Origin of the sequence: Streptomyces sp. NPDC001568, assembly GCF_042893755.1 — a bacterium.
Lineage (GTDB): Bacteria > Actinomycetota > Actinomycetes > Streptomycetales > Streptomycetaceae > Streptomyces.
Map to the genome: position 1 here is coordinate 115344 of NZ_JBIAVF010000009.1, position 115343 is coordinate 230686.

The 115343-nt window shown below is 70.2% G+C and carries 86 protein-coding genes, 3 pseudogenes and 1 riboswitch (2 of these 90 cut by a window edge); of the genes and pseudogenes, 32 read left to right on the plus strand and 57 right to left on the minus strand.

The window, feature by feature from the left end; translation table 11 throughout:
• From ACFY0I_RS18305 to meaB, 4 genes are all read left to right on the plus strand, one after another.
• Window positions 1-748, plus strand: the 3' portion of a protein-coding gene (locus ACFY0I_RS18305) for an ROK family protein (RefSeq protein WP_388896488.1). It extends 449 nt beyond the left edge of the window; the window shows 748 of its 1197 coding nt (coding positions 450-1197); its start codon lies off the left edge, out of view; it ends in the stop codon at window positions 746-748.
• 144 nt (window positions 749-892) lie between these two features.
• The gene (locus tag ACFY0I_RS18310; protein ID WP_388896491.1) at window positions 893-2761 is read left to right on the plus strand and encodes a methylmalonyl-CoA mutase family protein; all 1869 of its coding nucleotides are present in this window, start codon (window positions 893-895) and stop codon (window positions 2759-2761) included.
• Window positions 2758-4944 (plus strand): methylmalonyl-CoA mutase, encoded by a 2187-nt coding sequence (gene scpA / locus ACFY0I_RS18315; RefSeq protein ID WP_388896494.1) that lies wholly within the window; start codon window positions 2758-2760, stop codon window positions 4942-4944. The genes ACFY0I_RS18310 and scpA overlap by 4 nt, the downstream gene beginning before the upstream one ends.
• Window positions 4945-4956: 12 nt before the next feature.
• Complete coding sequence (gene meaB, locus ACFY0I_RS18320) at window positions 4957-5946, plus strand: methylmalonyl Co-A mutase-associated GTPase MeaB (RefSeq protein WP_388896497.1); 990 nt, start codon at window positions 4957-4959, stop codon at window positions 5944-5946.
• A 90-nt stretch (window positions 5947-6036) separates the two neighbouring features.
• Here the strand turns inward: meaB and ACFY0I_RS18325 are convergent, their stop codons facing one another.
• Window positions 6037-7038, minus strand: a complete 1002-nt coding sequence (locus ACFY0I_RS18325; protein ID WP_388896499.1) for an asparaginase — start codon at window positions 7036-7038, stop codon at window positions 6037-6039.
• 123 nt (window positions 7039-7161) lie between these two features.
• On the opposite strand from ACFY0I_RS18325, the gene ACFY0I_RS18330 reads away from it, so the two are divergent.
• The gene (locus ACFY0I_RS18330) at window positions 7162-7617 is read left to right on the plus strand and encodes an Lrp/AsnC family transcriptional regulator (protein WP_281206988.1); all 456 of its coding nucleotides are present in this window, start codon (window positions 7162-7164) and stop codon (window positions 7615-7617) included.
• 54 nt (window positions 7618-7671) lie between these two features.
• Here ACFY0I_RS18330 and ACFY0I_RS18335 read toward each other — a convergent pair whose 3' ends face one another.
• The 4 genes from ACFY0I_RS18335 to ACFY0I_RS18350 are packed head-to-tail and all read right to left on the minus strand — an operon-like array spanning window position 7672 to window position 12507.
• Window positions 7672-9006, minus strand: a complete 1335-nt coding sequence (locus tag ACFY0I_RS18335; protein WP_388896502.1) for an MFS transporter — start codon at window positions 9004-9006, stop codon at window positions 7672-7674.
• The gene (locus tag ACFY0I_RS18340) at window positions 8990-10318 is read right to left on the minus strand and encodes a condensation domain-containing protein (protein WP_388896505.1); all 1329 of its coding nucleotides are present in this window, start codon (window positions 10316-10318) and stop codon (window positions 8990-8992) included. The genes ACFY0I_RS18335 and ACFY0I_RS18340 overlap by 17 nt, the downstream gene beginning before the upstream one ends.
• A 12-nt stretch (window positions 10319-10330) precedes the next feature.
• Entirely contained in the window at window positions 10331-10576 is a 246-nt protein-coding gene (locus ACFY0I_RS18345) for a phosphopantetheine-binding protein (protein ID WP_388896507.1), read from the minus strand.
• Window positions 10573-12507 carry an amino acid adenylation domain-containing protein gene (locus ACFY0I_RS18350; RefSeq protein WP_388896510.1) on the minus strand — a complete coding sequence of 645 codons (1935 nt, stop codon included), beginning with the start codon at window positions 12505-12507 and terminating at the stop codon, window positions 10573-10575. Before ACFY0I_RS18350 ends, ACFY0I_RS18345 begins: the two co-directional genes overlap by 4 nt.
• A gap of 59 nt (window positions 12508-12566) precedes the next feature.
• Between ACFY0I_RS18350 and ACFY0I_RS18355 the strand changes: the two genes are divergently transcribed.
• Window positions 12567-13298 carry an HAD family hydrolase gene (locus tag ACFY0I_RS18355; protein WP_388896513.1) on the plus strand — a complete coding sequence of 244 codons (732 nt, stop codon included), beginning with the start codon at window positions 12567-12569 and terminating at the stop codon, window positions 13296-13298.
• Between the two features lie 8 nt (window positions 13299-13306).
• Here the strand turns inward: ACFY0I_RS18355 and ACFY0I_RS18360 are convergent, their stop codons facing one another.
• The 4 genes from ACFY0I_RS18360 to ACFY0I_RS18375 are packed head-to-tail and all read right to left on the minus strand — an operon-like array spanning window position 13307 to window position 20340.
• Window positions 13307-14755: an SDR family NAD(P)-dependent oxidoreductase gene (locus tag ACFY0I_RS18360; protein ID WP_388896515.1), complete on the minus strand. Its 1449-nt coding sequence runs from the start codon at window positions 14753-14755 to the stop codon at window positions 13307-13309.
• On the minus strand, window positions 14748-17231 hold the full coding sequence (locus tag ACFY0I_RS18365) for an HAD-IIIC family phosphatase (RefSeq protein WP_388896518.1): 2484 nt from the start codon (window positions 17229-17231) through the stop codon (window positions 14748-14750). The genes ACFY0I_RS18360 and ACFY0I_RS18365 overlap by 8 nt, the downstream gene beginning before the upstream one ends.
• A complete protein-coding gene (locus tag ACFY0I_RS18370; RefSeq protein WP_388896521.1) occupies window positions 17231-19063 on the minus strand; it encodes an aminotransferase class I/II-fold pyridoxal phosphate-dependent enzyme in 1833 nt (610 codons plus the stop codon). The genes ACFY0I_RS18365 and ACFY0I_RS18370 overlap by 1 nt, the downstream gene beginning before the upstream one ends.
• Window positions 19060-20340 (minus strand): FAD-dependent oxidoreductase, encoded by a 1281-nt coding sequence (locus ACFY0I_RS18375; protein WP_388896523.1) that lies wholly within the window; start codon window positions 20338-20340, stop codon window positions 19060-19062. The genes ACFY0I_RS18370 and ACFY0I_RS18375 overlap by 4 nt, the downstream gene beginning before the upstream one ends.
• 228 nt (window positions 20341-20568) lie before the next feature.
• Between ACFY0I_RS18375 and ACFY0I_RS18380 the strand changes: the two genes are divergently transcribed.
• On the plus strand, window positions 20569-21537 hold the full coding sequence (locus ACFY0I_RS18380; protein WP_388896525.1) for a glycosyltransferase family 2 protein: 969 nt from the start codon (window positions 20569-20571) through the stop codon (window positions 21535-21537).
• A 144-nt stretch (window positions 21538-21681) separates the two neighbouring features.
• Here ACFY0I_RS18380 and ACFY0I_RS18385 read toward each other — a convergent pair whose 3' ends face one another.
• Window positions 21682-22761: an acetyl-CoA carboxylase biotin carboxylase subunit family protein gene (locus ACFY0I_RS18385; protein WP_388896528.1), complete on the minus strand. Its 1080-nt coding sequence runs from the start codon at window positions 22759-22761 to the stop codon at window positions 21682-21684.
• Between the two features lie 682 nt (window positions 22762-23443).
• Between ACFY0I_RS18385 and ACFY0I_RS18390 the strand changes: the two genes are divergently transcribed.
• The 3 genes from ACFY0I_RS18390 (at window position 23444) to ACFY0I_RS18400 (ending at window position 31635) form a co-directional block, all read left to right on the plus strand.
• On the plus strand, window positions 23444-23860 hold the full coding sequence (locus tag ACFY0I_RS18390) for a hypothetical protein (protein WP_388896530.1): 417 nt from the start codon (window positions 23444-23446) through the stop codon (window positions 23858-23860).
• A complete protein-coding gene (locus ACFY0I_RS18395; RefSeq protein WP_388896533.1) occupies window positions 23857-27729 on the plus strand; it encodes an AAA domain-containing protein in 3873 nt (1290 codons plus the stop codon). The genes ACFY0I_RS18390 and ACFY0I_RS18395 overlap by 4 nt, the downstream gene beginning before the upstream one ends.
• Before the next feature lie 1449 nt (window positions 27730-29178).
• Complete coding sequence (locus ACFY0I_RS18400; RefSeq protein ID WP_388896536.1) at window positions 29179-31635, plus strand: DUF262 domain-containing protein; 2457 nt, start codon at window positions 29179-29181, stop codon at window positions 31633-31635.
• 20 nt (window positions 31636-31655) lie between these two features.
• Here ACFY0I_RS18400 and ACFY0I_RS18405 read toward each other — a convergent pair.
• The 3 genes and pseudogenes from ACFY0I_RS18405 to ACFY0I_RS18415 all read right to left on the minus strand — a co-directional run.
• Window positions 31656-31984, minus strand: a pseudogene (locus ACFY0I_RS18405) (transposase); the annotation flags it as partial.
• Window positions 31981-33069 (minus strand): tyrosine-type recombinase/integrase, encoded by a 1089-nt coding sequence (locus ACFY0I_RS18410; RefSeq protein WP_388896539.1) that lies wholly within the window; start codon window positions 33067-33069, stop codon window positions 31981-31983. The pseudogene ACFY0I_RS18405 and the gene ACFY0I_RS18410, both read right to left, overlap by 4 nt.
• Window positions 33070-33133: 64 nt before the next feature.
• Window positions 33134-33340, minus strand: coding sequence for a helix-turn-helix transcriptional regulator (locus tag ACFY0I_RS18415; RefSeq protein WP_388896542.1), 207 nt, complete (start codon window positions 33338-33340; stop codon window positions 33134-33136).
• 1022 nt (window positions 33341-34362) lie between these two features.
• On the opposite strand from ACFY0I_RS18415, the gene ACFY0I_RS18420 reads away from it, so the two are divergent.
• Entirely contained in the window at window positions 34363-35058 is a 696-nt protein-coding gene (locus ACFY0I_RS18420) for a class I SAM-dependent methyltransferase (RefSeq protein WP_388896544.1), read from the plus strand.
• A 4-nt stretch (window positions 35059-35062) separates the two neighbouring features.
• On the opposite strand, the gene ACFY0I_RS18425 is transcribed toward ACFY0I_RS18420, so the two are convergent.
• The 3 genes from ACFY0I_RS18425 to ACFY0I_RS18435 are packed head-to-tail and all read right to left on the minus strand — an operon-like array spanning window position 35063 to window position 39401.
• Window positions 35063-35962 carry a phospholipase D-like domain-containing protein gene (locus ACFY0I_RS18425; RefSeq protein ID WP_388896547.1) on the minus strand — a complete coding sequence of 300 codons (900 nt, stop codon included), beginning with the start codon at window positions 35960-35962 and terminating at the stop codon, window positions 35063-35065.
• Window positions 35959-37830 (minus strand): ATP-binding protein, encoded by a 1872-nt coding sequence (locus tag ACFY0I_RS18430; protein ID WP_388896550.1) that lies wholly within the window; start codon window positions 37828-37830, stop codon window positions 35959-35961. Before ACFY0I_RS18430 ends, ACFY0I_RS18425 begins: the two co-directional genes overlap by 4 nt.
• Window positions 37827-39401: a DEAD/DEAH box helicase gene (locus ACFY0I_RS18435; protein WP_388896553.1), complete on the minus strand. Its 1575-nt coding sequence runs from the start codon at window positions 39399-39401 to the stop codon at window positions 37827-37829. Before ACFY0I_RS18435 ends, ACFY0I_RS18430 begins: the two co-directional genes overlap by 4 nt.
• Before the next feature lie 678 nt (window positions 39402-40079).
• Here ACFY0I_RS18435 and ACFY0I_RS18440 point away from each other — a divergent pair.
• The 5 genes from ACFY0I_RS18440 to ACFY0I_RS18460 all read left to right on the plus strand — a co-directional run bounded on the left by ACFY0I_RS18440 (window position 40080) and on the right by ACFY0I_RS18460 (window position 48139).
• Window positions 40080-41291 carry a cysteine desulfurase family protein gene (locus ACFY0I_RS18440; protein ID WP_388896556.1) on the plus strand — a complete coding sequence of 404 codons (1212 nt, stop codon included), beginning with the start codon at window positions 40080-40082 and terminating at the stop codon, window positions 41289-41291.
• Window positions 41292-41353: 62 nt separating this feature from the next.
• The gene (locus ACFY0I_RS18445; RefSeq protein WP_388896558.1) at window positions 41354-42460 is read left to right on the plus strand and encodes a DUF4007 family protein; all 1107 of its coding nucleotides are present in this window, start codon (window positions 41354-41356) and stop codon (window positions 42458-42460) included.
• Between the two features lie 2 nt (window positions 42461-42462).
• A complete protein-coding gene (locus ACFY0I_RS18450) occupies window positions 42463-46065 on the plus strand; it encodes an ATP-binding protein (protein ID WP_388896561.1) in 3603 nt (1200 codons plus the stop codon).
• Window positions 46062-46898 carry a phosphoadenosine phosphosulfate reductase family protein gene (locus ACFY0I_RS18455; RefSeq protein ID WP_388896564.1) on the plus strand — a complete coding sequence of 279 codons (837 nt, stop codon included), beginning with the start codon at window positions 46062-46064 and terminating at the stop codon, window positions 46896-46898. The genes ACFY0I_RS18450 and ACFY0I_RS18455 overlap by 4 nt, the downstream gene beginning before the upstream one ends.
• Window positions 46899-47305: 407 nt before the next feature.
• On the plus strand, window positions 47306-48139 hold the full coding sequence (locus ACFY0I_RS18460; RefSeq protein WP_388896566.1) for a phosphoadenosine phosphosulfate reductase: 834 nt from the start codon (window positions 47306-47308) through the stop codon (window positions 48137-48139).
• Between the two features lie 191 nt (window positions 48140-48330).
• Here the strand turns inward: ACFY0I_RS18460 and ACFY0I_RS18465 are convergent.
• The 3 genes and pseudogenes from ACFY0I_RS18465 to ACFY0I_RS18475 form a co-directional block, all read right to left on the minus strand.
• A pseudogene (locus ACFY0I_RS18465) lies at window positions 48331-48513 on the minus strand (IS5/IS1182 family transposase); the annotation flags it as partial.
• 612 nt (window positions 48514-49125) lie between these two features.
• A pseudogene (locus ACFY0I_RS18470) lies at window positions 49126-49440 on the minus strand (transposase); the annotation flags it as partial.
• A 32-nt stretch (window positions 49441-49472) separates the two neighbouring features.
• The gene (locus ACFY0I_RS18475) at window positions 49473-49790 is read right to left on the minus strand and encodes a transposase family protein (protein WP_388896886.1); all 318 of its coding nucleotides are present in this window, start codon (window positions 49788-49790) and stop codon (window positions 49473-49475) included.
• Between the two features lie 247 nt (window positions 49791-50037).
• Here ACFY0I_RS18475 and ACFY0I_RS18480 point away from each other — a divergent pair, with 247 nt between their 5' ends.
• Complete coding sequence (locus ACFY0I_RS18480; protein ID WP_388896569.1) at window positions 50038-51516, plus strand: hypothetical protein; 1479 nt, start codon at window positions 50038-50040, stop codon at window positions 51514-51516.
• Window positions 51517-51565: 49 nt separating this feature from the next.
• Here ACFY0I_RS18480 and ACFY0I_RS18485 read toward each other — a convergent pair whose 3' ends face one another.
• The 3 genes from ACFY0I_RS18485 to ACFY0I_RS18495 form a co-directional block, all read right to left on the minus strand.
• A complete protein-coding gene (locus tag ACFY0I_RS18485; RefSeq protein ID WP_388896889.1) occupies window positions 51566-52552 on the minus strand; it encodes a tyrosine-type recombinase/integrase in 987 nt (328 codons plus the stop codon).
• 162 nt (window positions 52553-52714) lie between these two features.
• On the minus strand, window positions 52715-52921 hold the full coding sequence (locus ACFY0I_RS18490) for a helix-turn-helix domain-containing protein (RefSeq protein WP_388896571.1): 207 nt from the start codon (window positions 52919-52921) through the stop codon (window positions 52715-52717).
• A gap of 299 nt (window positions 52922-53220) precedes the next feature.
• Complete coding sequence (locus tag ACFY0I_RS18495) at window positions 53221-53877, minus strand: hypothetical protein (protein WP_388896574.1); 657 nt, start codon at window positions 53875-53877, stop codon at window positions 53221-53223.
• A 1079-nt stretch (window positions 53878-54956) separates the two neighbouring features.
• Between ACFY0I_RS18495 and ACFY0I_RS18500 the strand changes: the two genes are divergently transcribed.
• Window positions 54957-55928: a DUF6615 family protein gene (locus ACFY0I_RS18500; RefSeq protein WP_388896577.1), complete on the plus strand. Its 972-nt coding sequence runs from the start codon at window positions 54957-54959 to the stop codon at window positions 55926-55928.
• A gap of 196 nt (window positions 55929-56124) precedes the next feature.
• On the opposite strand, the gene ACFY0I_RS18505 is transcribed toward ACFY0I_RS18500, so the two are convergent.
• Both ACFY0I_RS18505 and ACFY0I_RS18510 read right to left on the minus strand, forming a co-directional pair.
• Window positions 56125-57456: a class I SAM-dependent RNA methyltransferase gene (locus tag ACFY0I_RS18505; RefSeq protein WP_388896579.1), complete on the minus strand. Its 1332-nt coding sequence runs from the start codon at window positions 57454-57456 to the stop codon at window positions 56125-56127.
• A 171-nt stretch (window positions 57457-57627) separates the two neighbouring features.
• Window positions 57628-59703 carry an APC family permease gene (locus ACFY0I_RS18510; protein ID WP_388896582.1) on the minus strand — a complete coding sequence of 692 codons (2076 nt, stop codon included), beginning with the start codon at window positions 59701-59703 and terminating at the stop codon, window positions 57628-57630.
• 198 nt (window positions 59704-59901) lie between these two features.
• Between ACFY0I_RS18510 and ACFY0I_RS18515 the strand changes: the two genes are divergently transcribed.
• Together ACFY0I_RS18515 and ACFY0I_RS18520 are read left to right on the plus strand one after the other, a co-directional pair.
• Window positions 59902-60570, plus strand: coding sequence for a potassium channel family protein (locus tag ACFY0I_RS18515; RefSeq protein WP_388896584.1), 669 nt, complete (start codon window positions 59902-59904; stop codon window positions 60568-60570).
• The gene (locus tag ACFY0I_RS18520; RefSeq protein ID WP_362878018.1) at window positions 60567-61229 is read left to right on the plus strand and encodes a TrkA family potassium uptake protein; all 663 of its coding nucleotides are present in this window, start codon (window positions 60567-60569) and stop codon (window positions 61227-61229) included. The genes ACFY0I_RS18515 and ACFY0I_RS18520 overlap by 4 nt, the downstream gene beginning before the upstream one ends.
• A gap of 159 nt (window positions 61230-61388) precedes the next feature.
• On the opposite strand, the gene ACFY0I_RS18525 is transcribed toward ACFY0I_RS18520, so the two are convergent.
• The 7 genes from ACFY0I_RS18525 to ACFY0I_RS18555 form a co-directional block, all read right to left on the minus strand.
• Window positions 61389-62117, minus strand: coding sequence for a DUF3159 domain-containing protein (locus ACFY0I_RS18525; protein WP_388896587.1), 729 nt, complete (start codon window positions 62115-62117; stop codon window positions 61389-61391).
• 2 nt (window positions 62118-62119) lie between these two features.
• Complete coding sequence (locus ACFY0I_RS18530; RefSeq protein WP_385689780.1) at window positions 62120-62539, minus strand: OB-fold nucleic acid binding domain-containing protein; 420 nt, start codon at window positions 62537-62539, stop codon at window positions 62120-62122.
• 24 nt (window positions 62540-62563) lie between these two features.
• On the minus strand, window positions 62564-63250 hold the full coding sequence (locus tag ACFY0I_RS18535) for a response regulator (RefSeq protein WP_388896590.1): 687 nt from the start codon (window positions 63248-63250) through the stop codon (window positions 62564-62566).
• Window positions 63247-65847, minus strand: a complete 2601-nt coding sequence (locus tag ACFY0I_RS18540; protein ID WP_388896592.1) for a DUF4118 domain-containing protein — start codon at window positions 65845-65847, stop codon at window positions 63247-63249. The genes ACFY0I_RS18535 and ACFY0I_RS18540 overlap by 4 nt, the downstream gene beginning before the upstream one ends.
• Window positions 65848-66030: 183 nt before the next feature.
• Entirely contained in the window at window positions 66031-66813 is a 783-nt protein-coding gene (locus tag ACFY0I_RS18545) for a DUF3710 domain-containing protein (protein ID WP_388896594.1), read from the minus strand.
• Between the two features lies 1 nt (window position 66814).
• Window positions 66815-67360, minus strand: a complete 546-nt coding sequence (gene dut / locus ACFY0I_RS18550) for a dUTP diphosphatase (RefSeq protein WP_281206977.1) — start codon at window positions 67358-67360, stop codon at window positions 66815-66817.
• On the minus strand, window positions 67360-67944 hold the full coding sequence (locus ACFY0I_RS18555) for a PaaI family thioesterase (protein WP_388896597.1): 585 nt from the start codon (window positions 67942-67944) through the stop codon (window positions 67360-67362). The genes dut and ACFY0I_RS18555 overlap by 1 nt, the downstream gene beginning before the upstream one ends.
• Window positions 67945-68002: 58 nt before the next feature.
• Between ACFY0I_RS18555 and ACFY0I_RS18560 the strand changes: the two genes are divergently transcribed.
• Window positions 68003-68473, plus strand: coding sequence for a DUF3093 domain-containing protein (locus ACFY0I_RS18560; RefSeq protein WP_388896600.1), 471 nt, complete (start codon window positions 68003-68005; stop codon window positions 68471-68473).
• 30 nt (window positions 68474-68503) lie between these two features.
• On the opposite strand, the gene ACFY0I_RS18565 is transcribed toward ACFY0I_RS18560, so the two are convergent.
• The 4 genes from ACFY0I_RS18565 to ACFY0I_RS18580 form a co-directional block, all read right to left on the minus strand.
• Complete coding sequence (locus ACFY0I_RS18565; RefSeq protein ID WP_388896602.1) at window positions 68504-69436, minus strand: hypothetical protein; 933 nt, start codon at window positions 69434-69436, stop codon at window positions 68504-68506.
• Between the two features lie 10 nt (window positions 69437-69446).
• Window positions 69447-69743 carry a DUF4193 domain-containing protein gene (locus tag ACFY0I_RS18570; RefSeq protein ID WP_249768165.1) on the minus strand — a complete coding sequence of 99 codons (297 nt, stop codon included), beginning with the start codon at window positions 69741-69743 and terminating at the stop codon, window positions 69447-69449.
• 383 nt (window positions 69744-70126) lie between these two features.
• Window positions 70127-71374 carry a sensor histidine kinase gene (locus tag ACFY0I_RS18575; protein ID WP_388896605.1) on the minus strand — a complete coding sequence of 416 codons (1248 nt, stop codon included), beginning with the start codon at window positions 71372-71374 and terminating at the stop codon, window positions 70127-70129.
• Between the two features lie 5 nt (window positions 71375-71379).
• Window positions 71380-72033: a response regulator transcription factor gene (locus tag ACFY0I_RS18580; protein WP_281206972.1), complete on the minus strand. Its 654-nt coding sequence runs from the start codon at window positions 72031-72033 to the stop codon at window positions 71380-71382.
• A gap of 267 nt (window positions 72034-72300) precedes the next feature.
• Between ACFY0I_RS18580 and ACFY0I_RS18585 the strand changes: the two genes are divergently transcribed.
• The gene (locus ACFY0I_RS18585; RefSeq protein WP_388896608.1) at window positions 72301-72468 is read left to right on the plus strand and encodes a hypothetical protein; all 168 of its coding nucleotides are present in this window, start codon (window positions 72301-72303) and stop codon (window positions 72466-72468) included.
• Between the two features lie 236 nt (window positions 72469-72704).
• On the opposite strand, the gene ACFY0I_RS18590 is transcribed toward ACFY0I_RS18585, so the two are convergent.
• Both ACFY0I_RS18590 and ACFY0I_RS18595 read right to left on the minus strand, forming a co-directional pair.
• Entirely contained in the window at window positions 72705-73508 is an 804-nt protein-coding gene (locus tag ACFY0I_RS18590) for an inositol monophosphatase family protein (protein WP_388896611.1), read from the minus strand.
• A gap of 19 nt (window positions 73509-73527) precedes the next feature.
• Window positions 73528-74688 carry a ferrochelatase gene (locus ACFY0I_RS18595; protein ID WP_388896614.1) on the minus strand — a complete coding sequence of 387 codons (1161 nt, stop codon included), beginning with the start codon at window positions 74686-74688 and terminating at the stop codon, window positions 73528-73530.
• Between the two features lie 195 nt (window positions 74689-74883).
• Between ACFY0I_RS18595 and ACFY0I_RS18600 the strand changes: the two genes are divergently transcribed.
• Together ACFY0I_RS18600 and ACFY0I_RS18605 are read left to right on the plus strand one after the other, a co-directional pair.
• Window positions 74884-76149, plus strand: a complete 1266-nt coding sequence (locus ACFY0I_RS18600; RefSeq protein WP_388896617.1) for an MFS transporter — start codon at window positions 74884-74886, stop codon at window positions 76147-76149.
• Window positions 76091-77428 carry a D-arabinono-1,4-lactone oxidase gene (locus ACFY0I_RS18605; RefSeq protein WP_388896619.1) on the plus strand — a complete coding sequence of 446 codons (1338 nt, stop codon included), beginning with the start codon at window positions 76091-76093 and terminating at the stop codon, window positions 77426-77428. Before ACFY0I_RS18600 ends, ACFY0I_RS18605 begins: the two co-directional genes overlap by 59 nt.
• A 20-nt stretch (window positions 77429-77448) precedes the next feature.
• Here ACFY0I_RS18605 and ACFY0I_RS18610 read toward each other — a convergent pair whose 3' ends face one another.
• On the minus strand, window positions 77449-78294 hold the full coding sequence (locus ACFY0I_RS18610; RefSeq protein WP_388896622.1) for a hypothetical protein: 846 nt from the start codon (window positions 78292-78294) through the stop codon (window positions 77449-77451).
• A 538-nt stretch (window positions 78295-78832) separates the two neighbouring features.
• Here ACFY0I_RS18610 and sepH point away from each other — a divergent pair.
• Window positions 78833-79858, plus strand: coding sequence for a septation protein SepH (gene sepH / locus ACFY0I_RS18615; protein ID WP_388896625.1), 1026 nt, complete (start codon window positions 78833-78835; stop codon window positions 79856-79858).
• A 73-nt stretch (window positions 79859-79931) separates the two neighbouring features.
• Here sepH and ACFY0I_RS18620 read toward each other — a convergent pair whose 3' ends face one another.
• Window positions 79932-80768 carry a sulfurtransferase gene (locus tag ACFY0I_RS18620; protein ID WP_388896627.1) on the minus strand — a complete coding sequence of 279 codons (837 nt, stop codon included), beginning with the start codon at window positions 80766-80768 and terminating at the stop codon, window positions 79932-79934.
• Window positions 80769-80942: 174 nt separating this feature from the next.
• Here ACFY0I_RS18620 and ACFY0I_RS18625 point away from each other — a divergent pair, with 174 nt between their 5' ends.
• Window positions 80943-81767: a VOC family protein gene (locus ACFY0I_RS18625; protein ID WP_388896630.1), complete on the plus strand. Its 825-nt coding sequence runs from the start codon at window positions 80943-80945 to the stop codon at window positions 81765-81767.
• Window positions 81768-81853: 86 nt separating this feature from the next.
• Here the strand turns inward: ACFY0I_RS18625 and ACFY0I_RS18630 are convergent, their stop codons facing one another.
• Together ACFY0I_RS18630 and ACFY0I_RS18635 are read right to left on the minus strand one after the other, a co-directional pair.
• Window positions 81854-83560: an aspartate:alanine exchanger family transporter gene (locus ACFY0I_RS18630; protein WP_388896633.1), complete on the minus strand. Its 1707-nt coding sequence runs from the start codon at window positions 83558-83560 to the stop codon at window positions 81854-81856.
• 82 nt (window positions 83561-83642) lie between these two features.
• Entirely contained in the window at window positions 83643-84431 is a 789-nt protein-coding gene (locus tag ACFY0I_RS18635) for a hypothetical protein (RefSeq protein WP_388896636.1), read from the minus strand.
• A gap of 160 nt (window positions 84432-84591) precedes the next feature.
• Here ACFY0I_RS18635 and ACFY0I_RS18640 point away from each other — a divergent pair, with 160 nt between their 5' ends.
• Window positions 84592-85035, plus strand: a complete 444-nt coding sequence (locus ACFY0I_RS18640; RefSeq protein WP_388896638.1) for a DUF6325 family protein — start codon at window positions 84592-84594, stop codon at window positions 85033-85035.
• Window positions 85036-85039: 4 nt separating this feature from the next.
• On the plus strand, window positions 85040-85363 hold the full coding sequence (locus ACFY0I_RS18645; RefSeq protein WP_388896641.1) for an SHOCT domain-containing protein: 324 nt from the start codon (window positions 85040-85042) through the stop codon (window positions 85361-85363).
• A gap of 40 nt (window positions 85364-85403) precedes the next feature.
• Here the strand turns inward: ACFY0I_RS18645 and ACFY0I_RS18650 are convergent, their stop codons facing one another.
• The 4 genes from ACFY0I_RS18650 to ACFY0I_RS18665 are packed head-to-tail and all read right to left on the minus strand — an operon-like array spanning window position 85404 to window position 90778.
• Window positions 85404-86054: a thymidine kinase gene (locus ACFY0I_RS18650; protein WP_388896644.1), complete on the minus strand. Its 651-nt coding sequence runs from the start codon at window positions 86052-86054 to the stop codon at window positions 85404-85406.
• Between the two features lie 55 nt (window positions 86055-86109).
• A complete protein-coding gene (locus tag ACFY0I_RS18655) occupies window positions 86110-87315 on the minus strand; it encodes an alkaline phosphatase family protein (RefSeq protein WP_388896646.1) in 1206 nt (401 codons plus the stop codon).
• A complete protein-coding gene (locus ACFY0I_RS18660; RefSeq protein ID WP_362877990.1) occupies window positions 87315-87911 on the minus strand; it encodes a DUF5998 family protein in 597 nt (198 codons plus the stop codon). Before ACFY0I_RS18660 ends, ACFY0I_RS18655 begins: the two co-directional genes overlap by 1 nt.
• A gap of 47 nt (window positions 87912-87958) precedes the next feature.
• The gene (locus tag ACFY0I_RS18665; RefSeq protein WP_388896649.1) at window positions 87959-90778 is read right to left on the minus strand and encodes a GNAT family N-acetyltransferase; all 2820 of its coding nucleotides are present in this window, start codon (window positions 90776-90778) and stop codon (window positions 87959-87961) included.
• A 197-nt stretch (window positions 90779-90975) separates the two neighbouring features.
• On the opposite strand from ACFY0I_RS18665, the gene ACFY0I_RS18670 reads away from it, so the two are divergent.
• Window positions 90976-91257: an HPr family phosphocarrier protein gene (locus ACFY0I_RS18670; protein ID WP_361773359.1), complete on the plus strand. Its 282-nt coding sequence runs from the start codon at window positions 90976-90978 to the stop codon at window positions 91255-91257.
• A gap of 229 nt (window positions 91258-91486) precedes the next feature.
• Here ACFY0I_RS18670 and ACFY0I_RS18675 read toward each other — a convergent pair whose 3' ends face one another.
• The 4 genes from ACFY0I_RS18675 to ACFY0I_RS18690 all read right to left on the minus strand — a co-directional run bounded on the left by ACFY0I_RS18675 (window position 91487) and on the right by ACFY0I_RS18690 (window position 96353).
• The gene (locus ACFY0I_RS18675) at window positions 91487-92152 is read right to left on the minus strand and encodes a GntR family transcriptional regulator (protein ID WP_388896651.1); all 666 of its coding nucleotides are present in this window, start codon (window positions 92150-92152) and stop codon (window positions 91487-91489) included.
• A gap of 243 nt (window positions 92153-92395) precedes the next feature.
• Window positions 92396-93205, minus strand: coding sequence for a M23 family metallopeptidase (locus ACFY0I_RS18680; protein ID WP_388896653.1), 810 nt, complete (start codon window positions 93203-93205; stop codon window positions 92396-92398).
• 12 nt (window positions 93206-93217) lie between these two features.
• Window positions 93218-93374, minus strand: a riboswitch (cyclic di-AMP (ydaO/yuaA leader).
• Between the two features lie 238 nt (window positions 93375-93612).
• On the minus strand, window positions 93613-94980 hold the full coding sequence (locus ACFY0I_RS18685; RefSeq protein WP_388896891.1) for a M16 family metallopeptidase: 1368 nt from the start codon (window positions 94978-94980) through the stop codon (window positions 93613-93615).
• Between the two features lie 20 nt (window positions 94981-95000).
• Window positions 95001-96353: a M16 family metallopeptidase gene (locus ACFY0I_RS18690; RefSeq protein ID WP_388896656.1), complete on the minus strand. Its 1353-nt coding sequence runs from the start codon at window positions 96351-96353 to the stop codon at window positions 95001-95003.
• A 253-nt stretch (window positions 96354-96606) separates the two neighbouring features.
• Here ACFY0I_RS18690 and ACFY0I_RS18695 point away from each other — a divergent pair, with 253 nt between their 5' ends.
• Window positions 96607-99063, plus strand: coding sequence for a DNA topoisomerase (ATP-hydrolyzing) subunit A (locus tag ACFY0I_RS18695; RefSeq protein WP_388896659.1), 2457 nt, complete (start codon window positions 96607-96609; stop codon window positions 99061-99063).
• A gap of 106 nt (window positions 99064-99169) precedes the next feature.
• Window positions 99170-101287 (plus strand): restriction endonuclease, encoded by a 2118-nt coding sequence (locus ACFY0I_RS18700; protein WP_388896662.1) that lies wholly within the window; start codon window positions 99170-99172, stop codon window positions 101285-101287.
• Here the strand turns inward: ACFY0I_RS18700 and ACFY0I_RS18705 are convergent.
• Together ACFY0I_RS18705 and ACFY0I_RS18710 are read right to left on the minus strand one after the other, a co-directional pair.
• Complete coding sequence (locus ACFY0I_RS18705; protein ID WP_388896665.1) at window positions 101233-102507, minus strand: GTP-binding protein; 1275 nt, start codon at window positions 102505-102507, stop codon at window positions 101233-101235. The two genes, ACFY0I_RS18700 and ACFY0I_RS18705, sit on opposite strands and share 55 nt — an antisense overlap.
• A 24-nt stretch (window positions 102508-102531) precedes the next feature.
• Window positions 102532-103683, minus strand: coding sequence for a citrate synthase (locus tag ACFY0I_RS18710; RefSeq protein WP_388896667.1), 1152 nt, complete (start codon window positions 103681-103683; stop codon window positions 102532-102534).
• 70 nt (window positions 103684-103753) lie between these two features.
• Between ACFY0I_RS18710 and ACFY0I_RS18715 the strand changes: the two genes are divergently transcribed.
• The gene (locus ACFY0I_RS18715; protein WP_388896669.1) at window positions 103754-104989 is read left to right on the plus strand and encodes a citrate synthase; all 1236 of its coding nucleotides are present in this window, start codon (window positions 103754-103756) and stop codon (window positions 104987-104989) included.
• 33 nt (window positions 104990-105022) lie between these two features.
• Here the strand turns inward: ACFY0I_RS18715 and ACFY0I_RS18720 are convergent, their stop codons facing one another.
• From ACFY0I_RS18720 to ACFY0I_RS18745, 6 genes are all read right to left on the minus strand, one after another.
• Window positions 105023-106630 (minus strand): glycoside hydrolase family 13 protein, encoded by a 1608-nt coding sequence (locus tag ACFY0I_RS18720; RefSeq protein ID WP_388896672.1) that lies wholly within the window; start codon window positions 106628-106630, stop codon window positions 105023-105025.
• Between the two features lie 65 nt (window positions 106631-106695).
• A complete protein-coding gene (locus ACFY0I_RS18725; protein ID WP_388896675.1) occupies window positions 106696-107571 on the minus strand; it encodes a carbohydrate ABC transporter permease in 876 nt (291 codons plus the stop codon).
• A 102-nt stretch (window positions 107572-107673) separates the two neighbouring features.
• Entirely contained in the window at window positions 107674-108582 is a 909-nt protein-coding gene (locus ACFY0I_RS18730) for a carbohydrate ABC transporter permease (protein WP_388896676.1), read from the minus strand.
• 137 nt (window positions 108583-108719) lie between these two features.
• A complete protein-coding gene (locus ACFY0I_RS18735) occupies window positions 108720-110120 on the minus strand; it encodes an ABC transporter substrate-binding protein (RefSeq protein ID WP_388896679.1) in 1401 nt (466 codons plus the stop codon).
• A 207-nt stretch (window positions 110121-110327) separates the two neighbouring features.
• Window positions 110328-111338: a LacI family DNA-binding transcriptional regulator gene (locus ACFY0I_RS18740; RefSeq protein ID WP_388896681.1), complete on the minus strand. Its 1011-nt coding sequence runs from the start codon at window positions 111336-111338 to the stop codon at window positions 110328-110330.
• Window positions 111339-111514: 176 nt separating this feature from the next.
• Window positions 111515-115343: the 3' portion of a discoidin domain-containing protein gene (locus tag ACFY0I_RS18745; RefSeq protein WP_388896684.1), read on the minus strand. It continues 458 nt past the right edge of the window; 3829 of the gene's 4287 nt are visible here — the last part of the coding sequence; its start codon lies off the right edge, out of view — the gene reads right to left on this strand; its stop codon occupies window positions 111515-111517.

Genomic DNA, 115343 nt, shown 5'->3' on the forward strand with positions numbered 1-115343 from the left:
CGGGCTCGGTGTCGCCCTCGGCGGCTGGGTCCGACCCGACACGGGGACCGTCGTACGGCATCCGGCGCTCGGGTGGCAGGGGATGCCGCTGGCCGCGGACCTGTCCCGGGCGCTCGGCCTGTCGGTGCGGGTGGACAACCACGCCCGCGCCGTCGCCGGCGCCGAGATGCTCTACGGTCCGCCCGCGGCCCGTCGGAGCCTGGTCCACCTCTTCGTCGGCAACGTGGTCGACGCCGCGTTCGGGATCGAGGGCACCGTCCACCGGGGCCCCGGTTCCGCCGCGGGCGACGTGGCCCACCTCCCGGTCCCCGAGTCGCGGGCGGCCTGCGCGTGCGGTCGTACGGGCTGCCTGCAGGCGACCGCGTCCGACACCGCGCTGGGCGCCGAGGCCGTACGGCGCGGGATCGTCCCCGATCCGTCCGTGCCCCTGCTCGTGGACGCCGCCGCCACCGGCGACCCGCGCGCGGACCGGCTGCTGCGCGAGCGCGCCCGGGCCGTGGGGCGGGCGGCCGCGCTGCTCCTCGACGTGTTCAATCCGGCCGTCATGGTCGTCACCGAGCTGTCCAGCGTCCTGCACGAGGGCTACCTGGACGAGATCCGCGCGGCCGCCGTCGAGCGGTCCCACGTGTGCGACGAGCCCGGACGGATCATCTCCCCGCACGCGGGGCCGGCCGTACTGCCCCAGGCAGCGGCGACCGTCCTGCTGGGTCCGCTGTTCCAGGACCCGGTCCGCCTCACCGCCGGCTGAGCGCCGTCCCGGGCGTGGCCGCAACCCCGGGGAGCCCCGTACGAGGAGGGTTCCACGCCACTCCGACCCCTATCTGACCTGGGAGTGCGAGATCACATCCGGCGGTTATGGTCTCGCCTGAGCGGCCCCCCTAGCATTCGAGCCATGACGGTCCAGCCTGACGACGGGCTCTCCCTGGCCGCCGAGTTTCCTGACGCGACACATGAGCAGTGGCAGCGCCTGGTTGAAGGCGTACTGCGCAAGTCGGGCAAGGAAGTATCCGGCGAGGCGGCGGAAGCAGCCCTTTCCACGAAGCTAGAGGACGGGCTCATCACCCGCCCGCTGTACACGGCACCCCCCGACGACGGGGACGGTGACAGCACCGGCTTCCCCGGGTTCGCGCCCTTCGTCCGCGGCGGCACCCCGGAGGGCACCACGGCCTCCGGCTGGGACGTGCGCCAGCGGATCGCGGGCAGCGACCCCGTACGGGTGAACGAGGCGGCCCTCGCGGACCTGGAGAACGGCACCACCTCCCTGTGGCTGACCGTCGGCCCGGGCGGACTGCCCGCCGAGGACCTGGGCCGGGCCCTGGACGGGGTCTACCTCGACCTCGCCCCCATCGCCCTGGACGCGGGCGCCGCGTACCCGGCTGCCGCCCGCGCGTTGCTCGCGCTGTACGCGGAACGCGGCGTCGCCCCCCAGGACGCCCGCGCCTCGCTCGGCATCGACCCGCTGGGCCACGAGGCCCGCACCGGGGAGGCCCTGGACCTGCCGGCGGCCGCCGCCCTGGCCCGGGAGACGGCCGCTTCCTGGCCCGGCGTCCGCGCCCTGACCGTCGACGCCCTGCCCTTCCACGAGGCGGGTGGCAGCGCCGCCGAGGAACTCGGCCTGTCGCTGTCCACCGGGGTCGCCTACCTGCGGGCCCTGACCGGGGCCGGCCTCGGCGCCGACGCGGCGTTCGGACAGATCGAGTTCCGTTACGCCGCCACCGCCGACCAGTTCCTGACGATCGCCAAGCTGCGCGCCGCGCGCCGGCTGTGGGCCCGCGTCGCCGAGGCCTGCGCCAGCCCCGAGTCGGGGGCGCAGCGCCAGCACGCCGTGACCTCGCCCGTGATGATGACCCGCCGCGACCCGTGGGTGAACATGCTGCGCACCACGGTGGCCTGCATGGCCGCCGGAGTGGGCGGCGCGGACTCCGTCACCGTGCTCCCCTTCGACAGCGAGCTGGGCCTGCCGGACGCGTTCGCGCGGCGGATCGCCCGCAACACCTCCACCGTACTGGTGGAGGAGTCCCACCTGGCGCGGGTCATCGACCCGGCCGGCGGCTCGTACTACGTCGAGACCCTGACCGACGAACTCGCGCACGCCGCGTGGGAGTTCTTCCGGACCGTCGAGAAGGCCGGCGGCCAGGAGGCCGCGCTGCGCTCGGGCCTGGTCGCCGAGCGGCTCGCCGGGACGTGGGCGGCCCGCTCGAAGAAGCTGGCGACGCGACGCGAGCCGATCACCGGCGTCAGCGAGTTCCCGTCGCTGTCGGAGAAGCCCGTCGTGCGCGAGCCCCTGCCGCCGACGCCGACGGGCGGTCTGCCGCGGGTCCGCCGGGACGAGGCGTACGAGACGCTGCGCGCCCGCAGCGACGCCCACCTCGCCGCGACCGGTGCCCGTCCGCGGATCTTCCTCGCGGCGCTCGGCCCGGCCGCCGCGCACACCGGGCGGGCCACCTTCGCCTCGAACCTGTTCCAGGCGGGCGGCGTCGAACCCGTCCACGACCCGGTCTCGGTGGACCCGGCCACGGCCGCCGCGGCCTACGCCGCGAGCGGCGCCGACGGGATGGCGGTGCTCTGCTCCAGCGACGCGCTGTACGAGGAGCAGGCGCAGGCGGTGGCCGACGCGTTGCGCTCGGCGGGCGCGACGACCGTGTTCCTCGCGGGCAGGCCCGGTACCGCCGAACAGGCCGTGGACGAGTACGTCTTCGCCGGCTGTGACGCGGTCTCCGTGCTGTCCTCCGTACTCGACCGGATGGGAGTCTCGTCATGAGCATCCCCGATTTCTCCGAACTCGCGCTCGGCGGCGGCCCGTCCACCGGGATCACCGAGGACCAGTGGCGCGCGGCGGTGAAGGAGTCGACCGGGAACGCCACGGGCGACCTGCTGTGGGAGACCCCCGAGGGCATCGGCGTCAAGCCGCTGTACACCGGGCGGGACCTGGAGGGCCTGGACTTCCTCGGGACGTACCCGGGCGTGGCCCCGTACCTGCGCGGGCCCTACCCGACGATGTACGTCAACCAGCCCTGGACGATCCGTCAGTACGCCGGTTTCTCCACGGCCGAGGAGTCGAACGCCTTCTACCGGCGCAACCTGGCCTCCGGCCAGAAGGGCCTGTCGGTCGCCTTCGACCTGCCCACGCACCGCGGCTACGACAGCGACCACCCGCGCGTCACCGGTGACGTCGGCATGGCGGGCGTGGCGATCGACTCGATCTACGACATGCGCCAGCTGTTCGACGGGATCCCGCTGGACAAGATGTCGGTGTCGATGACGATGAACGGCGCGGTGCTGCCGGTCCTCGCCCTCTACATCGTGGCGGCGGAGGAGCAGGGCGTCTCCCCCGACAAGCTCGCCGGGACCATCCAGAACGACATCCTCAAGGAGTTCATGGTCCGCAACACCTACATCTACCCGCCCAAGCCCTCGATGCGGATCATCTCGGACATCTTCGCGTTCACCTCGCAGAAGATGCCCCGCTACAACTCGATCTCCATCTCCGGCTACCACATCCAGGAGGCCGGGGCCACGGCCGACCTGGAGCTGGCGTACACCCTCGCCGACGGCGTGGAGTACCTGCGGGCGGGCCAGGCGGTGGGGCTGGACGTCGACGCGTTCGCGCCGCGCCTGTCGTTCTTCTGGGCGATCGGCATGAACTTCTTCATGGAGGTCGCGAAGCTCCGCGCGGCCCGCCTGCTGTGGGCGCGCCTGGTCAAGCAGTTCGACCCGAAGAACGCCAAGTCGCTCTCGCTGCGCACCCATTCGCAGACCTCCGGCTGGTCGCTGACCGCGCAGGACGTCTTCAACAACGTCACCCGCACCTGCATCGAGGCGATGGCGGCGACCCAGGGGCACACCCAGTCGCTGCACACCAACGCCCTCGACGAGGCCCTCGCGCTGCCCACCGACTTCTCGGCGCGCATCGCGCGCAACACCCAGCTGCTGCTCCAGCAGGAGTCGGGCACCTGCCGCTCGATCGACCCGTGGGGCGGCAGCGCCTACGTCGAGAAGCTGACCTACGACCTCGCGCGGCGGGCGTGGCAGCACATCGAGGAGGTCGAGGCGGCCGGCGGCATGGCGCAGGCCATCGACGCGGGCATCCCGAAGCTGCGCGTCGAGGAGGCCGCGGCCCGTACGCAGGCCCGCATCGACTCCGGCCGACAGCCGGTGATCGGCGTCAACAAGTACCGGGTGGCCACCGACGAGGAGATCGACGTCCTCAAGGTCGACAACTCCTCGGTCCGCACCCAGCAGATCGCCAAGCTGCGCCGGCTGCGCGAGGAACGCGACGAGGCCGTCACCCAGGACACCCTGCGGGCGCTCACGAACGCGGCCGGCAGCGGCGAGGGCAACCTGCTGGCGCTCGCGGTGGACGCGGCCCGCGCCAAGGCGACCGTGGGTGAGATCTCCGACGCCCTGGAGAAGGTGTACGGGCGTCACGCGAGCCAGATCCGTACGATCTCGGGTGTGTACCGCATGGAAGCAGGCGAGTCCCCGTCCGTGGAGCGCACCCGTGCGCTCGTCGACCGGTTCGAGGAGGCGGAGGGACGGCGTCCGCGCATCCTGGTCGCCAAGATGGGTCAGGACGGCCACGACCGCGGCCAGAAGGTCATCGCGACGGCCTTCGCCGACCTGGGCTTCGACGTGGACGTCGGCCCGCTGTTCCAGACCCCGGCGGAGGTGGCCCGTCAGGCCGTCGAGGCGGACGTCCACGTGGTGGGCGTGTCCTCGCTGGCGGCCGGTCACCTGACCCTCGTACCGGCGCTGCGACAGCAGCTCGCCGAGGAGGGGCGCGAGGACATCATGATCGTCGTGGGCGGGGTCATCCCGCCGGCGGACGTCCCGACCCTGCTGGAGATGGGCGCGACGGCGGTCTTCCCGCCGGGCACCGTGATCCCGGACGCGGCCCACGACCTGGTGACGCGGCTGGCCGCGGAACTGGGCCACGAGCTGTAAGCGGCCGCACGGATGCCCCCGAAGATCGACATCGACGTGTACGTGAAGGGCGTGCTCGACGGGAAGCGCGCGCACATCGCGCGCGCCATCACCCTCGTCGAGTCCACCCGGGCGGACCACCGCGCCCTGGCCCAGGGCCTGCTGACCCGTCTGTTGCCGCACGCCGGGCACGCCCGGCGGATCGGCATCAGCGGGGTGCCCGGGGTCGGCAAGTCCACGTTCATCGACGCGTTCGGCACGATGCTCACCGGGCTGGGCCATCGTGTGGCCGTCCTCGCCGTGGACCCGTCCTCGACGCGGACGGGCGGCTCCATCCTCGGCGACAAGACCCGGATGGAGCGCCTCTCCGTCGACCCGGCGGCGTTCGTGCGGCCCTCCCCCTCGGCGGGCACGCTGGGCGGGGTCGCGAAGGCCACCCGCGAGTCGATGATCGTGATGGAGGCAGCGGGCTACGACGTGGTGCTCGTCGAGACGGTCGGCGTCGGCCAGTCGGAGACCACGGTCGCCGGCATGGTCGACTCCTTCCTGCTGCTGTCCCTGGCCCGGACGGGCGATCAGCTCCAGGGCATCAAGAAGGGCGTCCTGGAACTGGCCGACGTCCTGGCCGTGAACAAGGCCGACGGCCCCCACGAACGGGACGCGAAGGCCGCCGCCCGCGAACTGGCGGGCGCGCTGCGGCTGATGCACCCGGCCGACGCGGCGTGGACCCCGCCCGTGCTGACGTGCAGCGCGCGGGAGTCCGTCGGCCTGGACGAGGTGTGGAACCGCCTCGAACAGCACCGGACCCTGCTGGAGGCCGGTGGCCGCTTGGCGGCCAAGCGGGCCGCGCAGCAGGTGGAGTGGACGTGGTCGATGGTCCGTGACGCCCTGCTGGAGCGGCTCCGCGCGGACCCGGCCGTACGGGACCTCGCGCCGACCCTCGAAGCCGAGGTCAGGGCGGGTACGGTGACGGCCACCTCGGCGGCGGACCGCATCCTCGGCGCCTTCGGCAACCGGGCCTGAGATCGGCCGACCGCCCCGGAGGCCGGCCATCGGGCCGAGAGCCGCCGTCGACCCTGGCCTTCCGGGGGCGGCGGCGGCTCGTTCGTACGCTCAGGCGGAGGTGAGGGCCTGGTCCTCGGCGGCCAGCGTGCGGCGCAGGATCCGGTTCTGCTCGGCCGGGTCGGACCCGGCGAGCAGGGCGGAGAGCACGGCGATCCGGGCCTGCCCGGCCCGCAGCGTCCCGGTCGCGACGGCCCCGACGGCGACGAGGTCGACGGCGCCGCCGTGCGTGTAGATCTCGGTGACGGGGCCGGCCGCGACCCGCGTGGTCAGCGCGACCAGCACGCCCCGGGCGATGGCCGCGGCCACCGCGTCCACGATCTCGGGGGTGGCGTTGCCGGCGCCGGTGCCGACCAGGACGATGCCCCGGGCGCCCGCCTCGACGGCGGCGTTCAGCAGCAGCGGGTCACCGTCGGCGTGGTGCATCACCATGTCGACGCGCGGCGGCAGCTCCGGCATCGCGGGCAGCGCGAGCGGCGCCGGCCGCTGCGGTTCGCGCAGCATGGTGACCTTGCCGAAGCCGATCTTCCCGAGGAGCTCCTTCGAGGGGTCGGCGAAGGCGTCCAGGGCCACGGCCTGCGTCTTGACGGTGCCGCGGGCGGCGTGCACCCGGCCGGCGAAGGTGATCAGGACGCCGAGTCCGCGCGTGGTGGCGGCGGTCAGCAGCGCGTCGTAGAGGTTGCCGGGGCCGTCGCCGTCGGCGGAGCCCATGGGCAGCTGCGAGCCGGTGAACACGACGCTGCGGGCGTCGTGGTGGTGCAGGTCGACGAGGAAGGCCGACTCCTCCAGGGTGTCGGTGCCGTGCGTGACGACGATGCCGTCCACGTCGGGGTCGGCGAGCACCTCGTGGACGGTGCGCAGCAGGGTGAGCTGGTGGGCGGTGGTGAGCCGGGGGCTGTTCACCCGGAACAGGTCCACGACCTCGATGGTGATGCCCTCGGGCAGTGGGGCGGTGGCCATCACCTCACGGCCGTCGGCCTCCGCGGCGAAGCCCGAGCCCATCCAGCGGCTGGCTATCGTTCCGCCGGTGCTGATGACGACGATGCGTCCCATGGCCACCCTTCCTCACGAGATCTCGCACAGACATTCCATTCATGGCAATGATAGTGAGATCTACGCGCAATGAGATTGCCTCTTCATCCCCCCTCGTAACATTCGATGGGCGATCATTGCGTCATGGATGCGATCGACCGAGAAATCTTGCGCGAGCTTCAGAAGGACGGCCGGCTCAGCAACCAGGAGCTGGCCCAGCGCGTGGGGCTGACCCCCTCCCCCTGCATGCGCCGGGTCCGGCAGCTGGAGGAGGACGGGGTGATCCAGGGCTACCGCGCGGTCATCGACCCCGAGGCGGTGGGCCGCGGCTTCGAGGTGCTGGTGTCGGTCGAGGTCCGCCGCGACCGCGCGGCCGTCGAAGCCTTCGAGGCCGCGCTCCAGGACATCCCCGACGTCATCGAGGCCTACCGCCTCTTCGGCAGCCCCGGCTGCCTGCTGCGCATCGCGGTCGCGGACCTGCGCGCGTACGAACGCCTGTGGATCGAGCAGCTGACGGCCCTCTCCGGCGTCACCGAGGTCAACTCCCAGATCATCATGAAGCGCATCAAGGAACCGACGGGCCTCCCCGTGGACCGGTGAGACCCGTCGGGTCCGCGCGGCGCGGCGCCGGAGCGCCGAGCCCGGCGGGCGTCGTCAGCCGACGGCGGCCGCCTCGCCGGCGCCGGCCGCCTTGGGCTCCCCGGCCGCCGCGGTCCCGCCCTTGTCGGTCCGGTCCTTGTCGGTCCCGCCCTTGTCGGTCCCCCCGCCCGGCCCGGCGCCCCCGTCGCGCCGCCCGGCCTTGCCCACGAGTCCCGCGGCCGTCGCGATCCAGGCGAGCGCCTGCACGACGCCCGCGGTGGCGAACAGCCAGCCCGGGGCCAGCTCCGCCGCCATCCAGCCGCCGAGCAGCGAGGCCGGGAGGATCGCGGTGAAGGAGACGGCCCGGTTGACGGCGACGACCCGACCCATGAACTCGGCGTCGATGACGGTCTGCCGGTAGGTGAACCAGCCCACCACGATGAGCGAGGTCGCCGCCCCGGCCAGGGCCCACGCGGGGGCGAGCACCCACACGTCGGCCGAGACGGCCGGGGTCAGCAGCGCGAGGGCCAGCGCGCCCATGCCGACGGACAGCAGCGTCCCCTCCCGGTACCGCCTCAGCAGCCGCGGGACGGCGGCGGCGCCCGCGACCGCGCCCGCGCCCTGCGCCGCGACGACCACGCCGAGGACGAACTTCGACTGGTCGGTCGCCTCCGTGACGACGTACACGAGGTTCGCCTCGACGGCGTGCACCGCGAAGTTCGTGAGGGTGAGCAGGATCGTCCCCGAGCGCAGCACCGGATCGGCGAACAGCAGCCGGAAGCCGGTCAGCAGGTCCGGGGCCATCCCCCGTACCGCCTCGCGCAGGGCCGTGGTCGCCCTGGTGACGGGAGAGGCCGTGGTCAGCAGGATGAGCACGGCGGACAACCCGAACGACAGCGCGTTGACCCCGCTGGCCGCGGCCGGGCCGAGGAAGGCGACGACGCTGATGCCGGCGATCGGCCCGAGCATGTTGAGCAGGCTCTCCGACCCTTGCACCCAGGCGTTCATCACCGGTCGGCGCTCGGCCGGCACCCGTTCCATCAGGAAGCCCTGGAACGCGGGGAAGTACAGCGGCCGCATGCAGGCCAGCACGAAGGCGGCCACGTAGACGGCGGACACCGGCGGGCTGTCGAGCAGGCACAACAGGCCGATCGCCCCGACCACGGCGGCCGAGCACACGTCGCAGCGGATCATCAGGTTGCGCCGGTCGACGCGGTCGGCGACGACTCCGCTGAAAAGGCCGACGAGGACGAACGGCACGAACTCCAGCGCGTACGTGAACGCGGCGAGGAACGCCGAGCCCGTCAGCTGGAGGACCAGGACCGGCAGGGCGAAGCGGAACACCCAGTCGCCGCCGGTGGAGACGATGAACGCCGCCCGCAGCAGGGTCTCGTCACGACGCTCGGACACCGCGGACCTCCAACGGCAGCAACGGGTCGGCGACGACCTTCTCCAACAGGACGACCAGCCGGTCGAGCAGCCCGGCGACGAACTCCGCCGGCAGCCGGTCGGCCTGGTAGTACGCGGACAGCGACAGCGTGTCCGCACCCGCCTCGCCGACGAGCATCAGCTCGCTGCGGGGCCGGAAGCCCTCGTCGGAGAGCGGGAGGACGGTGGTCGTGGCGGGCGCGAAGTCCATCCCACCGCCGTGGAGTTGCGCGTAGAGCATGTTGAGGACGACGCCGATGGGGGCGTCGGGGTCGGCGTACTCGTCCGGGTTGAAGGTCTTCACCAGTTCGGCGAAGGGGATCTCCCCGTGTTCCTGGGCGTCCAGGCTGTCGCCGCGGACGCGGCGCAGCGCGGCCCTGAAGGTGTCCGCGCCGGCCAGGTCCGAGCGGACGACGAGGAGTTCGGCGAGCGGCGCCACGAGGTTCTCGCGGCCGGCGCTCTCCCGGTTGTAGACGTTGACGGCGACGGCCTGGTCGTCCTTGCCGGTGTGCTCCCGCAGCACCACGAACAGGCCGCACAGGACCAGCATGAAGAGGGTGACCCGCTCCCGGGCGGCGAACCCGCGGATCTCGGCGGCGACGGCCGGCGGGAGGCTCCTGGTCTCGTAGCCGCCCTCCGGCGTCGCGCCGGCGGGACGCTTGGGCACGTCCAGGCGGGGTATCGCACCGGCGCCGGCGAGGCGAGCCCGCCAGAACTCCCGCATCCGCTCGCTGTCCGGGCCGGTCAGCAGGTCGCGCTGGTCGCGGACGTGGTCCCGGTAGGCGTACGACACCTCGGCGAGGGAAGGCGCGCGCCCGGCGGCGAGGTCCGCGTAGAGCGTCGAGAGTTCCTCCATGAGGACGCCCCGGGCCCAGCCGTCGACCACGAGGTGGTCGAAGACGAGGACGACGAAGTGGTCGTCGTCGGCCACGCGCACCACGGCGACCCGCAGCCGCTCGGGCCGCTCCGCGGGCAGCGGCGCCTCCGCCTCGGTCCGCACCCGGTCGATGGCCGCCGCCTCGTCGCCCGCCGCGTCGAAGGTCACGGCGCGCACGACGACGTCGGCGTGCACGGTCTGCGCGCGCGGCCCGTCGAAGCGCGTGCGCAGTGCCTCGTGCCGCTGCGAGAGCAGTTCCAGGGCCCGGTCGAGCAGCGGCAGGTCGAGCCGGCCACGGACCCGGTAGGCCTGGGAGATGGTGCGGACGGACGGCACGCCCAGGGCGCGGCCGCGCTCGTCCATCAGCAGCCTGCCCTCCTGGTAGCTCAGGGTGGGCAGGGGCAGGGGTGCGGACATGTGCGGTGGCTCCTAGGCGGTTCGGGCTGCGGTGTCGGCGCGTTCGGTGACCAGGTCGGCGAACTCGCCGAACTCGGGGTGGTCGAGGACCTCGCGCATGGTGACCTTGACGCCCAGCGCCGCCTCCAGGCGGGCCACCATCTGGGTGGCCAGCAGGGAGTGGCCGCCGAGCAGGAAGAAGTCCGCCTCGTCGTCGATGGGGGTGCCGAGGACCTCGGTCCAGATCCCCCGGGTGGTCTCTCGTGCGGTCGTGCTCATCGGGTCCCGCTCTCTCCGGCGCGCAGCCGGTTCCGGTCGGTCTTGCCGTTGGCGGTCAACGGAAGTCTGTCGACGACGACGTAGCGGGCCGGCACGAGGTGGCCGGGGAGCGCGGCGCGCAGTCCCGCGCGCACGCTCTTGGCCAGGCCCCGGTCGTCGCCGGCGATGTAGGCGGCCAGGCGTTTGCCGCCCAGCGGGTCGGTCTCCACCAGGACGCAGGCGCCGCGCACCCCGGGCTGGGCCAGGACGGCCTGCTCGATCTCGCCCGGTTCGACGCGGTGGCCGTTGATCTTGGCCTGGCCGTCCTCCCGACCGAGGAACTCCAGGGAGCCGTCGGGCCGGAAGCGGACCAGGTCGCCGGTGCGGTAGCAGCGGGTGCCCGCGAGCCGGCCGGTGGTGGGCACGGGGAAGCGTTCCGCGCTCTGCTCCGGCAGGTTCAGGTAGCCGTCGGCGAGTCCCTCGCCGACGGCCCACAGTTCGCCGGGGACCCCGGGCGGTACGGGATGACCGGCGCGGTCCACGACGTGGACGCGGGTGCCGTGGACGGGAGTGCCGACGGGCACGGTGGGCGTGCCCTCGGGCAGCGGCGCGTCCAACAGGTGGCAGCAGGTGAACGTGGTGTTCTCGGTGGGGCCGTAGCCGTTGACCAGGGAGAGGCCCCGGTGGCGGGACAGGACGGCGTTCACGTGGTGCGGCGAGACGACGTCGCCGCCCGTGAGCAGGCGCCGTACGCCCGCGAAGGCCTCCGGCTGGTGCTCCGCCATCTGGTGGAACAGGCCGGCGGTCAGCCACAGCGCGGTGACGCCCCGGCCGGTGATCACCTCGGCGAGCTCGGTCAGCGTCAGCGGTCCGGGCGGGGCGATCTCCAGTCGGGCGCCGCGCGCCAGCGTGCACCACACCTCCAGGAGCGCCGCGTCGAAGGTGGCGGGGGCCAGGTGCAGGACGCGGTCGTCGGGGCCGAAGTCGAGGCGCTCGTCGTGGGCGAGCCGGGCGATGCCCCGGTGGGTGAGGCGTACGCCCTTGGGCTGCCCGGTCGAGCCGGAGGTGTACATGACGGTGGCGGGTGCGGACCCGGGCGTGGACGTGGTCGCGGACGGCGGGACCTCGTCGAAGGGCCCGGTCCTGGGGGCGATCCCGGTGACCGGAAGGACCTCTCCGACGGGCAGGTCGACGGGGCCGGTCGCGAGGGTGACGCGTACGCCCGGTCCCGCGAGCATCAGCCGCAGCCTCGGCTCGGGGTAGGCGGGGTCGAGCGGTACCGCGGTCGCGCCCGCCAGGGCCACCGCGACCGTCGCGGCGACGGAGTCCGCGCCGCGCTCGAAGAGCAGGCCCACGGGCTCCCCCGGCCGCACGCCCCGGGCGGTCAGCGCGTCCGCGATGCCGGCGGCGCGTTCGAGGAGTTCGCGGTAGGTCAGCGTCGCCCCCTGCGAGGAGACGGCGACGGCGTCCGGCCGGCGGCGGGCCCGGTCGAGGAACATCAGGTGCGCGGCGCCGGCCGCGGCCCCGCCACCGGTGGCGGCCGGCGCGGTGCGCGGCCCCGACCACCGCGACAGGAGCGCCCAGTCGGCGTCGTCGACGAGTTCGAGCGCGTCGAGGGGGCGCGTCGGCCCGGCCAGCGCGGCGGCGACGAACCGGTCCGCGCGGGCGGCGATCACCTCGGCCAGGTGCGGAGCGACCTCCGCGCCGAGGGCGAACTCCGCGCCGCCGTCGGGCAGGAGGACCGCGGGCGGTACGGCGGCGGGCGCGGTGACGCCGGCGCGCCCGTCCGGGCCGTCGAGGCGGCAGATCCGGGCCACGAGGGCGGCGCACGCCGAGCCGAGGATCCGTTCGGCGGTGGTGTCCGCCGCTGCGGCGAGGGCCCGCGCCGCGGTGACGGCCGAGGCGTCCAGTGTGATCGCCCGGACCGCGGATCCACTCTCCTTCAGCGACATGTCCAGTCCCCTCCCCTACTCTTTTGGATCTTCAGTGCGTTCGACCGAGGGAGCAGGCCATGACCACCCTGATCGTGTTCGACATCGACGGCACGCTGTTGCACAGCGTCGCCGCCCATCAGGCGGCGTTCCTCGGGGCGTTGGGAGACAGCGGGCTCACCGAGATCGACGCGCGGTGGGGCGGCTACCGCCACCACACCGACTCGTGGATCTTCCGTGAGGTGTTCCGCGCGAACGAGGGCCGCTTCCCCGACGGGGCGCAGACGCAACGCTTCGCCGACCTGCTGCACGAACGTTTCGTCGCGGCGACCGCGGCGGACGGCGTGGAGCAGGTCCCCGGCGCCGGCGCGTTCCTGCGCCGGTTGGCCGAGGACGACGCCTACGAGGTGGCCTTCGCGACCGGCGGCATGCGCGAGGTCACGGCCGCCAAGCTGGCGCCGCTCGGCGCGAGCGGGCCGGTGTCCACGGCGAGCGAGCACACGTACCGCGAACACCTGGTGCGCGAGGCCGTCCACCGCGCGGGCGGCGACTTCGAGCGCGTGGTGTGCGTCGGCGACGGGCCGTGGGACCTGCGGGCCGCGGTGGCCACCGGCAGCCAGTTCATCGGCATAGGCGGATCGAGCGCGCCGTTCGGCGACTGGTTCCCGGCGACCCACCTGTTCGCTTCGTTCGAGGACGTCGATCCGGCCCGCGACTTCGCCCTGTCCCCGCCCCCGGGCGCGGTCGCCGCCGAGCCGGACGCGGACACGCCGTTCGCCGCCGGACCGGCCGGCTGCGGCTGCTGGAACTGACGGCACGCTCAGGCACCCGTCCGGTCCGCCACGGCCCGGCACAGCCGGTCGAAGCGCCCCGCGCTCGTCAGGCTCGCCGCGGGCAAGCGGATCCCGAACTCGGCCTCCACGGCGAGCACGATCTGGATCTGCCGCAGGGAGTCCCAGCCCGCGGTGAGCCCGACGCCGCCGCCGCGCACGTCCGCGGTCGGCCCGAGGACACCGCGTACGGCGGCCTCGACCCGCTCCTCCAGTCCCGATCCGGCGCCGGAAGGGGCGGGGGCCGCACCGGCGGTCGTCGCCCGGGCCGCGGTGTCGGTGTCGCCGGCGGCGGCCGGGAGGGGGCTCGCCCCGGCGTTCCCGTCGAGGTCGGAGGCGGTGGCCCCGTCGGTGGTCAGCCAGACCCTGCGGGCCGGGGACCGGGTGTCGCCGATCTCGTCCGCGACGAGTTCCGCGACCTCCTCGGGCATCAGGCCGATCCCGGCGGGTCGGACGGCGGCCGAGTAACTGCCCTGGACATAGCCGGGCTCGACGACGACGGCGCGGATCCCGTACGCCCCGTGCCGGCGGTCGATGCCGCGCAGGACGCTCTCGGCGGCGGCCTTCGCCGCGATGTAGTCGGACCAGCCGCGCGGGTGGTAACGGACGGCCTCGGAGCCGAGCAGCACCACGCTCCCCCGCTGACGCCGCACCATCCCGTCGAGCACGGCGTCGGCGAGGTCGCGCAGCGCGGCGTAGCCGATCTCCAGGTGTTCCCGGTGTCCGGCGGCGAGCGGCGCGGCGGCCGCGTGCACGAGGGCGAGGGGCTCCAGCGCGGCGAGTTCGGCGGCCGCCTTCGCCCGGTCGGCGGGCTCGGCCAGGTCGGCCGTCAGCGAGTGCACGACGGCGCCGGCCTCCTCGCAGCGCCGTACGAGGTCCTCCGCCCCGCCCCGGTGCAGGAGGGCCAGGTCCCAGCCCCGGCGGGCCAGTTCGAGGGCGACGGCCGAACCGATGTCCCCGGCCGCGCCGGTGACCACGGCGGTCCGGGCCGCGCCGGCGGGGATCAGTCGGCCGCCGGTGGTGTCGTCGGGGCGGTCCCGCGGCGCCCGTACGGTCGTACGGACCTCCCCTTCGAGGACGACCTCGCGGTCCTGGTGGGCGACGACCCGGCAGCTCAGCACCCCGGTGCCCGGGCTGACCGCGTCCACCTTGAGGGAGTAGTCGACCGGCCGGTCGAAGGCGACGGCCCGCACCGGCCGGAAGGCGGTGTCGAGGATGACGGCGCCGGGTCCCGGGATGACCATGCCGATCAGCGCGGACACCGGTCCGAGGACCATCACCAGGGGCACGATCGGGCTGTCGAAACCGGCCTCGCCGGCGTGCTCCGCGTCGTGGTGGACGGGGTTGTGGTCGCCGGTCACCGCGGCGAAGGCGGTGAACTCGGCCGCCGTGAAGGTGTGGACGCCGTGGGCCACGTCGCCCGGCTGGATGTCATGCACGGTGGTTCTCCGCCTCGGTGTGGTCGATGACGCGCAGCCACGGGGGCGCGGTGTGCTCGCCGGTCAGGTCCAGGTGCCAGGTGCCGTCGGCCTCGCCCGGGGCGAAGCCCGCGTCCGCGAACACCGTGCGGCAGGGCGCGTTGCGTTCGGTCGGCGTGACCCGTCCGGACAGGCGGGTGCGTCCGCGCGCCGCGGACGCGGCCGCCAGCCAGCCGAGGGCGCCGGACTCGACGCCCCGGCCCAGGACCCGGCAGGACAGCAGGTAGGCGTCCACGGTGGTGTGCGCGTCCTCGTGGGAGAGCACCAGCAGGCCGAGGTCCTCGCGCGCGCTGAACCGGTCGGCGACGGCGAGGACGAACACGTCCGTGTCGGGGGCGTCGGCCAGCCGGCGCAGCTCGGCGCGGGTGTGGCGCAGGGTCGTGGTGTTGAACTGGTTCGTTTTGGCACACAGTTGTGCGGCGCGGGCCGCGTTGCCCTCGGTGAGGGGGGTGACGTGCAGTTCGGTGCCGAGCGAGGCGTAGAACTCCTCGACCCGGTCGAAGCCGCGCCGCCGGCGCTCGACCCGGTCGCGTGCCCGGTACTGCTCGGTGCGCCGCAGGTCGGCGTCGGTGACGCCGAAGACGGTGGTGAACGGGCTGTCCAGCAGCGCGTCGGCGTATCCGGCGGGGTCCTCGGGGAGTTCGGGGACGATCACCTGCGGGAGGAACTCGCGGACGCGGGCCCGTTCCACCGGGTTGTCGTCGAGGAACAGGATGTTGGCCAGGCCCACGTTGAGGCGTTCCGCGATGTCGGCGATGGCTTCCGCCTTGGGCCGCCAGCCGATCTCGGTGGCGACGAAGTCCTCCTCGCGCAGCTCCATCGCGGGGTGCTCGCGCAGGGCCCGCAGGGCGAGGTCCTCGTCGTTCTTGCTGCACACCGCCAGGGCGACGCCCTGGGTGCGCAGCGACTTCAGGGCCCGCTGGAGCCGCAGGTGGGCGTTGCCGGGGTGGTCGGTGCCGAGCTGGATGCCGTCGAGACCGTCCTCGCCGAGGATGCCGTGCCACAGCGTGTTGTCGAGGTCGGTGACGACGACGCGCGCGGTGCGGCCGGTCACCGCCAGGGTGAGCCCCCAGAACCTGCGGGCCAGGGCCCGGCTCATGGCGGCGCCGTAGGGGACACGGCCGACCAGCCAGAGCCGCTGGTCCACCAGCGGGCCGCCGCCGGCGCGCGCGATGATCGCGGCGGGCTCGACGACGTGGACGTGGTCGAGCCCGGCCAGGGCCTCCCGCAGCAGCCGGCCCGCCTCCCGCACGACCGGGGCGGCGTCCACCGCGTACGGCTGCACCTCGGCGAACGCGACGACGAACACGGGCCGGTCGGTGGTCAGCGCGTAGGCGCGCACCAGGTCGGTGTAGTGGTCCAGGGCCGCGCTCAGCCGCTCACCGTCGGCGGTGCCCGGTTCGTCGACGCCGAGGACGTCCTCCAGCCGGTCGGTGAAGAAGCTCGCGTGCGGATCGAAGGCGCGCAGGGCCGAACCCGGGTCGTGGACCTCACGGCCGAGCGTCCCGTACTCGGGCACGTGCAGGGCGTACGGGGCGTCGCCCAGGACGCGCTCGGCCTCGGCGGCCGTCTCGGCGGCCAGGATCTCCAGGTTGCGCGAACCCAGCAGGGCCAGGCGTACGGGTTCGGCGGTGAGCGTGCGGGCCCGGTGCTCGATCACGCGGGCTTCGCGCAAAAGGGCCCAGGGGTCGTCGCCCATCAGCGCGCCACAGACCCGGGCGAGGTCGCCGGTGGACACCGACTCGACGGTGGTTCCCCAGAGTTCGCCGGTGGTCATCGCCCCGTCGGCGCGCAGCCGGTCGAAGACCGGCGCAAAGTCCAGGGTGGAGCGCAGGGCGGTGTCGCGGACGATCATCTCCAGGTCGACGGCGACGGGGCCCGCGCCGAAGTCCGCCTTGCCGCTGACGGTCATCGGGTGCCGGTAGGGCACGGCGGCGAGTTCCTCGTAACGGTGGACCTGCGTGCAGGAGTTCCAGGACGCGCCGAGGGTGGCGATCCGCGCGTCGTGGCGTTCGAACACCTCGAAGACGGTGCCGGCGCCGAACGCGGTGTCCGAGGGGCAGGCCATCAGCTCGTCGGTGAGCGGACCGGCGACCGCGAACGAGTAGACGGGGTGCGGGGTGCGGCGCACCTCGGGCAGGCCGAGGAACCACTCCACGAGGACGCCCGTGTCGGGGGCGGACGTGCGGTGGTGGTACTCCTTCGTGCGGCAGAACTCGAAGGTGACCGCCGGCAGCGCCACCGTGACGCCCTCGGCGACCAGCGCGCGCAGCGCCGCGAGCAGGTCGCCGCGCAGCCCCCGCAGGTCGGTGCGGAACGCGAACAGCGAGGAGTGCAGCACCAACAGGCGGTCGGTGGGGCCCAGTACGGACCTCAGGGCGGCGTGGATCTCGTCGCGCCGGGACGGATGACCGGCCGGCGGGGGCGCGGCGGCCATCAGGGGGCGCCCGTGGCCATCGGCGCGGGGCGTTCGGCGAGGACGACGGCGAGGGCCGCGGTCAACGCCGCGTTCTCGTCGGGGGTCCGGCAGGACAGCCGCAGGTAGCGGTCACCGTCCGGCATGGACTTGCCGCCGCAGTCCTTGATCAGGATGCCGTGGTCGGCGAAGGTGCGGCGCACGACGTCGAGGGCCGAGGCGCCCTCGGGCAGCCGGACCATCACGTAGTTGGCGTCGGGCGGGTACACGTCGACGCCGGGCAGCGTGGCGAGCAGGGCGGCCATCGCGTCGCGGTCGTCGCGGACCCGGGCGCAGCTGGCGGTGAACGCGTCGCGGTAGCGGGGCAGCAGGCGCAGGAAGCACTCGGCGAAGCCGTTGACGTTCCAGATGGGCAGCGCGGCGCGGACGGCGGCGACGAAGTCCAGGTCGGCGGAGAGCAGGTAGCCCAGGCGCAGTCCGCCGATGCCGTAGACCTTGCTCATGCTCTTGACCACGGTCAGGCCGGTCAGTTCGGCCAGGTCCGGCTCCAGGCTGTGACCGGGCGCGCAGAAGTCGACGAAGGACTCGTCGACGACGAGGCGGATGTCGTGGTCGGCGAGGCGCCGGGCCAGGTCGACGAGGTCGGCGCGGGGCACCGCCATGGAGGTGGGGTTGTTCGGCGAGGTGATGATGACCGCGGCCACGCCGGCCTTGCGGGCCTCCTCGGCGACCAGCGCCGCGTCCATGGTGAAGGCGGGCGCGGGCAGGTGGATGCGGTGGATGTTCGCCTCGTCGAAGACGGCCTCGTACTCGTTGAAGCCGGGCACGACCAGGGCGACCCGGCCGAGCAACCCGCCCAGGATCTTGATGAGTTCGGAGGCTCCGTTGGCGACGACGAGCCGTTCGGACGGCTGGCGCACCACCGCGCCCAGCAGCCGCTGGAGCGCCTGGTGGCCCATGGGGTAGTGCACGAGCGCGTCGCGGAAGTCCCGCGCGAGTTCGTCGACGAGCTCGCTCGGGGGGAAGTACAGGTTGTAGAGCAGGCGGTGGTCGACCAGGTCGTAGCGCCAGTAGCCGCCGTGCAGGTTCTCCAGCATGGTCAGCCGGTCGTCGGAGGCGGAGAAGAGGTACTCGGCGGCGCCGTGGTCGGTCAGGTCGTCGACCTCGTACCAGCGCACCGCCCCGCAGTCGACGCCGCGCACGGGGAAGCGCCCGGCGGTGACGGTGTCGGCGATGACCAACTCGTAGTAGGCGCCGTGCCCGCCGTCGGCTATCAGGGCCTCCAGCGCCGGTACGAACTCCTCGCGCAGGTAACGCTCGCGCAGCAGGTGCACGTTGACGGTCTTGAAGGTCGCGGCCAGGTCGAGTTCGGGTCCCTGCTGCGCGGGCAGCAGCATCTCCCCGACGGTGCCGTCCCGCCCGAGGGTGACGACGGTGCCGTTCATGGTCGGCCGGAACGGGGCGACGGCGGTGATCACGTCGCCCTCGGCCTCGACGAGCGCGCCGAGCAGCTCGCCGTCGAAGACGACGTCCCCCTCGATCAGGTACACGTCCTGGTCGAGGTGCTTGTGGGCCAGCCACAGCGAGTAGGCGTTGTTGGTGGTGCGGTACGCGTCGGACTCGATGTAGCTGACGTCCATGCCGGCGAAGCTCTCGCCGACGGCCGTGCGCACCTCGTCGGCGAGGTAGCCGACGACGAGCACGGCCTCGCGCACGCCGGCCGCCGCGAGGTTCTCCAGGGTGCGGATCAGGATCGGCTTGCCGGCGACCGTCAGCAGCGGCTTGGCGGTGTCGAGTCCGAGTCGGCGGCCCAGGCCGGCGGCCAGGACGACGGCTTTGGTGGGCCTGTTCATGCGTGGATCTCCCCCGTAGTCGTCACGTGGTGCAGCAGGTCGTCGAGAACGATCTCGCCGATGTCGTGCTGGTAGAGCCAGACGCCGTCCGCCCGGCGGGTGTAGCTCGGCTCCCCGCCGACCTCCGCCGACGGGGCGAGTCCGGCGCCGAGCCCGTACGCGATCAGGCGCGGGTGGCGGACTCCGTGGACGTCGACCAGGTGCCCCTGGTCGGTGACCTCGGTGCCGGTGGGGCCGGTGGCGGCGATGAGCACGGCGCCGTCCGGGTGGCTGAGTTCCGGCAGGTTCGCCTCGAACCCGTTGGCCATGACGATGACGTCGGCATCGGCGAGGGCCTGCCGGGCGACGTCCAGCGCCCCGGGCGCCCCGGCGCGGACCAGGCGTACGGGAGCCGGGCCCGGGCCCCGCAGGCCGAGGGCGGCGGCGGCGAGCTCGTGGGCCCGGCCGCGCAGGCCTCCGTAGCGGTTGACGCGTCCGTTGGCCGGACAGACGTCGAGGACCGGGTCGAACGCGTAGCCGTCGGCGCGCGCCTCGTCGGCCCCGCTGTAGAAGAGCCGCAGTTCGCTGCGGTGGATCAGGGTGACCTCGGCCGCGTCGGACGCCAACAGGTCCACGACGGACCAGGCGCTGTGGGAGCCGCCCACGACCACGGCCCGGCCGTTCGCGGCGGGCAGTCGGCGGCGGGCGTCGATGAACGACTCGGAGTGGAAGACCCGGTCCTGGTGCGGAGCCAGGCTGAGCCCGGGCACGATCTCGGCCCGGGCGAACCCGGCGAGCGGCCGGCCGCCGGTGGCGATCACGGCGCGCCGGGCCCGCAGTTCCCGGCCGTCGCCGGTGGTGACGACGACCCCGTCGTCATCGGTGAGGGCGATCGCGTCGACCCGGTCGGCCACGTACGCGCAGCGCGGGTGGGCCTCCAGCAGCTCGCGGACCACCGCGCCCAGCCGGGTGAGGAACGGCGCGACGACCGAGAGCGGCGGGTGTTCGTCGGCGTGCCCGCGCAGCAGCGCGGTCTCCGGCAGATCGCGCAGCGCGGCGAACGGCGAGTCGTCCCCGAGGCCGTCGAGGCACTCCAGGAAGGGGCCTCCGAGCGAGTTCGCGCCGATGCGGTAGTGGGCGAGGCCACCGGGGCCGACCGGTCCGGGCTCCACGAGGGCGATTCCCCGATCGAGGAGTTCGCCGAGCCGGCCGCTCCTCGCCGCGGTGACGATCGGTCCGAGTCCGGCGGGTCCACCGCCGCAGAATACGAACCCGAAGGAATTATCAGCAGACGGCAAGAGACTTTCCCCCAAGAAATGGACAACGGTCCGCACACAACCATCCGTCCATTTAGGTCGAATCAGGACGGAGAAGTGCGAACCGAGTGCGGAACAAACCAAACACGCGGTGAACGAAAGGTCAAGACCTCAAGATCATTTGTGGACACATCGTCAAGCCCGCTTCGCTCGTGGCGGGTTGACGACCCTGTGGTTAGATGACGCCCCACGAGTCGAGGAGTGTCGTCAATGGCCAGGGTCAGCGTCTGCGTGCCGGTGTACAACCGCCCGCAGGAGGTGGAGCGAGCGGTGCGGAGCGCTCTCGAACAGACCTATGGCGACATTGAAGTCGTCGTCGTCGACAACGCGAGCACCGACTCCACATGGGACGTCATCACGAAATTGGCCGAATCCGATCCGCGTGTCCGGGCGTATAGGAACGATTCCGTGATATCGCGGGTGCGGAACTGGCGCCGGGCCGTGGAACTCGCCGAAGGCGAATACGTCAAACTGCTCTTCTCCGACGACTGGATCTCCCCGGAGGCCGTCGCCCGCTCGGTGGAGGTCCTCGACCACGAGCCCCGCACCGGCTTCGTCTACACGGCGATGACGTGGCACTACCAGGAGCCCGAAACCTGCTACCGGCGGCAGGACGGGCCCATGGACTCCCTGGAGTTCCTCATCCGCTCCGCCACCGTCGAGGACCAGGTCCCGGTCAGCGCCTCCTGCACCCTCGCCCGGCGCGCCGACCTGCTCGACGCCTTCGAGGAGGAACTCCCCAACCGGCTGCCGTTCGACTTCAGTCACGGGCTCGGTCTCGACGGCACCCTCCTGTGGCGCATCGCGGACCGCTACCGGTACGTCCACCACCTCTCCGCCGACCTCGCGCACTCCGCCGACCCGCACGCCGGCGAGCCCAACACGCGCCAGCAGATCGGCGCGGAGAAGCACGAGATGATGTGGTGGGCCTACCGCAACGCCTTCGCCCAGACCCTGCTGGCCTCGCGCCGCCCCGCCACCCACCTGCGCGCCCTGCGCGCGGCCCTGCTGGTCTCCTGCGTCCCGCTGCGCCCCACGGCAACGGCCCGCCGCAACTTCCGCCTGTTCCGCACGATGCTCCCGACCACGTGGTGGCGCGTCACCCCATGGACCCCCGCGGTCCGCCCGTTGGTGACCCGCCGCCTGCGCGACCCCCTGGACCCGACGATCCCGCTGTAGGGGAACCCCGGCCGACCCGCGGTACGGGGCTCGACACCCGACCCGGGGTCGGGGCCGGTCGGGGTCGGGGTCGGTCGGGGTCGAGGTCGGTCGGGGTCGGGGCCGGTCGGGGTCGAGGTCGGTCGGGGTCGGCTTCGGAGTCGACTACACGTACTCCAACACGATCGCGGCGTCGACGGCCGCGATCGTCCCCCGCAGCGCCGCGTGGTCGGCGACGGCTCCGTGCACCGTGCCGAGATGGCCCTCCGTACCCGCCCGCCAGTGCAGTTCGCGACCCGCCTCGGCCTCCACCTTGACCTGCCAGACCCCGTCCAGCGCGGCGACCTCGTCGAGCCCGCGCACACCCGCGAGGGTCTGCCCGTCCTCCGTCGCGGGCGGCGTCACGAAGTACACGAACTCAACGCCTCCGAAGGACGGTTCGGGCACTTCCAACGGCATGCCGAGCGCCGCCCGCAGCGCGGCCCGCAGCAGGTCGAAGCGGGCCGACCTCCTCAACAGGGCGCCGACGTAGCCGCCCATCCGACCGTTGACCTCGATCAGCCGGGGCCCGTCGGGCGTCAGCTTGATCTCCACGTGCGTCACGCCATCGGTGATGCCGAGCCCCCGCACGGAGGCCTCCGTCAGCGCGAACACCTCCTGCTCGAGCGCGGCCGGCAGACAGGCCGGCTGAAACATGCCGGTCTCCCGGAACGGCTCGGCCAGCGGCAGCTTGCCCGTCACGCACACGTGTCGCAGCAGCCCGCCCGAACTGACCGACTCCACCGACACGTAGTCCCCGAACCCGGGCCCGGCCGCCTCCGGATCCCCGGCCAGGAACTCCTCCACCACGAACTCCGCTCCCCCACCCACCAGGAACCGGCCCGCCCTCTCCATCGCCTGCTCGCGGGTGTCGACACGGCAGGTGTCCACGCTCCCCGCGCCGCTCCGCGGCTTGATCACCGCCGGCAGCCCGACCTCGTCCAAAGCCCCGGGCACCTCCCCCACGGCGCTGACGGCCACGCACCGCGTCGACTGCACCCCCGCGTCCCGCAGCCGCGCCCGCTGCCGCTCCTTGTCGACGAGCCCATCGACGACCTCCGGGCTGTGGAAGACCAGCCCGCACGCCGCGGCCAACTCCGCCGTCTGCGCCAGCCGGTACTCGCTGAAGGTCGTGATCCCCTCGACGCCCAACTCCGCGACCGCCTTCGCGGCCTCCTCACGGGTCAACCCCCCGACGTCCAACACCTCACCCACCTCCCCGAGCCCCGCAGCGACCCCCGCGTCGTCACAAACAAAAACGACACCACACAACTTGCGTGCGGAAGCCAGCACTTCAACAGCACTGGCGGACCCACGGTCGAACACAACGGCGATCAAAGGAAGTTTGCGCATCCCCCCACGCTACGCGCCCCCACCCTCCACACCCCGGCACTGTTGTGGATCTCCGCGAATACTCCGCCCCGCCACCGGAGATGGAAACGGGAAACACCATCGACCACGCCACGCGCGAGTCGCTCGACCCCACGGTGTCCCACCGCCGCGAAACAGCTGGTCTCTTCCCTTTGCCGTAGACGTGGTGTCGGCTCCGCTGCCCCCAGAACCGGAGCACGGCCGGCACGCCCTCGACGACCTCTGGCGTCCGGTTGTCCCGGAGCAGGGCTTCGCAACCTCTACTGCGGCTCCTCCCCCTGCCGGCCGTACGTACGCTGGTACAAAGGGACTTGGAACCGCTTCTCCCCCTGGACGAGCTTGCTGAACCGGCGGCTGCGCATCTCGGGGTGCCTGCAGGCGCCATGTGGACCGAGCCGACCCTTCCAGGCCAATCACCAGCGCTTTTTCGGAAATCGGCGGTCGGTTCGCCGGGGTCTTCGGTACGCTCGCCCGTCCGTGTGTCTGCCGCACGGCGAAACGTAGGGGGACGAAGAACGTGACCACCACCGATCCGGCCGCCGCCGGCCACCGCATCGGCGTCGTCGACGAGGATCCACTGCGCGCCCGCCGCGAGGCGCGCGAGCTGCTCGCCGCCCTGGTCGAGGCCGATCCGCGAGCCGCGTTCGACGTCCCTCACCCCCAGCCGGAGAACGGGACCCTCAAAGGCGGCCCCGTCACCGACCTCATCGGGCTGGTCTTCAGCGGCGGCTCGCTCGTCGCCGCCGGCATCCAGGTCTGGCTGGCCCGCGTACCCCAGCGGACCATCGTCATCACCCGGGCGGACGGGACGACGCTCCGCGTCTCCGGCAGGCAGGCCCGGGCGGACAGCGAGCTGATCGACCGGTTCCTCACCGGCGGTGCGGCAGGGGCCCGGGACGAGGAAGACGACGAGGCGGGGCCGGACGCGCAGTGAGCGACAACGACCGGTACGCCATGCTGATCGGCGTATCCACGTACGCAAGCGACCGCTACCACGACCTGCCGCCCGTCCGGGCCGACCTGCACTACATGCGGGCCGTGCTGGAGAGCACGGAGATCGGCATGTACAACGACTGCGCGATGGTCGCCGAGCCGACCCGCGCCGAAATGCTGTACGCCGTCGAGCAGTTCCTTGAAGAGCGACAGCCCAGCGAGACGGCGTTGCTCTACTTCAGCGGGCACGGCCAGCTCTGCGAAGCCGACGGGCAGCTGTACTTCCTGACCCGGGACGTCGACCCGGACGACCTGCCCGGCACGGCCGTCCCGGCGGAGTTCCTGGAACGGATGCTCCAGTCCTGCCGGGCCGCGTCGAAGCTGGTGCTGCTGGACTGCTGCTCCAGTGGGTCCGTCGTCCAGGGGTGGACCTCCAAAGGAGACGCGGAGCCCGGCGACCGACCGGCGCCCAGCACGCTCCTGCAGCCGACCGGCGTGTACTTCATCACCGCCTCCGACGCTCTCCAGGCCGCCTCCGCGAAGGCGCCGGAGGGATCCTCCCTCGGCACCTCCCGGTTCACCGGCGAGATCGTGGAAGGCTTGCGGAGCGGGCGGATCAAGGAAGGCGGCTGGATCACCCCGGACGACCTCTTCGAGTACCTGACCGCGCAAATGGTGGTCAAGGGCGTTCCCGAAGAGCAACGGCCGACCAAATCCACGATTCGGGCCACCCGTTCGCTGCCCTTCGCCCGCTCGGTCGCCCGGCCGGTCCGTCTTCCCGACGCGCCGCGCGAAACGGCCCGACCCGAGGTGTCCCCAGCCCTGCTGAAGGCACGGCAGTTGATCACCCAGGACGCCGGGGAAGGCATCGACCCGCAGCGGCTGCTGCGGTACTACGCGCACTGCCTCGGCGCCCAAGCGGCGTCCGGCATGCTGCCCGATCGCGATGGTGGCCGGGGATCGTCGTACTTCTTGCTGGGCCAGGGCCCGGAGGCGATCCAGTCCGGGCTCGGGCACTCCTTCCCCGCCCCGGGGCAGCTGCCCAAACCCAAGAGCACGGGTGCGCAGGCCGACGGGATCGGGCTCCAGGAGTACTGGTACGGATATCCCGCCATCACCCTTCCCGAACGCGGGGACGGCCGCCGGCGGGCGCCGGTACGGATCGCACCCCTGGTGATCCAGCCGATGGAACTCACACCGGACGAGAACGGCCGTGACCTGCTGCGCCCGAACGGGGTTCCCTCCCTGCACGCCGGTGTGGTCACCGAGTTGCTCTCCGACGACGAAGCCGCCGAGCTGCTGACCCGCTGGCAGCCGAGCTGGCAGGAGGGCAACGGCACCCAGATGCTCAAGGCGGTCCGGGAGCTCCTGAGCGAGCTCGGCATTCCGGAACTGGACCCCCTCGACCTCTCCTCCCTCAGCGAGCGGTCCGTGATGGACTCGCTGCGGCCCGGCGCTCACAACGCCGCCGTGCTGCTGGCACCGTCCGGCCTGGAGCGGGTCGCGACGGAGGGCCTGGTCGACAACCTGCTCCAGATGTCCACGCGTGCGGGTCAGATCGTGGGTACCGCACTGGACGCCCTCCTCGCCGACGGCGGCGATGGTGGTGATGGACCTGATCGTGACGCGGCAGCCGTGACAGTGGTTTCCCCCGGCCCCTGCAACGAGAGCCAGGAGCGGGTGATCTCGTCGGCGATGACCCGCCGTCTCACCGTCGCGACCGGCCCGCCCGGTACCGGTAAGAGCGAGGTGGTGACGGCGGTGGTGACGACAGCCGTCGCCGCCGGGCAGTCCGTACTGGTGGCGTCCACGAACAACGAGGCCGTCAACGTGGTGGCCGAGCGCTGCGACGCGATCTCACCCGGGCTGCTGATGCGTACGGGGAACAAGGACGCCCGGGAACGGGAGGCCCAGAAGCTGGCCGAGCTGCTGGCCGAGCCGTTCGCGACCCCCGCCCGGGCCGCCGCGACCGTGGCCGGTGAGCTGCGCAACCGCCACCTGCGTACGGCGGCGCTCCGGGCGGAGGCGGCAGGGCGGATCGGCGAGGAGACGCGTCTGCTGGAGCTGGTCCGTGAGCGAGCCCGGCGAGCTGACGAGCTCTCCCTGCCCGTACGACTGTTGGAGGGCGCCTGGGCAGCGGAGGGCCCGGCTGCGCTCGCCCGCTGGGAGGAGCGTGCCCGGAGGGCCGCGCGGGCCGGATGGCCGACCTTCGGCGGGTGGCGGCGCGGGCGGGCCCTCGCCGCCCTCGTGTGCTCTTCCGACGGTGCGCCAGCGGCTTCGTGGCCGGCGTGGGCCGCGGAGCGCCCTGCCTCACCCCAGCTCCTGCTCGGCCTCGCGGAGACCCTGGCGCTGGAACGGGCACTGCGGGAGCTCGTACCGGCACACCTGGCCTGGGACGAGGACGCGTTGAAGCAGGCCCGTCTGGAGAGCGCCTCCGCGTCCTCCGCCGTGTCGGACGAGCTGGCGCATTCCGTAGCCGTCGAGGCCATGGTGCGGGGCCGGTCACTGATGAACCAGCGACTCCAGGCGCTGCGCAGGCGCTCGGGTTTCCAGAAGAGCCAGCGCAACCTGATGGCGCATGCGAAGGGGTGGGCCATCAGCACGCACTCCGTGCGTCAGCTCGAACTCGCCCCGAAGCTCTTCGACCTCGTGGTGATCGACGAGGCGAGCCAATGCTCGATCCCGTCGGTGCTCCCACTGCTCTTCCGGGCGAAACGGGCTCTGATCATCGGCGACCCGATGCAACTCGGGCACATTCCCGGGATCAGCCCTGAACAGGAACGGCAGGCCAGGGTGCGGGCCGGCCTGACCGCCGCCCAGCTGGAGGACCACCGGCTGGCCTATCACGTGTACGCCTCTTACCACGCCGCGGCGCAGCACGGTGAGGACACGTTGCTGCTCGACGAGCACTACCGATGCCATCCACAGATCGCGGACGTGGTCAACGGCTACTGCTACGCGGGCCAGTTGCAGGTCCTCACCGATATCCGCAGGCAGGTCCCGCCGGTCGATCCGGCGGGGGCGGCCGATCCTGCTCCCGTGCTCGGCTGGGTGGACGTGCCGTACGGCGAATCCGCAGCCGGCAGCGGCGGCCGTTCCTGGCGCAACCAGGCCGAGGCGGACCAGGTGCGGCGGACGGTGGACGAACTGCTGGCACGGCTGCCCGAAGCCGCCACGGTCGGAGTCGTGACGCCCTTCCGCGCGCAGAAGGAAACGCTGGCCAGGGTGTGGGCCGGTGACGACCGTGTCCGGGTCGGTACCGTGCACGCCTTCCAGGGCGGCCAGCGCGACGTCATGGTCCTGAGCCCGGTGGCCACGAACAACACCCCTCAGAAGACCACGCATTGGGTGGCGAGCCAGGTGAATCTCTGGAACGTCGCGGTCACCCGGGCGAAGTCACAACTGATCACGGTGGGGAACCATCACTTCTGGCAGGGGCAGGCGGGACTGCCGGCCCTGCTCGCGGACCGCTCGACGGTGCTGCACGCGGGTGCCTCCCTCGACCAGGACGCGCCTTCCGGTCCCCCGGCGCCGCCCGGATTCCGCGAGGAGCTCGCCGACCTGCTCCAGGAGTATCTCGGTACCCGTGGCGTCACCGATCTGGAACGCGCGACGGTGGTCGGCGGGCACACGGTGGACCTGCTGTTCACCGTGGACGGCAAGAACACGGCGGTGCTCATCGACACGGGCCCCCCGCCCGGGCAGGATCCCGCCCGCCATCTGCGACTCACCCACGCACGCGGTGACCTGCTGATCGGACTGCCGTCCGGCGGCCGGGGCGCCAAGCCCGCGCCGGTGGACAGGGTGGTGCGGCTGCCGGCCTGGCGGGTACGGGCCGGCGAGACGATGCTGGAACCACTCTTCGCCTGACCGCTCCCCGCAGGACGGCCGGCACGTGAGCCCGCGTCATGTACGCGTTATCCGGCTGGCCGTTCACCATCGCCCCCGCCCGTGCACCCCGTCCGGCAGCCCGCTCTCCCCACCCGGCCACCACCCGACGGGCCCGGCGAAATGCCGGGTACGTGACGACGCCTCGGCCGTCACGGGGGAAGCTCAGCCCGAGCAAGCGAAGAGCACCACAAACCCCCGGCTCAGGCGTCCTTCGCCACCCGCTCGAGGATCGCCACGCACTCCACGTGGTGCGTCATCGTTAACATGTCACGGTGAGTCCAGCCTGCAAACGTGCAGGTCAGATGATGTTTCTGGCCCCGCAAAAGATCTCTCAGGCACCGAGAGCGTCAAACGAGCGTCAAACGCGGCAAGCGTCGATCCGCATGCTTGGGCTCTGTGGGGAGCTCCCGCATACCCAAAGCCATCCCCCAAGACCAGGGTCTGGTACTTGAATCGGTCACCCGGCCATCGGTCAGGGGCTTGCCTCGGCTCCCATCTTGACCGCCCACTCACGGTTCGTCCAGCAGGGGGCGGATCCCTGGCACACACTCTCGGGAAGCACGCAGCCGCTCAGGGAGTCGCCACCTGCCTGGTCCCCGCCCGGACGTGGAACGGCGGCTACCACAATGAGGTGTGTTGGGCCTCGTGGCCGTGTCCATGACGGGATCTGCGCGTTCAGCCGGATGTGGCGGCGGCGCCGTGGATCGCGTCAGATGAGCTGCGGGACCGCATAGGCCGCTGCTGCCGCAGCGGCCTATGCGGTCCCGGCATCCGGGGCGGAAGCTGTTGCCGGACCGGGAGTGCTGTGCGGGATCCTGCACATCGGCATCCAGTGGGGACACCTCCCGTGGGACCTCGGGTTCGGTCCCCGGTCCGCATCGGCAGCGGGAGCACTCTCCGCCTGCTGATCCGCCGCAACCAGACCACCGACGAACTCGCCTTCTAGCTCTGCTGATCACCCACCGCGGTGACACTGGCCGAACCGGTTCGCGTCACCGGCATCCGCTGGAGCATCGAGGAGTGCTTCCAGGCCGCCAACCCACTATCAGGTCCGCAACTGGATCTCGTGGCAGCGCCACATCACGCTTGCCATGCTCGCCCCGGTCTTCCTGACCGCCGTCGCCGGCGACTCGACCCGCGACCGGCCCGCCGATCCGCACCACCCGGCCCGCAGCTGTGACCCTATGGCGTTGACCGTCCAGGAGGTCCGCCAACCACTCGCCGCGGTGTTCATCCCTCCGCTCACATCCGCGGCCAGGCTGCTGCACTGGCCCATCTGGCGCAGACGCCACCAGACAACAGCCCGTCTCAGCAACTACCGACGCTGGAGTACTAGATGATGTCCTTGCTGAGGAGGGTGGCGACGACGCTTGCCTCGTGTGCAACATCTGATCTGACCGAACCTGCCGACCGAAAGAGGACTACGGGGTGCCTACGCAGGCCAAGGAAATATTCGAGGCGCAGAGCAAAAGTCTCCGCGAGCTGCTGTCTGACAACGGCCTGGGGCTCTACCTACCGCCCTACCAGCGTCCGTATGGCTGGGGCAAGGACAAGGTCGAGAAGTTGCTCGACGACACACTGCATGGCCTCAAGAATCTAGGTGAGGCGCCAGACAGCTTCACCTTCTTGGGGACCGTCATCACCATCCATGACGTCAACCACGTCACGGTGAGGCCAATCGTCAAGCCCGAGGTCCCGTCCAAGGTTCTTACCGTGATCGATGGGCAGCAGCGTCTGTCGAGCCTTCTTATCCTGCTGGTCGGCCTGCACAACCTCACTCGTCAGCAGGCCTGGAAGGTCTTCAAGGGCAAGGAGCCGGATTCGGCCGATAGTGCTCGGACCCACCTCTACTCGGAAACGATCAACATCCTGCAGATGCTTGGGGCGGCGTTCTACGAGCGAAAGAACTTCGGAACTACGCCGATCTACCCGCGCCTAATTCGAGCCTTCCATGACCAGTGGGCCAAGGACGAGAAGCTCAAGAAGTACGAGTCACCGATCGCCAACCTTATCTACACGTACTCGGTGCTAGCCGACAGCGAGCCGGCATCCTCCAAGCCGACGGACTTCAAACCGAAGGCGCGACCGGATGCGGGCGACGGCGAAGGCGATCTCATCAAGAGGTTCAACGAGATCCGTACGGCGTTGACCAAGCTGGCGCAGCGAAAGGCTGTCGAGGAGCTGGAGGATCTGCCGTCGCTAGCAACCCTTGCAACTGGCATCGAGTTCCAGCGTGCGCTCTTCAACCACGAACTCGACCCCGGGCTCTGCACCTGGCTGGAGCAGTTGCAGGACGAGCCCGAGGCTGAGCTGATGCGACTCGTCATGTTTGCCGCCTATGGCTTGAACCGCATCGCTCTGACGGTCGTACAAGGCAAAGACGAGGACTACGCCTTCACGATCTTCGAGTCGTTGAACACCACGGGCGAGCCTCTGACCGCCTTCGAAACCTTCCTTCCTCGGGTGGTCATGGCGGAGAAGATTCAGGACTACCAGGACTCGGACGCATACACGTACATGAAGGGGGTTCAGGGCTACCTCGACCATTTCGACGTCGGAGACAAACTTCAGAACGCCACCCGCGACCTGCTGGTTACTTTCGCGTTGGCAGAGACTGGGAAGAAGCTCTCCAAGCGCCTTCCGGATCAGCGGGTATACATGCGCGATACCTTCGAGCGCTACAAAGACTCGGCCGATGATCGGAGCGCGTACTTGCGCCATCTAAGCGACACGGCGGCCTTTGTCGGGAAGACGTGGGAGCCCGCGGCCAACTCTCCTCGCACGCTATTCGGCCTAGAAGCGACCGCCATGACGGACACCGTGAAGTTGTGTCTGACCTTCCTCAATTCACTCAATCACACCATCGCCATCGCGCCGCTCGTGCGCTTCTACTCCGAGGCTGTCCACGCGGACGAAGGGGAGGCGAGGAAGGAGCGTATCGACGAGTTCGAGAAGGCGATCAAGGCAATCACTGCTTTCACGGTCTTCTGGCGAGCAACCCGCCGCGGCACGGGCAACATCGACAGCCAGTACCGGGCGGTCATGGCCGGGGACTCGCTCACGGGCATTGGACCGCTCGCTCGGCAGTGGGCAGTGACCGATGCATCGAAGCCTGATCCGATCGTCGACTCTGAGGCGCTGAAGAAGGAACTTGCGGCGCGTTTGTCACACCCCAAGCACGGCGACGTACAAAATTTGCCATCGTTCCTGGCTTCTGCTTCCGCACTGCCGCTCTACTCAATTAGCCGCCCGCTGACGCGTTTCCTTCTTCTGGCTGCATATCACGACACACTTGAAGATCAGGAGAATCCGGGACTGATCATCCAAGGTAAGGCGGGGGTCGCCTCGTGTTTCACCGCAGACGGTTGGGCGGACGAGACACACCTCACGATCGAACACATCGCGCCGCAGCAGGCCACGGGTGGGTGGGATCAGGAGTTCTACAGCCAGAAGGAAACCGTCCACAAGCTGGGCAATCTCGTCCTGGCACCAGGCGCCGCCAACACGTCCCTCAGCTCGCGGCCTTGGACCGAGAAGAGGGTCCTGTATGCGGCACTCGGTGCCCCGACGGCCGAGGACTCCAAGTCGATCCTCAACAGCTCTGGCTTGACCTTCGCGCAGACGACTGAAGATCTAGCGGCCATGTCGCGCTACCTCCCACACCTGCGCGCACTGGGGCAGCGTGAGGACGAGTGGGATCCGACGTTCATGGATCAGCGTGCTGAAGTCCTCCTACGTCTGGCCTACACACGGCTCAAGGGCTGGCTCGGCCTGGAGCTGTCTGACTCCAGCGGTGATCCGGTGGTCAAGGTCGAGGATCTGGAGATCGAGAATGATGAGCTCGACGAGAGCGAGGATGCGGGGGGAGCGGTCGGAACGGCATAACGCCGCGGACCAGCTGGGCGCCGGGCGGCCGCGCTCAGACCGGCCAGGAACACTTCGCGCAGCGACTGCCACACGCCGGCCTCGTTCCAGTCCCGGAGCCGGCGCTAGCAGGCTGTGTCCGAGAGAGACCCGAGGCCCCGTGGAAGGTGTCCCCACTGGATGCCAGTGTGCAGGACGTACAGGACCCCGCACAGCACCTCCCGGTCCGGCAGCGGCTTCGGATACCTGAACCGCCGAGGCTGCTGCGGCAGCAAGCGGTCGCACAACTCATCTGACGCGATGCATGGGGACGCCAGACTCAAGAACGACTGCGCCCTGTCCGTGATGGACAGGGCGCAGAGTCGTTCATGCAGCGATGATCAGCGGGGCCTCAAGGCGGTCCCACTCCCCGAGGACAGTCTTATGGGCATCCGGCTGCAGGTGAGCGCAGCCCTGAGTGGTTTGGAAGCTCTCGTGGCCGAGGAGGTGCTGGACCTCGTACAGAGAGACTCCCTTCTGCACGAGCCAAGATGCGCAGGTGTGGCGAATGGAGTGCGGTGGGTAGTGCGGGACTGGCTGTTGCTCGCCGTCTGAATCGAAGAAGGAGGCCTCGCCCACCGCCGGCCACCAGGTCGGACGCCTCCAGTTGCCGTCATCAAGGCGACGTCCAGCACGGCCCCTGGTAGTGGTGGTGAAGACGAGTGCGTCCCGTTCAAGCCGATGAGTGTGGCGCTCGAGCGCCTCCAGGACATGGCCGGGAAGGGGTACTTCCCGGCGACTCTTCGAGCTCTTGGGATACTCCTTGATTCCGCTCTTGGTGTTGACTTCCACCACGAACAGGCGCGAGCGGCGCCGGTCGATGCGATGGCTGTGCAGGCCGGCGAGTTCACCCCAGCGCAGACCCGTGTAGAAGCCCAACAGACACATGGTCCGCCATGGTGCTGAGAGTTCATCCAGGATGCTCTGCGCCTGGTCGAGCGTGAACCATTGCGGGGGCTTGACCGCGATGGCGGGCAGGTCGATGCTGCGACAGGGACTTACCGGAAGCACGTCGTCGTCCACGGCCGCGCGCATGATGGAGGACGTCAGGTTGTAAGCGCGCGTGATCGCAGAAGCTCCTACCTCCTTGTCCACCAACACACGGATCCAGGTCTGGACATCCATACGCGTGATGTCCCCCATCTCCCAGGCAGCCCAATGCGGCAGAACGTGGTTCTTGATGCTGGAGGCATCTCCGCGCAGCGTGTGCGGCTCTGCGACCCGCGCACCCCACCATCGGTCATGCCACTCCATGAATGGGATCTCGCCCGCGCGAGGATTCCTCAGGGTCCCCCGAGCGAACTGGGCCTCCTTGTCGAGGCCCCAGGCCCGTGCCTGCGTTTTCAGCGGAAACGATTCACTGAATCGCTCTCCGACCCGATTGCGCACGGTCGCCTGCCAGTTACCGGTTTTCAATCTGCGCAGGTACAGAGCTGTTCCTTAGATTCGGAGGTGAAGAAGCCAGTGCGGCAGGGCAGGGCTAGTGGCGAGCCGCCGCAGAAGCCACTGTTCGGCTGCTGATGAACTCGTCGAGGCCAGCAATAGGGACGCGTACACGAGACCTTCCCGTGCCGGTACGCAGGTCGACGACGGGCAGGTCCCCAGCGGCGATCAAGCGGTATACCGTGCGTCGGTCGACATCCAGAGCGGCTGCGACAGCGGGAATGGAGAGCAAGCGTGAGTACACAGGGAGCTCCTTGGGACATCAAGGTGCCGAGCACCAGGGCGAGGGATACCGATCCGTCCGCACGGCTCCACCGCCAAGCACAGCCGCTACGGACAGATCCAATAATCCAGAGAATCCGTGAATTCCGAATTCACGGATCGGGTGATAGCAGCCCTGCATCGCCGATTGCTGGCAAGCCCCGCCGAACAACCCTCCCTCCGGCTCCACCGTGAGCGGCAGGTCAGGCCTGTGCGCTGTGGTGCCTCTTGCCCATCTCAGCTGCGTACGACTTGGTGGACGACCTCCCGCTCCATTTCCCGCAACCGCACTCAGCCAGGCACCGCAACCGGCCAGCGCACCCTGCGGTCAGCGGGGTTCCTCCCCTCGTGTGCTCGTGCGCCGGCGGCACACCGTTCCGTCCTCGTGCATTCCGGTGACATTGATCTTGTGGCGCGCCATGAAGCTCCCCGTCCAAACAGCCGCCGCATTCATCCAGGGTGCGAGAATCCCCCTGACCTGCGGGTTTAGTCAGATCAGTACGTTGACATGGGTCGCGGTGCGATCTCCACTCGTTGGGCCCGGTAGCCGTCTGCCACCAGCGAACTGGGCCAGGAGCATTGCCTGCCGATGGCCGCTACGCCGCTCGCGACCAGATCGGCGGTGGCCCTTCAGAAGGTGCAGCGGGCGGGGTCGGTGCTCCGAAGCAGCTGGCCAGTCAGGGCAGAAGGCGACGTGGACGTCGACCTCGCGGTGCTGCACCTGCTCGAGAACACCTTCAACCTCTTGTGTCGTACGGCTCGGCGGGCAGTGCACTCACGGCAACCCTCCGGTCGGTGGTGTCCGACGGCCAGCCCTGACCTGGAGCCTCTGCCCGCCGCGTTCCTTCTTCTACCTGAATCTGGACCTGCGTGCTTCAGGCATGGCCATCGGCAACCACCGAGGATCACCCGGCGCAACACGCGATCTGGTCAACCCCCACCACTGGCCGCCTAATGGAGGCAAACTAGCCTGTCAAAAGGAAGAGTTCTGGAGGGAGGCTCGCAATGCACAGTGGGCGTGGAAGGACTGAAGCAGAACTCCGCGCCATTTGCGGCGAGGCCAACGCTCTGGCCTCTCTGTACGAACGCGTCACTTTCCACGAAGTGCACCGCCAGGTCCTCCACCTCATGCCGACGAATCCGGTCAGGGCCTTGGACATCGGCGCCGGCACGGGCAGGGACGCAGCCGCCCTGTCGATTCGAGGACACACGGTCGTCGCTGTCGAACCTGCCGCTGACCTACGGGCCGTAGGTCAGCGCATCCACGCGACTCACAATATTTCCTGGGTAGATGACAACCTGCCCGAGCTCGGGAGCCTCGGGCAACCCTGCAGGCGCTTTCAGCTGGTGCTGCTGACAGCGGTATGGATGTTCCTGCCCGAGGCTCAGCGGCACACCGCCGCAATCCGCCTCGACGAGCTATTGGAGGGCGGCGGTCGTCTGGGAATAGTCCTACGCGGCGGACCGATAGCAGCAGACCGCGGCATGTACGCCGTGTCCGCAGCTGAGACGATCTCTCTACTGACTTCCCTGGGGCTCCGCCTTATCCACCAGAGTCGGCAAGCCGATAGCCTCGGGCGTGAAGGCGTGTTCTGGAACAACCTGTTCTTCGAGAAGCCTTCGGCCCCCGAGGCGACAGGATACGCATCGCAGGCCGGTGAGCTTCCGGCTGGCCGCAATCGCGGCCAGCCGTCCCGTTGAACTCTCAGATCAGTTCGCGACCACGGCGGATCTCCCAAGAGCCCACCTCGGTGTAGTACCTGTCGAAGTGTTGGAGCCAGGCTGCGATGTTCTCCGTCCTCCGGCGGGCCAGAGCGTCGGTCACACCCGAGTGCTGCGCAATGGCTGCCGCCAGCTCTACGTTGCTGAGACTCTCGCCCTCCTGCAGCTTCCGTAGTTCTGGTATGGCGTGCAACCGAGTCCGCACAGAAGCGTTGAACTGAGCCTCTTCCAGTCCGGCTGGAACGTTAAGCAGGGCGAGATCCCGCACGATGCCGGCCTCTACAGCGGACGCAAACGTTCCGCGCCCGCTGTAGAGGGCGAAAAGGTTCTCTGGTCGCCGAGTGGCCGGGTACCAAAGCGACGTCGCCTCCGCAACTTCCGTCTGCGGCGGACCGGTCTCGGCCTTGAGGAGTTCGGCCTGTTTACGGATGAGGGCTGCCTGTTGTGGTGTCGCCTCACTGGAGGCGGCTTCGACTTGGTCCAAGACTCGCTGGACCTCAGGGTGTGCCGCGGGGGCTTCGACCAGTAGCTCGAAGTTGCTGTTCGGTACACGACCAGTGGCCTTGCCCGTCAGGTTTGCGGAGCCGACCAGACAGCGGTCGTCAGCGAGGTAGATCTTGGCGTGCAGCGCAGGGCAGAGATCGACCTGGACGCGTTTGTCGCTCTCTGCCAACTCCATGATCTCCGGGTCGGAGATCCCGGCGGCTACCTCCGCCGGGGTCCACCGTGTCACGCAGCGAATGCGCTCCACGGATGCGGGCACGGCTGCAACAGCCGCTTCGAAGATCGGCTTCTTGATGAACGGTGCGATCAGGGTCACGCTCCGCGAAGCGTGCTGCAGCAACCCCTCGATCTGCCGCCAAACGTGGTCGTACTCCGTCACTCCCCTTCGTCCTCGCCGTCGATGAAGTCGCGGGCGTAGCGGCCCCAGTCCTGCCGCGCATCTGCGATCTTCTCGCGCTGCCGGTCGCTGGGGATCTCGTCCTCCATACGGGCCCATGAGAAGAGGAGGAGCTTGAAGGTATCGGCCGCCCGGTCAAGGCGGTGCCTCAGTTCATCCGGGGTGGCGTCTTCCGGCACCTCTTCGAGAACTGCCAGCAGGTGGGCGTGCAGCGGGTGCTTTTCGTTGAAGATCACCTGGAGCATGCCTGCCATGAGGTCCACGCTGAAGAACGCGTGCGAGTCCTGGTAGCTGGAGATCCAGCGCACGCGCCAGTCGTTCTCCAGGGCCTCATCGACCAGGGACTGCGCAGTGTCCTCATCGAGGTGGTGCCGCTGGGTCAGGGCATCGAACTGTTCCTGCCGCTTGTCTTCAGGAGTCGCGCCTTCCGCCAAGTCGTCGGTCTTACCCGTATGCCCGTCCTCGCTACGTCGCTTGACAGCGTCCGTGGCTTTGGCGTTGACGGCGTCGTCATGGCGCCTCTTCGTCTTGCGGTTACCCACAGTCTGCTGCCGCAGGTGCCGCCGAATCGCGGGGAGAAGTTTGGTCTCGAGGTAGAGGGCAAGGTCGATGAGCCGCAGACGAGGATCACCGAGGTCCGCGAGGCGATCCTTGAACGCCTTGAACGTCTCGTCTGCCTCCGCTTCAGACTTCCAGTCGAAGTGGGCGAGCGAGGAAAAGATCGTCGCAGTCTGCTTGTTGTTCGTGACACCGAACACGTCATCGAGGGCCGGAGGGAAGTCGATCTCGATACCCCACCAGCGCTCCACAGGGTCGTAACCGATGGCCCAGGAGGAGTCGAGGTCGAGTTCACGGCCGTGTCGGATGAGCGAAATACCGATGTTGTGGCGGGCGTGCTTGCCCCAGAGCTGAGAGCCCCCGTCCTTCGTGGCCTTGGCGCTCTCCGGCCAGGGCTTGCCCTCGATATCGGGGCGGCGAGCCTCGGGGCGCGCGATGGAGGCACGCACCTTGACCACGTGCTGCTTGCCATCGACGACGATGGGGAAGTGCGCAACACCGGGCTGGTCTTCGGTGCCCATGTTGAAAGGTTCAAACATAGGCTGTTCATCGAACGGTTTCGGGGTGCTGGTCGATGCCATCAGGTACAGCGGGTCGTTGGGCGCGGCGTAGTACTCACCGTCGATCACGGCGCCGTCGCGGACCGGAGCCATCCTGATGTCGACAGTGCCGGCATCGAGGTAGTGCCGATAGGCGCGTCCGATGATGTCCGACGTGTTGCGCAGTGTGGCCGCGGCACCATGCCAGTTGACGCGGTCGAGGTTGGTCCACTTGACCAGGGTTCCAGTACTGCCCAGCCCTAGGCTGAGATCACGCCAGTACTCGGGGAGCGGGTCGAACTCCGGGGCGGGGACGTCATCCCGACCCTTGTTGATTTCTTTAAGGTCGAGGTAGCTGTACATGGCGTTGCCAGGGCCATTGGTCCAGGACCACACTTCGAGCTTGGTGCACTGGGACATGCTGGAGTTGGGCAGACCCATCCCGAAACGACCGATGCGCTTACGGTCGTCACCGCGGCCATCACCAAACTTCAGTGCCCGGCGCAGAGCTTCAGCGTCCATACCCGTGCCGTTGTCGAGCACGGCGATGGTCTCAACCCGATGGCTCGTACGAGCGGCTACCTGTACCGGGCTCTCACAGGCAAAGACCTCTACAAGCTTGGCCTTGGCATCAATGCTGTTGTCGATGAGCTCGGCGAGCGCGTACGCCGTGTTCTTGTATCCGCTGTCGCGCATGGCCTTCACGGTCAGCGAAGGGCTGACGATCCGGTAGTTGTTGCCTTCGCTGGTCACGCGGTCTCCCATACATCTTCCCAGTTGATGAATGCCTCGGCCACGTCTCCGAATCCGGGAAGTACCGGGTCGACGACAGTGACGATCTCGCAGGTGGCGGTTCCGCCGGCCTTCGGGCCGCGGATGACCCGGCCGACCATCTGGCTGTAGAGCACCAGTGACATGGTCGGGCGGGCGATGACTGCGGCGCTGGCCGCCGGCGCGTCAAAGCCCGTCGTCAGGACCCCGTAGTTGCACAGGATCATCGGGCGCGGTGCGGAGCTCTTGAAACGGGTGATGACCTGGTTGCGGTGTCGGGTCGAGGATTCACCGGTGACGAACTCGGCGTCGAGGCCCACGGCGGACAGCACCGCCGCAATGAGGCGGCAGTGGTCGACGGACGCCGCAAACACCAGGATTCTGCGGTGCTTTCGCTCCAGCAGATCCATGATGGTCTGAACGACCTTAAGGTTCCACTGCTCGTCCCGGGCAAGCTCGGCGATGATCCTGGCTGGGATGTCGAACGAGTTGGCCAGCAGGCGCTGGTCCTGTACCGACAGGTGCAGGCCGGCCTCGGACGCCACCGTCTTCATGGTCGGCGTGGAAAGATATCCCTGCTCGATCAAGGCTGTGACTGGGTTGCTGTAGCCCTCGATCTTCAGCATGACCTTCTGGCGCGAGAAGAAATCGGACAGTCGCTCATCCTGGGCAATGTCTGCCCAGGTACGTCCCGGTGTGGCCGTGAGTCCCAGCAGGCTTGCGTCCGGGCGGATGGTCAGTGCGTCCACGACCCGCTGGAAGGTGGGCGCGATGATCTGGTGCGCCTCGTCGAACACCGTGAGGCTGCTGCGGGCAGCGAGGAGCTGCAGAAACTCCGGCCTGCTCTTTGCTGCCGAGACCGCCTTCTCCAGGCCGAGGATGACCACGCCATCCGTCACACCTTCCAGTTCGGTCGGCGCATCAGCCCACATTCGGACCACGGATACCGGCCGGTCACCCAACTTGCCCCAGGCCCTCTCGAATTCAGCAGCTGCCTGCTCGAGGAGCTCTTGCCCATGAGCCAGCCACACCACGAGTGTCGGCTCATGCTGCCGCAGGTGATCGCAGATCAGGTTCATACCGGTGCGGGTCTTGCCGACCCCGGTGGGCAGATGGAGGACCACCCGCCGCGGGCCGTCGTACAACAGCTCCTTCACCCGGGCCGCCGCGGTGCGCTGATGCGGGAAAAGGGCGTACTCCGGCCCGCAGTCCTGACGGAACAGCGGCTGCACCGCCGGCGCCCGGTCGATAGTGAACCCGAGGAACTCCAGCAGCTCCCGACGCTGGTCGAGCGACCACTTCAGGGACTTGAGGTATACGGGCGGCTCGGTGCTGGCCTCCGAGGAGCCCAGCCGCTGCGCCAACTCCCGCTGCTTCACGGCGGACAGCAGCGCGAACAGGTCCTCCCGTTGCACCGCATCGGCGACCAGCGCCTCGGCATCGATTGCCACGGACGCCACGGCGCGGAGTCGCTCATCTTCCGCCGCACCACCGTCGATGAGGTCCAACAAAGCGCACAGGTCCTTGCCGAGCCGCTCGCGGATGTACGACATCGGAGCAGCGTCCAGGACCGCCTGAAAGGCCACGCCAGGCGACCACGCCGTCAAGGGGCCACCACCGCGTAGGCAGCCATCGCTGCACAACACGACATACACACCTGACTAACCATCAACACGAAGTGCCCCCACCCCATACAGCCGACGCCAAGCATCGCCCCAGCGATGAGTAGCCCCAGCGCAACAGCGTGCGATCACCTTAAACCCGCCCACTGACAATCGGGTTCACGTCCCGCATATCAGCAGATCAGTAGACCCCTTTCGGGCATCCGCCCGATCGAAATCACGCCACGAAGACACTTGATCGTTTGCGCCCGGCCCTACTCACCCAGAGAATAGAAACTACGTTCGACAGAATGCGCCGCCGGCTATGGCGGCCTCAATCCCGGACGGCTGGCAGAATTGACTCCTGGTGAAGGCTGGAGGCGTGTGCTCGGTATTCACCAGGAGTGCTAGCCAGACGGAGACCGCACAGGCAGCCGCCCGCCACGGGCCGGGCACGAGCACGGCGACTAGACCAGAGCGATCGCTTGGAGACCCAAGGAGTGCGTGCGGTGACGCCGAGCCGGAGAGCGGCCGGCTGTGGCGAGTCTGTCCCGGTTGTCTCAGGTGTTCGTTAGGATCTCAGTGCACTCCTGGTGGAAGATGAGAGTCGACCGAGGAGAGCCACCAGGAGTGACCGGAGCACGCAGCAGCAAATGGGGGCAGAACATGGCAGGTGACCTGCGAGACGCAGATGTGGTCTACCTCGACTACAACGCCACCGCGCCCCTGCGACCCGAGGCCTTGGAAGCGACCCTCGACGCACTGCAAAGCGTCGGCAATGCCTCTAGCATGCACCACCCCGGGCGCGAGGCCGCAGCCCGAGTCGATGCGGCCCGCCGACACCTCGCTGACCTGCTTAATTGCACTCCCGGAGAGATCATCTTCACATCCGGGGCCACAGAGGCGAACAACCTCGCCTTACGGACCGGCTATGCACGCGGCGGCTTGCTGGTGACCACCGCCGCTGAACATCTGGCCGTGATCGAAACCGCTCGCGCCATCACGGCGGAGCACGCCGACTCCCTCGTCGTCCTTCCCGTCGACAAGGACGGCATTGTCGATCTTGACCCTCTGGGCGCAGCGCTTCGCGACGGCCCCGTGGCTCTCGTCTCTCTGATGCTCGCGAACAACGAGACCGGAGTACTGACGGACCTGGCCCCTGTCTGCAAGGCAGCTCACGCGGCAGGCGCCCTGGTCCACACCGACGCCACGCAGTACGTCGGGCGGCTCCCCATGGATCTCCGCGAGCTCGATGTCGACCTGCTTTCCCTCTCGGCCCACAAGTTCGGCGGACCGCAAGGTATCGGGGCTCTCTTTGTCCGTCGGGGGACCCCGTTGCCGCACCGCCCACTGCTCGTGGGTGGTGGGCATGAGCGGGGATGGCGGGCCGGCACGCTGAATGTGGCTGGAATCACAGGTCTCGGAGCAGCCGCGCGTGCTGCTCGGCAGCAGCTTTCCCGCGAGGCAGAAAGAGTCGCTGCACTGCGTGACGTCCTCGAAGCGGCGCTGACCACCGAGGTCGCCGATTGCCGCATCAATGGAGCTCGGGCCCGTCGCCTCCCTGGGGTCACCAGCATCACCTTCCCTGGTCTGCCGGCAGACGCTGTCCTTGCGGCAATGCCGCACGTGGCCGCTTCCGACGGGAGTGCATGCTCGTCAGGAGCCCCGAGTCCAAGTCATGTGCTTCTCGCCATGGGGCACAGCCGCGACGACGCGGACTCCACGGTGCGTTTCTCTCTCGGCTACGCCACCACCGACCGCGACATCGAACGGGCTGCCACCGCGGCCGTCGACGCCGTACGGCACGTCCGGTCGGTCATGGCCGCGACGGCCGAGCCCTAACGAGCGTTATCCCCTCATTGACATCCTTCCCCCTCGATCTTGTTCACTGAAAGGCCCCTCGCATGTCAGACAGCCGGCTTCCTGAAGCCGTGGAACTCTCCTTCGGGCGCCACGAGACCTTTGCTCCGCGTTTCGGCTGGCTGCACAAGGCGTACATGCAGGTCAAACACGACAGCGAGATCTTCCACCGCGAGGATGCCCCGGTCCTCCTCGGGGTCGGTAAGAACATGGTCTATTCCATGCGCCACTGGTCGAAAGCCTTCAAACTCACCCAAGAGCACCCTCACGAGGACCCGTCTTACCGCGCCCTGGTCGCATCCCCGACCTGGCGGGCCCGGTGGCTTCTCGACGAGGAGGGAGCCGACCCCTACCTCGAGGACACAGGCAGCCTGTGGCTGCTGCACTGGTGGCTCCTGTCGAGCGGCGCTGACGCGAAGTGCTGGGTGCCTAGCTGGTATGTGATCTTCAATCTGGCCCCTCGCTCTCGGGTCACCTCGGCCGAAATGACCAACGTCATCACACGCCACGTCCACGAGAGCTTTGAGGAAAAGGACTGGCCCGCAGGGGAGTCCATCTCGCGCGATGTCGAATGCATGATCAAGATGTATGCGCTGGACCAGGAGTTCAACCCGCTGTCCCCTGGAAGTTTCGAAGACCTCCTCATGTCCCCATTCCGTGAACTCGGCCTGCTGGAAGGCCAGGGCAAGGGCAGAGAGCGCACATGGCGCTTTACCAACGGAGCCCGCTCGAACCTGCCGGCACCTGTGCTGGCGTATGCCTGCCTGGACTTCGCCGCGCGGTTCTCGACGAACGCCGGCTCCGTCTCCCTGGCCCGACTCGCACAGGACCCGGGTTCACCGGGCAGGGCCTTCCGTATGCGGGAGCCTGAACTCACCAAGGCCATCGAGTCTCTTGTGAGTGACCACCCGGACCTGCAGATCATCGAGGCGCTCGGGCAGCGCAGCCTCTCCTTCTCGAAGGCTCCGCTGGAGCTCGCCTGGGACATCCTCGACGCTCACTACGGACGAGTCCGGGAGCGCGAGGGATTCCCCACCCCGCAGGAATGGACCAAGAAGTACCCCGGACTTGACGGCAACGCTCCCAAGCGAGCGCGCAAGAAACAGCCACAGCAGGTCGAGGCTCTGGACCTGATCGAGGAGAACGCGTAACCATGGCAACGAAGACCATCCGGCGCCCTCAGAAGGCCGCTGCTCAGCTCCCCGCTGGCATCACCCTGGTCGGCTCTGAACTGCGATCAACCAATCTTGAACGTGACGTCCAGGAGAAGCACCTCAACGACCCCTATGTAGGGGCCCGCGCGCTCGACGTACTCGATCGTGTTACCAACTCCGTGGCCGACCTCCGCCGAACCCGCGCCTGGTCGTTTACCGGTCCCTACGGATCCGGCAAGTCCACCCTTTCGAACCTCTTCGACGCCTTCCTCGGTCACGACGAAACCCGCCGCGCCGAAGCGGAGGCGGCGGTCAGGGCCACCAACCCCGGGCAGGCCGCCCGCCTGGCCCGGGTACGCGACGAACTCACCGACAAGGCGGGCTTTCTCGGCGCCGTCGCCACCGCTCGACGCGAGCCTCTCGCGGCTACCGTCTACCGCGCTCTACAGACCGCGGTCGAGCGTAAATGGAAGAAGCGAGTTCCCAAGGAGATCGCCCAGGCGCTCGCCGCGTGCGCGGAGCGCGAGGTGCCGAGCACCGAAAGCATCATCGATGCCGTCACCATCCTGTGTGACCGGCACCCTCTCCTGCTGATCATCGACGAGTTCGGCAAGTCACTCGAGTACCTCGCTGCCGACGGCGACTCTGGCAGTGCCGAGAGCGACGTATTTCTGCTGCAAATGCTCGCGGAAAAGGGCGCTGGCCCCTCGGGCATGCGGCTGTTCATGTTCACGCTGCAGCACCTGGCGTTCACTGACTACGCGGCACGCTCCAGCACCATCCAGACCCAGGAATGGGCCAAGGTCCAGGGCCGCTTCGAAGACATCACCTTCGCGCCGAACCTCGGCGACTCCGTTCATCTGATGCGGCGTCGACTCGACTTGACCAAGGTCACGGAGCCGGGCCACGAACTCATCCGCCTGCAGGCCGACGCAGCAGCGACTGCGTGGAGCCATCACGCCTTGAGCGCCGTCGTGGACATCTCTGCGGAGACGTTCGCCGGGCTCTACCCCTTGCACCCGCTCACAGCTGTTGCTGCGCCCCTGCTCGCCTCTCAGATCGGCCAGCACGACCGAAGCCTGACCGGCTTCCTAGCCAGCGACGAGCCGAACACGGTCCGCCGGACTCTGGACACCCTGTCGTCGGATACCCCCGAGCGGGCTTCCACCATCCGCCTGCCCCAGTTGTACGACTACTTCTTCGCGTCCGGCCGTACCACCATCCTTGCTTCAGCCAACGCCAGCCGCTGGCTCGAGGTCGACAACCGACTCAACGAGGCGCACGGTCTGCCTGCGGAGGACCAGGAGGTCCTCAAGGCAATCGGCATCCTGAACCTCATCGATGCCGACGGCTTGTTGCGCGCCACTCCGTCCATGATTCAGTTCGCGCTCAACGACCCGGCTGATGCCCCCGACCCTGAGCGCTTCACGGCCCTGCAGGAGCAGCTGAACAAGCTCGTCGACGACGGCTTCATCGTCCACCGCGCTTATAGCGACGAATACCGAGTCTGGCAAGGCACGGATGTCGACATCGACGCGCGGGTTCGTGAGGTGGCCACCCGCATCGCCCCTGCAGACGTCATGGGCTATTTCGGCAAGCACCTTGGGACTGTGCTGCCTGCGGCTGTCGTGGCCGGCGGGCACAGCCAGCGCACTGGCATGTTGCGCTACTTCACGACAGCTGTGAGCCACAAGAGCGAGAAACTCAAGGGGCCTCAGGTTGTTCAGGATGCTGCTGACGGTCTGATCATCTACCACCTCGGGTCGCTCGAGAAGCGTCCCGCGGTTCAGTCACCGCTGCCGGTCCTCATCGGTACCACAAAGAACCCGGAAGCCGTTCTGCAGGCTGGCATCGACCTCGTTGCACTCGAAGAGCTCCTCGACGACGACACCATCGATCATGTCGCGACCCGTGAGATCGAGGAGCGCGCGGCGTACCTCTCGCAGATCATCGGTGCGCTGCTGGACGAGGCGTTCAACCCCCTGAGCTCGCAGTCCAGCTGGTATCTGTGGCACAAGGGAACCGAGGTCCACGGTGATGACAGCGAGCCCATCGAGGCCCGCAGTTACGCCAACCTGGCCTCCCAGGCGTGCGACCGGGTCTACCCGCACACCCCGCACATCCGCAACGAGATGGTCGGGCGCCACCAGCTCACGAGCAACGGTGCACGCGCCCGCCGCGAGCTGCTCACCTCCATGCTGCAGCGCTCGGGCAACCCCCTGCTCGGATACGACAAGGACCGGTACCTCCCCGAGCGTGCGATGTACCACGGCGTCCTGGAATACCTCGGGCTACACCGGGCGGCTGGCGAAACGGAAGCGGGCACCGACACCACCAGCATCCTCACTCACGGCCTGTCACGCCCCAACCCCGAGAAGAACCCCAGCATCACCAAAGCCTGGGAAGCCCTCGAGGAAGCACTGACTGGTGCAAAGCAAGCCACGCCCATCGTCGACATCTATCAGCAGCTCATGGCACCGCCCTACGGTGTCAAGGCCGGCGTCGTTCCCATCCTCGTGGTCACCGCACTCATCCTGCGGGCGCAGGACGTTGCCCTGTTCGAGGACGGAAACTACTGCCAGCGTCTGACCCCAGAGATCCTAGAGCGGCTCAACGTCCCCTACCCCGACCGCTTCACGGTCAAGGCCGCCCCAACCGGTCGTGGACAGCGTCTCCTCATCGTCAACAGCTTGGCCAAGGCCCTCGACGTAGACACCCCCCGCTCGCGCGCGGCGCGTAACCCCGCGCTGCTCGGCGTGACACGGGCCATGCTCGAACGAGTCATGGTCCTGGAGCCTTACGCCCAAAAGACACGCCAGCTGAGCGCTGAGGCACTCGCGATCCGCGACGTGCTCTCCCAGGCCACTGACCCCGACGAGCTGGTCTTCGCATCCCTGCCCGCGGCATTGGGCTTCGAGGCGATCGGGGCCACAACCCCGCGGGACGAAGAGACCGCCCAGGCGTACGTCGCCAGCCTGACCACAGCGCTCGACAACCTCACCGGCGCCGGCCCCGCACTGCGCCAAGAGGTCGTGGCCACGATCGGACGTGAGTTCCGCCTCCCCGCCGAACTGAAGAGCCTCCGAACCGGGTTGACCGAACGGCTGCTGGGCTTCGCCGATGCCCCGCTCGAGCTCAACCTGCAGGGCTTCGTCTCCCGCGTCCTCAACGAGAGCCTGCCGGATGAGGACTGGCTCGACCCGATCATCATCCGCCTGGCCAACAGGGCACTCGGAGACTGGAGTGACAAGGACGTCGCCTCCTTCCCCCGCCACGTCAAGGAGGTAGCCCGCGCGCTGGACCGCGTCAGCCACCTCTACGAAGCCCACACGCTGGCTGACTCCGCTGAGGAGGAGAGCGCGTCCCGGCAGATCGACACCCACCTGCTGACGCTCACCACCCCTCAGGGAACAGAAGAACGCACCCTGATCCACGTGCCCAAGCAGTCCCGTCAGGCGGCTGACGAACTCGTTGTCAGTGTCATCAGGCAGGCTGAGGAAGCACTGGGCCCCGACGGCGCACGCATCCTGCTCGCTGCTCTGGCCGAGCGCCTGGCCGTACAGGACACCGCCGCGGCCCCCCAGACGAAGGAGACGCTGTGACCGACACCGACAGCTCGAGCGGGAAGAAGCGCCACGTCCTCGGCCTGTCCGGAGGCAAGGACTCCTCCGCGCTCGCAATCCACATGCGCGACCGCGTGCCGGAGATGGAGTACTTCTTCTGCGACACCGGCGCCGAGCTCCCAGAGACCTACGAATACCTCAACCGCCTCGAAGCGGCCGTCGGCAAGCCGATCGTGCGTCTCAACGCGACCCGCGACTTCGACCACTGGCTTGAGGTCTACCAGGGCACGCTTCCCAGCCCCCAGATGCGCTGGTGCACCAAGAACCTGAAGCTCAAGCCCTTGGAGGAGTGGGTCGGCGACGACGAGGTGATCTCGTACGTGGCGATCCGCGCAGACGAGAACCGTCTTGGCTACGTAAGCACCAAGCCGAACATCAGCGCCGTCTTCCCGTTCCGCGAGGACGGTATCGACCGCGCCGGCGTAGACCGCATTCTCGACGAAGCTGGTATCGGTCTGCCCGCCTACTACGAGTGGCGCACGCGGTCGGGCTGTTACTTCTGCTTCTTCCAGCGCAAGCACGAGTGGGTCGGTCTCAAGGACCGCCACCCTAAGCTGTTCGAGAAGGCCATAGCGTACGAGGAAAAGGTCAACTACCGGCGTACCGCGATGCAGGGGCGGGAGTACACCTGGTCTCAGGGCGAGTCCCTGCACGAGCTGATCGAGCGCCGCGATGAGATCGAGGCCAAGCACCAGGCGGCACTCGACCGCGCGGCCAAGCGTGTGAAGCCGAACCGTCCGCTGCTCGAGATCCTCGCGGACGCCCACGACGAGGACGATGACGAGGCCGGCTGCGCCGTGTGCCATCTGTAAACCACTGACACGTTGAGGGGCCTTGTTGTCTCCGGCATCTGCCGGAGACAACAAGGCCCCTTTTTTGGCTCACCTCGCCCCCGAGGGCCTTAGCGGAACCTGCGCCCTGGATGGCCTGCCGCTGCCCTGCGTAAACACGGGAGAGCCAACCATGCGACGACATTTCACACAGGGAACTCCGAGGACTTTCGACGCGTCGCGCTGCCGTCGACGCGGCCTGTGCAGCAAACCAATGCGCCGCTACTTTCGCGCTTACCTGATTCGGCCTTTCGGAGCTTGCCGCACATTCTCGCCTTACCGGACAGCGATCTCGGGAGGCGAATCCAATCGCATTATATAATCGTTGACTTCTTGCCCATAGGTGGGGTTGGTTGCGTGTGAACCGAGGACCACAGAGGGGGCGGATTTTGACCGAATCGACGATTAATGAAGTACTAGAACCGCAGAGAACGCTGAGAGTTATCTCGTATGGAGGCGGCGTGCAGTCCACAGCCCTTCTTGTTCTCGCAGCTAACGGCCACATTGACTTCCCCACCTTCTTGTTCTCTAACGTCGGCGATGACAGCGAGAACCCAGCGACGCTGCAATATATTCGACACGTCGCAGTGCCGTTTGCGCAGCAGCATGGGCTGACCCTTGTGAGCCTGGAGAAGATTCGACGTGATGGGCGCACGGAGACTCTCTGGCAGCGCCTACATAAGCCCGACACCCGATCTATCCCCATCCCCGTTCGGATGGCCAATGGAGCCCCCGGTCGACGTAATTGCACGGCCGACTTCAAGATCAAAGTGATTTCCAAGTGGCTCAGGGAGAAGGGAGCAACAGCGGATAGACCTGCCACCGTCGGTATCGGAATATCCGTCGACGAGATCCACCGCGCCAACAGGAGGAGGTCGGAACCGAACGAAGAAGTTACCTACCCTCTACTGGATCTCGGACTGCGGCGTGAAGACTGCATACGCCTGATCGCTGAGGCTGGACTTCCAGTCCCTCCCAAGAGCTCATGCTATTTCTGCCCATTCCATACCGTCGGCGAATGGCACGAACAGCGCAGAATCGAACCTGATCTCTTCGCCAAGTCCGAGGAGCTGGAAGCATTCATCAACACTCGCCGCGCAGCCCTAGGTCGGGATGACGTCTACCTCACGCGATACGGAATCCCGCTGGGTATCGCGATCCAGAATACCCAGCCCAAAGATCCTGGAGACGGGGACTGCGACTCCGGCTGGTGCATGACCTAGGACTCGCGAATCAGAACAGAGGTGGGGCTCCATTCTTAGCCATGAGCCCCACCTCGTTCCATCGAACTAGACGTGACACACAGGCCAGAGAGCCCAGGCTCACCTGCGCCGCAAATCCCGCGGCCGTGCGAATGCGTCCGCCGGCCCAGGCCGAGAATTCACCCTCTGAGAGGTCGTTTCATCCTGTTGTTTCATCCCTGAATGTGGCTTTGATGTAGTGGTGTCGGGTCGCGCCAGGAGATGGTGTTCTCGCTGGTGAGGCGGCGGGCCATGAGGTCGGTCATGGCGATGTGGATGATGGCTTCGGAGCGGGTGGGCAGGGTTTCGTAGTCGCGCGCGAGGCGGCGGTGGAGCATGAGCCAGCCGTAGGTCCTCGTCAGCCTGAGTGAGCCACTCTCCAAGCCGGTGTCCGTCGCGGCGGCGCAGGATAGTGGCGAAGCCACGGGCCAGCCGGCTGGCCTCGGTGATCTCCGGGCAGCGTCCGCAGACGTCCTGGCGGGCCTGGTCGCCCTGGTTCTCCGGTCGGCCGATGATTCACCGGACGGCACTCGCGACCGCGGGCGGTCGCGGAGGAACGGCTCGTAGGCCGTTGTGCCGGGCCAGCGTGTTGAGGAAGCGCCGGACGCTCTTGCGGCCCCCGAGGTAGCCGCGGTCAGTGAGCTCCTCGAGCAGGATCTGTGCGTTGTCGCATCCCTCGGCCCAGCGGCTGGCGAGGTAGGCATGTGCGGGGTCAGGGCACTGCTGCGGCCGGGCCGCACGCGTATCAGCGACTCAGCGCTGGCGGCCTTCGCGTAGTGCCGTACCGTTTTGCGGTCGAGTCCGAGCCGTACGCTGATGGCGTCGATGGTGAGGCCCTGCTGGAACAGGGTTTGGACGTCGTGGTGCCGTTCGCGGATCTTGCGTTCGTAGGCGGACTCCTCACCCGAAGCGCCGGCCGGGACAGGGGTCGCGTCGGTCTCGGGCTCGGGGGTTTTCAGGCAGGAGCGGTGGCGGGTGATCGTCTTCTCCAGGCTGGTGGCGAGGTTGTGGAGCAGGTGCCAGCGGTCTGCGACCTGAGGGATTCCAGGCTGGCCCCGTTCGACGCCCTCGGCGAAGGCGTCGCCGCGGTCCCGGCAGACCGTGCCGACGTGCGGGTGCTCTCGGAGCCAGTCGGCGAAGGTCTCCGCCGTGTCGTCGGGCAGGACATCGACGGGACGGTGGCTGTCCATGTCGATGAGAATGGCGCCGAAGCGCCGACCACGCCGGAAGGCGAACTCGTCGATACCGAGGGCGGTCAGCTCGGGCACCTCCGGGAGGTCCATGGAGCGGATCAGCCGCAAGAGGGTGGGCCCGCTCACGGGGATGGCCAGCCGTGCGGCGAGGCGTTCGCCGGCCTGTCCACCCACCGCCAACGCGACGTGTCCCAGGAGGCGTTGCAGGTTCGAGTCCCCCGTCCGTAGCGGAAGGTGAGCCGCTCGACCTGCTCGGCGAACGTCTTCTTCACGCAGTCGGCGTTGTCGCAGAAGAAGCGCCGGACCTCAAGGTCGATCGCCACCTCCCGACCGCCGACCGCGGCATCGGCGAGCCTTCGGCCGTAGCGACTGTGCACTCGAACCGAGACCGTGCCGCACCCAGGACAGCGAGCTGTCGCCGCGATACATCTGGCAGAGATCCGTCATCGCAACCAAGTCACGGGGAGTGAGAACCAGGGACAGGCCAGGGGAGATGGTCTCATCCTGCTCAATCGACGGTCGACGAAGCACCATGATCGTCAAACGAGCGTCATGTGTCGGTCTCACTCGCCTGCCGGTCGAGCTCGGCACGCCTTACACCAGTGCCCGATCTCGACACGATCGGTTCGACGAAGAAGCCCCCGAACGTGTAAGCGAACGAGCATCCAGGTTGCCCTTCGCCCTATCGTGGCCATCCATACGTCGCTCGTCCAGGTGGAGGCCGAGGTCGTGAAGTACACATTGTCGGCGCAGCAGGCCGAGTTGCTCCGTCAGGTCGCAGCAGCACCCGGCGCCCTGACCATCGCACCCAACCGTTCAAACACCGCGTGGGCTCTTCGCCAACGGGGGCTCATCCAGCAGAGCGGGCAAGCTGCGGTGGTGACCTCAGACGGTCGCTACTTCCTCAAGCACGGCAAGCACCCCAAAGAGGTCCAATCGGAGAAGGATCGCCTGGCCGGAGACGCCGAGCGAGCTGCACGCGCTCCCGCTGACGGGGCCGAATTGGTCTCACGCCTACGGGCCACGGCCTACGGCCAGCTCACTGTTCCTGATCCGGGCCCGCAGACCCGGGGCCGATGGCGGGCCGCCTACTACGACGCTCTTCATCACGACCGCGTACCAGCAGGGCAAAAACTGCGGTGGTCGGGACGCCAGCGCGGCGATTGCGCCTTCGCCCTGGTCGACGAAGAAGCCGAACTGGCAGCTCAGCCTCAGCCGGTGCATGCCATCGCGATCCCCGACACAATCGATCGCCCTCACCAGCTGGTCCGTGCGACACGCAAGGCCATCGGTAGATCCAAGAGCGCCGTAGACACCCGCGAAACAGCTGGCGTCATCCCTCTGAATGTCTCCCGCGCACAGGTGGAACGCGCCCTGCGGATCCTGCACGCGCTACTGACGGAAGTCGAGCGCCGCGGCTATCAAGTGGACGCCCGAACCGATCTACAGCACGGTCAGGCCCTACACGAGATGGTGGTCGTCATCCGTGGGCACGACTTCCCGCTCACGCTCACAGAGCGGACCACCAAAGTGCCGCACGAGCCTACGACGCAGGAGATCCGCCGGGAGCAGCAAAGCCCCTGGACGCGCATCCCCAAGTACGATCACGCGTTCAACGGACGCCTCGAACTCGGTGCACCGGCCGGGAGCCGGCACCGGCATGTCTACACCTACAGCGATAGCGCGCGGTGGACCCTGGAATCCCGACTGGGGCATCTGCTACGCGATCTCGAAGAGCACGTCACGGCGGCCGAAGGCCGGCGGGGAAAAGAGCGCCTCCAAAAGGCTGAGCAACGACGCCGTTGGTATGCGACTGTCTCCCAGGCCCGTCAGCAGCAAGTCGACCGGCACCGAACAACGTTCCTGAACGAGCAAGTACAGGCGTGGCGCCACGCCTCCGAGATCGACGCCTTCTGCCAGGCAGCTCACGCTCGGGCCGCCGACGGGATGCCCTCCTCGGAGGAGGAGATTGCCTGGTTGCGGTGGGCCGAGGAGTACGCGGAGCGGATCGACCCACTGCGATCGCCACTGAGACCACCGCCAGATCCACCATCCAGTCGCGAGGCACTGGGCAAATTCTTGCAAGGCGATCTCGATGCCCATCCCTGGCCGTTCGACAGCAGGGGGCGCTGGTCGCCGCCCGACGAGGACGTCAGTCCCGTGTGAGTGCGCAAACGCCTCCGCCCTGCCTATGCGGGGCAGGGCGGAGATGCGTCTATCCGGCGACAGTCAGCGGCGCCTCCAGCCGCTCCCAGGCCCCGAGGACTGCCTTGTGCGCGTCCGGCTGCAGGTGCGCGTAGCGCTGGGTGGTCTGGAAGCTCTCGTGGCCGAGGAGGTGCTGAACTTCGTAGAGCGAGACTCCCTTCTGGACGAGCCACGAGGCGCAGGTGTGGCGCATGGAGTGCGGTGGAAAGTGTGGGACGGGTAGCTGCTCGCCATCGGTGTCGAAGTGGTGGGCTCTGCCGATGGCGGGCCACCAGGTCTGGCGACGCCAGTTGCCGTCATCCAGGCGACGGCCCGTTCGTCCCTTGGTGATGGTGGTGAAAACCAGCGCATCGTGTTCCAGAGGATGGATGTGCCGCTCGAGAGCCTCCAAAGCATGCGCCGGAAGCGGGACCTCCCGACGGCTCTTCGAGCTCTTGGGATATTCCTTGATCCCACTCTTCGTGTTGACCTCCACCACGAAGAGACGTCCGCGGCGGCGGTCGATGCGGTGACTGTGAAGTCCGGAGAGCTCACCCCAGCGCAGCCCTGTGTAGAAGCCGAGCAGGCACATGGTCTGCCATGGAACGGGTAGCTCGTCCAAGACGCTCTGCGCCTGATCGAGGGTGAACCATTCGGGCGGCTTGACCGCGATGACGGGGAGGTCGATGCGGCGGCACGGACTCACGGCGATCACATCGTCGTCCACAGCAGCGCGCATGATGGACGACATCAGGTTGTACGCGCGCTTTATAGCGGAGGCGCCCGCACCCTTCTCCACCAGCGCGCGAATCCAGCTCTGCGTGTCCATACGGGTGATGGCTCGCATCTCCCACGCTCCCCAGTGCGGTAGCACGTGGTTCTTGATGCTGGAGGCATCACCGCGCAGAGTATGAGGTTCTACGATCCTTGCGTTCCACCAGCGGTCGTGCCAGTCACTGAAGGAGATCTCACCCGCTCTCGGGTCCCGCAGTGACCCACGGGCGAACTGGGTCTCCAGCTCGGCACCCCACGCGCGTGCCTGTGTTTTGAGTGGGAACGTCTCGCTGAACCGGTCACCTGCCCGGTTACGTACGGTGGCCTGCCAATTGCCGGTCTTCAGCTTACGCAGGTACAGCTTTACTCCTCGGTGTGGCCAATTGAAAAGGGCATCGGCACGTGATCAGCGGCGAGCCGCAGCGGGAACGATCTCCCTGCTCCTGATGAACTCGTCGAGTCCTGAGGCAGGGACGCGTACCCGGGAGCGCCCTGGGCCGGTTCGAAGGTCAACGATGGGCAGGTAGCCGGCGGCAATGAAGCGGTAGACCGTACGACGGTCGACATCGAGCAAGGCAGCAACGGCAGGGATAGACAGCAATCTCGCGGGCAAAGCGAGCTCCTTGGAATCGGAAGGTGCGCATTCCGCACATTTGGGGGCCTGCAGCTCGGCGTCGTCCCGCTGCCTGCCAGAGAGGGCGCTGTGTCGGCCAGGACCACGGACCTGGTCGCCCCCGCCCGGAACCTCCAGCAGGGGTTGAGCCTCTCCCCGGCCCTGTTCAGCGAGATGCTCCGGGCGTAAGCGCCTTAGCGCATCGGCGGCACGTTCCCCCAGCAGGAAGCTGTCGGCGGAGACTCAAGCACGGCACAGGTGCTCAACAGTCGACGCGTCACCATGGGCAGATGCCCCGGTCAATCGAGCGCGAAGGCCGCTTCGAGGCGGTCCCAGGGAATCTCGCCAGTGCACTGGAAGCAGAACGGATATCTCAAATAGAGAGAGCACACACTGACACCGGCGCGCTCAGCAATCTCCACTACTTCAATCAGGGACATGCTCCCGCTACCCAGCCAGCCGACGATGCAGGAATCCCGCAGCACAGAGATGTTCACACCAGCCGCAAAGTCGGCCCCGTCCACGTCTCGCGCAGCTTCGCAAGCTTGCTTCCAAGCCCGGCGGTACATCGCTCCAGACAGCGGGCGCCCGCCTTCACACACGATCAAAGCATCGTCGAGCCCGAGCCCTCGCTCGGTGATCTGCTGCCTCACCATCGCCAACAGCTGAGAACACACCGGCACGAGCCGCCGCTTACCCATGCCGCCCTTCTCCCAGTCCGCAGATTCACCGCTACTGGCATTGACGATGAGCACACCGGACCCATCACCAAGCACCTTCGCATCTCGGACACGCAGGCCAAGCGCTTCCGCGGGTCGCAGCGCAGCGAAGGCGACAACAGAGAAGAAGAGGCGCAGAGTGTTCCCGTTCCTCTGTCGCCGACCAACCCATTCGAGAAGGTTGTCACGCTGCCGACCCGACAACTGGAGCTGTTCGTCAAATTCAATACTGGACATACAGCGAGTACCCCTTGCGTCATTTATCCGCCATCTGAAGGCGGCCAGGAAGATCCCCTAGGGGTTAAAGATTGGCATGCTCTCACAGAGCAAATCCACTCGATCGATGACTGGACTTGTCTGCGGTCGGCGAATCAAAAAATACCCACCCCTCGGGCAACCCGGCCACTAACAATGATCCGGAGGATCCGGGAATTCGGAAATCTCGGATGTTGTGATAGAAGCGGCGAGCGCTCTACTGACTGGGATCTGCGGAGTCTTACGCATGTGCCGGTCAGGAAATTCCCAGGAGTCGAGTGGACGCGCGAAGTACTTACGGAAGGGTTGGCTAAGGTGAGCGGCGATGTTGCTGCGCCGGCTTCGTGGGCGTGTCGATAGCCAGGTCCGGCAGGGTCGCCATGTGGGGCGGTCCCGTGAGCCTGGGAGCCCTTGAGATGTCCTCACGAAGGGTGGAGTCGCCGACGAAGCGCGGTCCGCTGTGACCAAACGAGCAGAGGGCAACAGACGACGTAGGCCTGATGAAGGATCAGCCCGGGTGCGACAGGGCTGCCTGGCCAGTTCATCACCGCGGAGGAGTGCACGCGACCACCGTGGGCGTCACTCATGGCGCAAGCGGTGACAAGCTATGGAGCAGGTGCCTTCTAAGCACCTGCTCCATCGACAGGCCCCATCAAACGGGGTGCGTCGCCGAGCGGTGACAACCGAGGATCGCCCTCACCCCTCGTGTCACACCCAGCCTCGACAACGCACTGCAACGCCTAAGCCAACGCGTGGACTTACGAGCTTCACGTCCTACCGCGACACTGGTCCGCATACGAAAATGGAGATGGTGCCCTTGTCGGCCCGAACCCATTCAACAGGCAACGACCCCTTGATGTTCCATATCGCACCGCCTCGCCGCTCACAAGTGGGAAGCCTTGGACGCCCAGGGCTCCCGAGCCCTCGCCCGCCTCGCCGTAGGACCCCATCAGGGTGATTCGCCGACGTCGACGTTGGGGTCCCGGCACGGGCAAGGGCCGTTCGCACCGGCCACCTCGCTTAACGCCACACTAATCACTCCACCATGAAAGAGTGCGGCCATGGCGATAGAAAGTCTCCGCGAGCTGTGCACAGCCATGGACACGGCAGCGAAAGCAACCTGGCAACGCATCGAGTTCGGGCGATTGCCGGGGCGTCGGTTCGACGAAGCGTCTGTCACAGACAACCTGCTCTTCACCCTCCAGAGTCAAGTTCCTGGATTGCTGACCTACCAGAGCAACCAGGTGAAAGAGCGGGATTCAGGAGCCGACTGGGAGTGGTGGATCGGAGACGACCAGGCGGGGTGGATTTGCCTTCGCATCCAGGCCAAGCGCGTCTACGAGGACAACACCTACCGGATGCTGAAGCATCCTGGCGCAGGCGAAGACACCTTCCAGTACGACACGTTGATCAAGGGTTGTGACCCTGATCAGGCCCGCTACGCGTTTCACGTCTTTTACAACGGCTGGCCCGAGGGCACCTTTGAGGAAGGTACGTACTGGGCGCCGCCGGCCCGGTGGAACGCATGCCCGGGGCTCAGTTCATATAGGGACTGCAGGCACGCCGAGCCTCGCCACTACGGCTGCTCCATCATCTCTTCCTTCGCCGTCAAGGAGCTCAGCGACAGCGACATCGCTGGACCCGCCGCGGCCAGATTCCGCGTCCAGAAATACTTGTCGGCGGCGGTTCCCTGGTCGTACGCCTTCGGCTTCCCGCCCTGGGACCCCAAGCGAGAAGAGGAGCGCTGGCATCCTCGGCTGGACCGCGGTGACTGGGTCGACCGCGTTCACGGCACGCTCGAGGTGCTCAGCCGGCGTGGTGGCGCCAGCGGAGCACGGGACGCCTCGGGACACCTCGGGAACATCCCGATCGATCGAGACCAACGGACCTTCGAGCTTCCGCCGTATGTCGAGGCGATGCGTAGCAGCACGCCAGGACGCTTTGAGCCTGCTTCGGAGGATGAGGCGCCTGTCGCGCCTCAGACGGTGATCGTTGAGCGGAAGCCGAAGAAGCGGGCACGGAAGCGAAATTAAGAGGCTGTGGCTCACGGCAGATGAAGCCCCAGCGCCCTGCCTCACGCCCGTGGTCAGCGCAACCCAACCAGCAAAGCAGAACGCCTGGCACCCCATCAGAACGAGCGTCAAATGAGCGTCACGGGCGTCATTTCAGCGTCAAAATATCGCCCGCAACGCCCACAGTGCACATAATGCACACCGGCAAACATGCAGGTCAGGCGCCCTTTGCGATGGGCTCCAGGATCGCCACGCACTCCACGTGGTGCGTCATCGGGAAGAGGTCGAAGACGCGGAGGGTGCGGACCTTGTAGCCCTGGTCCTTGAAGTAGCCCAGGTCGCGGGCCAGGGCCGCCGGGTCGCACGCCACGTAGGCGATGCGGCGCGGGGTGAGGCCGGCCACCTGGCGGACCGTCTGCTTGCCGGCGCCGGCGCGGGGCGGGTCGAGGACGACGAGGTCGCACTCGGTGATGCCGGTCTTCGGGAGGATCTGCTCGACCTTGCCCTGCTCGATGCGGACCCGGGGGAAGTCCGCCAGGTTGTGGCGGGCGTCCTCGACGGCGCGCTTCGTCGACTCGATGCCGAGGACGGCGCCCGTCTCGCCGAGGCGCTCCGCGAGGGCGCCCGCGAAGATGCCGACGCCGCAGTAGAGGTCGAGGGCCATCTCGCCCTTGCGCGGCATCAGGCCCTGCATGACGGCCTTGATCAGGGTGTCGGCGGCCTGCGGGTGGACCTGCCAGAAGCCGCCCATGCCGACGCGGTAGGTGCGGCCGTCGGCGCGCTCGCGGACGAAGGGGCGGCCGTGGACGCGGTGGACGCCGCCGTCCTTCTCCTCGACGCGCAGCACCGAGACGGGCTGGTCCAGCTCGACGAGGGGCAGTCGGCCGCCGGGGCGGGGGGTCAGGACGACCTGGCGGTCGCTGGAGCCGGAGGCCGCGATGGCCTCCACCGACGCCATCTGCGGCCAGTCCTGCTTCTCGATGCCGAGTTCCGAGACCCCCGGCGCCGCGATCATGCAGTGGTCGATCAGCTCGACGTCGTGCGAGCGGTGCTTGCGCAGGCCGGCGTTGCCGTCGTCGTCGATCGCGAACTGGACGCGGGTGCGCCACTGCGGGACCTCGCCGGCCGGGAGCTTGTCGCCCTCGGCGGGCATGACGGTGCCGTCCCAGCCGGCGTCCTCCGGGGTGAGACCGGCGAGGCGCAGCAGCTGTTCGGCGACGACTTCGCCCTTGAGGCGGCGCTGGGCGCCCGGCTTGGCGTGCTGCCAGTCGCAGCCGCCGCACTTGCCGGGGCCGGCGTACGGGCAGGGGGCCGCGACGCGGTCCTTGGAGGCGTCCAGGACGGTGATGGCGTCGGCGCGCAGGAAGCGGGAGTCGACGTCGCCCTCGGTGACCTTCGCGATGACCTTCTCGCCGGGCAGGGTGTGGCGGACGAACAGGACCCGGCCGTCCGCGTTGCGCGCGATGCAGTGGCCTCCGTGCGCGACGGGCCCGACCTCGACCTCGAACTCCTCCCCGACCAGTGACTGCTTCTCGTTCTGCTCGGTCATGGTGGGGATGCTCCAGGAGATCAATGAAAAGCGAAAGGAAAACGGCCGGACGACCGACCCACCAGTTTACGTGGATCTCGTCCGGCCGTTCACCACCCGCCGGGAGGACCGCCGCGCCTGAAGCGCGGGCATTCCCCCCGCCGCTCCTCCGCTGCCGCTACTCCCCCGCCGCTACTTCCCCGCCGTGTCCTTCGGCCGCGGCGGCCGCGGCGGCCTCGGCGGTCGCGGCGTGTCGACCGGTCCGCGGCGGACGGCGCCCGGGGCGTTCCAGTCCTGCCGCTTCTTGGCCCGCCGCTTCGCGAGTTCGGAGGACTCCAGCTGGTAGGGCACGGAGGTGACCATCACGCCCGGCGTGAACAGCAGCCGGCCCTTGAGGCGCAGCGCGCTCTGGTTGTGGAGCAGGTGTTCGTACCAGCGGCCGACCACGTACTCCGGGATGTAGACGCTGACGGCGTCGCGCGGGTTCTCGCTGCGCAGGCCCTTCACGTACTCGACGACGGGCCGGGTGATCTCGCGGTACGGCGAGTCGAGGATCTTCAGCGGGACGTTGATCCCGCGCCGGTCCCACTCGGTGCGCAGCGCCTTGGTCTCGACCGGGTCGACGCTGATGCTGAGCGCTTCGAGGGTGTCGGAGCGGGTCAGCTTGGCGAAGGCGAGGGCGCGCAGCGTGGGCTTGTGGACCTTGGAGACCAGGACGATGGAGTGGACCCGCGAGGGGCGGACGCTGTCGTCACTGGGGCCCTCGGCCGCCGCGATCTCGGCGGAGACCCGGTCGTAGTGCTTGCGGATCGCGGTCATCGTTCCGTAGAAGATCACCATGCCCAGCAGGGCGACCCAGGCGCCGTGGGTGAACTTCGTGGCGAGGACGACGACCAGCACCATGCCGGTGAAGAAGGCGCCGAAGGTGTTGATGGCCCGGGAGCGGTGCATCCGGCGGCGGGCGGCGGGGTCGTGCTCGGTGCGCAGGTGGCGGTTCCAGTGCCGGACCATGCCGATCTGGCTGAGCGTGAAGGAGACGAAGACTCCGACGATGTAGAGCTGGATGAGCTTGGTGGAGTCGGCGTCGTAGAGCCAGACCAGCAGCATGGCCGCGCCCGCGAGCAGGACGATGCCGTTGGAGAAGGCGAGCCGGTCGCCGCGGGTGTGCAGCTGGCGCGGCAGGTACCGGTCCTGGGCGAGGATCGAGCCGAGCAGCGGGAAGCCGTTGTAGGCGGTGTTCGCGGCCAGGAAGAGGACGAGCGCGGTCGCCGCCGCGAGCACGATGAAGAGGAAGCTGCCCTCGCCGAAGACGGCTTCGCCGACCTGGGAGATCACCGGGTGCTGAACGTATTCGGGGCCGACCGGCACGCCGTCCTGGATCAGGTCGGCGGCGGGATTCTCCGCCATCCTCACGTTCGTGGCCATGGCCAGGCCGATGATGCCGCAGAACATCGTGACGGCCAGGGCGCCCATCAGGGCCAGGGTGGTGGCAGCGTTCTTGCTCTTGGGCTTGCGGAAGGCGGGGACGCCGTTGCTGATGGCCTCGACGCCGGTGAGCGCGGCGCAGCCGGAGGAGAAGGCGCGCAGCAGCAGGAAGACGAGGGCGAATCCGGCGAGTCCCTGGTGCTCGGGTTTGATCTCCAGGTCGGCCGTGGGGGCCTTCATGGTCTCGTCGAGGACGATGCCCCGGTAGGCGCCGTAAGCGATCATGACGAAGACGGCGCCGACGAAGATGTACGTCGGAATCGCGAAGAGGTTTCCGGATTCCTTCACTCCGCGCAGATTCATCAGCGTGAGCAACAGAATCATGATCATCGCCGAGAGCACCTTGTGCTCGATGACGAAATCGACGGCCGAGCCGAGGTTCTCGACTCCGGAGGAGATCGACACGGCCACGGTGAGGACGTAGTCGACGAGCAGCGCGCTCGCCACCGTGAGGCCGGCCTTGGGGCCGAGGTTGGTGTTGGCCACCTCGTAGTCGCCGCCGCCGCTGGGGTACGCGTGGACGTTCTGCCGGTAGGAGGCGACCACGGTGAACATCAGGACGACGACCGCGACCGCGATCCAGGGGCTGAAGTGGTAGGCCGACACACCCGCGATCGACAGGACCAGCAGCACTTCACCGGGGGCATATGCCACGGAGGACAGCGGGTCGGAAGCGAACACCGGCAGGGCGATCCGCTTGGGGAGGAGCGTTTCCCCGAGGCGGTCGCTGCGCAGCGCCCGGCCGATCAGGATCCGTTTGGGCACGTCGGTCAGTTTGGACACGCAGAGGATCGTAAGCGTTCGAAATCGGGCTGACGAACCCCCCGCCCCTTCTCGGGGCAATGAGGCACCGCCTGGACCCCAAATGGTCACACTGGTGACCGCCCGTGTGTAGCTTGGCCCATGGTCTGAGACCCTGTTTAGCCAGAGCATGCAATGAGGCTGAAAACCAGCGAGTCGCTGTCAGCCGGAAGGACGGCCGTGCACATCGTCATTATGGGCTGCGGAAGAGTGGGCTCTGCCCTCGCGCAGACCCTGGAACAGCAGGGGCATACGGTCGCTGTCGTCGACCAGGACCCCACCGCATTCCGCCGGCTCGGAGCATCGTTCGGCGGTCGTCGCGTCACCGGTGTCGGCTTCGACCAGGACACGCTGCGAGAGGCCGGGATCGAGGACGCGGGAGCCTTCGCGGCGGTCAGCAGCGGTGACAATTCCAACATCATCGCCGCGCGCGTGGCCCGCGAGATGTTCGGCGTCGAGAACGTCGCCGCCCGCATCTACGACCCCAAGCGCGCCGAGGTCTACCAGCGGCTCGGCATCCCCACGGTCGCGACCGTACGGTGGACCGCCGACCAGATGCTGCGCCGGCTGCTGCCGTCGGGCGCCGAGCCCCTGTGGCGCGACCCGAGCGGCGGTGTGCAGCTCGCCGAGGTGCACACCTCCACCGCGTGGATCGGTCACAAGGTCAGCCGGCTCCAAGAGGAGACCGGCGTCCGCGTGGCGTTCCTCACCCGGCTGGGCGAGGCGATGCTGCCGACTTCGCAGACCGTTCTCCAGGAGGGCGACCTCGTCCACGTGATGATGCGTACGGACGAGATCGACAAGGTTGAGGCGGCCTTCGCCGAGGGGCCTGAGGAGGCACACGCATGAGGGTCGCGATCGCCGGAGCCGGCGCCGTGGGTCGATCCATCGCGGGCGAGCTGCTGGAGAACGGCCACGAGGTCCTCCTCGTGGACAAGGCGCCGACCGCCATCTCGGTGGAGCGGGTGCCGCAGGCGGAGTGGCTGTTGGCCGACGCCTGCGAGATCACCTCGCTCGACGAGGCCGCGTTGCAGCGCTGCAACGTGGTCATCGCCGCCACCGGTGACGACAAGGTCAACCTCGTCGTCTCCCTGCTCGCCAAGACCGAGTACGGGGTCCCCCGGGTCGTGGCGCGCGTCAACAACCCGAAGAACGAGTGGCTCTTCAACGAGTCCTGGGGCGTCGACGTGGCCGTCTCCACGCCCCGCCTGATGTCCGCCCTCGTCGAGGAGGCCGTCAGCGTCGGTGATCTGGTGCGGCTGCTGCGCTTCAGCCACGGCGACGCCAACCTGGTCGAGCTGACCCTGCCCCCCGACTCCTCGGTCGCGGGCACCCAGATCGGCGAGATCACCTGGCCCGAGGACACCTCGCTCGTCACGATCATCCGCGGCAACCGGGTCCTCACCCCGCACGGCGAGGAGACCCTGGAGCCCGGCGACGAACTGCTGTTCGTGGCGGCGCAGGCCCGCGAGGAACAGTTGGAGGACCTCCTCCAGGCCCGGAACTGACACCGGCGCCGGACACCGGACACCGGACAGGGGCACCCGAAGCGGCGACCACAGCCGCCGGGCACGCCGACCCCGGGACCCGAACCCGCGTACGCCGAAGGGGCGGAGCAGCCGATCGGCTGCTCCGCCCCTTCGGCGTACGCCTGCGGGTCGGCCGCGTCAGACGCCGCGCTCCCGCGCCGCCTTGGCCGCCTTCTCGGCGGCCTCCTCGGCCTCGTACTCGGCGATCACGTCGATCGGCGGCGGCGCCTTCGCCAGGAACAGCCAGGTGAAGTACACGGCCAGCACCATCGGCGGGAGCTTGAGCGCGATCAGGACCCAGCCCAGCTGGGTCGCGTCGCCCCACCAGTACAGCGGGAAGAGGATCGCGTACTTGGCCAGGAAGATCAGGCCCCAGGCCAGGCTGGCCTTCGTGTACGCCTTCTTGCGGCCGGGGTTGCGGGTGCGCCAGGACAGGTTCTCCTTGAAGACCGGTCCGAGCACCACGCCGAGCAGCGGGAAGCCGAGCAGCGCGGAGACGGTGAACGCGACCCCGAGGCCGGCGCCGTAGATCATGCCGGGCAGGTAGAAGCCCTTGGCGTCGCCCGTGAAGAGGGCGAAGGCCACGCCCACGCCGACGCCGAAGACGCCGCTGAAGGCGTGCTTGACGGTGTCCTTGCGCAGCAGCCGCACGATCACGAGGAGGACGGCGACCGCGCCCGCCGCGATGGCCGACGACTTCACGTCCTTGTTGATCGTGTAGATCATGACGAACAGCAGGCCGGGGAGCATCGTCTCCACGGTCCCGCGGATGCCGCCGAAGGCGTCGAACAGCGCCGCCTGGGTCACGGCCTTCTGGTCGTCCCCCACCGGGCCCTCGGGCGTGGTGGGTTTGTCGAGTGACGTCACCGTCAGTGCTCCTGTCCGAGCGGTCGGAGTTCGTACTTCGGGTTGAAGAGCACCCGGCGCCCATGACTCATCGAGATCCGCCCGGAGGCGATCATGCGCCGCCCGGGCTCGATTCCCACGATCGAGCGACGTCCGAGCCACACCACGTCCAGCGCGGCCGAGCCGTCGAACAGTTCCGCTTCCAGTGCGGGCACTCCCGCGCGCGGCCTCAGGGTGACGGTCCGCAGGGTGCCCGTCACCTTGACTATCTGGCGGTCGTGGCAGTCGCAGATCCGCGTGCACCCCGCGGCTTCTGCGTCCTCCTGCAGCTCCGCCGAATGCAGCTCCTCCTGGGAGGTGGACAGCCGCTCCATCATCCGGCGGAACCGGCCCGCCGGCTTGGCCGGCTTCGGGGGCTTGTCTGGACGCGGTTCAGCACTCATACGGGAAGCCTACCGGCGCGCCCGCTACCTCTCGAAGCGGTATCCCATGCCCGGCTCGGTGATGAAGTGCCGCGGGTGCGAGGGGTCGGTCTCCAGCTTGCGGCGCAGCTGGGCCATGTAGACCCGCAGGTAGTTGGTCTCCGTGCCGTAGGAGGGCCCCCAGACCTCCTGGAGGAGCTGCTTCTGGCTGACCAGCTTGCCGCCGTTGCGCACCAGCACTTCCAGCAGGTGCCATTCGGTGGGGGTCAGGCGTACGTCGCGCCCCGCGCGCACCGCCTTCTTCGCGGCGAGGTCGACGGTGAACCCCTCGGTCTCCACGATCACCTCGTCCCCGCCCGCCCCGGCGGCGGGTTCGGCCCGGCGGACGGCGGCGCGCAGCCGCGCGAGCAGTTCGTCCATGCCGAAGGGCTTGGTGACGTAGTCGTCGGCGCCCGCGTCGAGGGCCTCGACCTTCTCGTCGGAGGTGTGGCGGGCGGAGAGCACGAGGATCGGCACCCGGGTCCAGCCGCGCAGCCCCTTGATCACCTCGATCCCGTCCATGTCGGGCAGCCCGAGGTCGAGGACGACCACGTCGGGGTGGCGGGCGGCGGCGAGCTCCAGGGCTCCCGCGCCGTCGGCGGCCGAGTCGACCTCGTACCGGCGCGCCTTGAGGTTGATCACGAGGGCTCGGACGATCTGCGGTTCGTCGTCCACGACGAGCACCCGGGTCATTGGGGTCCTGCTTTCTGTCGTTCGGGGTGTGCTGCCGTGTCCACGGGAAGGGATCGGGTTCCGGTTCCGGGCGCTGGGCCGTCCGGCGGCCGGTCCCGGCCGGCCGCGCGCAGGGTCAGCACCATCGTCAATCCGCCGCCGGGGGTGTCCTCGGCGGCGAGGCCGCCTCCCATGGCCTCGGCGAACCCCCGGGCGACGGCGAGGCCGAGGCCGACGCCGGCGCCGCGGGGGGCGTCACCGTAGCGCTGGAAGGGGGCGAAGATGCGGTCCTTGGCCTCGTCGGGGACCCCGCGCCCGCGGTCGACGACCCGTACCTCGACCCGGTCGCCGAGGAAACTGGCGGCGACGAGCACGGGTTGCCCGGCCGGGCTGTACTTGACGGCGTTCTCCACCACGTTGGCCACGGTCCGCTCCAGCAGCCCCGGGTCCACCGCCACCATCGGCAGGGTCTCGGGCACGTCGAGCAGCACGCTGTCCTCCGGTACGCCGCCCAGCGCCATCGGGACCACCTCGTCGAGGTCGATCTCGCGGATCAGCGGGGTCACCGTCCCGGTCTGGAGCCGGGACATGTCGAGCAGGTTGCCCACCAGGTGGTCGAGCCGGTCGGCGCCGTCCTCGATCCCCTCCAGCAGTTCCGCCCGGTCCTCCTCGGACCACTCGACGTCGTCCGAGCGCAGGGAGCTGACGGACGCCTTGATGGAGGCGAGCGGCGTGCGCAGGTCGTGGCTGACGGCCGCGAGCAGCGCGGTCCGGATCCGGTTGCCCTCGGCCAGCCTGCGGGCCTCCTCGGCTTCGCCGACGAGCCGCTGGCGGTCCAGTACGACCGCGGCCTGGGCCGCGAAGGCGCCGAGCACCCGGCGGTCCTCCGCGGGCAGGACCCGCCCGGACAGGGCCAGCGCCATGTGATCGCCGATCGGCATGTCCACGTCGGCGTCCTCGGGTCGGGCCGCCGGTTTGGGGCCGACGCTGCCGGCCCGGGTCCAGGGTTCGACGTCGCCCTGCCGCTCCAGCAGCGCGACGGACTCCATCCCGAAGGTCTCGCGCACCCGCTCCAGCAACGCGTCCAGGGCGGTCTCGCCGCGCAGCACGCTCCCGGCGAGGAAGGAGAGGATCTCGGACTCGGCGCGCAGCCGCGCGGCCTGGTGGGTGCGCCGGGCGGCCAGGTCGACGACGGAGGCGACGGATACGGCGACCCCGAAGAAGACCGCGATGGCCATGATGTTGCGGGGGTCGGAGACGGTGAGCCGGTGCAGCGGCGGGGCGAAGAAGTAGTTCAGCAGCAGTGAGCCGATGGCGGCGGAGGCGAGGGCCGGCCACAGACCGCCGAGGAGCGCGGACGCCACGGTCAGCGCCAGGAACAGCAGCATGTCGTTGGCGAGGCCCGGGTCGGCGTCGATGTGCGTGAGCAGGATGCACAGGAGCACCGGGCAGAGCGCCCCGATCAGCCAGCCGGCCACGATGCGGGGCCGGCCGAGGCGGGCCGCCGAGCGCACGACGGGCAGTCCGCGTCCCTTGGCGACCTCCTCGTGGGTGACGATGTGGACGTCCAGGTCGGGGCCCGAGTCACGGGCCACGGTGGCGCCGACTCCGGGACCGAGGACGTACTGCCAGGCCTTGCGGCGGCTCGAGCCGAGGACGATCTGGGTGGCGTTGACCCCGCGGGCGAAGGCGAGGAGGGCCTCGGGGATGTTGTCCCCGATCACATGGTGAAACGTTCCGCCCAGGTCCTCGACCAAGGTCCGCTGGACCGCGAGTTCCTTCGGGGAGGCCGAGGTCAGGCCGTCGCTGCGGGCGATGTAGACGGCGAGGATCTCGCTGCCGGAGCCCTTCGCCGCCATCCGGGAGGCGCGCCGGATCAGCGTGCGCCCCTCGGGCCCGCCGGTGAGCCCGACGACGATCCGCTCGCGCGCCTGCCAGGTGGAGCGGATGTCGTGCTCGCCGCGGTACTGCTGGAGGTACTCGTCCGCCCGGTCGGCCACCCACAGGAGCGCGAGCTCGCGAAGCGCCGTGAGGTTGCCCGGGCGGAAGTAGTTGGACAGGGCCGCGTCGACCTTGTCGGGCTTGTATATGTTCCCGTGCGCCATCCGCCGGCGCAGGGCCTGCGGGGACATGTCGACGAGCTCGACCTGGTCGGCCCGCCGCACCACCTCGTCCGGTACGGTCTCCCGCTGCCGGACGCCCGTGATGGACTCGACGACGTCCCCGAGGGACTCCAGGTGCTGGATGTTGACCGTGGACACGACGTCGATGCCGGCCCGCAGCAGCTCTTCCACGTCCTGCCAGCGCTTGGCGTTGCGGGAGCCGGGCACATTGGTGTGCGCCAGTTCGTCCACCAGCGCCACCGCGGGCCGGCGGGCCAGCAGCGCGTCCACGTCCATCTCCGTGAAGGCGGCGCCGCGGTGGAGCAGTTCCCGTCGCGGGACCTGTTCGAGACCGTGCAGCATGACCTCGGTGCGCGGACGCCCGTGGTGTTCGACGAAGCCGACGACGCAGTCGCCGCCCCGCTCCACCCGGCGATGGCCCTCCGCGAGCATGGCGTACGTCTTGCCCACACCGGGCGCCGCGCCGAGATAGATCCTTAGCCTGCCGCGTCCCATGCGCCCATTCTCGGGGACGTCACCGCTGTTCACGCACCGATGGGGGGCCGTACGCCCATCCCTGACGCATCCCTGACGCGCGCCCGCCCGGTGGTGGGGGCGCCGGCGGCGGCCGAAAACGCGCGCGGGCGGGCCCGCCCCCCGAGGGGAGCGCGACCCGCCCGCCGGCGGACTGCTCGTGGGTCAGCGGACCTCGGTGATCTCCGGGCCGCGCTCCAGCTGGCCCATGCCGCCGGAGAAGCGGGAGCCCTCCTGGTCCTCGGCCGTCTGCACGCCGTCCGGCACCATCTGGGCGTCGTTCGGCAGCTTCAGGACGATGGGGTCGCGAGGGGCCATCGGGCCGTCGCCGCGCAGGACGACGGTGTCCCGGAAGATCTGCTCCAGCACGCCGGCCGACTCGGGGCGCACCGCGCCCTGGCCGGAAATGACACCGCGCAGGAACCAGCGGGGACCGTCGACGCCGATGAAGCGCACCAGCTGGGCGCCGGTCTGGCCGTCCGGCAGGGGTACGGGCACCTGGGCCCGCAGTTCCCATCCGAGGGAGCCCTGGACCTCGTCGATGATGCCGCCCTGCTGGGTGATGCCCGTGGCGATCTCGTCACGGACCTCGCCCCAGATGCCCTCCTTCTTGGGGGCGGCGAAGGCCTGCAGTTGCACCGCGCTGTCCCCGAGGACGACGGTGGCGGCCACGATGGCGTCACCGGCGACCTCGACGCGCAGTTCCATGCCCTCGACACCGGGCACGAGGATGCCGCCCAGGTCGACGCGGCCGTCGGCCGGGTCGCCGAGCACCTCGGCGACGTCCCACGGGCCGTCGGGCCGGGGGGCCGGGGGCAGGTTCATCCTGCGCGGCTTGGCAGAGCCGAGCTCGCCCGCGTCGTCCGGCTCATCGGCGCGCACGCCGTCGACCTGCTCGGCCGCGCCGCCGTCCTTGACGGAGTCGTTCTTCTTGCGACGTCCGAACACGTCACTGTCCTTCCCGGTCGGTTACGACCGAAGCGTAGCCATTCCCACCCTGCTGACCAGCGCCGGATCCGGCCACGGCCGCATGACCGCCGGTGGAGCCGAACCCCCCGTCGGCCCGGGCCGAGCCGGGAAGCTCCTCCACCTCGTGGAAGCGCACCTTCTCGACCCGCTGGACAACCAGCTGGGCAATGCGGTCGAAACGCTCGAACCTGACGCTCTCGCGCGGGTCGAGATTGACCACGATCACCTTGATTTCCCCACGGTACCCGGCATCCACCGTCCCCGGGGCATTCACGAGCGCGAGCCCGCAGCGTGCGGCCAGGCCGGAGCGGGGGTGGACGAACGCGGCGTACCCGTCGGGCAGGGCGATCGAGACACCGGTGGGCAGTACGGTCCGCTCGCCGGGCTCCAGCTCCGCGGCCACGGTGGTGACCAGGTCGCAGCCGGCGTCACCGGGGTGGCCGTAGGCGGGCAGGGGCACCTCGGGGTCGACGCGGCGGATCAGCACGTCGACGTCATGGCGGGGCGCGTGGGTGTTCTGGGACATCAGGGGTTCACCTCGAAGGCGCGTGCGCGCCTGACCTGGTCCGGGTCGGCCATCGCCGCCCGGATCTCCTCGGGTCGACCGTTGTCGATGAAGTGGTCGACCTTCACTTCGATGAAGAGGGCGTCCGCCCGGACCGCGATCGGGCCCTGCGGGCCGCCGATCCGGCCGACGGCCGTGGAGTAGATCTTCCGCCCGGCCACGGCGGTGACCTCCGCCTCCAGGTACAGCACGGTGTCCACGGGGACGGGCCGCAGGAAGTCGGTCTCCAACCGGCCGGTGACGGCTATGAGTCGCAGCAGCCAGTTCAGGGAGCCCAGCGTCTCGTCGAGCGCGGTGGCCAGTACGCCGCCGTGGGCGAGGCCGGGTGCGCCCTGATGAGCGGGACGGACGGTGAACTCGGCGGTGACGCGCACGCCCTCGCCGGCGCGGGCCTCCAGGTGGAGGCCGTGCGGCTGTCCGCCGCCGCAGCCGAAACAGTGTTCGTAGTGCGCGCCGAGGAGCTCACCGGGTGCCGGCGCGTCGGGGTGCCGGACCGGTGCGGCGGCGTCGGCCGGGGGCGTCAACGCTGTGTTTCGTCCACTCACAGCCGCAGACCTTACCCGCGCGGCTACCCGCCGGTCGCCTCATGGCAGGCTTGCCCGTATGCAGCTCTCCCCCGCGCACCACGACGAACGCCTGTCCGCTCCCCGCTCCTGGTGGGGCATCGTCGTGCTGGCGGGCCTCGCGTGCGCGCTGATGCTGTTCCCGCTCGGGACGACGCCGCTGCTCGCGGGGCTGATCGGCGGCTCGGCGCTGACGGGGCTGCTGGTGAGTTCGTACGGTTCCGCGCGCGTGCGCGTGGTGAACGGTTCGCTGGCGGCGGGCACCGCCCGGATCCCGGTGACGGCCCTGGGCGAGCCCGAGATCCTGGACGCGGAGGAGGCCCGCGCCTGGCGCACGTACAAGGCCGACACCCGCGCGTTCATGCTGATGCGCAGCTACGTGCCGACGGCGGTCCGCGTCGAGGTGACGGACCCGGCGGACCCGACCCCGTACGTCTACCTCTCCACCCGCGAGCCGCAGGCCCTTTCGGCGGCGATCCGCGCGGCCAAGGGCGGCGCGGCCGAGGCCTGAGCGGCAGGCCGGCGCCCTCGGGGGCCGGCCTCAGTCGTCGCCGCGTGCCGGGCGGCCTTCCAGTGCGATCCTGGCGGCCTCGGGAAGGGGCTCAGAGGGCCGCTCCAGGGGCGGCAGGGCCGTGAGGGCACTCCAGGGCACGGCGCGACCGCGCAGGTCCCCACGTACCTTCTCGGCGAGTTTCCTGGTGTCCTTGCGGTTCATGACGGCGCCGACGGCGGCGCCCACCATGAAGGGCATCAGGTTCGGCAGGTTGCGGAACATCCGCTTCATGATCTGTTGGCGCAGTTCGCGCTTCATCTGACCGCCCAGCGCCACGTTGAGCGTCGTCGGCTTGGTCAGGTCGACCCCGCGCTCCTCCGTCCACGACGTGAGGTAGGCGAGGCTGCGGTCCTTCAGGTTCCCCGGCGGGCGGAGTCCGTAGACCTCGTGGAGTTCGGCGATGAGCTTCAGCTCGATCACCGCGACGCCGGTGATCTCCGCGGCCAGCTCCGCCGGCATGGCGGGCGGAACCGGGAGCATCGCCGCGGCGCCGATGCCCGCGCCCACGGTGGACGTGGCGTTGGCGGCCCCGGCGATCAGCTTGTCGGCGAGCTGATCGGGACCGAGGTCCGGGAACTGCGCGCGCAGTGTCGCGAGGTCCCGTACCGGAACGCGCGGGGCGTTCTCGATGATCCGGTCGCTGATGTACAGGGCGGCGGCCTTCACGCTCTCGCCGCCCCTGCGCACACCGTTCCTGACGGCCTGCACCGGACGCACCCCGGACAGGTGCCGGGGCTTGTCGTCGACGTCCGTGTCCGACGGCACCGCGGGGGCGGTGTCGCTGGGCACGGCAGTCCTCTCGATGGCCGAGCCGCCGGAGGCCCCAGGACCCGTTTCCGGGTCCGTGGCTGCCGCCTGCGTCTCCGCCTGACCACCAGATTTACGGAAGCGTCGCTTCCGAAATGGCGTCGAGCCCGTCACGGCCGAGGCCTCAGTCGCAGTCGCGGCAGATCGGCTGGCCGTTCTTCTCGCGCGCCAGCTGGCTGCGGTGGTGCACCAGGAAGCAGCTCATGCAGGTGAACTCATCGGCCTGCTTGGGCAGCACCCGGACGGCCAGTTCCTCGTTGGAAAGGTCCGCGCCGGGCAGTTCGAGGCTCTCGGCCCCGTCGAAGTCGTCGACGTCGACGCTGGACGAGGACTTCTCGCTGCGCCGGGCCTTCAGCTCCTCGATGCTGTCGTTGTCGACGTCGTCATCGGTCTTGCGTGGGGTGTCGTAGTCCGTTGCCATTTTTTCGCTCTCCCCCTCTGGGATTTAGCGGTGTCTCAGCGCACGTAACGCGCGAGAGGCCGGACTTGTGCCCGACCTGAGGCGGAGATTTTGCCTCACATCAAGGTCTGTTACTCAATCGACACCCAGCCGCACGCCCGAAGGGCTTGTAGCTGGGATGACGAGCGGGACCGTACACGGTCCGGGGGGCGTCATGCACAAACGCCACCCCGTGTATTTCCCGCCATCAGGGGGGCCGGAAACCCGGACTTCCCGGGCTTTCCGGCCGCCTCGGGGTCACTGAACGCACATGACCCGACACTCGAAAATGTGATCGATCACACAACTACCATCCATCATCCCCCCGGGCCGTTCCGCTCACAGCGAACGCGACCCCGAGTGGATCAAAGGGGCAACGTGACGCGCATCACCAGGCCACCACCCTCGCGGGGCGTCGCCTGGATACGCCCGCCGTGGGCGCGGGCCACGGAGCGCGCGATCGACAGACCGAGCCCCACACCCTTGTCGCTGCCCGTTCGCTCCGTACGCAGCCGCCTGAAGGGCTCGAAGAGGTTGTCCACCTCGTACGCGGGAACAACGGGACCCGTGTTCGATACCAAGAGGACCGCCTGACCGTGCTGGGCCTCGGTCGTGACCTCCACCCAGCCGCCCTCCGGGACGTTGTACCGGACGGCGTTCTGCACCAGGTTGAGGGCGATCCGCTCCAGCAGGACGCCGTTGCCCTGGACCACGGCCAACGCACGTTCGCCGCGGACCTCCACGCCCTTCGCCTGGGCCTCCCCGCGGGCCTGGTCGATGGCGCGCGAGGCGACCTCCGCCAGGTCGACGGGCTTGCGCTCGACGATCTGGTTCTCGCTGCGGGCCAGCAGCAACAGGCCCTCGACCAACTGCTCGCTGCGCTCGTTGGTGGCCAGCAGCGTCTTGCCGAGCTGTTGGAGTTCCACCGGCGCCCCTGGATCCGAGAGGTGCACCTCCAGCAGCGTCCGATTGATGGCCAGCGGGGTCCGCAACTCGTGCGAGGCGTTGGCCACGAAGCGCTGCTGCGCCGTGAAGGCCCGCTCCAGGCGGTCGAGCATCTCGTCGAAGGTGTCGGCGAGCTCCTTCAGCTCGTCGTCCGGCCCGTCCAGCTCGATCCGCCGGGTCAGGTCCGAGCCGACGACCCGGCGGGCGGTACGGGTGATCTTGCCCAGCGGCGAGAGCACCCGGCCGGCCATCGCGTAACCGAAGGCGAAGGCGATGATGCTGAGACCCAGGAGTGCCATCAGCGACCGGCTCAGCAGGTCGTCCAGCGCGTGCCGGCGCTGTTCGATGATGCACTTGCCGATGGCGGCGTTGAACTGGTCGAAGGACTGGTCGATGCCCACCACGCCGGGACAGGTGCTGCTGGAGACCTCGACCTTCTGCCCGCCGACGATCTTGAACGGGAGCGCGTTGCCCTCCCGCAGCGCCTGCGCGGCCAGCAGGTAGATGATCGACAGCAGCAGGATGCCCGCGATGAGGAACATGCCGCCGTACAGCAGGGTGAGCCGTATCCGGATGGTCGGGCGCAGCCACGGGAAGGGACCCTCGGCCTGTCCGGGGTCCCAGGTGGGTTTCGGTGGCGCCACCGGTGGCGCCGGGGTCGCTGCCACCCGCGTCAGATCCGGTATCCCGAACCGGGGACGGTCACGATGACCGGCGGCTCGCCGAGCTTGCGGCGCAGGGTCATGACGGTCACCCGGACGACGTTGGTGAAGGGGTCGGTGTTCTCGTCCCAGGCCTTCTCCAGGAGCTGCTCGGCGGACACCACGGTCCCCTCGCTGCGCATGAGGACCTCCAGCACCGCGAACTCCTTGGGCGCCAGCTGCACTTCCCGGCCGTCGCGGAACACCTCGCGCCGGTTCGGGTCGAGCTTGATCCCGGCCCGCTCCAGGACGGGCGGCAGGGCCACCGTCGTACGCCGCCCGAGGGCGCGCACGCGGGCGGTCAGCTCGGTGAAGGCGAAGGGCTTGGGCAGGTAGTCGTCGGCCCCGAGCTCCAGACCCTCGACCCGGTCGCTGACATCGCCGGAGGCGGTCAGCATGAGCACCCGGGTGGGCATGCCCAGCTCGACGATCTTCCGGCAGACGTCGTCACCGTGCACCAGCGGAAGGTCCCGGTCGAGCACGACGACGTCGTAGTCGTTCACCCCGACGCGCTCCAGGGCGGCGGCGCCGTCGTACACGACGTCCACGGCCATGGCCTCCCGGCGCAGGCCGGTGGCCACCGCATCGGCGAGCAGCTGCTCGTCCTCGACGACGAGTACGCGCACGTCGTTTCCTTCCTTCGAGCCCAGAAGGGCACACGTGTGTTGCCCGCCCATCCTGCCGGTTTCAGCCGTAAACCGGCTGTAAGGCACCGCTGGGGGCCTCTGCGGGGGGCGTGGGGGGGGCGGGACCGGACGTGAGGATTCCCTCGTTCTACGAGGTTTCTGCGACCAGGGTGGCGGGGAGGACCTCACCACACCCCAACCATTCCTTGACGGCGGATTGACACGCGCTCGTCCGCCGCCGGCCCACGAAGAGGGGGCGCACCCACCATGGACGCATTCAGCTCGGGTCTCCTGCAGCGCATCAGGAACACCCAGTCGGACCTCAGCAAGGCCCGGGAGACGGGCGACGACTTCCTCGCGGACGTGGAACAGGCCGAACTGGAGGACCTCCAGCGGCTCGCCGCTGAGCACGGCGTCTCCGTCACGGCGGCCTGACCCCCGCGACCCCGCCCCCGGGGCACCCGCCCCACGGACCACGGAACCCCCGCAGTAGGCACCACCGCGCCACGCACCACCGAGAGAGCACGCACCATCGAGAGCCGCAGTACCGCAGCACCCTCGTGACCCGCAGCTTCCGGCCCCGGCCGCCGCATTCGGCAGCCGGGGCCGACTCGTTCCCGGTCACGGCACCGGACGACGTCGGCCCGACCGGCGGGATCCGAGGAGACGTCCTAGTCGTGCCAGGCCCCGGCTTCCTCCAGCAGCGGCTGGAGCGAGGCGAAGACGGCCGGCGAGGCCACCAGGGCCAGTTCCGTGGAGGCCCGCTCGCCCGGCCTGCCGCCGCTGAGGGCGCCGGCCTCACGGGCGATCAGGTCGCCCGCCGCCAGGTCCCAGGGGTTCAGCCCGCGCTCGTAGTGCCCGTCCATGCGGCCGGCGGCCACATCGCACAGGTCCAGGGCGGCCGAACCGCCCCGGCGGATGTCGCGCACCCGCGGGATGATCCGCGCCGCCACCTCGGCCTGGTGGGCCCGCCGGGTCTGTACGTAGCCGAAGCCGGTCCCGATCAGCGCCTGGTCCAGCGGCGCGGCCGGCCGGCAGGCCAGCCGGGCGGTGCCCAGCCAGGCCCCGCCGCCGAGGACGGCGTGGAACGTTTCCCCGCGCATCGGCGCCTCCACGACGCCCACCACGGTCTCGCCCCGGTACTCGGCCGCGATGGACACGCCCCAGCTGGGCAGCCCGTAGAGGTAGTTCACGGTGCCGTCCAGCGGGTCGATGACCCAGCGCACCCCGCTGGTGCCCGGGCTGTCGGCGCCCTCCTCGCCCAGCAGGCCGTCCGTGGGCCGGCGCTCCGCGAGGATGCCGGTGATCAGCTTCTCCGCCGCGATGTCCATCTCGGTCACCACGTCGATCGGGCTGCTCTTGGTGGCGGCCACCGACAGGTCGGCCGGACGGCCGTCCCGCAGCAGTTCACCGGCCCGACGGGCGGCCTCGAGGCCCACGTCCAGCAGTTCGGCCTTGAGCTCTTCGGAAATCAACGTTTCTCCCCTGGGTGGTCTACGCGTAGGGACTGTCGGCGCCCGCGGCCGCCGGCCGCGGTGCCCGCGCCGGGCAGCAGCCCACGGCGCACAGGTCGTGACCGGGCCCCAGCAGACCGAGCGCACACCGCTCGACGCTCTCGCCGCGTTCGCCGGCGGCCCGCTCCAGTACGAGGTCACGGACCGCCGCGGCGAACCGCGGGTCGGCGCCGACCGTGGCGGAACGGGCGATCGGCAGGCCCAGTTCGGCCGCCTTCGCCGTCGCCTCGGTGTCGAGGTCGTACAGGACCTCCATGTGGTCCGACACGAAGCCGATCGGCACCATCACCGCCGCCGGGGCGCCCGCGCCGTGCAGCACTTCCAGGTGGTCGCAGATGTCCGGCTCCAGCCAGGGGATGTGCGGGGCGCCGCTGCGGGACTGGTAGACCAACTCCCAGGGCAGTTCGGTGCCCGTCCCCGCCCGCACGGCGTCCACGATCACCTTCGCGACGTCCAGGTGCTGCTTGACGTACGCGCCGCCCCCGCCGTGCTCCTCGGTCGGGCCGGAGGCGTCGGCGGCCGCGGTGGGGATGGAGTGCGTGGTGAACACCAGGTGGGCGCCGTCGCGCACCTGGTCGGGCAGGGCGGCCAGCGCGGCGAGCACCCCGTCGATCATGGGCTCCACGAAGCCGGGGTGGTTGAAGTAGTGCCGCAGCTTGTCCACCCGGGGCAGTTCGGCCACGCCCTCGTCGGCCAGCGTGGCCAGGGCGTCGGCCAGGTTCTCCCGGTACTGCCGGCAGCCCGAGTACGAGGCGTACGCGCTGGTCGCGAGGACCGCGATGCGGCGACGGCCGTCGGCGGCCATCTCCCGCAGCACGTCGGTGAGGTAGGGCGCCCAGTTGCGGTTGCCCCAGTAGACCGGCAGGTCCAGCCCGTGCTCGGCGAAGTCCTTGCGCAGCGCGTCCAGCAGCTCGCGGTTCTGCCCGTTGATGGGACTGACCCCGCCGAAGCCGAAGTAGTGCTGCCCGACCTCCTTCAGCCGCTCGCGCGGGATGCCGCGCCCGCGCGTGACGTTCTCCAGGAACGGCACGACGTCATCGGGTCCCTCGGGGCCGCCGAAGGACAGCAGCAGGAGGGCGTCGTAGGGGGCGGCGAGGCCTTCGGCCACGGGCGCTTCGGGGGCACGGAGCTGGTCTGACATGCCTCGAATCCTGCCACCACGCCTTCGTCGACGAGAAGCGGCCGTGTCCGCATCCCGGACGCGTCGGAGATAAGGTGACCCTAAGTCATACCGAGTCGAGCCGCCCGGGGCGCCGGCCGTCGGGCGGTCCCCGTGCGGGCGCCGCATCGCCGCCCGTAACCTGTAGGGGCGAATGACGTCCCTTACGGAGATCCCTTGCCCAGTCCTTACCGCGCGATCTTCGCTGCCCCCGGCACCAAAGGGTTCAGCGCCGCGGGCCTCATAGGCCGCCTACCGCTCTCCATGGTGGGCGTCGGCATCCTCACCATGATCTCCGAGATCACCGGTCGCTACGCGATGGCCAGCGCCCTGACCGGCGCGCTCGCCCTCTCCGCCGCCGTCCTCGGCCCGCAGATCTCCCGCCTGGTGGACCAGTACGGCCAGCGCCGGGTGCTGCGGCCCGCGACCCTGGTCTCCGTACTGGCCGTGGCCGTCATGTTGTTGGCCGCCGCCAACGGCTGGCCGGACTGGACCCTGTTCGTGTGCGCCGTCGTCGCCGGCTGCGTGCCCAGCGTCGGCTCGATGATCCGGGCCCGGTGGACCGCGATCTACCGCGATTCCCCGCGCGAGCTGCACACCGCGTACTCCTTCGAGTCCGTGATCGACGAGGTCTGCTTCATCTTCGGCCCGATCCTCGCCATCGGGCTGTCCACCATCTGGTTCCCCGAGGCCGGTCCGCTGATCGCCGCCGTCTGCCTGCTCGTCGGCGTCTGGCTGCTCACCGCGCAGCGGGACACCGAGCCCGAGCCGCACCCGCGCGGCGAGGACACCGACCGCACCTCGGCCCTGCGTTCCCCCGGACTCCAGGTGCTGGCGGCCACCTTCGTGGCCACCGGAGCGATCTTCGGTTCCATCGACGTCTCCACCCTGGCCTTCGCCGAGGAGCAGGGCAGCAAGTCCTCGGCCAGCTTCGTCCTGGCCATCTGGGCCCTCGGCTCCTGCCTCGCCGGAATCGTGTTCGGCCTGCTCCATCTCAAGGGGCGGACCGAACCTCGCTGGGTACTGGGCGTATGTGCGATGGCCGTGAGTATGATCCCCCTCCTACTGGCCGGGAACCTTCCGTTTCTGGCCGCGGCGCTCTTCGTCTCGGGCCTCGCCATCGCTCCCACGATGATCACCACGATGGCCCTGATCGAGGCGCACGTACCTCGCGCGAAGCTCACCGAGGGCATGACCTGGATCAGCACCGGGCTCGCGGTCGGCGTCGCCGTCGGCTCCTCGGTGACCGGTCTGGTCATCGACGCGGCCGGCGCGCAGCGGGGGTACGTCGTCTCCATCACGGCGGGAGCGGCCGCGGCGGCGGTGGCGTTCGCGGGTTACCGCCGGCTGACGAGGCCGGCGCAAGGGGAGGAGCCCTCTAGCGATGGCGCAGACACCGACAGTGCGGACGGCGGGGAAGAGCGGGCCGACCGAGTGGCGTAACTGGGCGGGCAACGTCCGCTCCAGGCCCACCCGCGTGGTGACACCGACCACGGTCGGGGAGCTTCAGGAGGCGGTCCGCCGGGCCGCCGAGCAGGGGCTGCGGGTGAAGGCGGTCGGCACCGGCCACTCCTTCACCGCGGCGGCCGCGACCGACGGCGTCCTTCTTCGGCCGCAGGCGCTGGCCGGCGTCCAGGAGGTCGACCGGGCGGCAGGCACCGTCACGGTGGCGGCCGGCACGGTGCTGAAGGACCTCAACCTGGCCCTCGCGGCGCAGGGCCTGTCGCTCACGAACATGGGCGACATCATGGAGCAGACGGTCTCCGGCGCCACCAGCACCGGCACGCACGGCACCGGCCGCGACTCCGCCTCCATCGCCGCGCAGATCCGCGCCCTGGACCTGGTCACCGCGGACGGCCGGCTGCTGCACTGCTCCGAGAAGGAGAACCCGGACGTCTTCGCCGCCGCCCGGCTCGGCATCGGCGCCCTCGGCATCGTCACCTCGCTGACCCTGGCCGTGGAGCCGCTGTTCTTCCTGACCGCCCGTGAGGAGCCCATGGGCTTCGACCGGGTGACCGCCGAGTTCGACGAGCACGTCGCGGAGAACGAGCACTTCGAGTTCTACTGGTTCCCGCACACCGGCAACTGCAACACCAAGCGGAACAACCGAAGCCAGGGCCCGGCGGCCCCGCCCGGACCGGTCAGCGCCTGGATCGAGGACGAGCTCCTGTCCAACGGCGTCTTCCAGGCCGTCAACTCCCTGGGCCGCGCCGTGCCCGCGGCCATCCCCGGCATCGCCAAGGTCGCCAGCCGCGCCCTGTCGGCCCGCACCTACACGGACATCCCGTACAAGGTGTTCACCAGCCCGCGCCGGGTGCGGTTCGTGGAGATGGAGTACGCGCTGCCCCGCGAGCGCGCCGTCGAGGCGCTGCGCGAGCTGAAGTCCGTGGTCGACCGGTCCGGGCTCCGGATCAGCTTCCCGGTGGAGGTGCGCACGGCTCCGGCGGACGACATCACCCTGTCGACGGCCTCGGGGCGCGAGAGCGCCTACATCGCGGTGCACATGTACCGGGGCACCCCGTACCAGGCCTACTTCACTGCGGCCGAGCGGATCTTCACCGAGTACGGCGGGCGGCCGCACTGGGGCAAGGTGCACACGCGGGACGCGGAGTACTTGGCCGGGGTCTACCCGCGCTTCGGCGAGTTCACCGCGCTGCGCGACCGGCTCGACCCGGACCGACTGTTCGGCAACGACTACCTGCGGCGGGTCCTGGGAGCCTGACCGGCTGCGCCGACGGGCGGTCAGGAGCCGCTCGGATCCGCCCCCGGAGCGGAACCGGAGCCACCCGAACCGCCGGGCGTCGGCCCCGGGGCCGGCGACGACGACGGCTTGCCGCTCGGCGTGACCGGCGGGCTCGGGGACACCGGCGGCGAGGCGTCGCCCGAGGGGGAGGTACCGGGGTCGGGGCTGCGACCCCCGTCGCCGTGCGAGGGCGAGGGGCTCGGGGAACTCCCGGACCCGGGGGTCCGCCCGTCACCGGTCTCCTTCCCGCCGTCGCCCTGCTCGCCCGGCTTCCCGGGCTTGCCGTCCTTCTCCCCGGCGCCCGGCCCCGTCCCGGGCGGGGCCGGGCGGTGGTCGGCGGCCTTGCGGGTACCGGCGGACAGGAGCGTGTCGCCGCCCTTGCTCACGGAGGTGCCGGCGAGGGCCTCGTACGTCCCGAGTCCGCCGATGGCGACGACGAAGGCGGCCGCCGAGGCCACCGCCGTGCGCTTCCAGCCCCGTACGCGGGTGCCGTGCACGGTCGCCTCGCCGAACTCCCCCGCCGGCTCGGCGGCGGCCGGCAGCACCGCCGTCCCGGCGTCCGGCCCCTGCCGCAGCGGGACCTGACGGCCCCTGGGGCGGGCGCCCTCGCGCAACTGGTCGCCGGTGCGCCGGAAGACGTGTCCGATGACGGGCCCGCCGGCGGTGGCGACCACGCTGACCACGCCGGCGCCGACGATGGTCCCGTAGACGCCGAGCTGCGAGGCGAGCAGCGCCGCCCCGACCGTGGCGAGGGAGGTCCCCGCGATCTGGGCGACGCTCAGATCGAGCTTCTTGACCTCGTCCGCCCGCTCCGGTCCGGTTTCCCCTGCCGTCTTCTGACCCATCGCCATCCCCTGTGTGTCACGCCTCTCGTGCTCGTGGTCCGTCAGCAGTTACTGACACCTGAGCGAAGGGGAAAGTTCCGTTTCTGGGGATTCTGTGAAGCACAACACCCGAAATCGGGCGCGCCCGCAGGTCGGCCCGGATTCGGACCCGATTTCGGGCAGCCCAACTCCCGCCGCCCAGGACAACTTCGGCGGCGCGGCGGTCCACCCAGGTGGCCCGAATGGAGTACTGTGGCGAGCCCTGGGGCCGTCCTTCCTTACGGATGTCCGGGCTCGGGAGAGGGAGCCGACTAATGGAGAAACGGCACTCAAGACCGGTGATGCCGCGGTATTGCACGGGTTCCTGCTGCGCACAGTAATCAAGCGGTCACTGTGCGTGCCCAACAGGTAACCGTGCCATAACGTCGATCAAGGGCGCTTGCCCGACACGCCGGTTTAACACGGCAAGGTTGTGGCAGGCTGCACCCGGGCAGGCCACACTCGACTAGCGGAAGCAGCGACGCACGTGACGTCGGCAGGCACCACCCGGGAGGTCCCCATGCCCGAACTGCGTGTCGTGGCCGTCTCAAATGACGGCACACGACTGGTGCTCAAGGCTGCGGACAGCACGGAGTACACGCTTCCGATCGATGAGCGGCTGCGGGCTGCCGTGCGCAATGACCGCGCGCGCCTGAACCAGATCGAGATCGAGGTGGAGAGCCACCTCCGCCCCCGAGACATCCAGGCCCGCATACGAGCCGGTGCCTCCGCGGAGGAGGTCGCCCAGCTCGCCGGCATCCCCGTCGACCGGGTCCGCCGCTTCGAGGGCCCCGTGCTCGCCGAGCGCGCCTTCATGGCGGAGCGCGCCCGCAAGACGCCGGTCCGCCGCCCCGGCGAGAACACCGGACCCCAACTCGGCGAGGCCGTTCAGGAACGGCTCACGCTGCGCGGGGCCGACAAGGACTCCGTCCAATGGGACTCCTGGCGCCGCGACGACGGCACCTGGGAGGTCCTCCTCGTCTACCGGGTCGCCACCGAAATGCACTCGGCGAGCTGGACGTACGACCCGCCGCGCCGACTGGTCGTGGCCGTCGACGACGAGGCCCGGTCCCTGATCGGCGAGTCCGACGACCTGCCGGCGACTCCGGAGCCGAGCTTCCCGTTCGTGCCGCGAATCGCCCGGCTGCCCCGGGACCGGCCGCTGGACCGGGCCCTGGACCGCCAGTTGGAGCGGCCCGACACCCGCACGCCGCCCCCGCCCGAGCCCGAGGAGGAACGGGACACGCTGACCAGCCTGCTGGAAGCCGTCCCGAGTTTCCGCGGCGACATGGTCGTCCCGGAACGCGTCGAGGCCCCGGTCGAGGAGATCGAGGTCGAGGAGCCGCCGGCCCCGGCGGCGTCGGCGGGCGCCGGTTCGGCGTACGCGGACGTACTGATGCCGCGCACCGTGGCGGGCCACCGCGACCGGCTCACCGGTACGACGGACCGTCAGGCCGAGGCGGACGGAGTCCGGCCGGGCCGCCGCGCGGCGGTCCCCAGCTGGGACGAGATCGTCTTCGGCACCCGGCGCAAGAAGCAGGAGTAGCGCGGCCCGTGCCGGGGCGCCGCCCGTCGGCGGCGCCCCGGCTCGGCCTGCCTCCCACCGGCCGGCGCCCGCCCTACTGCGGGTCCGGTCCCGTCGCCACGGGGCGCTCCGGGTCCGAGGACCACTGTGACCAGCTGCCCGCGTACAGGGCCGCCGGGATTCCGGCCACCTCCAGCGCCAGTACCTCGTGGGCCCCGGAGACTCCCGAGCCGCAGTACACGCCCACCGGGGTGTCCCCGTCGGCGCCCAGTGCCTCGAACCGCGCGCGCAGCGCTCCGGTCGACAGGAACCGGCCGTCCTGGGTCACGTTCTCCGTGGTCGGGGCCGAGACCGCGCCCGGGATGTGGCCGCCGATCCGGTCGATCGGCTCGACCTCGCCGCGGTAGCGCTCCCCCGCCCGGGCGTCCAGCAGGAGTCCGGCGCGGGCCAGCGCGGCCGCGCCGTCCGCGTCCAGCAGGCCCAGGGCTCCCGGGTTTGGCTTGAAATCGCCTTCCGTGGGGTTCGGCGCGTCGGGGGTCACGGTTCCGCCCGCCGTCGTCCAGGAGGCCAGGCCCCCGTCCAGGACGCGCACGGCCGGGTGACCCGTCCAGCGCAACAGCCACCAGGCGCGGGCGGCGGCCCAGCCCTGGCCCCCGTCGTACACGACCACCGCCGTCCCGGAGCCCACGCCGGCGCGACGCATGACCGCCGCGAAGGCCTCCGGGTCGGGCAGCGGGTGGCGTCCGCCCGACCCGGGCGGACCTGCCAGTTCGCGGTCGAGGTCGACGTACACGGCGCCGGGCAGGTGGCCCGCTTCGTAGGCGGGGCGCTGGTCGGGGCCGCCCAGCTGCCAGCGGACGTCCAGGAGCACCGGGGGCCGGGGGCCGGCCAGCTCGTCCGTCAGTTCGGAGGCCGAAACAATCGCAGTCATGGGCCCATCCTGCCCCCACCCCGTGGCCCGCGTAACGAGCCCGACACCAGCGGCCCGCAGGGATTCGGTCATCTCTCTTCCAGGTCCGGACGACCCGGCCGGTCGGGGCGCGCCGCGTGTCCCGGGGTGCAAGCATCGGGCGGGTACGGGGACGAGACGGAGGAGACTGCTGACATGACCGAGGCAGCGCGGGCTTCGCGGCGCCCGCCCGGCACGCCCTGTTGGGTGAGCCTCATGGCGCACGGGCTCGGAAGCACCGAGGCCTTCTACGCCGACCTCTTCGGCTGGGAGTACGAGCCGGGGCCGCAGCACCTCGGCCCGTACGTCCGGGCGTTCCTCGACGGCGACGAGGTGGCGGGCATCGGCCAGCTGCCGCCGGACAGCAACCTTCCGGTCGCCTGGACCACGTACTTCGCCACCGACGACGCCGATGCGAGCGCCGAGGCGATCCGGTCCTGCGGCGGGACGGTCGCGGTGGGGCCCCTGGACGCCGGTCCGGTGGAGCGGATGGCGATCTGCTCCGACCCGCTGGGCGCGATCTTCGGGATCTGGCAGGCCGGGGACCGGCCGGGAGCGCGGCCGTTCGGGCTGCCCGGCACCCCCGTGTGGAACGAGTTGCTCACCCAGGAGAGCGTGGCGGTCGGGACGTTCTACTCGTACGTCTTCGGACACGAGGCCGAGGAGTACAAGGGCCCCGACGCCGAGCGGTACGCCGAGGGCCCCGGCGGCCTGGACTACCTGACGCTGTCACTGGCGGGCCGACCGGTCGCCGCCGTGCACGGGGTCGGTCGGGCGCTGCCCCGCGACCGGGGGCCGCACTGGATGACGTACTTCGAGGTGACCGACCCGGACGGGGCCGCCGATCGGGTGCTGGAGCTGGGCGGACGGATCGTCACCCCCGCCCGGGACCGGATCCGGGGCCGGCTGGCCACGGTCGCGGACCCGGAGGGGGCGGTGTTCTCCCTGATCCGGTCCTACGGCGAGGGCGGTCCGGCGTGAGGTGAGCCGGGGCCGGGCCGGTGCCGACGTGACCGGGCCGGTCCGGCGCCGGCGGGCGGTGCACCGCTGGGACGCACCGCCCGCCGTCACCGGACCAGGAGCACGATCGCCGCCCCCCAGACGGTGAGCAGGACGTTGCCGAGGGCGTACGGGACGGTGCAGCCCAGGCCCGGGATCTGGCTGCGGGCACGCTCGTTGAGGGCGCCGATCGCGGCCGTGGTGGTCTGGGCGCCCGCCAGCGCGCCCAGCAGGGTGGGCAGCGGGACGCGCAGTACGAAGTGCCCGAACAGGAACCCGAGCACCAGGGGCAGCGTGGTGGCCACGGCCCCGCCGAGGAGCAACGGCCAGCCCGCCTGGGCGAGGCCGCCGGCGAAGCTGGGCCCGGCGTTCAGGCCGACGATGGTGACGAACATGCAGAGCCCGAGGGTGCCCAGCAGCCATTGGGCGGCGGAGGGCAGGTTGCCGTAGGTCGGGTGCTTGCTGCGGACGTGGCCGAAGACCAGGCCCATCAGCAGGGCCCCGGTCGAGGTGGACAGGGACAGCGGGGCGCCCGCGGCGTGCAGGGCGGGGATGCCGATGCACCCGCCGACGAAGAGACCGCTCGCGATCCACACCATGTCGGTGGCGAAGCTGGTCGGCACGGCCTTGCCCAGCTCCAGCGCGGCCGCGTCCACCAGCCGGCGGGGGCCGGTGAGGACCAGGGTGTCCCCGCGCTGGAGGGAGTTGGCGCGGCCCATCGGGAGCTCGGCGCCGGACCTCAACTGACTGACGATGAACACGCCGGTCATGAAGTCCTCGTGGCGCAGGGTCCCGATGGTCACGCCGTCGGTGCGGTGGCCGGTCAGCACGATGTGCAGGGTCTCGGTCCGGTAGCCGAGCAGTTCCGTGTCGTCGGTCTCCATGCCGATGTGGGTGCGCGCGTCGAAGGCGACGAGGTCCCCGCGGACGGCGCTGATGGCGACGGTGTCCCCGAGGCGCAGCCGGGTGTCCGTGTCGTGCTCGATGATCTGCCCGGCGCGGCGGACGCGGGTGATGTAGACGCGCCGGTCCAGCTCGCGCTGCTCCGCCTCGAACTCCCCGATGCCGCGTCCGGCGAAGCCCTCGACGTCCACCTCGTAGGCGCGCAGGACGTGCTGGTAGTAGCCCTGGCCCGCGTCGGGGTCGGGGTCGGGCACGGCGCTGTCGAGGTCGGCGGCGAGGACGGCGCTGTCGGCGGCGAGGTCGCGGCGCAGCAGGCGGGGCAGCAGCGTGGGCAGCAGGACGGCGGGCAGGACGGTGCCGAGGGGGTAGGTGACGGCGTAGGCGATGGCGACGAGGTGCGCCTGGTCCTGGGCCTGGGCGGGGCTCAGGCCGGGGAGGTTGACGATCGTGTCGGCGGCGACGCCGATCACCGAGGACTGGGTGAGGGCCCCGCCCAGGAGGCCCGCCGCCAGGCCCGGTCCGTAGCCGAGCAGCGAGGCGAGCAGCCAACAGGTGGCGAGGCCGCCGATGCAGACGACCAGGGTGAGCAGCAGCTGGGGGATGGCGTCCCTGCGCAGCGACCGGAAGAACTTCGGGCCGACGTCGTAGCCGAGAGCGAAGAGGAACATCAGGAAGAAGACGGACTTGATCGGTCCGGTGATCTCCACGTGGACCTGCGAGCCGATGATCAGTCCGGCGACGAGGCAGCCGGTGACGGCGCCGACGGCGAAGGTCTTGTAGCGGATCCGCCCGATCTGGAACCCGACGGCGACGGTGAGGAAGATGAGGAGCTCGGGGTACGGCTCGAAGACGTGCTCCCGCAGCCAGTCCATGCGCGCTCCCCCTCCATCGGGCCGGTGCCCGATCCCTGCCCGGGGGCGCGGACCGCGGCAACGCGCGCCGGAGCCGTTCCCCCTATCGGCCGAGCGCGGAGCGCAGGGTGAGCCCGTACCGGACGCGCAGGCGGCGCAGTTCCCACACCGACAGCGCGGTCACCGACAGCGGCGGTCCGATCAGGAAGAGGAGCCGGACGGCGAGCGGGGCGTGGACGGGCGGTGCGTCGAAGACCTGGACCGCGCACATGGCCCACACCAGGGCCGGCGATATCAGCGGCGGGAGCACCTCGTGGACGTCGGCGGTGCGGAAGGTGTGGTGGACCCCGTACAACACCGAGGCCAGCCCGAAGGGCAGCACGAACAGGTAAGCGGCGCCGAAGACGATGTTGAGGAGGAACCCGGCGGCGCCCATGTGGTCCGTCATCATCAGGGTGCCCGCGGGCCCGGCGAGCAGGACGAGCACGACGGTCCCGAAGAGCGCGCCGAGGGCGGTGAGCGGACCGCGAAGCCGCGCCCGGTAGAAGGAGGGGCCGGGCCGTCGGGCGCCCAGGACGAAGGCGGCCAGCGCGACGGGTACGAGGACCAGCAGGACGCCCGCGCTGAGGAAGAACTCGATGAGCTTGCCCTGCAGCACCGAGCCCGCGGACCGGCTCAGCGGGTACGAGTAGAGCAGCCATCCGGTGGCCACGAGCCCGATGGCGGTACGGGCCACCTTGGCGGTCTCGATCTGCGGATCGATCAGCCGCCCGCGCCGCGCGGGGCGTTGCACCCGGGCGGCGAAGACGAACGGCAGCATGAGGAACCCGACGCACCCCGAACGGGCGTCGTCGTTCCGCGGTCTTCTGGTCCTGCGCGCGTGGGTGCGCACGGCATCGCCCCCCTGACGATCATGAACACCGCATCATAGGTGCCCGGGCGGGGCGGGACGGCCGGGGACGCGGTGGCCGGGCTTCCACCCTGCCGGTCTTCCGCATCCTTCATATGATGATTCCTACTGCTTTGAGCACTGATGCGAAGGTGGTATGCCCATGCCCACTGGCCTCACGGTCGACGCGGTCGGCCCGGTGGACGTCGCCGTGGTCGCCTTCGACGGCAACCGGTTCAACGGCGATGTCGCCCCGGCCCTGCGGGAGCTGCAGGAGAGCGGGGTGGTCCGGATCCTCGACCTGACGTTCGTCAACAAGGGACCGGACGGCTCCGTGTCCGTGGTGGAGCTGGACGACGCCGCGGTGGAGGAGGCCTTCCGGCGGATGACCGGCGACGGCTTCGACCTGCTCAGCGACGAGGACCTCACCCGGGTGGCCGAGCGGATGCCGGACAACTCGTCGGCGCTCGTCCTCGTCTGGGAGAACACCTGGGCGTCCCGGCTCGCCACGGCGCTGCGGGAGTCCGACGGCCAGGTGGTCTTCCTGGAGCGGATCCCCCGGGCCGAGGTCGTACGGGCGATCACCGCCCTGGACGAGGAGGACTGACGACATGGTGATGCGTCGACGGATGGGACGGCCGGGCCTGCTCGGCACGATGGCCCGGACCGCGGTCGTCGCGGGCACGGCCACCGCGGTGTCGGGCCGGATGCAGCGCGCGGCCGCGGACCGCGACGCCGATCAGCAGACGGCGGCCGACGCCCGGCAGCAGCAGTTGGTGGATCAGGCGGCCGCCCAGGCACCGGCGGCCACACCCCCGGCGCCGGCCGCGGTGGACCGCGTCGGCCGGCTCACTCAACTGGCCGAGCTGAAGGCACAGGGCGTGCTGACCGAGGCGGAGTTCGCGGCGGAGAAGGCCCGGATCCTCAGCGGCTGAGACCGGTCACCGGTCGCGGACGGGCGCCGGCTTCGGACCGTCAGCCGCCGTTGACCGGGAGGACGTCCGGGGAGAGGGCGCTCGCGTGGGCCGAGGCCGAGGTCATGCGGCGGCGGTGGTGGCGACGGCAGAGGACCTCGTAGCCGATCTCCCCCGCCGGGCGGTTCACGTCGCCGACGACGACCTGGGCGCCCTCGACGACCATCTCGCCGCCTATCGTCCGGGCGTTGTGGGTGGCGCGGGCGCCGCACCAGCACAGGGCCTCGACCTGGAGCTGTTCGAGGCGGTCCGCCAGCTCGATCAGGCGCTGGGAGCCCGGGAAGAGCTTGGTGCGGAAGTCCGTGGTGATGCCGAAGGCGAACACGTCCAGGCCGAGATCGTCCACGATCCGGGCCAACTGGTCGATCTGGTCGGGGGCCAGGAACTGCGCCTCGTCCACGATCACGTAGTCGGCCTTGCCGCCCTTGGAGAGCTGGGCGACCAGGTACGCGTACAGGTCCATGCCCTCCGGCGCCTCGACCGCCTCCGTCACCAGGCCCAGGCGGGACGACAGCTTGCCCTCGCCGGCGCGGTCGTCGCGGGTGAAGATCACGCCCTGCAGGCCCCGCGCGTCACGGTTGTGCGCGATCTGGAGCGCCAGGGTGCTCTTTCCGCAGTCCATCGTTCCGGAGAAGAACACCAGCTCGGGCATGGCAGGACGGGACCTTTCGGGTCGTGGGCGACGGGGGGTGGGGTGGTGGGGCCGGTCAGGTGCGGACTTCGAGCAGGGGGACCAGCTGCTCGGCGGCGGTCATGGAGCCGTGCATGCCGACCAGCGCCGACTCGTTGGGCTCGTTGCGGGACGCGGTGATCGCGACGTCCGCCTGGGCGGCGGCGATCACGTCGCCGATCCGGCCGAGGACGCGTTCGTCGCACTCCCCCGGAGCGCCGAACCAGCCCAGTTCCAGGGCCTCTTCGCGGCTCGCGACCCAGAAGCGGTCGCCGAGCACCTCGCGCCAGACGGTGAGGACGTCGGCCTCGGCGCCGGGTACGGCGTACACGTGCCGGGCCCGGCCCTCGCCGCCGAGCAGGGCGACGCCGGCGCCCAGTTCCCAGTCGTCGTCGAAGTCGATCCGGGAGTCCTCGTCGAAGGGGACGTCGACCATGCCGTGGTCGGCGGTCACGTACAGCGCGGTGCGCGGCGGCAGTTGCTCCGCGAGACGCTGCACGAGGCGGTCGACGAACATGAGCTGACCGCGCCAGGCGTCGGAGTCCACGCCGTGCCGGTGGCCGGCCCCGTCGAGTTCGCTGTAGTACGTGTACACGAGCGAGCGCTCGGCGGCCGCGAGTTGGATCGCGGCGAGGTCCATGCGTTCCTCGCCGGTCATCCGGCCGTGGAAGGTGCCCCCGCTGAGCGCGATCTTGGTGAGCGGGGTGGCGCGGAACGTGGGCGAGGACACCTGGGCGGTGTGCACCCCCGCGGCGTCCGCGAGCTGGAACACGGTCGGGTAGGGCTGCCAGGGCTTGGGCGCGGTCCACGGCTGCCAGCGGAGCTGGTTCATCAGCTCGCCGGAGGCAGGGTTGCGCACCGCGTAGCCCGGCAGGCCGTGGCGGGCCGGCGGCAGGCCGGTGCCGACGGAGGCCAGGGAGGTGGCGGTGGTCGCCGGGAAGCCCGAGGTGATCGGGCGACCCGTGCCGCCGCGCGAGCCGGCGAGGAGGGAGGTGAGGTACGGGGCCTCGTCCGGGTGGGCCTTGATCTGCTCCCAGCCCATGCCGTCGACGAGGAAGACGCAGTTCCGGTCGGCCGGGGTGAGCTCGGCGATCCCGGCGGCGAGGCCGGGCACCCCCTGGCCGGCCGCGAGGGTCGGCAGGAGGTCGGCGAGGGAGCCCGTCCCGTAGTGCGGGACCGGGGCGCCGGCGAGGTCGAGCAGTTCCGGTTCGTCCTGCCAGTTCGGCGGCGCGGAGTACGACATCAGCGGGCGGGACCGGAGGTCGCGGCCGTCGCCTCGGACAGCGCCTGGGCGAAGACCAGGGTCTGGCGGACGGTCTCGGGGCCGTCGCCGGCCTCGCTGACCCGCAGGCTCAGGTCGTCGGCGGTGGAGTTGCCGGTGTAGCCGTGGTCGGCGTCGCAGTTCGAGTCGCCGCAGGCGGCGGGCTCCAGGTCGATGCGCGAGACGGCGCCCCAGCCGATGGTCAGCACGACCTCGCGGGGCAGGGTGCCCGGGGTGTACGACTCCGGGTTGGCGACGACGCGGCTGAGGACCACGGAGGAGATGCTGCTGAGCTTGACCGATTCGGTGGAGGTGGTCGCGTACGGGGAGGGGGACCCGGCGTCGGCGGCCTGCTCGTCGGTGTGGCTGACGATGAAGCGGTTGCCGGTGAGGACCAGCACGGTCACGTGCCGGCGGACCTCGTTGGAGTCGAAGGTGGTCTCCTGGTGGACCAGGTACGACGAGATCGGCTCGCCGCCCACGGCGGCCTCCACCGCCTCGGCCACGAGGGCCGGGTAGTAGCCGCTGCGCTCGATCGCCGCGCGCAGCCCCTGGGTCGTCGTACCGGATTTCGCCATGAGGTCCATCCTAAGGCCCCTCCGGGGTCCCCCTACCTGCCCGGCGCTCAGTAGCTGGGCAGGGTTCGCGGGCCGAGGTCGTTGCGGGCGGGCGGGTGGGCCACGCGGACGGTGGCGCTCAGCACGGAGAGGCCCTCGGTGGCGACGACCACCGGCTCCAGGGAGACCCCGACGACCTCGGGGTGGTCGTCGACGAGGCGGGACAGCCGGAGCAGGAGTTCCTCCAGGGCGCGGGTGTCGACGGGGTCGCTGCCGCGCCAGCCGAAGAGCAGCGGGGCGGTGCGGATGGAGCGGATCAGCGCGGCCGCGTCCCGGTCGGTGGCCGGAACCAGCCGGTGGGCGGTGTCTCCGAGCAGCTCGGAGGCGACACCGGCCAGTCCGAAGGTGAGGACGGCTCCCCCGGCGGGGTCGATGACCGAGCGGACGACGGTGTCCACGCCGCGCGGCACCATGGACTGCACCACGGGGAGCAGCTCGGCGGGCTTGCCGAGGGAGTCGGTGAGTTCCTCGTACGAGCGCCGCAGCTCGGCCTCGGTGGTGAGGTCCAGGCGTACGCCGCCCAGGTCGGCCCGGTGGCGCAGGTGCGGGGCGGTGGTCTTGAGGGCGACGGGGTAGCCGAGGACGCGGGCCGCGCGGGCGGCGGCGTCGGGGGTGGGGGCGGGCAGGACGGGCAGGACGCGGATGCCGTAGCGGCCGAGGAGCTCGCGGCCGTCGGCCTCGTCCAGGGTGGCCACGGAGGCGGGGGCGACGTCCGCGAGGAGGCGGGCGAGCAGGCCGGCGGCGCCGGCTTCGTCGATGTCCTCGTACTCGGGGACGTGCCCGCCCTCGGCGTTGGCCCGACGCCACTGGCCGTACCGGACGGCCTCGGCGAGGGCCTTCACGGCCCGCTCGGCGGCGGGGTAGGTCGGGATCGGGCCGGTGCGGGGGGACGGTGCGTCGGGGGCCGGGCCCGCGCCGGCGTCCGGGCCGGAGGCGGCCGGCGCGGTCCACGCGGGACCGCGCGGGGCGGCGGCGGACGGGGAGGTGGCCCGCGCGGCGGACAGGGCCTCCACCAGGGCTCCGAGTTCCACGTGGACCACCGCGACGGGCTTGCCCGGCGTCTCGGCCGCGGCTTCGCGCAGGGCGGCGGCGAGGTCGTCGGCCAGGGCCTGCTCGCCCACCCAGGGGATGGCCGTGACGATGACGGCGTCGTGGTCGGGCGAGGCCAGGGCCGCGGACAGGGCCGCGCGGAAGTCGGCGGGGCCGGCGGCGGTGGTCAGGTCGAGCGGGGGGCGCGGGCGCAGCCCCTCCGTCAGGCAGGCGTCGTAGGTGAGGACACCGAGCGACTCGGAGTTGCCGAGGATGGCCACCCGGGGGCCGGCCGGTACCGGTTGCCCGGCGAGCAGCAGGCCGACGTCGACCAGTTCGGTGACGGTGTCGACCCGGATGACGCCGGCCTGCCGCAGCAGCTCGGAGACGGTGCTGTCGGTGAGCCGCGTACCGGGGACGACGTGGCCGGCCGGGGTGTGGCGGCCGCCGCGGGCGACGACGACGGGCTTGACGGCGGAGGTGCGGCGCGCGAGGCGGGTGAACTTGCGCGGGTTGCCGAGGGTTTCCAGGTAGAGCAGGGCCACGTCGGTGGCTTCGTCGTCGTACCAGTACTGGAGGATGTCGTTGCCGGAGACGTCGGCCCGGTTCCCGGCGGAGATGAAGGACGACAGCCCTCCGCCGCGCCGGAGCAGTCCGGCCAGCAGCGCGATGCCGATGGCTCCGGACTGGGTGAACAGGCCGATGCGGCCGCGGGCGGCGGTGGGACCGGGGGCCAGGGAGGCGTTCAGCTCGACGTCGGGGGCGGTGTTGATCACCCCGAAGGCGTTGGGGCCGATCAGCCGCATCCCGTACGAGCGCACCTGCCGCACCAGTTCGCGCTGGCGGGCCAGGCCGAGGGGGCCGCTCTCCCCGTAGCCGGCGGAGAGCACGACCAGGCCCTGCACCCCGTGTTCGCCGCAGCGGGCGACGGCGTCCGGGACGCGTTCGGCGGGGACGGCGATCACGGCGAGGTCGACGGGGGCGCCGATGTCCGCGACGGTGCGGTAGGCCCGTACGCCGTCCAGCAGGTCCCCCTCGATGCCGGGGGCGCGGGCTTCGTTGACGGCGTAGAGGTGCCCGTGGAAGCCGCCGTCGCGCAGGTTGCGCAGGGCCGCCGCGCCGACGCCCGAGCCGGAGCGGCTGACGCCGATGACGGCGACGGAGCCGGGGGCCAGCAGCCGCTGGACGGAGCGGGCCTCGGCGCGCTGTTCGCGGGCGCGCTGCACGGCGAGGGATTCGGCGGTGGGTTCGAGGTCGAGGGTGAGGTGGACGGAGCCGTCCTCGAAGCTGCGCCTCTGTTGGTAGCCGACGTCCGTGAACACTTTGATCATCTTGTTGTTGGCGGGCAGCACCTCGGCGGCGAACCGACGGATGCCCCGCTCCCGGGCCACGGCCCCGATGTGTTCCAGGAGCGCGGAGGCCACGCCGCGGCCCTGGTGGGCGTCCTGGACGAGGAAGGCGACCTCGGCCTCGTCGGCCGGGACGGGGGCCGGCCGGCCGTCGGGGCCGATCCGGTCGAAGCGGACGGTTCCGATGAACTCGCCGCCGATGGTCGCCGCGAGGCCGACGCGGTCCACGTAGTCGTGGTGCGTGAAGCGGTGCACGTCGCGGTCGGACAGGCGCGGGTACGGCGCGAAGAAGCGGTAGTACTTCGACTCGTCGGAGACCTGTTCGTAGAAGCTGGTGAGCCGTCCCGCGTCCTCGGTGGTGATGGGACGGATGCGGGCGGTGCCGCCGTCGCGCAGCACGACGTCCGCTTCCCAGTGGGCCGGGTACGAGGGGTCCGACGCGGTCGTCATGGGGTCACCCTAAGGGGCGGACGGGCCGGGCGGACCGGCCTGGACGCGAGCGCGCGCCGAACGCGGCAGTCCGGGGCGAAGCGGTGCAAGCTGGGGAAGGTCGAACGGCGGTGGATCGGGGCCGAAGGTCGGTCCGAGCATTCGGGGTGCCGTGAGAGACTGGTCTAGACAACCGTAAGAACCTGAAGGGCATCACCATGGCAGAGCGCCGCGTCAACGTCGGCTGGGCCGAGGGCCTGCACGCTCGTCCCGCCTCGATCTTCGTCCGGGCGACGACCGCTTCCGGCGTCCCGGTGACCATCGCGAAGGCGGGCGGCGACCCCGTCAACGCCGCTTCCATGCTGGCGGTCCTGGGCCTGGGCGCCCAGGGCGGCGAGGAGATCGTTCTCGCTTCGGAGGCCGAGGGTGCGGACGCCGCCCTGGACCGCCTCGCGAAGCTGGTCGCCGAGGGCCTCGATGAGCTCCCGGAGACCGTCTGACCCTTCGGGTCCGGTACCACCCCGAACGAGCAGAAGAGCCGCAGCCCCCGGTGACCCCGGGGACTGCGGCTCTTCTGCTTTTCGGCCGCGCGGGCGGGAATTCGACGCCGGACGCAAAACCGGAAACCCGAAGGAAGAAGAAGGCCGGAAAGAGAGCAGGAGAAATGTGCGGTACCACGAACCGCCCGGCGCCGTGAGAATATCCACCCACCTTTGTATACGGCCCGTGTTAATGCCGGACGCTCGACATGTTTACGGCAGGTTGCGGAGTCCTCACCCGCGGCCGGTGCGCCTCGGCGGCGCGCGCCGCGTGCTGCGCGGTCAGCGCCCGGGCCCGTTCGACGTCCCCGCGGGCCACCGCGTCGACGATGGCGCCGTGTTCGGCCCAGGACTCCACGGGGCGCGCGGGCGCCTCCACCGTGTACATCCAGGCGATCTTGCGCCGGGTCTGGGTCAGCAGGGCGATCAGGCCCGGGCTACCGGAGGCCTGGGCGAGGGTTTCGTGGAACCAGCCCCCCAGGTCCCGCAGATCGCCCCCCTGACCCCTACGGGCCCGCTCCTGCCCCAGCCGGACCAGCCCGCGCAGCACCCGCAGGTGGGCATCCGTCCGCCTGCGGGCCGCCCTGGAGGCCGCGAGGGGCTCCAGCAGCATCCGTAGCTCCAGGAGGTCGGCCGCCTCCTGTTCGGTGGGCTCCGCCACGCAGGCGCCCGCGTGGCGGCGCGTGGTGACGAACCCTTCGGACTCCAGGGTGCGCAGCGCCTCGCGCACCGGGACGCGGGAGACCCCGTAGCGGCGGGCCAGGACCTCCTCGGTGAGGCGGCCGCCCGGCCCGAAGAAGCCGGAGACGATATCGTCGCGGATCGCTGTGCACACCGCGTGCGCGGGAATACGCAAGGCCGGACCTCCGCGTGAATTCGGCTGCCGGCGCCGTCGCCGGAATCGTGACCGTGTCGCGACTCTATTGCAACACGCGAATATTTCCGAGGACGGCCGGAAATCCGAAACATTTCACGCAACGGGAAGAGGCGGACCCTGGAAGGACCGGGTCGGCCGGCGCGATGGGCTCCGGGAACGCGGACGACCCCGGCTCGGTGAGCCGGGGTCGTCCGTGGAAGTGGTGGTGCGGTGCCGCTCGGGTCAGAGGTTCACACCGTGCGAGCGCAGGTACGCCAGCGGGTTGATGTCCGAGCCGTACTGGGCGCTGGTGCGGGCCTCGAAGTGCAGGTGCACGCCGCTGGAGTTGCCGGTGGTGCCGGCGCGGCCGATCTGCTGGCCCGGGGCGACCTGCTGGCCGGCGGACACGGTCAGCGAGTCCATGTGGCCGTACTGCGTGTACGTGCCGTCGTTGTGCTTGATGATCACGTTGTTGCCGTAGGCGCCGCCCCAGCCGGCCTCGACGACCGTACCGGCGCCGACGGCGCGGATCGTGGTGCCGAGGGAGGCGTGGAAGTCGATGCCCGTGTGGCTACCGGAGGACCACATGGCACCGCCCGCACCGTAGGAGGTGCTGACGTAGGAGCCCGCGACCGGCGAGACGTAGGTGTTGAGGCGCTTGCGCTCCTCCTCGCGGGCGACGCGCTCGGCGGTCTCCCGGTCGGCCTTCGCCTTGGCCTCGGCGACCTCGGCGACGCGTTTGGCCTCGGCGGCGCGCTGCTTGGCGTCGGCCTCGGCCTGGGCCTGGGCGGAGACGGCCTCGGCGGCGCGCTGCTGGGAATCGGCCTGGGCCACGATGTCGCCCTGGAGGTCGTTCGCGACGACCACCGGGTTCTGGCCGGTGTCCTCCATGGAGGGGCCCGAGTTGTCCGCCGCGAAGGCGGGAGCCGCGAGGGTGCCGACCACGCCCGTGGTGGCGAGGGCGGCTATACCGGCGTAGCCGGCGGTCTTGCGGCTCAGACGGCTGGAGCCGCGGTGCTTGCCGGAGCCGGTGGGACGACTGCCAAACGCCATGAAGGGGGTGATCCTTTCCTTCCCTCTCGCCTACCGGGTTAGCTGACGGGTTCGGAGCAGGAAGGTCTCCTACGGACCTCCTCTTGCGAGGCGGTCCGATTCACCCCAGGGACTGTGGGTCCCCGGCTCCCCAGGCTCGCGCCTGACGGGGACTCGGCGATCACTGTTCGGTGCCGCGGATGCGGCGGGCACAACTGACGAACAGCAGGGCCGACGCTAGGCGGATCATCAGTGGATCGCCAAACACACGAGCGCTTTTGTTGCGTACGCCACACCGCATACGAGCAACCAAACCACTAATCGGACAAAAGGGGCCCTGACGGATAATCCATCAGAGCCCCTTCAGAATCGGTCGGTTACCGGTGGAGCGGCGGTCGTCCGCCGCTCGATTACCGGTCGACCACGGGTCAGTTGGTGACGACGGTTACGGCGCCGATGCCCAGTGCCCGTACGGGCTCCTCGATCTGCGCCGCGTCGCCCACCAGCACCGTCACCAGACGGTCCACCGGGAAGGCGCGCACGACCGCCGAAGTCGCCTCCGCCGTACCGGTTTCGGCCAGCCGGGCGTACAACCGCGCCTGGTAGTCGTCCGGCAGCTCCTGCTCGACCTGGTCGGCCAGCGTGCCCGCGACGGAGGACGCCGTCTCGAACTTCAACGGGGCCACGCCCACCAGGTTCTGCACCGCCACGTCCCGCTCGGCGTCGGTCAGACCGCCCTCCGCGAGGGTGCGCAGCACCTTCCAGAGGTCCTCCAGCGCCGGGCCGGTGTTCGGGGTGTCCACCGAGCCGCTGATGGCGAGCATCGAGGCGCCCTTGCCGTCGGCGGTGGAACGCAGCACCTGACCGAAGGCGCGCACGCCGTACGTGTACCCCTTCTCCTCGCGCAGCACCTTGTCCAGGCGGGAGGTGAGCGTGCCACCGAGGCAGTACGTGCCGAGCACCTGCGGGGCCCACACGAGGTCGTGGCGGTCCGCGCCGATCCGACCGATCAGCAACTGCGTCTGGACGGCTCCGGGCCGGTCGACGATGACCACACGGCCCGTGTCGTCGGCGGTCACCGGGGGCACCGGGCGGGGCTCGGCGGTGTCACCGGTCCAACTGCCCAGGGTGTCGGCCAGGACGGCGTCCAGGTCGATGCCGGTCAGGTCGCCGACGACCACCGCGGTGGCGGTGGCGGGGCGCACGTGCGCCTCGTAGAAGGCACGGACGGCCGCGGAGTCGATGCGGGCCACCGTCTCCTCGGTGCCCTGGCGCGGCCGGGACATGCGCAGGGAGGCCGGGAAGAGCTCCTTGGAGAGCTGCTTGGCCGCGCGGCGCTGCGGGTTGGCCAGCTCGTGCGGGATCTCGTCGAGCCGGTTGCGCACCAGCCGGTCGACCTCGCTGTCGGCGAAGGCGGGCGCGCGCAGCGCCTCGGCGAGCAGGCCCATCGCCTTGTGCAGGCGGGAGGCCGGAACCTCCAGGGAAACCCGCAGGCCGGGGTGGTCGGCGTGCGCGTCGAGCGTGGCGCCGCAGCGCTCCAGCTCGGCGGCGAACTCCTCGGCGGAGTGCTTGTCGGTGCCCTCCGACAGGGCGCGGGCCATGATCGTGGCCACCCCGTCGAGGCCCTCGGGCTCCGCGTCCAGCGGGGCCACGAGGTTGACCTCGACCGCGACCACCTGCTGGCCCGGACGGTGGCAGCGCAGCAAGGTCAGGCCGTTGGGCAGCGCGCCCCGTTCGGGGGCCGGGAAGGCCCACGGCTTGGCCTCGCCGGGCTGCGGCTGCGGGTGGAAGGTCATCGTGACGGCTGCGGTGTCGCTCACTGCTCCGCCCCTTCGTTCTCGTCGGTCTCGTCGGCGTCGTCGGCGTCGGACCCGGCCAGCGGCTCGTAGACCAGGACCGCCCGGTTGTCGGGGCGCAGTCGGGCCGCGGCCACGGCCTGCACCTCCTCGGCGGTGACGTCCAGGACGCGCCGCACGGCGGTCAGGGCCAGCTGCGGGTCGCCGAACAGCACCGCGAAGCGGCACAGTTCGTCGGCCCGGCCGGCCACCGTGCTCAGCCGGTCCAGCCACTCGCGCTCCAGTTGCGCCTGGGCGCGCTCCATCTCCTCGGCCGTGGGACCCTCGGCGGCGAACCGCGCGAGCTCCTCGTCGACGGCGGCCTCGATGGCGGGCACCTCGACGCCGCTGGAGGTCTTGACGTCCAACCAGCCCAGCGAGGGCGCGCCGGCGAGCCGCAGCATGCCGAAGCCGGCCGCGACGGCGCTCTGGTCGCGGCGTACCAGCCGGTTGTGCAGGCGGGAGGACTCGCCGCCGCCCAGGACGGTCAGCGCCACGTCGGCGGCGTCGCACTCGCGGGTGCCGTCGTGCGGGAGGCGGTAGGCGGCCATCAGCGCGCGCGCCGGGACCTCCTCGACGATCTCCTCGCGCAACTGCGCGCCCATGACCTCGGGCAGCGTGCCGTCGCGCGGGGGCTGCTTGCCGTCGTGCGACGGGATGCTGCCGAAGTACTTCTCGACCCAGGCGAGGGTGCGCTCGGGGTCGATGTCGCCGACGACCGACAGGACGGCGTTGTTGGGCGCGTAATAGGTACGGAAGAAGGTGCGCGCGTCCTCCAGGGACGCGGCGTCCAGGTCGGCCATCGAGCCGATCGGGGTGTGGTGGTACGGGTGGCCCTCGGGGTACGCGAGGGCGGTCAGCTTCTCGAACGCCGTCCCGTAGGGGACGTTGTCGTAGCGCTGGCGACGCTCGTTCTTGACGACGTCGCGCTGGTTCTCCATGGACTCGTCGTCCAGGGAGGCCAGCAGCGAACCCATCCGGTCCGCCTCCAGCCACAGGGCGAGTTCCAGCTGGTGGGCCGGCATGGTCTCGAAGTAGTTGGTGCGCTCGAAGCTGGTGGTCCCGTTCAGGGAGCCACCGGCGCCCTGGACGAGCTCGAAGTGTCCGTTGCCCGGTACGCTCGCCGAACCCTGGAACATCAGGTGCTCGAAAAGGTGAGCCAAACCGGTCCGCCCCTTGACTTCGTGGCGCGAGCCGACGTCGTACCAGAGGCAGACGGCGGCGACCGGGGTGAGGTGGTCCTCGGACAGCACCACGCGCAGGCCGTTGGCCAGCCGGTGCTCGGTCGCTGTCAGGCCGCCGGAGCCGGCCTGAGCTGTGGCCGTGTGACCCATGGGCATGTGGTCCCTTCGATCGCGATGCAGAGATTTCTGTCAGACCTGCCACTGTATGCAAGCGCGTCGGCCACCGGAGAAGTTCCCGGATGCCGCCCGCGGACTCCGTCCGGGGGACCCCCGGGGTCGGAGTCGGCATTGTCGGCGGCCCGGGCCACAATGGTCCGCGTCGCCCCTGCCGGACCGCCCGGCCGGAACCCGTACGTCCCGTACACCCCGCACACCCGATTCTTGGTTAAGGAGCCGCGCAGCGATGGCCCGCCGCAGCACGAAGACCCCGCCGCCGGAGGATTTCGAGGAGAAGATCCTCGACATCGACGTCGTCGACGAAATGCAGGGCTCCTTCCTCGAGTACGCGTACTCGGTGATCTACTCCCGTGCCCTGCCGGACGCCCGGGACGGCATGAAGCCGGTGCACCGGCGCATCGTCTACCAGATGAACGAGATGGGCCTGCGCCCCGACCGCGGCTACGTCAAGTGCGCCCGTGTCGTGGGCGAGGTCATGGGCAAGCTGCACCCGCACGGCGACGCGTCGATCTACGACGCGCTCGTGCGCATGGCGCAGCCCTTCTCGATGCGCCTGCCCCTGGTCGACGGCCACGGCAACTTCGGTTCGCTCGGCAACGACGACCCGCCGGCCGCGATGCGTTACACCGAGTGCCGGATGGCCGACGCCACGTCACTCATGACGGAGTCGATCGACGAGGACACCGTCGACTTCAACGCCAACTACGACGGCCAGGAGCGCGAACCGGTCGTCCTGCCCGCGGCGTACCCGAACCTGCTCGTCAACGGCGCCTCCGGGATCGCCGTCGGCATGGCCACCAACATGGCCCCGCACAACCTGGGCGAGGTCATCGCGGCCGCCCGCCACCTGATCCGCCACCCGGAGGCGGACCTGGAGGCGCTGATGCGCTTCGTGCCGGGTCCCGACCTGCCCACGGGCGGCCGGATCGTCGGGCTCTCCGGCATCAAGGACGCCTACGAGAACGGTCGCGGCACCTTCAAGATCCGCGCGACGGTCTCGGTGGAGGACGTCACCCCGCGCCGCAAGGGTCTCGTCGTCACCGAACTGCCCTTCACGGTGGGCCCCGAGAAGGTCATCGCGAAGATCAAGGACCTGGTCGGTTCGAAGAAGCTCCAGGGCATCGCCGACGTCAAGGACCTCACCGACCGCTCGCACGGCCTGCGCCTGGTCATCGAGATCAAGAACGGTTTCCACCCGGAGGCCGTCCTGGAGCAGCTCTACAAGCTGACGCCGATGGAGGAGTCCTTCGGCATCAACAACGTCGCCCTGGTCGACGGGCAGCCCCTGACGCTGGGCCTCAAGGAGCTGCTGGAGGTCTACCTGGACCACCGCTTCGAGGTCGTCCGCCGGCGCAGCGAGTTCCGTCGCACCAAGCGGCGCGACCGACTGCACCTGGTCGAGGGCCTGCTGGTGGCCCTGATCGACATCGACGAGGTCATCCGGCTGATCCGCGAGAGCGACAACTCCGCACAGGCCAAGGAGCGGCTGATCGAGCACTTCTCGCTCAGCGAGATCCAGACGCAGTACATCCTCGACACCCCGCTGCGCCGTCTGACCCGCTTCGACCGGATCGAGTTGGAGTCCGAGCGCGACCGCCTCACCGGCGAGATCGACGAGCTGACGGGCATCCTGGATTCGGACGGCGAACTGCGCAAGCTGGTCTCCTCCGAACTGGCCGCGGTGTCGAAGAAGTTCGGCACCGAGCGGCGGACGGTGCTGCTGGAGTCGGCGGGCACGGCCATCGCGACCGTTCCGCTGGAGGTCGCGGACGACCCGTGCCGCGTGCTGCTGTCCTCCACCGGCCTGCTCGCCCGTACGGCGAACGGCGACCCGCTCCCCGAGGAGGAGGGCGGCGCCCGCGCCAAGCACGACCTGATCGTCTCCCAGGTGGCGGCGACCGCACGGGCCGACGTGGGCGCGGTGACCTCGTACGGTCGGTTGCTGCGCCTGCCGGTGATCGACCTGCCGCAGCTGCCGGACACGCACGCCGCGCCGAACCTGGCCGGTGGCGCCCCCGTCTCGGAGTTCCTCTCCGGGCTGGAGGCCGACGAGACGGTGATCTGCCTGACCTCGCTCGACGAGTCCTCCCAGGGGCTGGCCCTGGGCACCGAACAGGGCGTCGTCAAGCGGGTCGTGCCGGACTACCCGGCGAACAAGGACGAGCTGGAGGTCATCACCCTCAAGGAGGGCGACCGGATCGTCGGCGCGGTCGAGCTGCGCACGGGCGAGGAGGACCTGGTCTTCATCACCGACGACGCCCAGTTGCTGCGCTACCCGGCGGCCCAGGTGCGCCCCCAGGGCCGCCCAGCGGGCGGCATGGCGGGCATCAAGCTCGCCGACAACGCCAAGGTGATCCACTTCTCGGCCGTGGACCCGGCCCGGGACGCCGTGGTCTTCACGGTGGCGGGATCGCAGGGAACGCTGGACGACTCGGTGCGCTCCGGCAAGCTCACGCCCTTCGACCAGTACCCGCGCAAGGGTCGGGCCACGGGCGGGGTGCGCTGCCAGCGCTTCCTGAAGGGCGAGGACGTCCTGGTGCTGGCCTGGGCCGGCGGGGCCCCGGTCCGGGCTTCATCGGCCAACGGCACCCCGGCCGCGCTGCCGGCCGTGGACCCGCGTCGTGACGGCTCGGGGGCGGCACTGCCGGCGGTCGTCGAAGCCCTCGCCGGGGGCGTGTTGTAGCACCGGCGGGGCGCGGGTTTCGCGGGGTGGGCCGTTGGGCTCACCCCGCACCCCGCGCCCCGACTAGTGTTTTCCCGTACACGCGGGTGGGGGGAGAACACAGCTGATGAGTCGTCGGTCCAGCGGGTTGATCGGGGTGTGGGCCGAGGCCCAACGGCAGCAGCAGCGGGCGCAGCTGATCCAACAGCGCGAGGCGGAGCGCCGGCAGCGGGCGTACGAACGGGACGTGGCCCGGGGCCGGCGGGAGCAGCAGGCCGCCTACAAGCAGCACCGCGAGGCCGATGCCCGTCGCCGGACGGAAGAGCTCGACGCCGAGGTGGCGGCCCTGCAGGGGATGTTGGCCACGGGTTGCCGGGCGCCCGCCTTCCGGATGGCCGCCCTGGTCCGTTCCGAACAGGTGGAGCCGTTCAATCCGGGCACGCTGGCCCAGCCGTTGCCCATGCCGCAGCTCCAGCAGTTCCAGCAGCAGAGCGGCGGTTGGGGGCTCGGCGCGGGCCGTCGCGCCCAGGCGGAGCGCGAGGCCCACGACCGCTACACCCAGGCCTGGCAGGCCGCGCACGCCGCGGACCAGCAGCGCCTGCGGCAGCTGGCGGCGTACCGGGAGCAGTACGAACAATGGGCGGCCGGGCAACTCGCCGACGTACGGCGTCACAACGGCGGCCTCACCGAACTGGCCGGTGCGCTGCGCGCCGGTGACGCCGAGGCCGCCGTCGAGTACTTCTCGGCGGCCCTGTACGCCTCCACCGCCTGGCCCGAGGACCTGCCCCGCCAGGTCTCGGCGGCCTACGACCCGGCGGCCCGGCAGTTGGTGCTGGACTGGGAGCTGCCGGGCTTCGCGGTGGTGCCCGAGGCGAAGTCGGTGCGGTACGTGCCGAGTACCGACCAGGACAAGGAGACGGCCCGGCCGGCCACGCAGCGCCGGGCGGTGTACCGGGACCTGCTGGCCCAGTGCGTGCTGCTGGTGCTGCGCGAGCTGTACGCGGCGGACGAGTTCGGCGCGTTGGACTCGGTGGTGGTGAACGGGTTCGTGGACGACCACGATCCGGTGACGGGACGCGAGGCGCAGATCGTACTGGCCACCGTGCTGGCCTCGCGCACGGCCTTCTCCGGGCTGCGCCTGGAGCAGGTGAGCGCGGTGGACTGCCTGGTGGACGGGTTGCGGGGGCAGTTGTCGGCGCGGCCGGACCAGCTGACGGCGGTGCGGGCGGGTCGTGGGCCGGGCGAGGTCGGCAGCGGGGTCGTCCGCCACGGCGGCCACGGGGACGGCGTCGAGGAGGAGCCCGACCTGTTCTCGATGGACCCGATCGCCTTCGAGAACCTGGTCGCGGAACTGTTCCGGGCGATGGGCATGGAGGCGGTGACCACGCAGCGGTCGGGCGACGGCGGCGTGGACGTCGAGGCGCTGGACCCGGCGCCGATCCGGGGCGGGCGGATCGTCGTCCAGGTCAAGCGGTACCGCAACACCGTCCCGCCGACGGCCGTGCGGGACCTGTACGGCACGGTGCAGGACGCGGGGGCGAACAAGGGGGTGCTGGTCACCACCTCGTCCTTCGGACCGGGGTCGTACACCTTCGCCAACGGAAAGCCGCTGGAGTTGGTTCCCGGGGTGGAGCTGGTGGACCTGTTGCACCGGTACGGGCTGCGCGGCCGGCTGGGCGACGGTTCCTCCACCGCCCCGACCGCGGCGGCTTCCCGGAGCGTGCCCGCCCAGCGGTCGACCGAGCCCGAGGCCCTCGCGCCGGACCGCAACGTGCTGGGCATGTCCTGGTCCGGGTCGGTCGCGCTGGACGTGTGCGCGCTGGTCTGCGAGGGCGGCCGGGTGCTGAGCGAGGACCACTTCGTGTTCTTCAACAATCCGCGGACCCCGGACGGCGCGGTCCGCTCGCGCCCGCATCCGGACCCCGACAAGGCCGCCGTGGAGGTCGGCTTCGACGACCTCCCGCAGCGTGCGGACCGTCTCGTCCTGGTCGCCGCGATCGACCCGGAGGTCGATCCGGACGCCGACCTCGCCGGGTTCACCGACGCCCGGATCCGGCTGCTCGGTGCGGCCGGCGAGGAGATCGACCGGCTGGAGGTCTCCGACGGGCGGGCCGGGGAAACCGCCCTGGTGCTGGGCTCCTTCCGGCGGCGGGCGAACGGCGACTGGAAGTTCGTCATCGGCGGGAAGGGCTACCGGGGCGGCCTGGAGGACCTGTTGCGCGAGTACGGCGTCGACGTGGCCTGAGCCGTTTCCGGCGGCAGGGCCCGGTCCGCACCCGCGTCGGACGCCGCCGGGTCCACCGGATCCCCCGGATCCACGGCCTCCCCCGGTTCCGCCGCCTCCCCCGGATCCACGGCCTCCCCCGGTTCCGCCGCCTCCCCCGGATCCACGGCCTCCCCCTGATCCACCGGTTCGTTCCGGGGGACGTAGCGCAGCACGCCCCACATGCTCTCCGGGCGGGCGTCCTGCGGGGCCTCCTCGAGGCAGGCCTCCAGCCGGCGCAGCAGGGCCGGCCCGTCGGTGCCGGAGCCGATCAGGACCAGTTGCGTCCGGCGGGGCTCGCCCTTCGGCCAGGGGCCGGGCTCGAACCTCAGGAAGCGGCCCACCGCCTGGACCTCGTAGCGCTCCTCGTGGCCGGGGACGCCGAACCGGACGAAGCCCTTGATCCGGTAGAGCCCGGCGGGGCGGAGGTCGAGGAAGTCCATGAGGCGGCGGGGCGAGAGGGGCTGGTCGGAGGTGAACTCGACGCTCTCGTAGGCGGCGTGCGCGTGGGCCGAGTGGTCGTGACCGTCGTCGTCCGCCTCGGCCAGCAGGTCCTCGAAGGAGAGCTGGCCGCGGGTCTCCGTCCAGGGGCGGCGGTCGAAGAGCAGTTCCGGGTCGATCCGACCGTGGTCGGTGGCGATCACGGCGGTGCCCGGGGCCCGGAGCGCGTCGAGTTCCGTTTCGATCCGGGTCCGTTCGGCGGCGTCCACCCGGTCGGTCTTGTTGAGGACGATCAGGTCGGCGACGGCGAGGTGGCGGTCGGTCTCCGGATGCTTCTCGCGGGTCGCGTCGAACTCCGCCGCGTCCACGACGTGCACCATGCCGCCGTAGCGGACGGCCGGATTCTCGTTGGCCATCAGCATTCGGACCATCTCCTGCGGCTCGGCGAGTCCGCTGGCCTCGATGACGATCACGTCGATCCGGTGCGCGGGCGCGGTGAGCTTGTCCAGGTAGGCGTCGAGTTCGCTGCCGTCGACCGCGCAGCACAGGCAGCCGCCGCCGAGGGAGACCATCGAGTCGCCGACCTGGCCGGCCACGGACATGGCGTCGACCTCGATCGATCCGAAGTCGTTGACGACGACCCCGATCCGGGTCCCTCCCCGATTGCCGAGGAGGTGGTTGAGCACGGTGGTCTTGCCGGATCCGAGGAATCCGGCGAGGACGACGACGGGGACGGTCCGCTCGGGCTGCCTGCTGTTCACCCGGCCGATGGTAACCAGGACCGGTCAGTCGAGGAGCGGCACGGGCCGGGGAGGGGTGGGGCCGGTGTAGCGGGCTGCGGGACGGATGATCTTCGAGTCGGCGGCCTGTTCGAGGACGTTCGCGCTCCAACCGACGACGCGCGCGGCGCAGAAGGTCGGGGTGAACATCTCGCGGGGCAGCCCGCACAGCTCCATGACGATCCCCGCGTAGAACTCCACGTTGGTGTGCAGCGCGCGGCCGGGCTTGAGCTCGGCGAGGATCTCCTCCACCTGCCGTTCGACCTCGACGGAGAAGTCCACGAGCGGCCCGCCGAACTGCTGGGCGATCTCCCGCAGCATCCGGGAGCGCGGGTCCTCGGTGCGGTAGACGGGGTGCCCGAAGCCCATGATCCGGTCCCCGGCGAGGACCCGTTCCCGGATCCAGGGCCCGATGCGTTCGACGGTGCCGATGGCGTCGAGGGTGTCCAGGGCGCGGCTCGGGGCGCCGCCGTGCAGCGGTCCGGACAGCGCTCCGATGGCTCCGGTCAGGCAGGCGGCGACGTCGGCCCCGGTGGAGGCGATCACGCGGGCGGTGAAGGTGGAGGCGTTGAAGCCGTGGTCGACGGTGGAGATGAGGTACCGCTCGACGGCGCGGGTGCGGACGGGGTCCGGCTCCTGCCCGGTCAGCATCCAGAGGTAGTTGGCCGCGTACGGGAGGTCGTCGCGCGGATCCACCGGTTCCAGGCCCTGGCCGAGTCGGTGCAGGGCGGTGAGCAGGGTGGGCACGGCGGCGCAGGCGGCGAGGGCGTCGGCGGCGCGGTGGTCGGCGTCGAGGTCGAAGACGGGCCGGAAGCCGGCGCAGGCACCGAGCAGCGAGAGCGCGGTGCGCAGTCCGGCGAGCGGCCCCGATGCGGCGGTGGCACGGGCGAGGCCGGGCAGGGCGTCGCGGACGGCGGCGGGCAGTCGGCGCAGCGGGGCGACGCGGGCGGTGAAGGCGGCGCGTTCGGCGGCGTCCACGGGCAGCGTGCCGTGGAACATCAGGTGCCACACGTCCTCGAAGGTGCGGCCTGCGGCGAGCTCGACGGCCGAGTACTCGCGGTAGTGGTAGAAGCCCTCCTGGCCGCGGACGTCGCCGAGTCGGGTTTCGGTGACGACGACTCCGGCGAGGCCACGGGGTACTGCGACGGTGGTGTTCATGGATCGACCATCCATGCTTGAATCAATCCTTGTCAATGTTGATTGAATCAATATATGTAGGCTGTGTGTCATGAGCGATCAGCCCGCCGCCGACAGCACGCGCCGCCTCACCACCCAGGAGGCCGCCCTCGCCCTCGGCGTGAAGCCGGCGACCGTCTACGCGTACGTCAGCCGCGGCCAGCTCACCAGCCGTCGCGACCCCGTCGGGCGCGGCAGCACCTTCGACGCGGGTGAGGTGGAGGCCTTGGCCCGGCGCAGCCGGCGCGAGGCGGCGGCTCCGGCCGGGGAGCTCTCCGTACGCACCTCGCTCACCCTGATCGAGGACGACCGGTACTGGTTCCGGGGCGTGGACGCCGTCGAGCTGGCCTCCCGGTATCCGTACGAGGAGGTCGCCGAGTGGCTCTGGACGGGCGAACCGCGGCCCGGCGCCTCCTTCGCCGCTCCCCCGGAGGCGCTGGCCGCGGCTCGCCGGGCGGTGGCCGCGCTCCCCGAGCACAGCGGCCCCGTCGACCGGCTCCGGGTGGCGGTGGCGGCCGCCGCGGTGACGGACCCGCTGCGCTTCGACCTGTCCGAGGAGGCCGTACTGGGCTCCGCGCGCTCCCTCGTCCCGACACTGGCCGGCGCCCTGCCCGAGCGGGGCCCGGCCGCCGGGGACGGGGCCCCGGTCGCCCGGGAGCTCTGGTCCCGGCTCACCGCGGCGGACCCCGAACCGCGTGCGCTGGAGGTGCTGGACCTGGCCCTCGGGCTGCTGACCGATCACGATCTGGCCGCCTCCACGCTGGCCGTACGGGTGGCGGCGTCGGCCCGGGCCCATCCGTACGCGGCGGTCTCGGCGGGACTCGGCGCCCTGGAGGGGCCGCTGCACGGCGCCGCCGGACGGCTGGCCCACCGGATGCTGGTGGAGGTGCTGGAGCGGGGCGGCGCGGCGCCGGTGGTGGCGGAGTACCTGCGGGCGGGACGCCCGGTGCCCGGGCTCGGCCACCGGTTGTACCGCGGCGAGGACCCGCGGGCCGGGGCGCTGTTCGGGCGGTTGGGGGACCTGCCGCAGGCGGCTCCGGCGCTCGGTGCGGCGCGTGACGTGGCGGCGGTGATGGCCCGGCACGGACTGCACGCCAACGTGGACCTGGCGCTGGCGGTGCTGACGGTGTCCTGCGGGATGCGCGCCGAGGCCGGGGAGACGGTGTTCGCGGTGGCGCGGACGGCGGGTTGGATCGCGCACGCCCTGGAGGAGTACCAGGAGCGGCCGCTGCGGATGCGACCGAGCGGGCAGTACCAGGGGCCCCGCCCGCCGCAGCCGCTGCCGTGACGGGCGGGTCCCCGCCGGGGGTCGGCTGCGGCGTCAGGTCCGCAGCCAGACCCCCGTGTCCGGCGGGAGCAGCCCCTCCGCGTCGAGGGCGGCGCTGCCCAGCAGGAGGCTCGTACGGGCCGGGAGGGTCACCGGGTCGCCGGAGAGGTTGACCACGCAGAGCAGGCCGTCGGGGCGGGCGAAGGCCAGTACCCCGGGCGGGGCGGGCAGCCAGCGCAGGCCGCCACCACCGAACCCGGCCGCGTCCCGGCGCAGCCGCAGGGCGGTGCGGTAGAGGGTGAGCATCGAGTCCGGGTCGCCGTCCTGCCGGTCCGCGGCGTACGTCGCCCAGTGCGCGGGCTGGGGCAGCCACGGATCGTGCCAGGGCTCGGCGCTCCAGGGCAGCGGCACCCGGCAGCCGTCGCGGCCGGGGTCGGTGCCGCCGGAGCGGAAGTGCATGGGGTCCTGGATCCGGTCGAGCGGGACGTCGGCCTCGGGCAGGCCCAGTTCCTCGCCCTGGTACAGGTACACGGAGCCGGGCAGGGCGAGGGTCAGCAGGGCGGCGGCACGCGCCCGCCGGGTGCCCAGCACCGGGTCGGACGGGATGCCGAACGCCTTCGTGGCGAAGTCGAAGCCCGTGTCGGCGCGGCCGTAGCGGGTCACGGTCCGGGTGACGTCGTGGTTGCACAGCACCCAGGTGGCCGGGGCCCCGACCGGGGCGTGTTCGGCGAGGGTCTCCTCGATGGAGGTGCGCAGCCGCTCGGCGTCCCACGGACAGCTGAGGAAGGAGAAGTTGAAGGCGGTGTGCAGTTCGTCGGGGCGCAGGTAGCGGGCGAAGCGCTCGGAGTCGGGGAGCCAGACCTCGCCGACGAAGACGGCTCCGTACGCGTCGGCGATCTCCCGCCAGGAGCGGTAGATCGCGTGGAGGTCGTCGCGGTCGATGAAGGGGTGGGGCTCCCCGGTCCAGGGGCCGGCCGGCCGGCCCGCCAGGTCGGGCAGGGTCGGATCCTTCGCCAGCAGGGCCGCGGAGTCGATCCGTACGCCGGCGACCCCCCGCTCGAACCAGAAGCGCAGCACCTCCTCGTGTTCCCGTCGCACCTCGGGGTGGTCCCAGTTGAGGTCGGGCTGCTGCGCGGTGAACAGGTGCAGGTACCACTCCCCGTCCGGTACGCGGGTCCAGGTGGCGGCGCCGTTGAACTGCGAGGGCCAGTCCCCCGGCGGCAGTTCGCCGTGCTCGCCGCGGCCGGGGCGGAAGTGGAAGAGCTCCCGCTCGGGGCTGCCGGGGCCGGCGTCGAGGGCGGCGCGGAACCAGGCGTGCCGGTCGGACACGTGGTTCGGGACGATGTCGATGATCGTACGGATGCCCAGCGCGCGGGCTTCGGCGATGAGCTTCTCGGCTTCGGCGAGGGTGCCGAAGGCGGGGTCGATGGTGCGGTAGTCGGCGACGTCGTAGCCGCCGTCGGCGAGCGGGGACAGGTACCAGGGGGTGAACCACAGGGCGTCCACCCCCAGTTCGGCGAGGTACGGCAGGCGGGCCCGGACGCCCGCGAGGTCACCGGTGCCGTCCCCGTCGCCGTCGGCGAAGCTGCGTACGTACACCTGGTAGATGGCCGCTGAGCGCCACCAGTCGGCGTCGCTGTCGGGCAGGGGAAGGTCGGCCACGTCAGGGTCCTTTCACGGCGGGTGCGGTCGGCCGGGCGGCTCGGCGGAGGTCCCGGAACGGTCGGTCAGCCCTTGAGGGAGCCGGCCGTCAGGCCGCTCATGATGTTGCGCTGGAAGATCAGGAAGATGACGAGGGTCGGCGCGCAGGCCATCGCGAGCGCGGCGATCAGGTGGTTCTCGGGAACGCCGCTGGCCAGCGAGTAGATGCCGACGTTCAGCGTTTGCAGGGCGGGATCGGGGAGGGTGAGCATCGGCCAGAGGAAGTCCTTCCAGACGCCGACGATCGCGAAGATCGAGACGACGCCGAGAACGGGCCGGGACATCGGCAGGACCACCGAGCGCAGGATGCGCAGCGCGCTCGCGCCGTCGATCGCGGCGGCGTCGAGGATCTCCTTCGGGATGGAGTCGAAGAACCGCTTCAGCAGGAAGATGGAGAAGGCGTTGGTGACGGCCGGCAGCCAGATCACCCAGGGCGTGTTGAGCAGGTTCCGCTCGATGATCGGCATGTCCAGGACCGTCAGGTACTGGGGGACGACCAGGACGGTGGCCGGGATCATCAGGGTGGCGAGCATCATGCCGAGGACGACCTTGCCGAAGACCGGGCGCAGCCTGGACAGCGAATAGGCGGCGGCCACGTCGAGGACGAGCTGGAAGACGAGCGCGCCGAAGGCGTAGTAGAGGGTGTTGAACAGCAGTTTCGCGAGGTCCATGACCTTCCAGGCGGCCGTGTAGTTCGCGGTGTGCAGGGAGTCCGGGACCAGGGTCGGCGGGACCCGGGCGAACTCCTCGGTGCTCTTGAGGCCGTTCGCGACCATCCAGTAGAGGGGGCCGAGGAAGACGAGGGTGAAGCCGGCGACGACCAGCGCGAGGACGGTCCAGTAGAGGATCCTGCCCCGCGTGCGGCCGAGCCGGACGGGCGATATCAGGGTGCGCTCTGCCACGGGAAGGGCTCCTTGTCGGCGCTCGCGGTCGGCGATCGGGTCTCGGTCCGGCTCAGGGCTCAGGGCCCACGGCCCACGGCCGGTTCTCGGGCCGGTTCCCGGTCAGCTCTCGTTGTCGCGGCTGAGGCGGACGTACAGGGCGGAGAAGCCGGCGAGGAGGACGAGCAGGCACAGGCCCATGGCCGCGGCGCCGCCGTACTGGTTGAAGTTGAAGGCGTACTGGTAGATGAGGACGACGACGGTGGTGGTGGAGCCCTCGGGGCCGGCGCCACCGGTCAGCAGGAACGGTTCGACGAACACCTGCATCGTCGCGATCACCTGCATCAGCAGCATCAGCGAGAGGATCAGCTTGGTCTGCGGGACCGTGACGTGCCAGATCTTGCGCAACAGGCCCGCCCCGTCGAGCTCCGCCGCTTCGTACAGTTCGCCGGGGATGCCCTGGAGGGCGGCCAGGTAGATCAGGGTCGCACCGCCCATGTTCATCCACGTGGAGGCGATGACGACGGACAGCATCGCCGTGTCGGTGGACTGCAGCCAGTCCTGCGGGGGCAGGTGCAGGAACTCCAGCGCCCGGTTGAACAGGCCGTACCCGGGGTCGTAGAAGTACTTGAACAGCAGGACCGAGGCCACCGGCGGCATCATCACCGGCAGGTAGACCAGCAGGCGCAGGTAACCGCGGGCGTGCCGCAGTTCGTTGAGCACGAGCGCGATCACGAAGGGGACCGCGAAGCCGAGGACCAGGGCCAGGCCGGTGAAGAGCAGGGTGTTGCGCCAGGCCTGCCAGAAGCTCGGGTCCCCGAAGACGTACGCGAAGTTGTCCCAGCCGACCCAGCGGGTGGTTCCGCCTTCCGTCTTCTGGAAGGCCAGCAGGAACTCCCGGACCATCGGGTACCAGGAGAAGAAGGCGAAGCACAGGACGGCGCCGATCAGGAAGCCGTGGGCCGTGAGGTTCCGCTTGAGTGCCCGGTGGAACTCCGGGCGGGGGGCTCTGGGAAGGGTGGGGACCGGCATCGCCGCTCGCTCCTTGCTGGTCGTCGCTTCCAGGTACGAGGGGGCCGGGTGGGAGTACGGGGGTGGGACCGGGGCCCGGGAGGGCGGGTGGGACCGGGGCCGGCGACCGCGCCGCTGCCCGGCCCACCCGCGGGCCCTTACTGGTTCCCCAGTACCTGGTTGACGGCCTTCTCGGCCTCGCCGAGGAGCTGCGCGGGGTCGGCGTCCTTGTTGGTGAGGACGCCGGACATCACCTTGTCGAGCACCTTGTAGACCTCCTGGGCCTTCGGCGGCTCGGTCTTGCCGGAAACGGGGTTGTCCAGGAAGCTCTTGAAGTTCGCGATCGGCATGGTGGCGCTCGCCGCCTTCAGCCGGTCGTCCTCGGCCCTGCTCGCGCCGGTGAAGAAAGCGGGTTGCGGGAGGCCGACGGGCAGGCCGTCCGCCTTGCTGCGGTCGTACCGGAACTGGCCCTTGCCGACGGCGAGGGTCTTGAAGTTCAGCCAGGCCACGGCCGCCTTGATCTTGTCGGGTGAGCTGCCCTTCTTGATCACGTACCCGTTTCCGCCGGCCAGGGTGGACGCGCCGCCCGGGATCGGGCCCATGCCGAAGTTCTCGTACTTCGCCCCCAACTGCTGGACCATGTACGTGATGTCGTCGGGCGCGGCGAGGAACATGCCGAGCTTGTCCGAGGCCATCTGCTTCTGCAGGTCGCCCCACTTGAGCAACTGGGTCCGGCCCATGCTGTCGTCGTCCCAGCGCATGGCGCGGAGGTTGTCGACGATCTGCCTGCCGGTGGCGTTGTTGAAGGCGGCCTTGCCGTCGGCGCCGACGATGTCGCCGCCCAGTCCGTACATGGTGGCCGTGTAGTGCCAGCCGCCGGTGTTCTCCACGCTGTACTCACCGAAGCCCGCGGTGCCGTTGCCGAGCGCGGCGATCTTCTTCGCCGCGGCCCGGACCTCTTCCCAGGTACGGGGCGGGGAATCGGGGTCGAGGCCCGCGTCCCGGAACAGCTTGCGGTTGATCAGCAGGCCCATCGTGTAGTTGCTGGTGGGCAGGCCGTACAGCTTGCCGTCCTTCCTGAGGACGTCCAGCACGTTCTTGTCGATGTCACCGAGGGCGGGCACCGAGGCGGGGGTCACGTACGCGGAGACGTCCTCGGCCCCGTCGTTGTCCAACACCTGCTGGAGATCGGTGAAGTACGTGTAGAAGACGTCCGGCTGGGACTTGGCCTTGAGCATCGCCGTGAAGCGCGGGGGCTCGAGGCACTGCCCGGGGGTGGAACGGCCGTCGATCGTGACGTTCGGGTAGGTCTTGTTGAACTCCGCCACGTCCTCCTTCCACTCCTTCAACTCCGCCGCCTTGGCCGCCGGCGGCATGCAGTCGATGGAGAGGGTGACCTTGGTCTTCGGGTCGAGCGGGGCGGAGGCGTCGGCGGAACCGCCGCTCGGCTGCTCCTTCGGGTCGTCACCGCTGCTGCTCGTACCGCAGGCCGCGAGGGCGGTCACGGCGAGCGCGGAGACGAGGGCGGCCGCGACGTTGCGGCGGACGTTGGTTCTCATCGGTGGTCCCCTTCGAGCTTCGGGCAGGAGGCGTGGGGGCGAGCGCGGCACACTCAACCACCACCGACAGATGAACGCAATATCTCGCGCAGACTCCGCAAGAGATTGGCAGAAGACTGCCGGGCGGGGAACGCAAAAAGGGCTCCGGAACGTCGACTGACGTTCCGGAGCCCGGAGCCCCGCACCCGTGGGGCAGGCCGGTACCAGCTACCCGCGCGGCGCCTTGGCCGTGGAGCCGCGGACCACCAGCTCCGGCTCGAAGAGCAGTTCCCCCGGCTGCACGGCGGCGCCCTGGATCTGCGCGGTGAGCAGCTCGACCGCGGCCCGACCCATGGCTTCGATGGGCTGGCGGACGGTGGTCAGCGGGGGTTCGGTGCAGTTCATGAACGCGGAGTCGTCGTACCCCACCACGGAGACCTGGCCGGGGACGTCCAGACCCCGGCGCCGGGCCGCCCGTACGGCCCCCAGGGCCAGCGGGTCGCTCGCGCAGATGATGCCGGTGACCCCGCGGTCCAGCAGGCGGGAGGTGGCCGCGTGACCGCCCTCCAGGGAGAACAGGGTCCGCTCCACGTGCGCGGCGGGCAGCTCGGAGCCGGCCGCCGCGGCGACGGCCTGGGCCGCGACCAGCTTGCGCAGGGAGGGGATGTGGTCGGGCGGGCCCAGCACCAGGCCGATCCGCTCGTGCCCCAGGGAGGCCAGGTGGCGCCAGGCCTGCTCGACCGCGACGGCGTCGTCGCAGGCCACGCACGGGAACCCGAGGTCCTCTATGGAGGCGTTGATCAGCACGACCGGAACCTTGCGTTCCGACAGCAGCCTGTAGTGCTCGTGCGGGGCGTCGGCCTGCGCGAAGAGCCCTCCGGCGAAGACCACCCCGGAGACCTGCTGCTGGAGCAGGAGTTCCACGTAGTCGGCCTCGGAGACCCCGCCGGTGGTCTGCGTGCACAACACGGGGGTGAGCCCCTGTTGGGCGAGGGCGCCGCCGATGACCTCGGCGAAGGCCGGGAAGATCGGGTTCTGGAGCTCCGGCAGCACGAGGCCGACCAGTCTCGCGCGTTCACCGCGCAACTGGGTGGGGCGCTCGTACCCCAGCACGTCCAGTGCGGTGAGCACGGATTGGCGGGTCGCCTCCGAGACGCCCGGCTTGCCGTTGAGCACCCGGCTGACCGTTGCCTCGCTGACTCCCACCTTCTTCGCCACTTGAGCAAGTCGTCGCGTCATGAACGCAAGAGTAGCGCAAGCGATGCAAATTCCTTGCAGTTCGATTACAGCCAGTTTGACGGGGGTTCGGTCCGCCCCCGGGAAGACCGCCGGACGGCCGCGGGACCCGGAAAGGGCCGGACGCCGCCCGGGAATTCCCCGAGCGGCGTCCGCCCCGTGCATGCCCGGCCGCGCGGCTACGGCAGCCGATCGATCCGGAACGTCGAGGTCGTGTTCCGTATGTCCACGGCGTTGTCGCCGGTCCTCAGGTTGTGGAGGGTGACCGAGCCGACCGCCGGACCCTGGCCCGCCTCGGGCATCTCGTTCGCCCAGAGCCCGAAGCCGGACTTGGCGTCGAAGGCGTCACCGCTCTTCCTCGCCCCGGTGATGGTGATGTCCCTCAGGACGGTGTCCTTGATCGGGTTGACCGGTTGGCCGCCGACGTACTGCGTCTGGAACATGATGCCGCTGTACGTCGGATCGATGATGTCGACGTTGTTGATCCGGATGCCCTGGAACACCTTCGAGGCGGAGAAGAGCCAGATCCCGGGGAAGGTCTGGCCGCCCCAGAAGTGGCCGCCGGACCGGACGACCGAGATGTTCTCGAAGGTCGTCGGTTCCGTCCCGAACCCGTTCATCGGGTATCCGAAGTCCAGCGAGCTGATGGTGATGCCCGAGTAGACGAGGGTGTCGGCGATGTGGATGTTGCGGAAGGTGTTGTTGAAGCCTCCGTAGACGGCCACCCCGGCGGCTCTCCAGGTCAGGATCGTGGTCAGGTTCTCGTAGACGTTGTTCTTCATGTCCGCGCCGCCCGCGTCGATCGCGGAGAACAGCGCGAAGCTGTCGTCGCCCGTGGCACGCGCCTCGTTGTTGGTCACGAGGTTGTCGGTGCTTCCGTTGGTCATGTTGATGCCGTCGGCGAACATGTCACGGATCCGCGAGTTCTTGATGGTGATCCGGTCGGTGTTGGCGCCCCAGTACAGGCACACCATGTGCTCGTTCCAGATGTTGTCGATGGTGATGTCGGAGACGCCCGCGAAGTCGAAGACCTTGCCCGGGCCGTCGATGCGCGAGGTGTAGTTGCCGAAGTAGGCGAAGCCGGAGAAGGAGGATCCCTTCGCGGTGCCGTCGGCCCGCCAGCCGATGTCGGTGTTGTCCTGCTCCGACGGGGCGTGGAAGCGGGTGAACCACGGTCCGGCGCCGACCACCTGCACGGCCTTGCCGTACACCTGGAACTTGCTCGCCGTCCGGTAGTCGCCCGGCGGCAGGTAGACGCCGACCAGCTTGCCCGTGGGGTCCATCCGGACCTTGTCCAGGGCGTTCTGCACGTCCTGGTGGCCGAAGCCGGCCGGTACCGCGTAGGTCTGCGGGTCCGGGTTCGTGGCGGCGGTCGCCTGCTCCAGGCTGACGAAGTCGATCGCATAGGTGGAGGTGTTGGCGGCGTCCTTCTGGAGCCGGATCCGACTGCCCTTGGGAACGGTCTCACCGAGGAGGATGTTCGCCTCGTCGTAGATGTGGCGCGGCGCCCCGGCACTCGGCGCATTGCCCGGCGAGGCCTCGGCCCCGTACAACCAGGCGTACTTGGAGGTCAGCGGCAGCGCCTTCTTGAAGGCCCCGTCGACGTAGACGTTGATGGTGGAGTCGATGCCTCCGCCGCCCGGGGCGTCGGGGATGGAGAAGCGGGTGACCAGGGTGTTCGTGGTGGCTCGGGTGGTGAACTCGACGTACTCGCCGGTCGCGTCGAGGTTGACCGCCCGGCGGCCCGAGGCCTCGCCCGCGATGTCACCGATGGTCCGGTTGGGACCGACCACCGTGGCCCCGCCACCCGTGACGGCGTCCTCCGCCTCGTACATGTCGAAGGGCATGTTCGCGCCCCGACCGACGAAGAACGACCTGGTGGAGGTGTTGTTGGTGCGCTTGACGGGCAGTTCGGCCGCGTCGTCCGCGAGGACCACCCTGACCGTGTACCTGCCGTTCGCGGCCGGCCAGCTGCCGAGCGCGATCGGGGCCGTGGCCGCGCCGGCGGCGAGGGCGCCGTCGAAGGATCCCGTCAGGGTGCGGACGGTGGCGCCGGCCGCGTCCTGGAGGGTGAGCGTGACCGCGTGCGGGCCGGGGGCCGTGGCGATCGTGCCCTGGTTGCGGACCGTGACGGCGAAGGTGACCGGCTTGCCCTCGGACGGGGCGGACGGCGACCAACTCACCTCGGAGGCGACCAGGTCGGAGCTGTCGACGCCGCGGACCACCAGCGGGGATCCGGTGAACGCGTTGTTGCTGTCGTTCTGCTCCACCACGGTGTTCGCCTCGTCAACGACCGCGCCGAGCTGGTACGTCCCGGCGTCGCGCGCGCCGATCCCGGCGCTGACGGTGGCGCTCGCCCCGGCGGCCAGCGCGGGTACGGCGGCCGTGCCCGCCTTCGTACCGCCGAGCGTGAAGGTCACGGCGGTGGCGGGGGCCGGGGCCGGACCGCTGTTCTTGACGGTGGCGAAGAGCGTGATCGGGTCCGACTCCACGGGGGCGATCGGAGCGGCGCTCAGCCCCGTGACCTCCAGGTCCGGGTTGGGCGCCGGCGCCCCGATGACCTGGAACTCGGCGATCTGCCCGTTGGAGGAGCCCGTGTTGGAGGTGAAGCGCAGCTGGACGTCGGCGACGCGCGCGCTCAGCGGGATGGTGACGGTGTTGCCGGACGCGGGGTCGAAGGCGTAGTCCTTCGCGGCGACCAGCCCGGTGACGGCGGAGGCGCTCTGCTCCCGGCCGAGGACCTGGATGTTCTGGGTGCGGGCACCCCAGCCGCTGTCCGGGTTCAGTTTGAGGACGAGGCGCTGCAGATCCGCGTTCGCGCCCAGCTTGACCGTCAGCGTGCTCGGGTACGCCCCGGCGGCGCCCTCCCAGTAGGTGGCCGTGTTGTTGTCGGTGGCGTTCTCCGCCACGAAGGTGTGGATCACGGAGGAGCCGGTCACCGGCTTGCCGACGGCCAGGTTGGAGCCGCCGCCCCCGGTGCCGTTGCGGGTCACGGAGTTGCTGTCGCCGGAGCGGTTGCCCGCCGCGTCCTTGGCCCGGACGACGTAGGTCACGGTGGCGGTGGCCGGCTGGGTGTCGGTGTGGGCGGTGACGTTGCCGGCGACCGTCGTGCGCAGCACGTTGTTCGCGTAGACCTCGTAACCCGTGACCCCCACGTTGTCGGTGGAGGCCTGCCAGGACAGTCCGATCCGGTCGGCGGCCGGTTCGGTCAGGGTCAGGGCGCCCGGGGCGGTCGGGGCCTGGGTGTCGCCGGTGTCGGCGGCCCGGGTCACGGTGTTGCTGTTGGGCGACTGGTTGCCGGCCGCGTCCCGCGCGCGGACGTGGTAGCTGATCGCGGCGCCGGTGGGTTGCGTGTCGGTGTAGGTGGTGACGTCCCCGGCGACGCTCGTGCCCAGTTGGTTGTTGGCGTAGACGTCGTAGCCGGTGACGCCGGTGTCGTCGCTCGCCGCCTTCCACGTGAGCGCGATCCGGCCGGTGGCCGGCTCGGTGTAAGCGAGTTCGGTGGGGGCCGTCGGCGCGGTGGTGTCACCGGTGCGCGGTCCGTAGACCTCCAGCTCGGAGAGTTGGCCACCGGGTTGCTCGGTGTTGGCGGAGATCCAGACGCGCAGGTACCGGGTGGTGGCCGCGTCGAAGGCGATGGTCACGGAGTTGCCGCCGGCGGCGTTGAACAGGTAGCCCTTCGAGGCGGTCAGGTCCGTGTGATCGGCGCCGTTGACGCTGCCCTGGATCTTCAGGGTCTGGGTGCGGGCGCCCCAGGTTCCGGGCAACCGCAGCACCACCCGGTCGACGCGCACGGAGGCGCCGAGGTCCACCTGGAGCCACTGGGGCAGGGCGCCGTTCGCGCTCTCCCAGTAGCTGGCGGTGTTCCCGTCGTTGGCGTTGGCCGGCAGGTAGGTCTGGGTGCTGCTGCTCGCGGTCAGGGTCCTGCCGCGCGCCAGATCGAGCGATGACTCGTCCGGGGTGCGCACCTCCAGCTCGGAGAGTTGCGCGGCCTGCCAGCCGGTGTTC

What these genes read in the sequence shown, in the direction of transcription:
- ACFY0I_RS18670 (WP_361773359.1), top strand. Translation starts at nt 90,976, where the DNA reads ATGGCAGAGCGCCGCGTCAACGTCGGCTGGGCCGAGGGCCTGCACGCT.
- dut (WP_281206977.1), bottom strand. Translation starts at nt 67,360, where the DNA reads ATGTCCCAGAACACCCACGCGCCCCGCCATGACGTCGACGTGCTGATC.
- ACFY0I_RS18365 (WP_388896518.1), bottom strand. Translation starts at nt 17,231, where the DNA reads ATGGCCGCCGCGCCCCCGCCGGCCGGTCATCCGTCCCGGCGCGACGAG.
- ACFY0I_RS18330 (WP_281206988.1), top strand. Translation starts at nt 7,162, where the DNA reads ATGGATGCGATCGACCGAGAAATCTTGCGCGAGCTTCAGAAGGACGGC.
- ACFY0I_RS18530 (WP_385689780.1), bottom strand. Translation starts at nt 62,539, where the DNA reads ATGAGTGCTGAACCGCGTCCAGACAAGCCCCCGAAGCCGGCCAAGCCG.
- ACFY0I_RS18420 (WP_388896544.1), top strand. Translation starts at nt 34,363, where the DNA reads ATGCACAGTGGGCGTGGAAGGACTGAAGCAGAACTCCGCGCCATTTGC.
- ACFY0I_RS18450 (WP_388896561.1), top strand. Translation starts at nt 42,463, where the DNA reads ATGGCAACGAAGACCATCCGGCGCCCTCAGAAGGCCGCTGCTCAGCTC.
- ACFY0I_RS18660 (WP_362877990.1), bottom strand. Translation starts at nt 87,911, where the DNA reads ATGGCGAAATCCGGTACGACGACCCAGGGGCTGCGCGCGGCGATCGAG.
- ACFY0I_RS18640 (WP_388896638.1), top strand. Translation starts at nt 84,592, where the DNA reads ATGCCCACTGGCCTCACGGTCGACGCGGTCGGCCCGGTGGACGTCGCC.
- scpA (WP_388896494.1), top strand. Translation starts at nt 2,758, where the DNA reads ATGAGCATCCCCGATTTCTCCGAACTCGCGCTCGGCGGCGGCCCGTCC.
- ACFY0I_RS18715 (WP_388896669.1), top strand. Translation starts at nt 103,754, where the DNA reads ATGAGCGATCAGCCCGCCGCCGACAGCACGCGCCGCCTCACCACCCAG.
- ACFY0I_RS18340 (WP_388896505.1), bottom strand. Translation starts at nt 10,318, where the DNA reads ATGTCCGCACCCCTGCCCCTGCCCACCCTGAGCTACCAGGAGGGCAGG.
- ACFY0I_RS18730 (WP_388896676.1), bottom strand. Translation starts at nt 108,582, where the DNA reads ATGCCGGTCCCCACCCTTCCCAGAGCCCCCCGCCCGGAGTTCCACCGG.
- ACFY0I_RS18495 (WP_388896574.1), bottom strand. Translation starts at nt 53,877, where the DNA reads ATGTCCAGTATTGAATTTGACGAACAGCTCCAGTTGTCGGGTCGGCAG.
- ACFY0I_RS18540 (WP_388896592.1), bottom strand. Translation starts at nt 65,847, where the DNA reads ATGGGACGCGGCAGGCTAAGGATCTATCTCGGCGCGGCGCCCGGTGTG.
- ACFY0I_RS18630 (WP_388896633.1), bottom strand. Translation starts at nt 83,560, where the DNA reads ATGGACTGGCTGCGGGAGCACGTCTTCGAGCCGTACCCCGAGCTCCTC.
- ACFY0I_RS18605 (WP_388896619.1), top strand. Translation starts at nt 76,091, where the DNA reads ATGGCGCAGACACCGACAGTGCGGACGGCGGGGAAGAGCGGGCCGACC.
- ACFY0I_RS18610 (WP_388896622.1), bottom strand. Translation starts at nt 78,294, where the DNA reads ATGGGTCAGAAGACGGCAGGGGAAACCGGACCGGAGCGGGCGGACGAG.
- ACFY0I_RS18710 (WP_388896667.1), bottom strand. Translation starts at nt 103,683, where the DNA reads ATGAACACCACCGTCGCAGTACCCCGTGGCCTCGCCGGAGTCGTCGTC.
- ACFY0I_RS18345 (WP_388896507.1), bottom strand. Translation starts at nt 10,576, where the DNA reads ATGAGCACGACCGCACGAGAGACCACCCGGGGGATCTGGACCGAGGTC.
- meaB (WP_388896497.1), top strand. Translation starts at nt 4,957, where the DNA reads ATGCCCCCGAAGATCGACATCGACGTGTACGTGAAGGGCGTGCTCGAC.
- ACFY0I_RS18735 (WP_388896679.1), bottom strand. Translation starts at nt 110,120, where the DNA reads ATGAGAACCAACGTCCGCCGCAACGTCGCGGCCGCCCTCGTCTCCGCG.
- ACFY0I_RS18685 (WP_388896891.1), bottom strand. Translation starts at nt 94,980, where the DNA reads ATGACCTTCCACCCGCAGCCGCAGCCCGGCGAGGCCAAGCCGTGGGCC.
- ACFY0I_RS18435 (WP_388896553.1), bottom strand. Translation starts at nt 39,401, where the DNA reads ATGTCGTACATCCGCGAGCGGCTCGGCAAGGACCTGTGCGCTTTGTTG.
- ACFY0I_RS18500 (WP_388896577.1), top strand. Translation starts at nt 54,957, where the DNA reads ATGGCGATAGAAAGTCTCCGCGAGCTGTGCACAGCCATGGACACGGCA.
- ACFY0I_RS18655 (WP_388896646.1), bottom strand. Translation starts at nt 87,315, where the DNA reads ATGTCGTACTCCGCGCCGCCGAACTGGCAGGACGAACCGGAACTGCTC.
- ACFY0I_RS18625 (WP_388896630.1), top strand. Translation starts at nt 80,943, where the DNA reads ATGACCGAGGCAGCGCGGGCTTCGCGGCGCCCGCCCGGCACGCCCTGT.
- sepH (WP_388896625.1), top strand. Translation starts at nt 78,833, where the DNA reads ATGCCCGAACTGCGTGTCGTGGCCGTCTCAAATGACGGCACACGACTG.
- ACFY0I_RS18740 (WP_388896681.1), bottom strand. Translation starts at nt 111,338, where the DNA reads ATGACGCGACGACTTGCTCAAGTGGCGAAGAAGGTGGGAGTCAGCGAG.
- ACFY0I_RS18350 (WP_388896510.1), bottom strand. Translation starts at nt 12,507, where the DNA reads ATGTCGCTGAAGGAGAGTGGATCCGCGGTCCGGGCGATCACACTGGAC.
- ACFY0I_RS18650 (WP_388896644.1), bottom strand. Translation starts at nt 86,054, where the DNA reads ATGCCCGAGCTGGTGTTCTTCTCCGGAACGATGGACTGCGGAAAGAGC.
- ACFY0I_RS18535 (WP_388896590.1), bottom strand. Translation starts at nt 63,250, where the DNA reads ATGACCCGGGTGCTCGTCGTGGACGACGAACCGCAGATCGTCCGAGCC.
- ACFY0I_RS18325 (WP_388896499.1), bottom strand. Translation starts at nt 7,038, where the DNA reads ATGGGACGCATCGTCGTCATCAGCACCGGCGGAACGATAGCCAGCCGC.
- ACFY0I_RS18595 (WP_388896614.1), bottom strand. Translation starts at nt 74,688, where the DNA reads ATGTCAGACCAGCTCCGTGCCCCCGAAGCGCCCGTGGCCGAAGGCCTC.
- ACFY0I_RS18370 (WP_388896521.1), bottom strand. Translation starts at nt 19,063, where the DNA reads ATGAACAGGCCCACCAAAGCCGTCGTCCTGGCCGCCGGCCTGGGCCGC.
- ACFY0I_RS18680 (WP_388896653.1), bottom strand. Translation starts at nt 93,205, where the DNA reads ATGGCGTTTGGCAGTCGTCCCACCGGCTCCGGCAAGCACCGCGGCTCC.
- ACFY0I_RS18695 (WP_388896659.1), top strand. Translation starts at nt 96,607, where the DNA reads ATGGCCCGCCGCAGCACGAAGACCCCGCCGCCGGAGGATTTCGAGGAG.
- ACFY0I_RS18505 (WP_388896579.1), bottom strand. Translation starts at nt 57,456, where the DNA reads ATGACCGAGCAGAACGAGAAGCAGTCACTGGTCGGGGAGGAGTTCGAG.
- ACFY0I_RS18445 (WP_388896558.1), top strand. Translation starts at nt 41,354, where the DNA reads ATGTCAGACAGCCGGCTTCCTGAAGCCGTGGAACTCTCCTTCGGGCGC.
- ACFY0I_RS18585 (WP_388896608.1), top strand. Translation starts at nt 72,301, where the DNA reads ATGGACGCATTCAGCTCGGGTCTCCTGCAGCGCATCAGGAACACCCAG.
- ACFY0I_RS18700 (WP_388896662.1), top strand. Translation starts at nt 99,170, where the DNA reads ATGAGTCGTCGGTCCAGCGGGTTGATCGGGGTGTGGGCCGAGGCCCAA.
- ACFY0I_RS18380 (WP_388896525.1), top strand. Translation starts at nt 20,569, where the DNA reads ATGGCCAGGGTCAGCGTCTGCGTGCCGGTGTACAACCGCCCGCAGGAG.
- ACFY0I_RS18690 (WP_388896656.1), bottom strand. Translation starts at nt 96,353, where the DNA reads ATGGGTCACACGGCCACAGCTCAGGCCGGCTCCGGCGGCCTGACAGCG.
- ACFY0I_RS18560 (WP_388896600.1), top strand. Translation starts at nt 68,003, where the DNA reads ATGCAGCTCTCCCCCGCGCACCACGACGAACGCCTGTCCGCTCCCCGC.
- ACFY0I_RS18355 (WP_388896513.1), top strand. Translation starts at nt 12,567, where the DNA reads ATGACCACCCTGATCGTGTTCGACATCGACGGCACGCTGTTGCACAGC.
- ACFY0I_RS18570 (WP_249768165.1), bottom strand. Translation starts at nt 69,743, where the DNA reads ATGGCAACGGACTACGACACCCCACGCAAGACCGATGACGACGTCGAC.
- ACFY0I_RS18645 (WP_388896641.1), top strand. Translation starts at nt 85,040, where the DNA reads ATGGTGATGCGTCGACGGATGGGACGGCCGGGCCTGCTCGGCACGATG.
- ACFY0I_RS18310 (WP_388896491.1), top strand. Translation starts at nt 893, where the DNA reads ATGACGGTCCAGCCTGACGACGGGCTCTCCCTGGCCGCCGAGTTTCCT.
- ACFY0I_RS18665 (WP_388896649.1), bottom strand. Translation starts at nt 90,778, where the DNA reads ATGACGACCGCGTCGGACCCCTCGTACCCGGCCCACTGGGAAGCGGAC.
- ACFY0I_RS18520 (WP_362878018.1), top strand. Translation starts at nt 60,567, where the DNA reads ATGAGGGTCGCGATCGCCGGAGCCGGCGCCGTGGGTCGATCCATCGCG.
- ACFY0I_RS18620 (WP_388896627.1), bottom strand. Translation starts at nt 80,768, where the DNA reads ATGACTGCGATTGTTTCGGCCTCCGAACTGACGGACGAGCTGGCCGGC.